Origin of the sequence: uncultured Aquimarina sp. (genome assembly GCF_947492965.1) — a bacterium.
Lineage (GTDB): Bacteria > Bacteroidota > Bacteroidia > Flavobacteriales > Flavobacteriaceae > Aquimarina.
In genome coordinates this window covers 288357-403699 of record NZ_CANLOZ010000005.1, presented here as the reverse complement: position 1 = coordinate 403699, position 115343 = coordinate 288357, and the positions used below count along the sequence as shown (strand labels likewise).

General features: G+C 31.8%; 111 protein-coding genes and 1 pseudogene (2 of these 112 cut by a window edge). 28 read left to right on the top strand and 84 right to left on the bottom strand.

Annotated features, from left to right (window positions below; genetic code table 11):
• The 24 genes from Q1B37_RS15385 to ribB all read right to left on the bottom strand — a co-directional run.
• Positions 1-464: the 5' portion of a hypothetical protein gene (locus tag Q1B37_RS15385; RefSeq protein ID WP_299899849.1), read on the bottom strand. It extends 94 nt beyond the left edge of the window; the window shows 464 of its 558 coding nt (coding positions 1-464); it begins with the start codon at positions 462-464; its stop codon lies off the left edge, out of view.
• Positions 465-645: 181 nt separating this feature from the next.
• Positions 646-1209: an isochorismatase family protein gene (locus Q1B37_RS15380; RefSeq protein WP_299899847.1), complete on the bottom strand. Its 564-nt coding sequence runs from the start codon at positions 1207-1209 to the stop codon at positions 646-648.
• 59 nt (positions 1210-1268) lie between these two features.
• Positions 1269-1985, bottom strand: coding sequence for a DUF2071 domain-containing protein (locus Q1B37_RS15375; protein WP_299899845.1), 717 nt, complete (start codon positions 1983-1985; stop codon positions 1269-1271).
• 11 nt (positions 1986-1996) lie between these two features.
• Positions 1997-5188 carry an AsmA-like C-terminal region-containing protein gene (locus Q1B37_RS15370; RefSeq protein WP_299899843.1) on the bottom strand — a complete coding sequence of 1064 codons (3192 nt, stop codon included), beginning with the start codon at positions 5186-5188 and terminating at the stop codon, positions 1997-1999.
• A 151-nt stretch (positions 5189-5339) separates the two neighbouring features.
• Positions 5340-5726, bottom strand: a complete 387-nt coding sequence (locus Q1B37_RS15365; protein WP_299899841.1) for a hypothetical protein — start codon at positions 5724-5726, stop codon at positions 5340-5342.
• Positions 5727-5788: 62 nt separating this feature from the next.
• Complete coding sequence (locus Q1B37_RS15360) at positions 5789-6352, bottom strand: Crp/Fnr family transcriptional regulator (RefSeq protein ID WP_299899840.1); 564 nt, start codon at positions 6350-6352, stop codon at positions 5789-5791.
• Between the two features lie 304 nt (positions 6353-6656).
• A complete protein-coding gene (locus Q1B37_RS15355) occupies positions 6657-7484 on the bottom strand; it encodes a hypothetical protein (RefSeq protein WP_299899838.1) in 828 nt (275 codons plus the stop codon).
• 169 nt (positions 7485-7653) lie between these two features.
• Positions 7654-8364 carry a M23 family metallopeptidase gene (locus Q1B37_RS15350; protein ID WP_299899837.1) on the bottom strand — a complete coding sequence of 237 codons (711 nt, stop codon included), beginning with the start codon at positions 8362-8364 and terminating at the stop codon, positions 7654-7656.
• A gap of 7 nt (positions 8365-8371) precedes the next feature.
• Positions 8372-9085 (bottom strand): hypothetical protein, encoded by a 714-nt coding sequence (locus tag Q1B37_RS15345; RefSeq protein WP_299899835.1) that lies wholly within the window; start codon positions 9083-9085, stop codon positions 8372-8374.
• A 108-nt stretch (positions 9086-9193) separates the two neighbouring features.
• Positions 9194-9529 carry a hypothetical protein gene (locus Q1B37_RS15340; RefSeq protein ID WP_299899833.1) on the bottom strand — a complete coding sequence of 112 codons (336 nt, stop codon included), beginning with the start codon at positions 9527-9529 and terminating at the stop codon, positions 9194-9196.
• A gap of 14 nt (positions 9530-9543) precedes the next feature.
• Positions 9544-10254 carry a DUF6090 family protein gene (locus Q1B37_RS15335; protein WP_299899828.1) on the bottom strand — a complete coding sequence of 237 codons (711 nt, stop codon included), beginning with the start codon at positions 10252-10254 and terminating at the stop codon, positions 9544-9546.
• A 2-nt stretch (positions 10255-10256) separates the two neighbouring features.
• A complete protein-coding gene (locus Q1B37_RS15330; RefSeq protein WP_299899826.1) occupies positions 10257-10928 on the bottom strand; it encodes a DUF6090 family protein in 672 nt (223 codons plus the stop codon).
• 252 nt (positions 10929-11180) lie between these two features.
• The gene (locus Q1B37_RS15325; protein WP_299899824.1) at positions 11181-11423 is read right to left on the bottom strand and encodes a zinc ribbon domain-containing protein; all 243 of its coding nucleotides are present in this window, start codon (positions 11421-11423) and stop codon (positions 11181-11183) included.
• Positions 11424-11565: 142 nt separating this feature from the next.
• Positions 11566-12081 carry a hypothetical protein gene (locus Q1B37_RS15320; protein WP_299899822.1) on the bottom strand — a complete coding sequence of 172 codons (516 nt, stop codon included), beginning with the start codon at positions 12079-12081 and terminating at the stop codon, positions 11566-11568.
• A 262-nt stretch (positions 12082-12343) separates the two neighbouring features.
• A complete protein-coding gene (locus Q1B37_RS15315; RefSeq protein WP_299899821.1) occupies positions 12344-13999 on the bottom strand; it encodes a DUF4832 domain-containing protein in 1656 nt (551 codons plus the stop codon).
• Positions 14000-14125: 126 nt separating this feature from the next.
• Positions 14126-14599 carry a YdeI/OmpD-associated family protein gene (locus Q1B37_RS15310; RefSeq protein ID WP_299899819.1) on the bottom strand — a complete coding sequence of 158 codons (474 nt, stop codon included), beginning with the start codon at positions 14597-14599 and terminating at the stop codon, positions 14126-14128.
• A gap of 62 nt (positions 14600-14661) precedes the next feature.
• On the bottom strand, positions 14662-15123 hold the full coding sequence (locus Q1B37_RS15305) for a DUF1801 domain-containing protein (protein ID WP_299899817.1): 462 nt from the start codon (positions 15121-15123) through the stop codon (positions 14662-14664).
• Between the two features lie 253 nt (positions 15124-15376).
• Entirely contained in the window at positions 15377-15961 is a 585-nt protein-coding gene (locus tag Q1B37_RS15300) for a hypothetical protein (RefSeq protein ID WP_299899816.1), read from the bottom strand.
• A gap of 190 nt (positions 15962-16151) precedes the next feature.
• The gene (locus tag Q1B37_RS15295) at positions 16152-16601 is read right to left on the bottom strand and encodes a hypothetical protein (protein WP_299899815.1); all 450 of its coding nucleotides are present in this window, start codon (positions 16599-16601) and stop codon (positions 16152-16154) included.
• 80 nt (positions 16602-16681) lie between these two features.
• Complete coding sequence (locus tag Q1B37_RS15290) at positions 16682-17155, bottom strand: Crp/Fnr family transcriptional regulator (RefSeq protein ID WP_299899813.1); 474 nt, start codon at positions 17153-17155, stop codon at positions 16682-16684.
• A 34-nt stretch (positions 17156-17189) separates the two neighbouring features.
• Positions 17190-18146 carry a hypothetical protein gene (locus Q1B37_RS15285; protein ID WP_299899811.1) on the bottom strand — a complete coding sequence of 319 codons (957 nt, stop codon included), beginning with the start codon at positions 18144-18146 and terminating at the stop codon, positions 17190-17192.
• A 216-nt stretch (positions 18147-18362) separates the two neighbouring features.
• Positions 18363-18665, bottom strand: coding sequence for a hypothetical protein (locus Q1B37_RS15280; RefSeq protein WP_299899809.1), 303 nt, complete (start codon positions 18663-18665; stop codon positions 18363-18365).
• Positions 18652-19248 (bottom strand): Crp/Fnr family transcriptional regulator, encoded by a 597-nt coding sequence (locus tag Q1B37_RS15275; RefSeq protein ID WP_299899807.1) that lies wholly within the window; start codon positions 19246-19248, stop codon positions 18652-18654. The genes Q1B37_RS15280 and Q1B37_RS15275 overlap by 14 nt, the downstream gene beginning before the upstream one ends.
• Positions 19249-19911 (bottom strand): 3,4-dihydroxy-2-butanone-4-phosphate synthase, encoded by a 663-nt coding sequence (ribB, locus tag Q1B37_RS15270; protein WP_299899805.1) that lies wholly within the window; start codon positions 19909-19911, stop codon positions 19249-19251. It lies immediately after the preceding gene.
• A gap of 328 nt (positions 19912-20239) precedes the next feature.
• Between ribB and Q1B37_RS15265 the strand changes: the two genes are divergently transcribed.
• Positions 20240-21046 (top strand): hypothetical protein, encoded by an 807-nt coding sequence (locus tag Q1B37_RS15265; protein WP_299899803.1) that lies wholly within the window; start codon positions 20240-20242, stop codon positions 21044-21046.
• A 64-nt stretch (positions 21047-21110) separates the two neighbouring features.
• On the opposite strand, the gene Q1B37_RS15260 is transcribed toward Q1B37_RS15265, so the two are convergent.
• From Q1B37_RS15260 to Q1B37_RS15070, 39 genes and pseudogenes are all read right to left on the bottom strand, one after another.
• Positions 21111-22040: a hypothetical protein gene (locus Q1B37_RS15260; RefSeq protein ID WP_299899801.1), complete on the bottom strand. Its 930-nt coding sequence runs from the start codon at positions 22038-22040 to the stop codon at positions 21111-21113.
• A gap of 147 nt (positions 22041-22187) precedes the next feature.
• Complete coding sequence (locus Q1B37_RS15255; RefSeq protein WP_299899800.1) at positions 22188-22730, bottom strand: hypothetical protein; 543 nt, start codon at positions 22728-22730, stop codon at positions 22188-22190.
• Between the two features lie 170 nt (positions 22731-22900).
• Positions 22901-23434 (bottom strand): DUF4442 domain-containing protein, encoded by a 534-nt coding sequence (locus Q1B37_RS15250; RefSeq protein WP_299899798.1) that lies wholly within the window; start codon positions 23432-23434, stop codon positions 22901-22903.
• A 74-nt stretch (positions 23435-23508) separates the two neighbouring features.
• Positions 23509-24567, bottom strand: a complete 1059-nt coding sequence (locus Q1B37_RS15245) for a bifunctional transcriptional activator/DNA repair enzyme AdaA (RefSeq protein ID WP_299899796.1) — start codon at positions 24565-24567, stop codon at positions 23509-23511.
• Positions 24567-25322 carry an isocitrate lyase/phosphoenolpyruvate mutase family protein gene (locus tag Q1B37_RS15240; RefSeq protein WP_299899794.1) on the bottom strand — a complete coding sequence of 252 codons (756 nt, stop codon included), beginning with the start codon at positions 25320-25322 and terminating at the stop codon, positions 24567-24569. The genes Q1B37_RS15245 and Q1B37_RS15240 overlap by 1 nt, the downstream gene beginning before the upstream one ends.
• 154 nt (positions 25323-25476) lie before the next feature.
• Positions 25477-26367 carry a sugar phosphate isomerase/epimerase gene (locus Q1B37_RS15235; protein WP_299899789.1) on the bottom strand — a complete coding sequence of 297 codons (891 nt, stop codon included), beginning with the start codon at positions 26365-26367 and terminating at the stop codon, positions 25477-25479.
• A 167-nt stretch (positions 26368-26534) separates the two neighbouring features.
• Positions 26535-27254, bottom strand: coding sequence for a L,D-transpeptidase family protein (locus Q1B37_RS15230; RefSeq protein WP_299899787.1), 720 nt, complete (start codon positions 27252-27254; stop codon positions 26535-26537).
• A gap of 148 nt (positions 27255-27402) precedes the next feature.
• Positions 27403-28230 (bottom strand): alpha/beta fold hydrolase, encoded by an 828-nt coding sequence (locus Q1B37_RS15225; protein ID WP_299899786.1) that lies wholly within the window; start codon positions 28228-28230, stop codon positions 27403-27405.
• Between the two features lie 154 nt (positions 28231-28384).
• Positions 28385-29512: pseudogene (locus tag Q1B37_RS15220) on the bottom strand (serine hydrolase domain-containing protein).
• Positions 29513-29703: 191 nt separating this feature from the next.
• Positions 29704-30468, bottom strand: coding sequence for a hypothetical protein (locus Q1B37_RS15215; protein WP_299609584.1), 765 nt, complete (start codon positions 30466-30468; stop codon positions 29704-29706).
• Positions 30469-30567: 99 nt separating this feature from the next.
• A complete protein-coding gene (locus tag Q1B37_RS15210) occupies positions 30568-31332 on the bottom strand; it encodes a hypothetical protein (protein WP_299899785.1) in 765 nt (254 codons plus the stop codon).
• 47 nt (positions 31333-31379) lie between these two features.
• Complete coding sequence (locus tag Q1B37_RS15205; protein ID WP_299899784.1) at positions 31380-32024, bottom strand: DUF6090 family protein; 645 nt, start codon at positions 32022-32024, stop codon at positions 31380-31382.
• 363 nt (positions 32025-32387) lie between these two features.
• Positions 32388-33086, bottom strand: coding sequence for a cyclase family protein (locus tag Q1B37_RS15200; RefSeq protein ID WP_299899782.1), 699 nt, complete (start codon positions 33084-33086; stop codon positions 32388-32390).
• A 138-nt stretch (positions 33087-33224) separates the two neighbouring features.
• Positions 33225-33698: a GNAT family N-acetyltransferase gene (locus tag Q1B37_RS15195; RefSeq protein WP_299899780.1), complete on the bottom strand. Its 474-nt coding sequence runs from the start codon at positions 33696-33698 to the stop codon at positions 33225-33227.
• 92 nt (positions 33699-33790) lie between these two features.
• Positions 33791-34300: a DUF4274 domain-containing protein gene (locus Q1B37_RS15190; RefSeq protein ID WP_299899778.1), complete on the bottom strand. Its 510-nt coding sequence runs from the start codon at positions 34298-34300 to the stop codon at positions 33791-33793.
• A gap of 183 nt (positions 34301-34483) precedes the next feature.
• Positions 34484-34894, bottom strand: coding sequence for a hypothetical protein (locus Q1B37_RS15185; protein ID WP_299899777.1), 411 nt, complete (start codon positions 34892-34894; stop codon positions 34484-34486).
• 187 nt (positions 34895-35081) lie between these two features.
• Positions 35082-35660 carry a hypothetical protein gene (locus Q1B37_RS15180; RefSeq protein ID WP_299899775.1) on the bottom strand — a complete coding sequence of 193 codons (579 nt, stop codon included), beginning with the start codon at positions 35658-35660 and terminating at the stop codon, positions 35082-35084.
• A 247-nt stretch (positions 35661-35907) separates the two neighbouring features.
• Complete coding sequence (locus Q1B37_RS15175; RefSeq protein WP_299900060.1) at positions 35908-36342, bottom strand: SRPBCC family protein; 435 nt, start codon at positions 36340-36342, stop codon at positions 35908-35910.
• A gap of 129 nt (positions 36343-36471) precedes the next feature.
• Positions 36472-36975 carry an SRPBCC family protein gene (locus Q1B37_RS15170; protein ID WP_299899773.1) on the bottom strand — a complete coding sequence of 168 codons (504 nt, stop codon included), beginning with the start codon at positions 36973-36975 and terminating at the stop codon, positions 36472-36474.
• A gap of 118 nt (positions 36976-37093) precedes the next feature.
• Positions 37094-37966: an RNA polymerase sigma factor gene (locus Q1B37_RS15165; protein ID WP_299899772.1), complete on the bottom strand. Its 873-nt coding sequence runs from the start codon at positions 37964-37966 to the stop codon at positions 37094-37096.
• A 240-nt stretch (positions 37967-38206) separates the two neighbouring features.
• Complete coding sequence (locus Q1B37_RS15160) at positions 38207-38584, bottom strand: hypothetical protein (RefSeq protein ID WP_299899770.1); 378 nt, start codon at positions 38582-38584, stop codon at positions 38207-38209.
• A gap of 59 nt (positions 38585-38643) precedes the next feature.
• On the bottom strand, positions 38644-39345 hold the full coding sequence (locus Q1B37_RS15155; RefSeq protein ID WP_299899769.1) for a hypothetical protein: 702 nt from the start codon (positions 39343-39345) through the stop codon (positions 38644-38646).
• The gene (locus Q1B37_RS15150) at positions 39320-39859 is read right to left on the bottom strand and encodes a hypothetical protein (protein WP_299899768.1); all 540 of its coding nucleotides are present in this window, start codon (positions 39857-39859) and stop codon (positions 39320-39322) included. The genes Q1B37_RS15155 and Q1B37_RS15150 overlap by 26 nt, the downstream gene beginning before the upstream one ends.
• A gap of 54 nt (positions 39860-39913) precedes the next feature.
• Positions 39914-40405 carry a hypothetical protein gene (locus Q1B37_RS15145; RefSeq protein ID WP_299899765.1) on the bottom strand — a complete coding sequence of 164 codons (492 nt, stop codon included), beginning with the start codon at positions 40403-40405 and terminating at the stop codon, positions 39914-39916.
• 87 nt (positions 40406-40492) lie between these two features.
• Positions 40493-41836, bottom strand: coding sequence for a hypothetical protein (locus Q1B37_RS15140; RefSeq protein WP_299899764.1), 1344 nt, complete (start codon positions 41834-41836; stop codon positions 40493-40495).
• A 96-nt stretch (positions 41837-41932) separates the two neighbouring features.
• Complete coding sequence (locus tag Q1B37_RS15135; RefSeq protein ID WP_299899762.1) at positions 41933-42673, bottom strand: hypothetical protein; 741 nt, start codon at positions 42671-42673, stop codon at positions 41933-41935.
• Between the two features lie 11 nt (positions 42674-42684).
• Positions 42685-43134: a hypothetical protein gene (locus Q1B37_RS15130; protein ID WP_299899760.1), complete on the bottom strand. Its 450-nt coding sequence runs from the start codon at positions 43132-43134 to the stop codon at positions 42685-42687.
• A 185-nt stretch (positions 43135-43319) separates the two neighbouring features.
• Complete coding sequence (locus Q1B37_RS15125; protein ID WP_299899758.1) at positions 43320-43796, bottom strand: hypothetical protein; 477 nt, start codon at positions 43794-43796, stop codon at positions 43320-43322.
• 47 nt (positions 43797-43843) lie between these two features.
• Positions 43844-44200, bottom strand: coding sequence for a hypothetical protein (locus Q1B37_RS15120; protein ID WP_299899756.1), 357 nt, complete (start codon positions 44198-44200; stop codon positions 43844-43846).
• A gap of 275 nt (positions 44201-44475) precedes the next feature.
• Positions 44476-44823 (bottom strand): hypothetical protein, encoded by a 348-nt coding sequence (locus Q1B37_RS15115; RefSeq protein WP_299899755.1) that lies wholly within the window; start codon positions 44821-44823, stop codon positions 44476-44478.
• A 35-nt stretch (positions 44824-44858) separates the two neighbouring features.
• Entirely contained in the window at positions 44859-45509 is a 651-nt protein-coding gene (locus tag Q1B37_RS15110) for a CPBP family intramembrane glutamic endopeptidase (RefSeq protein WP_299899754.1), read from the bottom strand.
• Positions 45510-45936: 427 nt separating this feature from the next.
• Positions 45937-46455, bottom strand: coding sequence for a hypothetical protein (locus tag Q1B37_RS15105; RefSeq protein ID WP_299899752.1), 519 nt, complete (start codon positions 46453-46455; stop codon positions 45937-45939).
• Positions 46456-46544: 89 nt separating this feature from the next.
• Entirely contained in the window at positions 46545-47291 is a 747-nt protein-coding gene (locus tag Q1B37_RS15100) for a hypothetical protein (RefSeq protein WP_299899750.1), read from the bottom strand.
• A 559-nt stretch (positions 47292-47850) separates the two neighbouring features.
• Positions 47851-48003: a hypothetical protein gene (locus Q1B37_RS15095; protein ID WP_299899749.1), complete on the bottom strand. Its 153-nt coding sequence runs from the start codon at positions 48001-48003 to the stop codon at positions 47851-47853.
• Positions 48004-48497: 494 nt separating this feature from the next.
• Positions 48498-49652: a DUF418 domain-containing protein gene (locus Q1B37_RS15090; RefSeq protein WP_299899747.1), complete on the bottom strand. Its 1155-nt coding sequence runs from the start codon at positions 49650-49652 to the stop codon at positions 48498-48500.
• A gap of 79 nt (positions 49653-49731) precedes the next feature.
• Positions 49732-50625: an alpha/beta fold hydrolase gene (locus tag Q1B37_RS15085; protein ID WP_299899745.1), complete on the bottom strand. Its 894-nt coding sequence runs from the start codon at positions 50623-50625 to the stop codon at positions 49732-49734.
• A gap of 134 nt (positions 50626-50759) precedes the next feature.
• Positions 50760-51413: a hypothetical protein gene (locus tag Q1B37_RS15080; protein ID WP_299899744.1), complete on the bottom strand. Its 654-nt coding sequence runs from the start codon at positions 51411-51413 to the stop codon at positions 50760-50762.
• A 181-nt stretch (positions 51414-51594) separates the two neighbouring features.
• Positions 51595-52410 (bottom strand): LytTR family DNA-binding domain-containing protein, encoded by an 816-nt coding sequence (locus Q1B37_RS15075; protein WP_299899742.1) that lies wholly within the window; start codon positions 52408-52410, stop codon positions 51595-51597.
• Positions 52411-52531: 121 nt separating this feature from the next.
• The gene (locus Q1B37_RS15070) at positions 52532-52885 is read right to left on the bottom strand and encodes a hypothetical protein (protein WP_299608078.1); all 354 of its coding nucleotides are present in this window, start codon (positions 52883-52885) and stop codon (positions 52532-52534) included.
• A 250-nt stretch (positions 52886-53135) separates the two neighbouring features.
• On the opposite strand from Q1B37_RS15070, the gene Q1B37_RS15065 reads away from it, so the two are divergent.
• Genes Q1B37_RS15065 through Q1B37_RS15055 form a run of 3 tightly spaced genes read left to right on the top strand, consistent with a single transcriptional unit; the run spans position 53136 to position 54790 of the window.
• Entirely contained in the window at positions 53136-53945 is an 810-nt protein-coding gene (locus Q1B37_RS15065; RefSeq protein WP_299899741.1) for an RNA polymerase sigma factor, read from the top strand.
• Complete coding sequence (locus tag Q1B37_RS15060) at positions 53938-54384, top strand: hypothetical protein (RefSeq protein ID WP_299899739.1); 447 nt, start codon at positions 53938-53940, stop codon at positions 54382-54384. The genes Q1B37_RS15065 and Q1B37_RS15060 overlap by 8 nt, the downstream gene beginning before the upstream one ends.
• On the top strand, positions 54371-54790 hold the full coding sequence (locus Q1B37_RS15055) for an MGMT family protein (RefSeq protein ID WP_299899737.1): 420 nt from the start codon (positions 54371-54373) through the stop codon (positions 54788-54790). Before Q1B37_RS15060 ends, Q1B37_RS15055 begins: the two co-directional genes overlap by 14 nt.
• Before the next feature lie 60 nt (positions 54791-54850).
• Here the strand turns inward: Q1B37_RS15055 and uvrB are convergent, their stop codons facing one another.
• The 4 genes from uvrB to Q1B37_RS15035 all read right to left on the bottom strand — a co-directional run bounded on the left by uvrB (position 54851) and on the right by Q1B37_RS15035 (position 62127).
• Entirely contained in the window at positions 54851-56857 is a 2007-nt protein-coding gene (uvrB, locus tag Q1B37_RS15050; RefSeq protein WP_299899734.1) for an excinuclease ABC subunit UvrB, read from the bottom strand.
• An 80-nt stretch (positions 56858-56937) separates the two neighbouring features.
• Entirely contained in the window at positions 56938-60357 is a 3420-nt protein-coding gene (locus tag Q1B37_RS15045; protein WP_299899732.1) for a T9SS type B sorting domain-containing protein, read from the bottom strand.
• A gap of 26 nt (positions 60358-60383) precedes the next feature.
• Positions 60384-61223 carry an ABC transporter permease gene (locus Q1B37_RS15040; protein ID WP_299608058.1) on the bottom strand — a complete coding sequence of 280 codons (840 nt, stop codon included), beginning with the start codon at positions 61221-61223 and terminating at the stop codon, positions 60384-60386.
• Between the two features lie 4 nt (positions 61224-61227).
• The gene (locus tag Q1B37_RS15035; RefSeq protein ID WP_299899730.1) at positions 61228-62127 is read right to left on the bottom strand and encodes an ATP-binding cassette domain-containing protein; all 900 of its coding nucleotides are present in this window, start codon (positions 62125-62127) and stop codon (positions 61228-61230) included.
• A gap of 163 nt (positions 62128-62290) precedes the next feature.
• Here Q1B37_RS15035 and Q1B37_RS15030 point away from each other — a divergent pair, with 163 nt between their 5' ends.
• The gene (locus Q1B37_RS15030; RefSeq protein WP_299608053.1) at positions 62291-63358 is read left to right on the top strand and encodes a hypothetical protein; all 1068 of its coding nucleotides are present in this window, start codon (positions 62291-62293) and stop codon (positions 63356-63358) included.
• Positions 63359-63514: 156 nt separating this feature from the next.
• On the opposite strand, the gene Q1B37_RS15025 is transcribed toward Q1B37_RS15030, so the two are convergent.
• On the bottom strand, positions 63515-65071 hold the full coding sequence (locus Q1B37_RS15025; protein WP_299899728.1) for a tail fiber protein: 1557 nt from the start codon (positions 65069-65071) through the stop codon (positions 63515-63517).
• Positions 65072-65314: 243 nt separating this feature from the next.
• Between Q1B37_RS15025 and Q1B37_RS15020 the strand changes: the two genes are divergently transcribed.
• The gene (locus Q1B37_RS15020; protein WP_299899726.1) at positions 65315-66007 is read left to right on the top strand and encodes a hypothetical protein; all 693 of its coding nucleotides are present in this window, start codon (positions 65315-65317) and stop codon (positions 66005-66007) included.
• A 9-nt stretch (positions 66008-66016) separates the two neighbouring features.
• Here the strand turns inward: Q1B37_RS15020 and Q1B37_RS15015 are convergent, their stop codons facing one another.
• The 6 genes from Q1B37_RS15015 to Q1B37_RS14990 all read right to left on the bottom strand — a co-directional run bounded on the left by Q1B37_RS15015 (position 66017) and on the right by Q1B37_RS14990 (position 71319).
• Positions 66017-67075 (bottom strand): nucleoid-associated protein, encoded by a 1059-nt coding sequence (locus Q1B37_RS15015; protein ID WP_299899724.1) that lies wholly within the window; start codon positions 67073-67075, stop codon positions 66017-66019.
• Between the two features lie 83 nt (positions 67076-67158).
• The gene (locus Q1B37_RS15010; protein WP_299899723.1) at positions 67159-67515 is read right to left on the bottom strand and encodes a four helix bundle protein; all 357 of its coding nucleotides are present in this window, start codon (positions 67513-67515) and stop codon (positions 67159-67161) included.
• A gap of 73 nt (positions 67516-67588) precedes the next feature.
• Positions 67589-68098: a hypothetical protein gene (locus Q1B37_RS15005; RefSeq protein ID WP_299899721.1), complete on the bottom strand. Its 510-nt coding sequence runs from the start codon at positions 68096-68098 to the stop codon at positions 67589-67591.
• Between the two features lie 43 nt (positions 68099-68141).
• Entirely contained in the window at positions 68142-69182 is a 1041-nt protein-coding gene (locus Q1B37_RS15000) for a COX15/CtaA family protein (protein ID WP_299899719.1), read from the bottom strand.
• 33 nt (positions 69183-69215) lie between these two features.
• On the bottom strand, positions 69216-70646 hold the full coding sequence (locus Q1B37_RS14995; RefSeq protein ID WP_299899717.1) for an HD domain-containing protein: 1431 nt from the start codon (positions 70644-70646) through the stop codon (positions 69216-69218).
• Positions 70647-70749: 103 nt separating this feature from the next.
• Entirely contained in the window at positions 70750-71319 is a 570-nt protein-coding gene (locus Q1B37_RS14990; protein ID WP_299899715.1) for an L-threonylcarbamoyladenylate synthase, read from the bottom strand.
• A gap of 195 nt (positions 71320-71514) precedes the next feature.
• On the opposite strand from Q1B37_RS14990, the gene Q1B37_RS14985 reads away from it, so the two are divergent.
• Positions 71515-72450, top strand: a complete 936-nt coding sequence (locus tag Q1B37_RS14985) for a hypothetical protein (protein WP_299899714.1) — start codon at positions 71515-71517, stop codon at positions 72448-72450.
• 67 nt (positions 72451-72517) lie between these two features.
• Here the strand turns inward: Q1B37_RS14985 and Q1B37_RS14980 are convergent, their stop codons facing one another.
• Together Q1B37_RS14980 and Q1B37_RS14975 are read right to left on the bottom strand one after the other, a co-directional pair.
• A complete protein-coding gene (locus Q1B37_RS14980; protein WP_299899712.1) occupies positions 72518-73504 on the bottom strand; it encodes a glycosyltransferase in 987 nt (328 codons plus the stop codon).
• Positions 73505-73528: 24 nt separating this feature from the next.
• Positions 73529-74170: a class I SAM-dependent methyltransferase gene (locus Q1B37_RS14975; RefSeq protein WP_299899710.1), complete on the bottom strand. Its 642-nt coding sequence runs from the start codon at positions 74168-74170 to the stop codon at positions 73529-73531.
• A 108-nt stretch (positions 74171-74278) separates the two neighbouring features.
• Here Q1B37_RS14975 and Q1B37_RS14970 point away from each other — a divergent pair, with 108 nt between their 5' ends.
• The 3 genes from Q1B37_RS14970 (at position 74279) to Q1B37_RS14960 (ending at position 76888) form a co-directional block, all read left to right on the top strand.
• Entirely contained in the window at positions 74279-75226 is a 948-nt protein-coding gene (locus tag Q1B37_RS14970) for a hypothetical protein (protein WP_299899708.1), read from the top strand.
• A gap of 12 nt (positions 75227-75238) precedes the next feature.
• Positions 75239-76039 carry a glycosyltransferase family 2 protein gene (locus Q1B37_RS14965; protein ID WP_299899706.1) on the top strand — a complete coding sequence of 267 codons (801 nt, stop codon included), beginning with the start codon at positions 75239-75241 and terminating at the stop codon, positions 76037-76039.
• 69 nt (positions 76040-76108) lie between these two features.
• A complete protein-coding gene (locus Q1B37_RS14960; RefSeq protein WP_299608022.1) occupies positions 76109-76888 on the top strand; it encodes a lipopolysaccharide kinase InaA family protein in 780 nt (259 codons plus the stop codon).
• An 8-nt stretch (positions 76889-76896) separates the two neighbouring features.
• Here Q1B37_RS14960 and Q1B37_RS14955 read toward each other — a convergent pair whose 3' ends face one another.
• The gene (locus Q1B37_RS14955; protein ID WP_299899704.1) at positions 76897-77658 is read right to left on the bottom strand and encodes a glycosyltransferase family 2 protein; all 762 of its coding nucleotides are present in this window, start codon (positions 77656-77658) and stop codon (positions 76897-76899) included.
• An 18-nt stretch (positions 77659-77676) separates the two neighbouring features.
• On the opposite strand from Q1B37_RS14955, the gene Q1B37_RS14950 reads away from it, so the two are divergent.
• Positions 77677-78546, top strand: coding sequence for a glycosyltransferase family 2 protein (locus Q1B37_RS14950; protein WP_299899703.1), 870 nt, complete (start codon positions 77677-77679; stop codon positions 78544-78546).
• On the opposite strand, the gene Q1B37_RS14945 is transcribed toward Q1B37_RS14950, so the two are convergent.
• Positions 78543-79607, bottom strand: a complete 1065-nt coding sequence (locus Q1B37_RS14945; RefSeq protein ID WP_299899702.1) for a glycosyltransferase family 9 protein — start codon at positions 79605-79607, stop codon at positions 78543-78545. The two genes, Q1B37_RS14950 and Q1B37_RS14945, sit on opposite strands and share 4 nt — an antisense overlap.
• 156 nt (positions 79608-79763) lie before the next feature.
• A complete protein-coding gene (locus tag Q1B37_RS14940; RefSeq protein WP_299899700.1) occupies positions 79764-80579 on the bottom strand; it encodes a 2,3,4,5-tetrahydropyridine-2,6-dicarboxylate N-succinyltransferase in 816 nt (271 codons plus the stop codon).
• 126 nt (positions 80580-80705) lie between these two features.
• Here Q1B37_RS14940 and ruvX point away from each other — a divergent pair, with 126 nt between their 5' ends.
• The 6 genes from ruvX to yidC all read left to right on the top strand — a co-directional run bounded on the left by ruvX (position 80706) and on the right by yidC (position 87015).
• On the top strand, positions 80706-81116 hold the full coding sequence (gene ruvX, locus Q1B37_RS14935; protein WP_299899698.1) for a Holliday junction resolvase RuvX: 411 nt from the start codon (positions 80706-80708) through the stop codon (positions 81114-81116).
• Between the two features lie 41 nt (positions 81117-81157).
• Complete coding sequence (def, locus tag Q1B37_RS14930; RefSeq protein ID WP_299899697.1) at positions 81158-81748, top strand: peptide deformylase; 591 nt, start codon at positions 81158-81160, stop codon at positions 81746-81748.
• 111 nt (positions 81749-81859) lie between these two features.
• Complete coding sequence (locus Q1B37_RS14925) at positions 81860-82279, top strand: DUF5606 domain-containing protein (protein ID WP_299607999.1); 420 nt, start codon at positions 81860-81862, stop codon at positions 82277-82279.
• 171 nt (positions 82280-82450) lie between these two features.
• Positions 82451-83140 (top strand): hypothetical protein, encoded by a 690-nt coding sequence (locus Q1B37_RS14920; RefSeq protein WP_299899696.1) that lies wholly within the window; start codon positions 82451-82453, stop codon positions 83138-83140.
• Between the two features lie 253 nt (positions 83141-83393).
• Positions 83394-85037 carry a CTP synthase gene (locus Q1B37_RS14915; protein WP_299899695.1) on the top strand — a complete coding sequence of 548 codons (1644 nt, stop codon included), beginning with the start codon at positions 83394-83396 and terminating at the stop codon, positions 85035-85037.
• A 91-nt stretch (positions 85038-85128) separates the two neighbouring features.
• Positions 85129-87015: a membrane protein insertase YidC gene (yidC, locus tag Q1B37_RS14910; protein ID WP_299607990.1), complete on the top strand. Its 1887-nt coding sequence runs from the start codon at positions 85129-85131 to the stop codon at positions 87013-87015.
• 69 nt (positions 87016-87084) lie between these two features.
• Here the strand turns inward: yidC and Q1B37_RS14905 are convergent, their stop codons facing one another.
• Positions 87085-88080, bottom strand: coding sequence for a fasciclin domain-containing protein (locus tag Q1B37_RS14905; protein ID WP_299899694.1), 996 nt, complete (start codon positions 88078-88080; stop codon positions 87085-87087).
• Positions 88081-88322: 242 nt separating this feature from the next.
• On the opposite strand from Q1B37_RS14905, the gene Q1B37_RS14900 reads away from it, so the two are divergent.
• The 4 genes from Q1B37_RS14900 to Q1B37_RS14885 all read left to right on the top strand — a co-directional run bounded on the left by Q1B37_RS14900 (position 88323) and on the right by Q1B37_RS14885 (position 92932).
• On the top strand, positions 88323-89012 hold the full coding sequence (locus Q1B37_RS14900; protein ID WP_299899693.1) for a hypothetical protein: 690 nt from the start codon (positions 88323-88325) through the stop codon (positions 89010-89012).
• A gap of 138 nt (positions 89013-89150) precedes the next feature.
• On the top strand, positions 89151-90338 hold the full coding sequence (gene mnmA / locus Q1B37_RS14895; protein WP_299899692.1) for a tRNA 2-thiouridine(34) synthase MnmA: 1188 nt from the start codon (positions 89151-89153) through the stop codon (positions 90336-90338).
• 30 nt (positions 90339-90368) lie between these two features.
• Complete coding sequence (locus tag Q1B37_RS14890; protein WP_299899691.1) at positions 90369-91988, top strand: S8 family serine peptidase; 1620 nt, start codon at positions 90369-90371, stop codon at positions 91986-91988.
• A complete protein-coding gene (locus Q1B37_RS14885) occupies positions 91988-92932 on the top strand; it encodes a nitronate monooxygenase (protein WP_299607978.1) in 945 nt (314 codons plus the stop codon). Before Q1B37_RS14890 ends, Q1B37_RS14885 begins: the two co-directional genes overlap by 1 nt.
• Here Q1B37_RS14885 and Q1B37_RS14880 read toward each other — a convergent pair.
• Complete coding sequence (locus tag Q1B37_RS14880; protein WP_299899690.1) at positions 92929-94227, bottom strand: nucleotide disphospho-sugar-binding domain-containing protein; 1299 nt, start codon at positions 94225-94227, stop codon at positions 92929-92931. The genes Q1B37_RS14885 and Q1B37_RS14880 overlap by 4 nt on opposite strands.
• 122 nt (positions 94228-94349) lie before the next feature.
• Here Q1B37_RS14880 and mazG point away from each other — a divergent pair, with 122 nt between their 5' ends.
• The 7 genes from mazG (at position 94350) to Q1B37_RS14845 (ending at position 108771) form a co-directional block, all read left to right on the top strand.
• Positions 94350-95123 (top strand): nucleoside triphosphate pyrophosphohydrolase, encoded by a 774-nt coding sequence (gene mazG / locus Q1B37_RS14875; RefSeq protein WP_299607972.1) that lies wholly within the window; start codon positions 94350-94352, stop codon positions 95121-95123.
• Between the two features lie 287 nt (positions 95124-95410).
• Positions 95411-96931, top strand: a complete 1521-nt coding sequence (locus Q1B37_RS14870; RefSeq protein WP_299899689.1) for a helix-turn-helix transcriptional regulator — start codon at positions 95411-95413, stop codon at positions 96929-96931.
• A 491-nt stretch (positions 96932-97422) separates the two neighbouring features.
• On the top strand, positions 97423-98952 hold the full coding sequence (locus Q1B37_RS14865; RefSeq protein ID WP_299899688.1) for a helix-turn-helix domain-containing protein: 1530 nt from the start codon (positions 97423-97425) through the stop codon (positions 98950-98952).
• Positions 98953-99294: 342 nt separating this feature from the next.
• Complete coding sequence (locus tag Q1B37_RS14860; RefSeq protein ID WP_299899687.1) at positions 99295-102318, top strand: TonB-dependent receptor; 3024 nt, start codon at positions 99295-99297, stop codon at positions 102316-102318.
• Between the two features lie 26 nt (positions 102319-102344).
• Positions 102345-103754, top strand: coding sequence for a RagB/SusD family nutrient uptake outer membrane protein (locus Q1B37_RS14855; protein WP_299899686.1), 1410 nt, complete (start codon positions 102345-102347; stop codon positions 103752-103754).
• A 635-nt stretch (positions 103755-104389) separates the two neighbouring features.
• On the top strand, positions 104390-107398 hold the full coding sequence (locus tag Q1B37_RS14850; RefSeq protein WP_299899685.1) for a TonB-dependent receptor: 3009 nt from the start codon (positions 104390-104392) through the stop codon (positions 107396-107398).
• 11 nt (positions 107399-107409) lie between these two features.
• A complete protein-coding gene (locus Q1B37_RS14845; RefSeq protein WP_299899684.1) occupies positions 107410-108771 on the top strand; it encodes a RagB/SusD family nutrient uptake outer membrane protein in 1362 nt (453 codons plus the stop codon).
• Between the two features lie 206 nt (positions 108772-108977).
• On the opposite strand, the gene Q1B37_RS14840 is transcribed toward Q1B37_RS14845, so the two are convergent.
• The 3 genes from Q1B37_RS14840 to Q1B37_RS14830 form a co-directional block, all read right to left on the bottom strand.
• Positions 108978-112418 (bottom strand): starch-binding protein, encoded by a 3441-nt coding sequence (locus Q1B37_RS14840; protein WP_299899683.1) that lies wholly within the window; start codon positions 112416-112418, stop codon positions 108978-108980.
• A gap of 269 nt (positions 112419-112687) precedes the next feature.
• On the bottom strand, positions 112688-113317 hold the full coding sequence (locus Q1B37_RS14835; protein WP_299899682.1) for a class I SAM-dependent methyltransferase: 630 nt from the start codon (positions 113315-113317) through the stop codon (positions 112688-112690).
• A gap of 20 nt (positions 113318-113337) precedes the next feature.
• On the bottom strand, positions 113338-115343 hold the 3' portion of the coding sequence (locus Q1B37_RS14830; protein ID WP_299899681.1) for a DUF349 domain-containing protein. The gene runs 46 nt beyond the window's last position; 2006 of the gene's 2052 nt are visible here — the last part of the coding sequence; the start codon falls outside the window, past its right edge; the stop codon is at positions 113338-113340.

The following is a 115343-nucleotide window of genomic DNA, read 5'->3' as shown; positions in this document are numbered from 1 at the left end:
GATGGTAAACCATATTCGTCTATAAGACTTGGTATTTCATCTAATAAGAATACTTGTCCGTTGCTATCTTTTCGATAGGTTTTTAGTTTAGGTTCGTCATGAAACTGAAACGACACCATACTATCTGGATATGTGAAACTTATATGTTCAGCCCTAAAGTCTGTTAGTAGAATTTTTATAACTCCTGGATTTGTATACCAAGATTTTGCAAACTCGCACGCTCCTAACGTAAAGTAAAAAGGATCTTTTCTATTTGGTTTCCCTCCTTTTTGGATGAATTGTTCTCTAATTCTATTTTCTAACGAAAACCTTAAATCTATATAGTTTTTAGGTCTTTTACTATTCACTCCATGTGTTATCTCGTTTTGCATATCTTTTGCTTTTTCGTAACCAAACTCAGTGATATTTCGAAAAGGACCATTATCGAGTTCGTAGTAATGAAATAAGAATTTAGGGATCTCCACTGTAGCATGTTTTATAAGCTAAACTTAGGTATAAGTATCTTAATGATCCAAAATGTTACTTAGTATATGAATTTTCTATTTTCAGGAAATGAGAATAACTTTGAGAAATAGTGTTTTTATGTAAAATGGTTGGTTTTTTTGAAGATAGAATTATCCTTTGCTAAAGGGTAAGATCATACTTCTAATATGATACTAATTCTAAATCTTGTATTATATTTTTGAAACTATTTACCGTAATGCTACCGTTGGTAGGGATCATATTTTGCCATACCCAATTATAATGTGTAATTACTTTTTCTGCAGTTAAATGTGGTCTTTCACCAGTAGTATGACCATCGGAAACAACAGTGATATGGTAATCCTTTGTTAATGCAGATTGAATCGTAGATTCTACACAAAAATCAGTTGCGCATCCTGTTACTAATAAATCGGTCACGTCTAAGGATTGTAGTTTTGATTGAAGCTTAGAGTTATAAAAAACATCATTCGCATACTTATTAATGAATATGTCACTTGTCGTTATCTCTAATGATTCTAATAATTCCCATTCCCAAGTGTTTTTTTCAAAAGCTCCAGTTCCTGTTCCATCATGTTGAATATAGATTACAGGTAATCCGATTTTACGAAATACATCAGCTAATTGATTTATTCGTTTTATAACACCGTCTGTATCAAATCGAGGAGTTTCTTCAGTAAAAGAACCTTTTTGCATGTCAATTATTAAAAGTGCTTTTTTATTTTTCATTAATGTTGACTATTTCGTGAGTTATTTATTTAGACTAAACTTAGTATGGAAATAGGTATTTAGTTTTTTCGAATCGTTCTTTTACTTTCTACGGTGATTTTGGATCCTTCTGCAAGCATTACCGAATTTGGAGTTAAAGAATTTAGAAACTCAAATTCTTTACCATATACAGCACCAAAATCAACGTCGATGTCATAGGTATGTACTTTATATACTTGCCATTTAGGATGAGTTACTTCATATGCATTAGATTTCTGATCATTTACCTTTGCATAACCCCAATAATGCTCAGTGATGAATTCTGTTTCGCTATCAGCTTCGATAGGATAAGAATCGATACTTGCTTTTATCTCTATAGAATTCCATTTACTATTTCTTTTCCATTTGTACTGAACTGTTCTTTCATCATTTTCAGTGCTCCAAACATGTTCCATTGGGAGCGTTTCATAGTTTTCGTTATAAACAGTATTGGCAACAAAGGTTAATGCACGTTTAGGAACAATTTCTTTAATAAATACAACACCTCTTTTCCATTCACCATTTTCAAATCTTTTTACATAAAACCTCAAATTTACTTCTTCAAAATTTACATGATAAGGGATTTTTATACCTAATAGCTTCGTGTTTACAAACATGAAACCAACCAGACTCACATAGCAGTTTCCATTCCATATGTCTAATTCTGTGCCAGCAGGTAAGTATTTAACAAGTACATTTTTATCAATTACATAATTGGCGAGTGCAAGTTTTCTCCATTCTGCCTTTAGAAAGCTCATTATCTATGGTTTTATTCCTTTTTCTTTCCTAATGATATCTTGTAGTCATCTACACTACCTTTAATCTTTAGGTTGAGGTATTTTGTTTTTTTGTTGGGATCTACTTCTACAATTTCATCTTCTTGTTCTGGACTGATTATAGAGTCTTTTTTGTTTCCAAATAGTTTTTGCCAAGAAGCTTTTCTTACAGTTTTCCAAGGTATTCGTAAGAAGTAATCAATATTTTGATTGCTATCATGCGTACCTGATAACTCCATATGGCCTAATGTAGATTCAATAGTCATAGAAGGGATGTTGATTTTTCCCTTATTAATATCCAAGTTGTTTTGTAAAGTATCAAATCGAATATTTTGAAGGTTTTTATCTCCCATATAATCCGAAAGGGCCAACATAGGATCATAATTTTTTAACCTTCCATTCAATACTTTTACATCCATTTCTACTGTGGATTGATCAAGATCCGGTACCATATCAGGATATACTCTAATCTTTCCTTTAATTCTGGAGGTAAGTTTTCCTTGTAAATTTTCTGAAACAAGATGATCTTGCCCAAAGTTCTCAAACTTGAACAACAGTTTATCCAGATCTACATTATTCATTACCAAATCCGGACGCATATAAATATGTTTAGGATCACTACCATTAAAATATCCACTTAATCGAATATTTCCTCCAGCAGCATTCATATGCAAAGTATCCACATAAATATAGTGATTAGGTGTTATCCTTATATCCGCTTTGATGTTTTGCAGATCTATTCTATGATAAATAAAGTGTGCTATATCAGCTTTGAATTGCATATCTGTAAAAGGCAATTCGTATAAGTTAAAAGCTTCTGCATGTTCTTTTACATCTGCTGTTTTAGAAGCGGCTACTTCCGTTGGTTTTGATGATGAAACATCGAATTTGAAGAGGGCATCAAAGTCTATATAATTAGCTTTTACGGCAAGATAATTATCCCTTTTCTTTATTTTCTGATCTTCTCCGATGTAATAGTTAAGATCAAAATTAAAATTAGTTGTTCCTATTTCTCCATGAAAATCTTTTATCACGACGTGTTCATCTTCGTAATGAATATTTCCTCTAAAATTGTCAAAGCGAAGAGGATGCAGTTTCATTTTTGTATCCAATTTGTCTAACGTAAGATCGATAGAGTGTAATGCAGAGTCTTTGTAATGCATACTGGAGGCAAAATGCAAAGCCAAATCTTCAAATTCTTCATGTCGATATTCTTCTGGCACATAATTTTCTCCTTTATAAGAAAAAATATCTTCGAGTTTTAACTTTTTAGAAGTTAGATTGATATCTAAATCAACATCGCCATTCAGTTCGGGTTGCATCCAAAAAGCATATTCGTGTACCAGCCCATCAAGATGAAAATCGCTATCATCTATATATCCAGTAAAATCTACAATTTTTAGATCTTTATCATCGATAAGTACATCCGCATGGAAATCATGTAGTTTATGTGGATAATGTTTTAAATCGGCATACAAACTATCGATAAAAAATTCTCCTTTTGGTAAATATTTAGACTCCGTAAAGTCTTTAGCAGAAGCTTTAAAAGAAAACCCCATACTTAGCTTTTTTATTTGTTCATCGAAACCAGTTTTGATAGAATCTTGATTAGAAAAACGTGTTAGCTGGGCGATATCTAAGTTTTTAGAACTAATATCTAAATGAACATCTACAGGAATATCTGTATGATGTACCATAGCAGGTAAGTCTGAAAGAAATCCACTAATAGACAAATCAGATTCTCCGATTAATAATTCAAACTGGTTTAGGTTTGCTTCTTTACCGTTCATGACTAATTGAACGTTGAGGTCATGTAATGGAGCAGGAAGTTCTTTAGCTTCTAAACTAAGATCTTTTATATTTAGTTCTGCAAAATATGCTTGATTTAATTTTTGTAGAGCCTTTTCAGGATTATCGATATCAATAATATCATGAAAGTTCATTTTTAAGGACACTTCGCCAGAAGTATTTTGTACTTGCTCCAGCTCAAAAAACTCTGTAATAAAATTAAGATTGAAATTGGAGTTTACTTGCATATCAACCTCTGGAGATTCAAAATTTTTCACAAAAAGCGATCCTTTAAATTCTCCTTTTTCTAAAGAAGCAGTCATATCTGTTAGCGAAAATTCCATGGTGCTGGCATCTCTATTACTACCATTGGTAAAATAGCCATTGAATCCCATATTATCTATCTTTTTTGCTCTCTTGGTATTTTCTAAATACGCTTTACCAGCACCAAAATTAGCTTTTATAAAGGGTCTATTTCCTTTGTTAGCAGGACCTTCAATTTTAGCATTAAAATAAATTTCACCTGCATTTCTATATTTCTCTAAAACAGGAATAACATCTGTAGGAGCAAAAGCAATCAGCATGTCAAAATTAGGTTTTGTTCCGTTGATAGAAAGATCTAGATCTACATCATTCTTTGTATCTATAGATCCTTCTAATTCGAAATCTCCATTTTCCATTACAATTCCAGAAGGAGCGATATCGAGAATTCCCGTCCTTTCATTAAATACTAGATCCGTATGTACTTCGAAATGTTTATTATGAATAAAGGTGGTATCTCCATCTTTAATGACATTTAACTCGAAATGAGTATCTACGTGCCCAGAGATCATACTGTCTTTCTGACTAAATCCACCGTTACCAGCATATATGAATTTTTCTACATCCGAATTTGTAGCTTCGTCTAAGGTGTGTACATCCAAATTTTTAAATCGGATCTTTTTAAGATGAATATTAGTAGAGGAGGACTCCGATTCTGATGTGCTTGCTAATGAGTTTTGAATATTCGTGGTATTGTTTTCATGAATGACAATATTAAAAACACCTTCTTCTACGACTAGTGATTGTATGTCATAATTTCCCTTTACGATATCCCATAGATTGAAACCTACATAGATATCTTTTACATCCATAATAACGGGAGCATTATCTTCTTTGGTTTCAAAAATTTTGACATCATACACTTTTATAGAAACGTATGGGAAATTACTAAAAAGAGAGAGTTCACTTTCTCCAATACTAACCAAACCTTTATGTTCTTTGTTTAGTTTTTCAATTTCTCCTTGAATGATTTCGGATTGGTTACTTTGGATATATAGCATCAGGCCTCCGACTACTAAAATTGGGGCTAAGATTACTATTAATAAAATTCGTTTCCAGAATTTTTTACGCTTCAAGGTGGTGGTATTTAAGGTTATAAAAGATGTTCGACTTTAAAAGTAACGAATTCATCGGAAAAACCACTTTGAAGTTTTTAGATATTTGATTGGAGTTTCTGTTTTTAACAAATTTGGATAGTGTATTACTAACTATACGTACAATAGCTTCTTACACATGAGGTATTGATTTATAAGTTTTGCGTAAACCAAGGATTTGATTTATTCCCATACATAAAACAAAAAATGCTATAATTCCGATAATGATATTTCCAGTTTCGGTAATCCCAAAAGGTTTAAATATTATAAGTAAGATGCTTCCTATTACCCAGATGAAATCTTGAATAATAATCCAAACAACGGCTGGTGTTCGTTGTTTTTTTATTTCTAACCATATTGTCATAGCGAAGTATAGTAGTAATAGTCCAATGACCCAAAAGGGAGTATTATTATTAATTCCAAAAAGCGTTGCTATTTGTTGATTTAGAAATACCATTAGAATACCTGATGTGCTGGAAAATAAGGCGTTTAATTGAAGTGATTTTTGTAGTGGATTCATTTGTTTAGATTTTTAAAACAAATTTCTACAAACCGCACATAATCTCTCTTGACAAATGTTAATTAATGTATTTTCCTTAATCTACTTAATGATTCGGGAGCAATTCCTAGCATAGAAGCTATATACTGCAAAGGAACATACTTAAAAAGTTCGGGTTCTTCGTTTATTAATTTATCATACCGTTGCTTTGCCGTAGTATGCAATTGAAAAAACATCTTATTTTCTAATAAGGCAAAAGAATTAGCCAATAAAATATTATCAAACTCTAACCACTCTGGATAGGTTTTGTTTAGTCTAAAATGGTTCTCTCTCGTAATTGTGTAAAGGCTACAGTCTGTAATGGCTTGTATATTCCAACTGTTATTAGTCTCAAAAATAAAACTACTAAGAGAGGTTATAAATCTTCCTTCACTGCCTATCCATAAGGTTATTTCTTTTCCATCCACGATATTATACAACCTCATGTATCCAGATACTATAAAAGCCATTTTTCTACAAATTTTTCCAGCTTGGAGAAAGAATTCTCCTTTATCGATTTCCAAGGGCTCAAAAAAAGAAAGAATATGATCTAGGGATTCGTTTTTTATAGATACTTGGCTTGCAATACAGTTTTTTAGTTTTTCCATAGCGTTTACTTACAGCTAAAGGTTTTTTTTATTGAAGTGGTTTAAACTTTTTTCAATTTGCTAAAAAAAATGCTTTTTTGCACCCATATTTCACAATTTTTGACTTCCGTAGCGCTGCTATGCAACTAAAAAATTACTTCATCTGATCACAAAACTGCTATTTTTCACTTAAATCAAAAAAGTTTAAACCACTTCATTGATAATAGGTCGAAAATGTACTGGATGTTCAAAATACATTTGTGAAAATTGTCTTGGATATCCTTATCAGAAGAATGCACCTATTTATGATGCGTGTGGTTTTGGTTTAAGGGGTTTTTAATAACTCTGTAGATACCCATCTTAATTTTCCATTATTAGAGAAAAATATAAATTTTCCGTCTGGTGAAAGAGAAGGCGCAAAATCTTGATTAGTAATATTAATTTTATCTCCTAAATTTTGTGGTGTCGTCCAGTTATTGGATTGATTTTTAAAACTTACATATAAACTACTATTGCCATTCTGATTGATAGAAAAAATTATAAAACGTTCATCGGGCGAAATATAAGGATCAAATTCATATTGCTCTGTGCTTACTGGTTTTCCTATGTTTTTTGGTTCTGAGAACTGATTATTAGCTAGTACTTTAGTGGTGTAGATATCAAAAGAGCCTTGACCGCCATTTCTATTCGAAGAGAAGAATGCATTTCCTTTATTGGAAATAGAAAAGAAATATTCATCGAACTCATCAGTATTAATTGGTTTTGGTAATGGTTTTGGTTTCATCCATTCTCCATTTTTATGATCAGCATACCATATATTGAAATCTAAATTTTTATCATTAGCACTGGTTGGTCTTTTAGAAATAAAATAGATTCTATTACCATCTTTCGTTAGGAATGGGTCAGCATCATTATAGTTAGGGTCAGAAAAGGAAGCGATTTTGGGTGTACTCCACGTATCATCCTTCTTTTTTGAAAAAAAAATGTTCTCGTTGGATGTAATAGTCGTGAAGTAGATTTCATCACACTTTTTAATCTCAACATTAAATTTAAAACTTCCCTTTAGGTCTAATATTTCAGGGTTGAAATCTTTAGGAGTTGTACTTGGTTTTTCAAGACCGTAATAATCACAAAAATTTTCTTGAGCTCTCATTTCTTGGGTAACAAGTAAACATGAATAAATAAAAATTAGTTTTTTTAGAATAAGCCGAGTCATGATTGAATATGATTTTAATTGATGAATGGTTACTAAATTAAGCAAAAAACGGTTTGAGAATGAACCCAAACCGTTTTTTATACTTTATTGTTTTCTAAGATGGGATTTAATTTTTTCTAATAAATTGACTTTTTACAGGTTCTCCGAGATCCACTAATGTATCATCTTCATAATAATTTCGGAATTGAGCTGGCAACCCAATTCCGTTCAGATAATTTGGGCTGTTTTGTAAGTGGTAGTGTAAGTGTGGACCAGTTGAGTTTCCGCTGTTTCCTGCTTGGCCTATTTCTTGTCCTTTTGCAACGATGTCTCCTAGATTTACTAAAACTGACCCTTTTTTTAAATGTGCTAATAATGAGTATTCGCCATTAAAATGATCTATTAATATATAATTACCTGCAAGATTACTATCATTGATATTATCATTTACGATCCCCGATAAGTAATTATCATCAATATTATTTTCCATTGCAATGATTTTACCATTTGCAGGAGCATTTAAACGTTTTCCAAAGCAGTAATGATTTTCGTTTTTACTACTATCACCGGAAAAACTGCTGCCATCAATCACAATAGCTAGGTCATACGCATATCTCTGACCTGTTCCTCGAGTGATAAAGTGATGTCCTCCATCTTGGTGGGTTCTACCACCAACGAAAACGTACCATTCTTCATCAAAAGGTAATTCTAAATCTGTTTTGGTTTGATAGTTTAGATAAATGTCTTCATCTTGTTTTCCTTCATCACCGATGAGAGTTTTGGTACAGGAGAATAACATCAAAATGAACAGAAAAGAAATAACACATATTCGTTTCATAGTGTAATTAGAATTTATAATTAATACCGAAGTTTACCTGATATTGAAGTTCCCTAAAAGCATTGGAGATTTGTAATCTATCATAATTAAAGTCATAGCTTAGTTGTCCACTTAGTTGTTCAGAAAAAGAGTAGGAGTATCCTATTTTCCATAAGATACTTTGAAAACGATTTAATGAATATACATTAGCGTTTGAATTCGTAATTCTAAGTAATAGAATAGGGAGCGTTAGTTTAGAAAATAGATGTTGTTTTTGATTAATTTGATAGGAAAATCTACTTGATAATCCTAGTGTTTGATCAAATACAAATTGATTATTAGGATTGATGTCATATAAAGAAAGATCACTATATGATTCCAACCCTACATGAATTAGGAGTCTATTTTTATTGTAGATTTTTTTAAATGAAGCAACGCTTATACCTATTTTGGTGTATTCAAAATTTAAAAGAGAGTTTACATTGTTCTCCAGTTCGGATTGTAGATAATCTAATTGAACTTCAAATATTTTTTCTTTTTTGGTGATTCGTTGATACTTAAATTTATAGATAGCGCTGTTATAATCATATCTGGAAACAGGTGCTATTTCCAAGTTTTTTAATGCACCAACATTATAACCAATAGAGAAGTCGAATGAATTGTTTTTAGAAAGAGTTTGCGCGTTAAAATTTGTAAATGATAATACGCATATTACAACAATTAAGAGTTGGTTTTGTTTCATTTAAGGTATAGGTTGCTAAATACTTAAATGAAAGACTATTTGTGTTTTATGACGTTGCAATAATAGATTGTGTGATGCAAATAAAGCTAATTGGCAAATTGAAAAGTTTTATTCAATTTCTATATATTCAGATTTACCACCAGACAGATTTCCGTTCAACCAATTCCAATCAAAATTTAATTTCAGTTTTCCGTTTTGTGTTTCAGAAATAATACCTTTTGATTCTCCAGCTTTTAGTTCTCCTTCGATAGTGAGACATTGATATAAAAGTTCAATTTTAGAATCATCAATCTGCTTGCCGATAATAACACCTTCTTTTATGGCTCCACCCGAATAGGTTCCTGTTATTGTAGTTCCCTTTTGAGAATAATAAAAAACGGTTTCTCCGGATGATAATCCATTTTTGTTTTCAGCTGTTATAAATTTCTTATTGTTTAAGTTCAATTTGAATTCTTTTACTATTTAATTACTTCAATTTCATTGATGAGTTCTAATCCTCTCTTTTTAAATTTTTCTAACTCAGGTAGGTATACTTTATAGGCAAAAAAATCTGCTGTAGCGACACGGTTTTTATAGTCTTTACTATTTATAGCATACTCAATAAATTCATTGTTTATTTTTAATTGTACATAATCCAACCACCATTCTGTGTTATTTTTCCAATAATTAAAATTGTCTTTATAATCTTTGGAACGCAATTCATCATCTACTTGTATTTCCCATAGTTGTTCTTTGTAAAACAGAATTAATTTTTGCACAAGTTCTTCTTTTTCCTGACTTATCTCACCTCTAAAATTTTCTAATTGCGAAATACCTCTTTGGTTAATGGCTAGTTCGGGATAACCAAAAATTAGAAATGCTATGTTGGGATTTTTAATATAATCTTCTTGTGTATATTCTGATTTTAGAACTTTTTCGAAAACAGGTTTAATATTTTCATAATGGTCAAAGATGTTGTCGATTTTACTTACATCATTTTTGAGATCTTCTTTTACTTTTAGCAGTAATTGATTCAACTCATTATTTTGTTTTCGATTTTCATTCCAGTTATTAATGGAAACAGCGATCAATATTCCTAGAACCACCAGGATAATTTCTCGTATTGCATAGATAAAGAAATTAGACTCTTTCTTTTCTTTTGTCTGTTGTTTATTGAAAACGTTTCTCATTCTTATTTTTCAAGGTTGTCTAAATCTTCCAATATGGATTTGGAGATTACATCAATATATGTAAGAGTGGCAGCATAATTGTCCTTACTATACATCGAGTATAGTCTAACATCGTTTTGATATGCTGAACTGGTAAGAAAATGTTGAATTCTCTCTTCCGGATGAGCCAGATCTCTTGGTTCTGAAAACCATTCATAATTTTGCGCCCATCTTTCGTGCATTCTGTGATTGAAGTTTTCCATCACTAATTCATACCTTTCATTAACTGGTAATATTTGATCATAGAGCAAACTTAGTTTAGGAAGAATGGAGTCATATTTAGAATCGGTTTGACCTAAATAGTTTTTTAGTTTTAAATAGCCACTTTTCTCAATTCTAACCGTACTATAAAAATTTATGAGTGTAAGTAGTTGTTTATTATTTTTATAGTCTTCAGTAGTTAATTTTTGCTCTTTTACTAGTGTAATAAGAGAATCCCTTTCTTTATACCATACTAATTTTGGCTTTAAATTTCTCCGATTATTTTCAAGGTTAGTTTCAATTTCAATAAAGATATTCTCAATAGCTTTATCCGTTTTTAGCTTTTCATTCCAGTTGTTTAACTGTATCGCAATAAAAATTCCTATAATTACAATTAGAATTTCACCAAAGGCATATAAAAGGTATTTGCCCATGGAGTCACTTGTTATCAATTTCTCTCTTTTTTTGTTAAAAAGCCCCAATTTTTAATGGTTTTAAAACAACAACAACTAATGATTAAAAAGCTTGATCCTTTCTACGAACTTAAGCAATATAATGCAATCATTGTTTTTATTAGTATTCTAGTATGACAAAATGTTACTTCGTTTCACCAGTTTTCTTTATGATACCGCATGAAGACTAAGTTGGTTTAAAAGTATATCAAGATTTCTGTAAACAGACAACGACTAAATATTTATCAATAAAGATAGGATAAAACTTACAGAGGATATTGCAGAAACGGTAACAATAAGCGTAACTACACAACCAGAACTTAGGCAACCAGCTGTTTGACCAACACCATCAACGACATTATAGGTATCTCCTAATAAAGAGGATTTATCTTTTTTTAGATCGTATCCACAGTTAACGCAAGTTTTCGCTGTATCACTTACTTTGTGACCGCACTCTTTACATTTAATTAAAGCCATTTTTACTGTTTCGTATTTTTATAAGATTAATATAAGACTCCAAAAATAGGAATATGCTAATAATGATCTCGTAAAAAATAATGGTATTATTTTGAATTATGAAACCTAAAAATAATAGTAGAAATTTGTAAATAGTAGATCATTACTTATTGAGAGCACTTTCAAATTCACTAAGTGATACTTCTTTTTGTTTTGTTGAATACTCTCCGAAAGCAATTCCTTTATAAAAGTCAACATTCAAATAATCCGTTGTACAGGCAAAAAAGTCATAATCACCTTTATTGCCTTCATCTGAGTCACTCAATATTTTTCTTGGTGCAATTAAGTAATATTTTCCAACCTCAAAATTTGAAATATAGGGTCTGCATAGCATTCCATTGTCTCCCCATATTTTAATTCTCTTTTTTGATTCTACACCTTTATATTTTTTGATGATCTCAACGGTCATCGAAAAAGGCATGTCTTTATCATATCCAAGAATTTTATGATCTAAAAAATCCGTGTATTCGATCACTTTTACTAAGGCCACAAACCCGCTTTGATTGGATATTGCGCTAAAAGAACAGTCTCCTTGGCAGTCGCAGTCGCAAGCAAACGAATCGAAGGAGAGTAATACAAAGAGTAGAATTAGTGTTTTTTGTATCAAAGAGGTTTTCATAGTTCTCAATAATATTTCTTATCAGTTGTAGTTATATTCCAGGACTAACATGCAATATACAAATTGTGAGTTAGATAGCGATTCGCAGCTGATAAGATTTACCTATGTAAGTATTACATCTAATAAACTACCTGTTCTAAAAGTCATTTTGCTTACAATTAGTACTAGTCCAGTTAGTTTAGTTGCCAATGACAATAAACTTTTGTTCCTTTTATGTTATGATTCTACCAAAAAAAATCAATTGATTGGTAGCGTAGGGAAGTTATTTTTTGATCAACTTACATTGCGCTACTTTAGAATTGCCAATTTTAAAGAAGTAGATTCCACTATCTAAATGAGAGACATCAATTTTTTGAATTTTTAGAGGATGTATTTTCATGATTAGTTGTCCTAAGCTATTGTATATTTGAATATCTTCTTTTATAGATTCATGAACTTTAATCGTTACATCACTAGAAGCAGGGTTCGGGTAAATAGAAAGTCTATTGTTCTCTAATTCAATATCATCCACAGAAAGACTAGGCTCTAAGGTTACTGTTTGTAACAAATCATTATATCCTGTTTGTGAATCCCAAGTGCCTACATTTGCTAGTTGAACGCTGTAATCAGGATTTGTTTGTAGTGATGTATCATTATCAGGAATCCATAGATATAATTTATACGTTCCAGAAATGCCAATATCGAAGTTTTGATTTATGGTTGTTGTATTTTCCCAAGTTCTTATATCCGTATCAATCAGTGAGGTAATAATGTCATTTGTTTCGGTATTTTGGATCATAAGATATACATCACGTTCTTTAAAAATTCTTGCAAAACCAACATTCTGAATCTCTAGTGCCAAGTCGAAGTCAAGATTATTTACGGTTACGGTAGATGATAAGAGCGTGTATCTATATCCCAATCTTCGTACAATTTCTTCGTAAGTATTAGAAGCAATAACTCCATCCCAAAAAGGAGTATAGAAATCTCTATTAATGGTCGTCCAATTTGTTAAATTCATTTCATCAATGGCATTCGTTCCTGAGGTTCTAAATCCGCTATCACATCCATTAAGACCATTAGTTTCACCTGTCATTGGAAGATATTTTGTTTCGTTGGCAATAAAATTGTAATCAGATGTTCCTACAGGTGTTGCACATTGATTAGAAACGGAATAGGTTCCCTGATCTCCATAATCATTTAGGAAAGCATCATTAAAAAAACCAATTCTGGCATTTGCTGTATTTTCGTAAGCAGTTTGCTCTGTTAATAGTGTATTGCCATACATAGTTTTTTTGATATTAGCATATCGTACTTGCAAAGGGATATTTGAAGGAGTGGCAGAAAGCATTGCATCTACAATCTCTTTTCTATTATTCCATTGTGCTGCAGATATAGCGCCTTCTGTACCAAACTCATCAGAGTTGGTGTAGTACCATTCGCCCCAAGTGCCAATAAATCCAGCTTGATGAGATAATATAATGTCTTTGTTCTCATCTAATATTTGAGCAATTTGAGTGATATGCGTTAGAATTTGCACTTTAGTTGGTTGCTGAGGCTCGGTTCCTTGACTATTAGAGTAAGAAAACCTAACAATTGTTTTTAAACCTGCCAATCTAATATTATCAAAGTCATTTCTAATGTTATCTAGGTAGGTGTTATTAATATTTGAATCTAGAAATGCATCTAATAGGAAATACCTAAAAACTACCGTTACTTTATCAGTGCCATTCTTCCAACTCTCTAGTGTCGATACGGATAAATTATTCGCTCCGACAGTGGTAGCATAATTATTAGACGTTATAGAATACTTTTGTAATCCTCTTTCTGGATTAGCAATGATGTTTTGAGAACTTGTATAATTAACTGTTTGTGCTACTAAGATGGCATTGCAAAAAAGAAAAGCTAAAACTCTAATAGCATTATGTATCGCACTCATATGTTGGTTTTAAACTTAAAACGAGTAGGTATAAGATTTGTTGTTTTATGAATAAAACCAATTAGGAAAGAGTTCGGAATAAAAACAGGTTGGAGGGTTTCTAAAAATGCTTTCAAATATAGTATTTTACTTTGCTAGCTTAGCCTTTTCCCTTGCTAAGAATTCTGTAATTATTTTTATTTGCCTATCCATATTCTTGATTTTTACAATACTATAAATCAAACTTCTTTTTTTTCCGTCGGTTATTTTATCGAATATTTCTTTGGCTTCGGAATCTTGTTCTAGCAAAACAGAAAGAACTTCAGGAATTTCAACACCTAGTTGATCAGGGTCTTCTTCAATTTTATATGCTACTTTATCATTAAGTTCTTTATCTAGTTTTTCCAAATGTTTTCCTGCAACTATGATATAAAAATTTCCATCTCCTAGGTGATTTAAACCACAGCGATAAGAAACTATATTGTCTATAGTACAAATCATTCTGGTCGCCCTTTTTCTACTAAATTGATTAATGATTTCAGAATCAATTTTTAAGTAGAAATATCCGCCTTTTCTTTTTTCGAGTTGTTTTATCGTCTGTTCGCCAGAATAAGATTTCATATAGTTTTCAATATAAATATTCTTGTAACCAAGTTAAGCTTTTATGGATTGGTTTTAATTGTTTATGTTTTGTTCGGTCTTATTTTCTTTTCAGAAATAGACATTACAATGCTTTTGGGATTATTGTTTTCTAATATTAATTCACCATTTATTTTTTCTAATATACCTACTGCTTCCCAGATCAGTTCTTTTATTTCCTCTTTAGGGAAAGATTGAAAATCTTTCACCGAAATATGACGTATCAATTTTCCTTTCCCATCTAGTTTAATAGTTGTTTTGGATAATTCTGCTCCACGACTAAACCCAAAATTCACATGTTTAGAATACACAGCTATATGACAGAATGCGTCTTTCAATTTTTCTGATTTAGAATAAGCAAGAGCTACAGCATTATAATTATCCCAAATCAACTCATTAGCCTGAGGAACTAATTCCGTTGTAAAGTTTCGTAAATCCAATGTCAACTTTTGGATTTTTGGATCGTAAGGTTTTATAAAACTTTTAAGTTGAGGATTAGGTTGCATGTCTTTCTTTTTGATAGAGAATTATCTTATCAAAATATGAATTTTTTATTTTATCTAAAGTGATAAGATTGTATAAATTTTTTAGCATTGGCTAGGAGAGGAGAAACTGTTTATTTTCCTTGGTATTTCAATTTCTCATAAGAAATTACTATTTCACTCGATCTTATTTCTTTGTATACTACAAATCTTGAAAATCGAACAATATTTAAAGTTTTATCGATAGTGTTAAATAATGAGGTATGAATTATACTTTTTAAGGAAGTAACCAAAATCTCCATCCGCCAAAATAGTTTCTGTAATTTTGGTCAAAGGTCATTAAACTTGATGATTTGGGCAAGTTGTTTGAAAGCGCATATTCATTATATTCTTCTTTATTGCTGAATTCAATGATTTGATCCGACTTCATGTTTAAGACAAAAAAATCATTTTCATAATCATAAAAAAAGTGATTTTGATCAAATTCTCCGCAGAAAAATTCATCTCTCGTGATAAATCTTGAAATACTAATTTGATGTCCGTCTTTATTCTGGTATCCTTTTAAATCAGAAAACTCCCAATTAGTGTTCTCTATTGTGTTCCAATAACCAATAGGAATTCTAGGGCCATCACCCAAGCCATGATTTCCCCAATAGGTGAAAGAATAAATGAATAGTAAAACAGAAATTATAAACCCAAATATAAACCAATTTGACTTTTTATTATGTACTACTTTGTGAAGAGAATTACCTTTTCTAAAATAAGAAATTACCGTTATGATCATAATCAAAATCCAAGAATAAATCGATGCTAGAATTCCGATTTTTAAAATCATGAATATAAAGTGTCCTAAAGCTTCCATTTTACTTTTTTGGGTGTTTTTATAGTCTTTACTATAAGTACCTTAAAAATAAAAAATGTTACCTTGTTTCTTATATAGCTAGGCTTTTTTCTGGAAAATATTAAAAAATATGTTTATCCACTTATGATAATAACAGTATAAACGATTCGTAGTATTCTTTAATTTATTCTTCTTTAAAATATATTGATATTTAAGGAATACGATTCTTTTTTAGCGTTTTAAAATATACGTAGTAACTTAAGATTATTGCTAGTGAAGAAAAAATGGTCATTAACGTCCCTGGTATAAAATTTACAAAGCCTCCTAAATCCATAAATAAAAAATAACCTAAATCAGCCAAACCACCGGTAATCGCAGCAAGAAAAATAGCGTTTTTATTTCCTTTCCAAATATAAAATGCTGAGATAAAGGTTACAATTCCAATCCAGAATAAGTTAAACCCATGCTGACCGATAATAGCACCTGATGCTTCTGTGTAATTCATTTGCAGAAGGTTTGGATCAATAGCGTCTGCAATTCCTGATACCGAAGACGAAATATCACCTGTTAAAATACCTTTCATTGTTAAAACTCCTGCTAAAATGTGAACTAACCCCCAAATAATCCAAAGTATTGCCGATACTCGTAATAAAATTTTCATCCTGTTTGATTTTAGTTTTGTTGAATTACAAAATTAAATCTGGTAGAAAATCTGTGCATTATGATTTCATAAGAAATATGTTAACGATCTTTTTTTATACGTTTAGATTTGGCAGCACTAAGGGTTTCTGGATTAACACCAATGTAAGAAGCGATCATATGTTGTGGAACACGCTGAGCAATATCAGGATATGTTTCGATGAAGTTCTCATAACGTTCAATGGCGTTCGTACTAATGAGCATTAAAATACGTTTTTGTAAAACATGCAATCTTTTTGTGAGCGCACCTATATTTTGCTTTTCTCTTTCGAGATCTTTATTTAAAACGACTATAATAGAATCTTCTAGAGTATCGATAAACAATTCTGATTTAACGTCAGGGGAACAGGTATCAGCAATTACCCATCCCTCAGGGGCGAACATAAATATATTTTCTTTACCATTTTTGTCAATAGAATAACTTCTAAGCAATCCAGATTTCACAAGATAAATCTTTGAGTTTAGTTCACCTTCTCTTTGGAGGATCTGTCCTTTCTTTATTTTTAACTCTTTCAATATTGATTTTTTTTGAATTTACCTTTCGTATTGTTTAATCAATCTGATTAGCATTACTGGTACTACGATAAACGTCACTTATAATATCTTCGGGACTACATTTTTCGAAAAGATACTCTTGTTTAGGGATTATAAAAGTTTGCGTTGATGTAGGCATGTCTTCTTCCATGGTATTGGTAACTTCTTCAATTAGTTTGCTATTAATTACATCAAAGTTTAGACTATGATGACTTCCAGCACCAACATTATAGGTTTCGATATGAGTTAAAATTAGTTTCTTGTCATCATATTTAAACGTAGACAAGTTATTACCAACAGGTCCTGTTCCATATAATTGAATCTTTAGTTCTTTATTTGAAATATTGATATCCTCCTGATAATAAGTTTCCATATCACTTTCATTAGAAAAAAACTTATTTGGAAAAACTGTGTTAGAAACTTTATCAATCTTATAACTATTTTCCTTTTTTAAGAATACCATTACAATTCGATTCCCATTAAAGTTTTCTGTCTTTCTTATCACCGTAACAATATCGTCTATGTTATCTCCATTTAAATCTCCTTCTGTTTTATATTCTATTTCATAACCGTAGGGGATAAGGTTTTCGATGTTATTACCAATATGGTCAAACTCCTTTTTCTTCGTGATAAAACCATCGAATACATATTTTACATCAGATTCCTTTTCTATTTGAACTCCAACCCATTCTCCCGATATGTGTTTGTTCTCGTCAACAATTTCATCAAATATATTTGTATGCTCTACAATCTGTAATTTTTGACCAAATTCAAACTTTCCTAAGATTTTTCCCTTTGGTGTTTTTCTATAATTGAGACCTGATCTAGCAATGACGTATCTAATTTCGGTATTGTTTACCGAAGAGTTATCTGCGGTAGTTTTAGATTCATTTTTGATATTGGAACTAGTGTTAGAATCTGTTTTACAACTCAATAATTGGAAAAGAAGTATACAAATAAAAAATTGTTTCACGAGAATTAGTTGGTTTTACGAATATGAATTGTCGTATAGTTAGTTATTTGATTTTATAAGTATGTTTAAGACAAACGAATAAGAAAAATAAGGAAAAAGATTTTATGAAAATATTATTTGGTGTTGATTTTTATAAAATCTATGGTGCGTGAGGAGTAGCAAGACAAAAGAATTATTGAAATAATTTCACCAGGAAGGGAAATAAAATTGTAGCATTTAACTTTTGTTTTTGGTTTTCCATTGTTTGTAACTATCCCAATTCGTAAGCCACCAATTTTCTATGGCAAATTGGGTTATTTTCTCAGACCCCTTATGATCTATATAAAGGGTTCTGGTCAAGCCTTTGGAAATGAAATAGTGATGTTTACAAGTTTTTCCAGCTTCTAAGATAAATTCAGATTTAGAGAACTCTTTTATTTGCATTAGGGTAAAAAAGTAGTCAATGTCAGGAATTGATATTTTTCCATATCGTCTAAAATATGCTGCTAATTGTTCTTTTTCTGTCTTAGCTGATTTCATTTTTTAAAAGAAATTTAGACTTAATTCTGCTTAACGTTTCATGCGATATATTTATATAAGAGGCGACTACTTTATTAGGTAAACGTTTCACAATATCTGGATTTACATCAAATAATTGCTCATAACGCTCTAATGCATTTAAGGTAGTAAAAGAAATTAATCTCTTGGAATTATTTACATAGGCTTTTTCTAAATAAATATTATAAAAATCTTTCCATTTGGGAATCGTTTTTATCAGATGTCTGAAATCTCTGTGAGTAATATATAAAAGTTCACTGTTTTCAATAACTTGAATAGATTCTTGAGCTGGTTGGTTCGTAATAAAACTTACTAATTCTGTTGCAAATTGATTTTCGAAGGCAATATATCGTGTGATATCCTTGCCTTCTTCATCTATATAAAATAAACGTAAACAACCTTTTACGACGAAATAACTTACCTGACTATTTTTACCTTTAGGTAATAAAATATCATTCTTGTTTTTATTTATGGATTTAAAATATGATAAAACAACTTTTAAATCTTCATCGTTAATGTCGATATTCTTTTTTATGAAGTTGGAGAGTTCTTTATAGTCTGTCATTTACTTATAGTCTCTTACAAATTTACGATATTGAACAATATCCTGAATTGATAATACGCTCAAATTATGCTCTTTAGCAAACTGTAGTATGGAATCATCTTTGGCCATTGTTCCATCATCATTCATGATTTCGCATAAGACAGCTTCAGGTTTTAGTCCCGCTAGTTTCATTAGATCTATACTTCCTTCTGTATGTCCTTTTCTTGCTAATACTCCATTATCATTAGCTCTTAAAGGAAAGATATGCCCAGGTTTTACTAAATCACTATTTTTAGCGTTTTCATTGCTAGCTACCTGAATTGTTGTTAATCTGTCTTTAGCAGAAACTCCAGTGGTTACTCCTTCTTTGGATTCAATACTTATTGTAAAGGGTGTTTGAAAACTACTAGTATTTTCTTCTACCATATAGGGTAAATCAAGTTGGTTAGCTTTTTTATTTGTCATACATAAACATACGATACCACTACATTTTCTAATCATTAAAGCCATTTGATTGATAGTCATGGTATGTGCAGAAAATATTAAATCACCTTCATTCTCTCTATTTTCATCATCGACTAAGATAACTCCATTTCCGTTTTGAAGATGTGTTATTGCATTTTCTAACCGTTCTTCACTATTGATGCCAAATGTTTCTAATTTATCTAATTGTGCAATTATCATTTTGTGTTTTTTAATTTATAGTAACAAAACTAATGCTGTTTTAAACCAAACTATTTGACCTAAGTCAATAAATTGAGTAATTGTTTTTTCTTTTTGTAGTGAATTTATTGTTTTGATTATTAGTGTTTTAATGATGGTCTGTTTATTCTCTTCTATAATTGATTTCTAATTTGTCTGTTACAATTTTTGGATTGGTTCGTTGATGATGTAAACAAAACAACGAATGCAAAAATCTACTTTCAAAAAAATTATAAACGTTCTTAAGTATATAGCGATATACAGTCTTTCTTCTAAAATGATAACTTTCGCTATCCCCAAATTGTTGCATATGCAATTTCGTCAGTTACATTCAGAATCCTTTGTTTACCTGGCTGAAGTTTCTAAGTTTCAACATATGTGGTCTTTTTTTGGGCGTTCTTATAACTACAATTTGTTCATAGGGATCTCAGAATTTTTGATAGGTGCACTGATACTTTTTCCTAGAACTCGGCTCATAGCTTTACTATTATCTCTTGGAGTATGTCTTAATATTTTTGTTCTAAACATTGAGTTTGAGGTTCTTTTTGCCATTGGTCATATTACTTTTGATTTAGTAATAACTTTATTATTGTTACTAGAATATTACAAAGACATTTATCAATTCTTTATAAAACTAGGAGGGAAGGTTAATGGCGTAATATCAAAACCGAAATACAAATTTCTTCGATTATTCCCATATATATTTCTAGTAGTACTATCGGTTGGTTACTTTGTATTTTCAATTTATGTGAAATCCATGTTTAGTGTAAAACACAAGATTGTTGGTTCTTATGAGGTGAATACTATAAAAGTTAATGATTCTGTGATTAATCTGAGAAAGGGTAGTATCGGTAAAAAGCCCATGTTATTTTTTGAACATAATAGCCAGTTGGTATTATCTGCACAGGATACTATGTATGTTGGGTTTTATATGATTAAAGATGAAAAAATTAGTTTGGGTTTTGAAACACCTACCGCATTCGGCTTGCAGCGACTTATCGATGTGGACTTTAATGACAAACAAATAAAAGGTACTTCCGAAAACAAGGAGCTTTTTGAAATCAGATATCAACGATTGAGCGAAAAAGAAGATTATCTAAATGGGATTTATGAGTAAGCATAGTTTATCCTATATCTAATTACTTTTTTAAAGAAAACATATTCTCTTCATTAATAGTAGCTTAATCGAAGTTAACTTTTACAGATTTAATCTTTCCTTCTAAAGTGGGTTGCTTCTTCAAGAACATAGTTTTAAAAAGTTCTGCTTTTTTTGAAAAAGTAAGTTTGTCCATTTTTTTATTGTAACAAATAAAGTAGAAGGTACTTTCTTTTGATAAATTTACACTTGGAGCAAATAGTGATTTAAGACCATTATGATTTAATTTTTGATTTTGAAGCTCTTCTTCTGTAAAAACAGTTGTAGAAAATTGTATTTCATCTAATAATGCTATTTCTTTTTTAGGTGTTGTACCAACTGCAACAAACCAAGTTGCCTTTCTATTCTCTATTTGTTCGGTCAATCGTTGTTTTGCCTTATCGGAATAGTAATAAAGTTGAATCACCTTATATTTGTTTTTAGAATCTTTTTTATTGATGTTTTTGAGATGTATGGTACTACTTAATTTTTTTTCGAAAATATTAGCAAGAAATTCATTCCCTTTTCCTCGATCAATAAAAATATTATAACCTAAACTATCTTCCTTTTTTTGAAATTCATTTATGTATCTTAAAGTTTCTTCTGATTCAGCAATATAATTTCTACCAATTTGAGAAGGATTAACATATTGGCTTCTATATTCTCTGTTTGCACGAATTTTTGCAGAGTTTATTTTGGTTGTATCATTTGTGTAGTATAGAATAGAATTAAGTTGTTTTGCTTTTTCTGAAATTAAATAATTAAGCTCTTCAACTTTTTTATTCCTCATTTCAATATACTTATTAACCTCGGAAACAGATCCGCCATAATGAATAGTTTCCATTTCGTTTTTTGCTTTGTAGCTGTGAATGAATTCTTCAATAGAATACCCACAGACTCTCATTAAAAGTAATCCTCCTAAAATAACGTAGATTCCATATTTAAATATCAAGAAGCCAATAGTTTCTTTTTTCATAAAGGTAAAGTTACATTAGAAATATATAAAAATTGTAGTCAACATTTTATATAAGTATCCTAATGCTGCTAAATGTTACCCTGAATTAACCAAAACAGAGCAAATGTTGCTTATGCATAGAGTTATAAATTACCTCCTTAATAGTGTTTATCGTATATGTTCAACAGAAAACCGAACTCGTACATCTACTCCAGTAAATTCTGTAAGTCTAAATTCGAATTCTACAGGGTTATTTTCATTGGACACTGTGCGAAAAACTTGTACAAATTGAGATCGAAGTTCATTTCCTAAATAATCATCGATATTCCCATCTGGATCTCGATCATACATTTGCGTATAAAATCTAAATTCAGCTCCATTTAGTATTTCATCTTCGGTAATCGTAAAAGTATGTTCAGACCCTTCGGAATTGATCAAGAATTCTTGAGTACCTATTGATTCGAAAAAGTCGCGATTTCGTTCCCATAAAATATGTTCTTCGGTAGTATCGCCAACTGCTATAGTAGTACTGATTCTTCCATAAAGTTCGAGAGCTTCTCCTTCTGTATCCGGAAATTGTCGTGAGACAATGGAGACTGCTTTTACTTTAAAAGATTCTGTTTGTGGCTCTAGAATGCCATCGTCGGTACTACAAGCAGTAGCAAATGCTAACAATACTGAAATAAAGATTGTGAACTTTAATGTTTTCATAATATTTTGTTTTTTAGATTCAACAAGGCAAACCTATTTCAAAATACTACCTGCACCTAGTTTTTGCTATGGACAAAGTATGGACAGGTAAGAAAATCCAGTATATACAAGAGGAAATTGTAAAACACAATGTAACCTTTAATGAGGTTTAGTAGTTGCAATTAGACGGTTTATTTCAGTGCAGTTCTAGCTTGCTTTCGCTTTTGTTTGTAGTAGTTCTTATTAGCAACATAGATTGTTTTTTTTACTTCACAAAAGATGGTTACTTCATTTTTATTAGTGAGTACTGTGTTTTTCAAAATTTCGATTTCATTTTTTTCTGAGACTTGCTGTTTAATGGAGTCTAGTTCTTCTGTTGTATAAGTAAAACGTGCATATAAATCTTCTTTAGCGGGTTTTTTGAAGAAGATTTCAGCAGATTTATCCCAGACTACATAATCGTCACCCAGAAGATTAATTAGTTGAACCATTGGTATCGGATCTACCGCAGAAAACATACTTCCACCAAAAATAGAGTTTACATAATTTCTATTCTTATAACTTATAGGAAGTTTTATTTTTACTTCTAGTAAGTCTTCTGAAACTTCAATTACTCTTGCCGTACTTCTTCTGTACATTGGCGAATAATTGAAACCGTACTTAAATAGGGTTTTCAACTTAAAAAATCGACCACCGATAGTTGCTACTTTTTTGTATAATGACATTATAAATTGCTATTTAAACTAATGTAAAACTTTTTATTTTTTCAGTGGGCTTTAAAAATGTTTTTCATTTGTTGTTATCTACTGGCATTTTTATATTCGTGTTCAATTAACCATTTTTTTCGTTCAATTCCTCCTCCGTAGCCAGTCATTTTTCCATTTTTTCCGATTACTCTATGACAAGGTACGATAATCGCAATACGATTATAACCATTCGCCGAGGCGACTGCTCTAATTGCTTTTGGATTATTGATCTTTTTAGCTTGTTTTTCATACGTTGTCGTTGTTCCATATGCTATTTGCTGCAAACATTTCCAAACTAAGTTCTGAAAATCAGTTCCTGGGGTTTCGAGCTTTACATCAAAAGTTTTTCTAGAACCATCAAAGTATTCTTTAATCTCTTTTTTGACTTGCTTGATATATTCATTTTCCCCAGAGATGATATTTGCTTTTAATAACTTTTGTAAGTCTTTAAATTCTGTTTCCAGCATTCTTCTGTCAACAAACTCTAGTAAACAAATTCCATTATTAGTTGCACAAACAAACATTGGCCCTAAAGGTGTTGTGAGACGGTTGATGAGTATTAGATTTTCTTCTGCACTCTTTTTTGGTGATTTTCCTACTAATTTTTTAAAAGTATACCCAAAACCACTTAGTGATTCATAACCAGTATCGAAAGCGGTGGCTGTAGTTTTCTTTCCTTGTTTAAGTTCTTGAAAAGCATTATTAATTCTATACATTCTTTGATATGCATGAAAAGTCATACCATAATTTTTTTTAAACCACCTTCTAACCACTTCTGGGCTAATACCTTTTTGTCTTAACTGATAATCCGTTATTTTCTCTTTAGGGTTTTCTTTTACTAATATAATTGCACTTTCGACTTGTTCTGGTGCTTGATTTGCATTTTGTGTTGGCTTACAAACTTTACAAGGTCTGTAACCATTATTTAAAGCTTCTTTAAAAGTAGTGTAAAACTCAACATTTTCCTTTTTTGGCTTTCGTGCTCTACAAGTAGCAATACAAAAAACAGAGGTTGTTTTTACACCAACAAAAAAGATACCTACAAAGCTTTGATTCCTTTCTAGTAAAGCTTGGTAGTATAATTCTATTTTTTTGTTGTCAGTAATAAGCATTAAAAAATGGGATTAAATGATTTTTCGTTTAAAACTGTTCCCGTTATTTGCTCAAATAGACGATACATTTTATCAAAAAGGAAATTACCACTACTTATTCGTTTTACACCTAATTTGGATAGTGTATCAAAGTCTGGGAGATTAAGCATGGACATCACATTAAGTGGTAAATTAGTTGAATCAACGATTGTTTTGATATCTACTTCTTTTTCAATACAAGGTATGAAAATTCCATCAGCGCCAGCATCTTCGTATAGCTGAATTCTTTTTTTTGTTTCTTCAATGATGTTTTCCTGAAGTAGGATAAATGTATCTGTTCTCACATTTAGAAAAATATCAATCTTATCTTTTTCTAAAAGTTCTTTTATTTCGGCTATTGTGTTTGCAAATCTATCAGCTTCTAATAGAATTCTTTTTTGGGTAACTAAGCTATCTTCAATATTAATTCCAACCACTCCTAACGTAACTAATCTTTTAATTCGATCAACAATTTCTTTTGGTTTATCACCATATCCTGATTCTAAATCTACTGACAATGGAAGTTTTGTGTTTAGAGCTATTCTCTTCACCATATATTCCATTTCGGAAAATTCCATTTCCTCTCCATCTCTATATCCTAAAATTTGAGCAATTGCAGAACTAGAAGTACCAATGGCTTGGAAATTCAATTTTTCGGCAGTTTTGGTGCTGGTAACATCCCATACATTTCCAATAAGTAATGGCTTTTCTTGATTGTGTAAGTCTTTAAATTTCATTTGTTTGTTGTTTTACACAAAGGACTCAAGATGAAATTTATTCAGCAACCGAAAATTTGACGAGTATTTTTTTTACTAATAAGGTAAGAACAATCATTTTGTCATGGAATCATCTAAAGCCTTATTTACTACAATAACCAAATAATACTTCTTCCTACAATTTGGCTTTTAAGTTTTTATTAAAATAATTAGCGCTATCGATGGCGCTTTGCATAGAGTTTACGGTAAAATTTCCACCTTGTTCTATATAAAAAAAATCTAGTCCTGACTGTTTAGGATCTGGTAATTCCTCTTTGTAATTGATAGAGCCATTTCCTAATTCTGTATAATCCCGAGTTTGTTTGTCCATATCTTTTATATGCCACATAACGATTCTTCCCGGTTGACTAGCAACAATTTCTTTTGGCGTTTTATCAGATGAATGCATAACCCAATACATATCTAATTGAAGTTTTACAAGTGCAGAATCCGTTTCATTTAATATAATTTGATATCCGCTAGTTCCATTATGTTTTTCAAATTCGAAACCATGATTATGATACGCAAAACCTAATCCTGATTTATATACTTGTTCGCCAATTTTGTTTAATTTGGATGACAGTAGTTTAAAATTTTCTATTGTTCTCTGTTTCGGATCTAACCAAGGCCATGTAATATATTTACTGTTTAGTTCTTTGGCTGCTACTATACATTTGTCAACATATTTTTCTAGGACTACATCTGATTTGTTTAAGTAATCTGAAAAACCATAATGTCCGCTGGAAACGGTTAACCCTAAATCATTTAATATTGTGTAAAACTCTTTAGGACTAAATCCATAAATTTTGTTTTTAGTTGCATCATATCCATAAATTTCAAAATCTTGATACCCTGCTAATTTTAATTTCTTTAGTGTATCTAAGGGATCTGTTTTCATTCTATCCCTTATGGAGAATAACTGATATCCCAATTTATAATTAGTAGTATTGTGGAAATTCATAGAAGGATAGGCAAGTATGGATGCACTACTAATCGCTCCTGTCTTTATAAACTTTCTTCGATTCATAATGTGTATTTCCTTTATCGTGAGATTCTGGTTAAAAAGGATTTAGGTTATTATAGATACTAATTTAATAAAAGGGTAGGAGAGTGAGGGATATTTAGAGAAATTTCCGATCTATGATAACTAGCTGAAAGAGTAGTTGTAGTTTCTTTGTTTACTACCTATGAACCTTACCTGTTGTTAGGTAGTGTTTTTAATTCGTTATGTATCATTTCGTATAGTTCATTTTCCCAATTAATTTTTTCAATTTTTGGGTATTCTGAGTTTATTCTAAAATCTCTAGGACTAATAATTACTTTAATATCGTTGTTTATCGCTTTTTGTGTCAATAAGAATACTTCTTCTATGGCTTGATCTCCAATTGGAATGCATCCGATTGTTGCAGATTTTCCATGTATGAATATATCTCCACCCATTTCCGAAATATTTGTAAATTCAGTTTTTGATTTGTCGAATTCGTTTGGATAACTCACTTTTACGGATAAGTAATATGAGCTGTTAGGGTTTAAATATTCTACTTTATAGATACCTTCAGGAATTTGTTTGTCACCTTCTTCTAACTTAGGACCTAATTGACCACTAAATGCTGTGAAAGGATATTCTTTAATTAGTTTAATTCCACTGTAATCTTTCGAATAAACCTGTAGTATTCTTTCCTCTTTAAAAGCAACAAGAATAATCTCTTCTGGATAGTCCATTTTATAACCTGCTATCTCTAAATTTTTTTCGAGTCGATTCCAAGCGTCTTTTTCAATGCTCTCTATTCTTGACTTAACAGTTTCTTTTCCTTTTACTTTGTTTAGTAAGGGGATATAGATCGACCTCCCGAATTTCAGGAATACTATTATGATGACTATTAATCCTACTATTAAGATCAGTTTTCTTATCATTATTTTAATTGTTAGCTTACTTTTGGGTAAATCTGTACATTGGTACTATCTTTTTTGTACTGCACATGTCATTCATTATCAAAAATACAAGAACTAGTCCATTAATCGTTTAACCGTTATGATGAGAAATATATTCCTTTATAGTTTTTTAATCTTCTAAGAGTATTTTTAAGTTCTTTTGAAATTGAGTATTGTTAGAAATATTATCGTGCCCTTCACCCTCTAGAAGGATCAATTTATCCTTTGGTTTAAAAAGTTTTTGGAGTCGTAATGATGCACTATGATGATTGGTCTTATCATTGGTACCATGAAAAATTAAAACTGGCATTTTACATTTTTGAATAAACTCGTTATTGTTAAAACTATATTTGTTTAACATTTCTAAAGGAAAAAACTTACTTAATAATTGTACCCGTTCGGATATAGCTTCATTTAAATTGAAAAAGGGTGCCTTCATTATTAATAGCTTTGGATTATTGGTAGAAGCCAATTTAGCTGCCATGGCAGCTCCGAGAGAATATCCCACTAGAATGATGTCCTCTTCAGCATAAGTCTTTTTTAATTCATCATATAACATTTGGTTATCTGCATATAATTGATCTTCACTTGTTATATTTCCTTCACTCTTTCCAAAACCTCTGTAATCTATCATAAATACATTATAACCTAGCTCTGTATATATTTCTGATTCTTTTTCAAGAGAGGCTAAGGAACCACCGGAACCATGAAGATAGAATACCAAACCTTTGGGATGATCTACTTTAAATAGGAGATTGTTTAGGGTGATATCATCTTTTGTTTTGAAATTTAATTCTTCAAAATTCCTATTAGATTCAAATTTATGATCCTTCGAAAGCTTATTTGGAGTAAAAAAGTGTTTTTCTTGGGTAAAATAAAATCCTGCACAATTAATTAAATATATAATTACAAACGCAAGACCGATAATTTTAAAAATTTTATTTTTTTTTCTTTTCAATTTATTGTTTTTTGATGAAGTAGAACATCCTTTGCAGGTTACCTAATTTTCTGTTAAAGATATTCCAGTAAAGTCACTAAGGTAGCAAATTGCAATCAACCTTGTTAAAAGATTCCGTTATAACGAGAAATACAGAATACTTCTATTAAGGGTTTTATTCTTTTATCAATTCTTTAAGCATTTTTTGAGCCGTTTTATTTAGTAATTTTGGTGTTTTAGGACCACTCTGATTCGTTATAATGGATATGCCCAGATTATATTTTGGATAAATGAATAACCAATTCTGAGTACCACTTGTTCCTCCGTGATGATTGTATGAAGTTCCATACTTATCTTTCCAAATTCTCCAGTAATATCCTATTTGTAATGGACTGCGTATCTCATAAAGTGCTTTATGAGATTCAGAAACTATGGGGTTGTTATCATCTAGTTGTAATTTGATATAGCCCATCATATCGGTGATTGTCATTTTAATTCCGCCTGCAGTTCCCCAAAGAGGATTCAAATTATTGGGAGCAGGTGTTTCACTGTCCATCCAATATCCACGAACAAGGCTTTTAGACTGTAGAGAGTCTAATTTAATTGTTGTCCCGGACATATTAAAGGTATCGGAGAAATTTTCTTTTAATAACTCGTCAATACTTTTATGATAGACCTTTTCTAAAATACATCCTATTAATTCTGCACCTGCATTAGAATACAAATAATTAACACCAGGTTTTGTGGTTATGGATACAGTTGTTCATTCATTCAGGAATTTTTCTTTATCATATGATTTTTCTAATGCTAAATATTCATTGGGTACTTCTTTAGTGAGTTTTTCATATAATCCGTTCATCCTAGAAGGAAGGAAAGTGGGCAAACCACTTGTATGCGTTATTAGGTGCTTTATTGTTATTGGTGTTCCATTATATTCTAAGTTTGGATAATTTCCATCTAGATAAACTCTAATATCATCTTCTAGTTTGATTTTTTTATCTAGAACTGCTTTAGCAACAAGATAACCAGTAATGGTTTTTGAAATAGAACCGACTTCGTAAATAGTGTTGTCGTTAGGAGGATTGTTCTTGCCTTTCACTATTTCTCCAAAGTGCTCAGTATAGATTCGCCCGTCTTTATAGATCCCTATAGAGACAGAACTTATGTTTTTACTTTTTACAAACTTATCACCGTTTTTTTTGATAATTTCCGGAACAATATCATCTAAATTGTTCTCCTGAGATAATGATTTTTGGAATGAAATAATAACGAAAAGAGATGCAAGGAGTAAAGAATATTTCATGATATTTTTTTGGCTATTTAGAGCAATAATTAAGCCAGAATTTTAATAACTAACTCACATGTAAGATGTTTTTGCAATGTCCTATATATATTGGAAATTTTGCCGCTCAATGCTATTGAAGTAAAGTGAAATATGATTAGGAAAAGAAAAGTTTTAATTATTTGTTTTACTATGTATTACATATAAAATTTTCAGTGCTGTACTTCTTTTATTGCCAATCCTTTTTTATCACTTAATTCTTTAATTTTTTTACCAAGTAATTCTTTATCCTTTTTTAGAGCGAAGAATCCAAAAACGTGACTACTCCATTTATACTCATCATTCATTCCTATCACGTAATGATCAATACTTTTAGACTTTCCTTTTTGCGTCAAAAATATATCGCTATGAGCTAGACTAACTATGTTTTCAATCTTGTAAGTTTTTGATCTCAAGTTAAATAATTCATTAATTTCTATTTGATTACTATTAATTCGAACAAACCAGTTTAATCCAAGAATAAAAAATACCATACCTGTTATGGAAAATATTAATTCTAGAGGTCTCCATATTTTTTCACCATCAAATCCATGTTTCATATTGGTAAAATGTTTATAGAGGTAGTAATCATTTTTTAGATATAATTTATAAATGAAATCCATTGGAACTCTCAAAAATCCAAATCCTAAAATTAATCCAGGTAAAAACCAAAATAGCGATGAAGGTTTCATTATATATTCATAGTCATTCGAAAACAAAATGTCTACAAGGTTAGTTCCCAATATGAATACAAGGAAACTAATAAACCCAAGTGATAGGAAAATCCATAAAACTGCCATTTTCTCTAGACGATTAAATTTCTTTTTATTTTCTTCAATTTTTGAAAAATCTAAATTTTTTGGAGATCTATATGGAAATATCAGTTGAAATAGTATAAATGATAATGCTATACCAGATGTTATTATCAATTGATTCATGTTTAATTTATATGGTTGGTTTATATGTTGAATTATAACATTGCTAAGGTTTACTAAGAGGATAAAAGTATAAGAGTAGTTATTTGTTGCTATAGCAAGTTACTTATGCATAAAATCGGATACTATCTTATTAAGTGATTCAATATCTTTTTTCTTATTTAAATAAGCATCAATATTTTCATCTCCCATAGTCTGGATCTCATATTCAGGTAATTTTTCTTGGAACATTAGATATACAAAAGAGTCTATAATTCTTTCTTTTAATCCGTGAGAGAGGTTGTATTTGCGAACTATTGAATATTCCATTCCCATATGGGTGATTTCGTGAATTATTGTATAAGCAGGATTTTTATACTTCATAAACTTGCCTTCTTTGTTCGTTAGCAAGGTGATTATTCCTTGATCTGGGTCATAGCTTCCTCCAGTTCCAAACAAAGTGAAAGCAACTTTGTAATTGTCAAACATTTTAAACTCCCAGTCCCAATTCCTTTTGGTATCACTTATTTGATGGATAAGATTGTTTAAAAGGTTAATCTCATTGTTAACTTTTTGTATTGCCAGCTCATAATTCTTTTGATCAAAAACTTCGGTTTCGACAAGTGTATAAATTGCAGAAAAGTCCTCATTTCCGAAAGTCCCATTCTTGGACTTTACTATTAAAGAGTCAATCAAAGAATTTTTGGGTAGACGAATGTTATATCCTTGTTTTTCAAAAAAAGTGATGTCATTTATTGTTCTCCAAATTGAAGAAGCTTCTTGTTGTATAGTTGGCTGAACTGTTTTAATTCTGGGAACTTGTTTTTGTGATTTACAGCTTAAGCTGAATATTAGAAAACAAAGAAGCAATACTTTTGGTAATTTCATTTCGTTTTGATTTAACCTTCCGGAAAAGCTTTGATTTAGTACTTTTTTTAATAAACATTTTCAATAAAATGAATTTCTTCATTTATCTTTTTTATAAGTTTATCAGCTCTGTTTTTTTGATAATTATAACTATTTATTTGTTTTTCAATTAAGTGAGTTCTGTATAGAATAGAGTTTTCCAGATTTTTTACATAACTGCTATCAGTGCTATTTTTAGAATTAAATCTTAAGATAAGATGATTCATTGTTTCGTTGTTTTGAGCGATAATAGCTTTATCAATTGTTTCTTCAACATGTTTTGTTTGTCTGTAGTAAACTAAAATATCTTCAACTAGATAATTACTTCTCAATAATTCTATTTGCCCTGATGATATAAGATTGTCAATTACCGTTGTATTAGAGCTGAATTTATATCCAGCTGTTAAAAAATTAAAATCTTCGATGGGATTTTTTATCGATTCAATATATTCTGGTAGATTTTTTTGAACTCGATTTAATGTATCGATTAGAAGACTATCTTTATTTACTATCCCTTCATATAGTTTGATATCTGAACCTAAATTTGTAGTAAGTCGGGTTAGATAGAGTATCTCTTTTTCTTCATTTTGGTACTTGATATTCCAATTGTTGATCTGTACGGCTATTAGTATTCCGATAACAACCAGTATGATTTCACCAATAGCGTATTTCATATACTTTCCGATTTTTTTTCGGCAATCAAGTTTTGTCTAATTTTTCTAAATAATTTTATCATTGCTTGTTACTTGGTTATAATTAGGCATAACATCTGGTATAAGAAATATAAGGGTATGTGATAAGCAATATGTTTGGAACTGGTACTAAGTCAAATATAAATATTTTACGGTTATCATTTTCTTATAAACTCTCTACAGAAAAGGACTAAACACTTTAAAACTATAAAATAAAAAAAGAGTTATACATTTTATATTTGGGGAATTATCCAATAAGTAGAAGCATTTCAATTAAGAATTGAACTGTATTTTTTTAATTTCATTTTCTCTAATGAATTATACTTCCTTCTAGAACTGTTTTTATTACTCATTTTCGAATATTGCAACCGCTCGTACTGGAGATCCAGTTCCTCCTCTAATTTTTAATGGTAACCCGATAAATCTAAACCTGCCTTTTCCGATTAACAAATGAAGATTTATCATATTCTCATAATGCGTAAAATTTAATTCACCGCAGATATGATGAACTTCTTTATTTGATATACCAGGAACACCTGGCGACATCGTTTCAGCACCAAAAGCGGATATTTTCTTTTCTCCTAGGAATCTTGCAGAATCAGCGGTAATTCCAGGACCATTACCCCAATTTTCTCCATTAAAGTTTTTTCTATAATGATCCGTATAGAACAATACAGTATCTCCCTTTTTTATTTTTAAATTAGCCTTGTTACAAGCTATTTCTATTTCATCAGGTCTTATTAATTCTTTTAATCCTTTATGAGAAAAATCTAAGCAAATCCCTTCAGTATAGAACATCGATAAAGGCATTTTATCAATCGACTTTCCTTTATGTTGAATTTCCATATGATTAATAGCATCAACATGAGTTCCTGTATGTTCTCCTAATTCTAATTTATGTACTGCTGGTGTTTTAGTCTCTGGATTTTTTATACCATTCCATTCTTCGTGAGAATTATGGATTGTCATTTTAACCTGTGGAAGGTCTTTATAAATAGGCATTCCTGGATAAATTTCCTGACTTAAATCAATAATATTTGCCATGCTATTTTCTGATTTTTTGATTGTTGTCAACGTTTTGCATAAAAAGAGTTACGGATTTTAGAGCAGGGATTTTCTATGAAAAACCAAACCTTATAAATACGCACTTATCTTTAGGTGATCCCAAATCAGGATAATTTTTTATACCATGTCGGTTTTAGTTTTATCTTTTTCTTTATATACTTTAGGGTTGTGTTTCTCCATATAAAATTCGGGGTTAGGTATTTCGGTAAACCCAAACTTTTTATAAAGCCATTCGGCTGTGTTGGTTAATAATATCCAGCGTCTTAATCCTTGAAGGTTAGGGTGCTCCATTATTTCACTCATTAGCCATTTACTCAACCCTTTTCCTCTGTATTCATCTAAAATATAAACATCTCCTAAATATGCAATAGTGGAATAGTCTGAAATTATTCTTGCAAAGCCAATTTGCTTATCTTCATGATAAAGCCCAAAATTCAAGGAGTTTTCAATGGATGTTTTCAGTGTTTCTATTGGAATTCCGTTAGCCCAATCGGTTTCGTTTGCAAGGAATTTGTGAATGCTAAAAATATCTAATTTATCCTTATCAGTTGAAATGGTATACGTATTTCTATGAGTTTCTCTAATTTTCAATTTAGTTTTCTTAATTAAAGTTGACGTTTGGTATATGTATGATAATAGAGTAGAGTGTTATTTTACCTTTTATTTTTCTGTAATGTTTATATTCAATGATATTTTTCATAAAGTTCTTCAAGTAAAGTATCTAATTCGGGTGGACAACCTTCTGTAAAATTAGATGGATGCTCAACTATTTTTCCATGAACCTTTTTAAACATAATTTCAGGAATCGACTTAACTAATTTAATTTCAGAATATTCATCTGCCCAAAAACTTGGTTCAAATTCAAAAACACTCGAATTATAAAAATCATTAAGGTAGTTCTTTTCTACTTTTTCAACAAAATCAAAGTCGTTAATGGAATAGGGTTGTTTTTTCATTACTTCATTTCTGTCTATGAATTGTTTAAAATATCTCGGAGCAGACTTCCAGTAAATCATCAAAATCGTTGATTTATCGGTGAGGGGATTGTCTACCAGCCAATTTAGAAAACTATTCGAGGAATCCCAATTCCATTCCATTACCATTTGATAAAGAACTTTTTGTGATTGTTTGGCTGCAAATTCCAAAATAATTTCACTTTCTAAAGCATCATATTCCTCTTGACTTATTTTCATATGGTTTTCTTGAATGAGGTAATGTTTAATATGTTGTAGTAACGCAAAAAATTACTTTGTCTAGTTTTGCTGAGCATTGACGACTAATGGTAACTTTCTTCAAGCATTGTACCTTCAAAAATACACTAATCTTTCGATTGATCACCTAGCTGCTATGATTACGTATATATTGTTGTAACATGTTTAATTTTTAATGATTTTATCGTTTAATATTTCAAATACTAGCTTTTTATTGTTTAGTGTTTTTATTAAAATATTACTTTCTAATTTACCACCCCAAAAACCGTGAGAAATAACTAATGTTGAGTCAGATGTTTTTTTCCAGATTCCATCATAGTTATCATATGATATAGGAGGAGTTGCGCAAGATCCAGAATTCATTTGGACAATTAAAATCCCATCTTTTTTAAATTCCATTCCACTTTTATTGGGATCAAGTTTTTCGACTTTTTTCCAGGCACCTTTTTCATTCATCTCAGAAAAGAAACTCCACTTTCCAAGTATTTTCCTTTCAAGTTTAAATTCAGAAACTTTATTGAATGAAACAAATAATAATAAAATTCCGGTTATTAATATTCCAGAAGTGATTTTCATTTTTCTTGGATGTATTACAAAGTTTTATATATGTGTCATAGCAGAGCAAAATGTTACCTTCTTTTATGATTTTTTTCTGTCCGACTTAGGAGAATACATATTGGTTGTTAACTTTTTCTATTATGAAAGTATTGCTCGTTATCAAAAATACACTAATCTTTCGGTTAATCACTTAGTTGCTACGAAATCATATATTTTGTCGTAACGCTTTATTCTTTATATTTTGTATTTCATTTCTGTATAGAAGTATCCCTAATCCAGATGAGAAGATAATACAGCTGACTAACATTAAAATTCCATCATTCCAAATAAAATAGGAGAGTCCAACAAATGGTCCGCCAATTATAACCATAAGAGCAACAATCGGATTCGTTTTGATAAAATTCAAAGCATGTGCTGCTAGACCAACAAAAAGTAAAGATGGTCCGATAATCACAAAAGGAAATAGAATTAGTGGTGTATTGTTAATTTGTTCTCTTAATTCATTCCTTCCGATATGATCATTTCCGAAGCTCCACATAATGAAATCAATTGTACAAAGTCCAATGTGGGCAATAACCCCTATTGCTGTGAAAACTGATGCGATGGAATTTAATCTATTCTTTGGAAAGACATTATTAAAATTGATTAATAGTACGGCTCCAGTTAAATTAAACCAGTGAGCTAGATCAATATGTTTTTGTTCACTTAACGAACCTTGAGAAAAAAATACGTAACTGGTAACGAAAAAAAGTAATCCAACTAGACACAGAGTTTTTGGTTTCATAATTTGTTTTAAATAATTTGACAGTTGCAAATTCCAATAACTTATTGAGTCTAATTATGTTTTTCTTCTGAATCGTCGTATATTATTACTGGATTGTTATTTAATGAGTTACAACATTACGTGCATTAGCAGTAGCGGGTTTCACGCCACTAAGCTGTTGTATAGCAAAATACTTATAAAAACGAAATAACGGTTTGAGTTTTCACTCAAACCGTTATTAAACATACAAATTGTTAGGCACTGCTGTTTATGAGTCTTTAGCCATTTTTTTTGTCATTTCTTCTAGAGAATTGATCATGAACGCATGGAATTGCTCCTGTTTCATTTGTGGATTCTCGACAAACTGTTCATAATCAGACCAAAATACAAATACACATTTGCCGTTACCTAGATCAACGACTTTTATAGTGTTGACCATTCCTTTTACAGGAGCTCCTTCTAATAAGGAATATGAAAAACTTTTTGCTGATTCGTTATAAGCTACAATCTTTTCCTTGAAGTAACCTTTACCATCAGGTGTATAACATACTCTTTGACCTCCTTTTCCCATATTTCCAGTCCATTCAACTCTTGCAATATTTGAAGAGTATTTGTCAATTTTGTCCATTTGCCTAACTGTCTTCCAAAACTTATCTGCAGACTTGTTTATTATTTTACTGAATTGAACTTTTGGCTCTCCCATACTTTGAGCAGATGCCAAATTTGCACTTAATAGAAGAACTAATGTGCCTAATAATAGATTTTTAATTTTCATTGTTAATGATTTTTATAATTTACCTTTTGATACAGTATTCATTGATGTGTTACAGAATTAAGCTACTTTCTTTCTATTTTTTTCCAATTCCTTTTGTTTATAATCGCTTGGTTTACCTGTTTCGACAAATATTTTTAGGTCTTCAATAACCCCTGCTACCGCTTTGTTGAGTTGCATTTTCATCATTGGTCCCATAATGGCACCTTTAAAACCTTTGGTTTGCATTTTCATTTTCATGTGTACAAGTGTATTGCTTCCCTTGCGTTCTAAAGTCCATGTATTAATAGCAGAAGTGATAAAACCTGGGAATCCTTTCACGACTTCGTAAGCCAACACGTAGTTTTTGGAGTCGAATTTCTTGATGTCTTCCTGAATTGTTCCAAAGCCAGGAACTTCACAAGTTCTTTTGCTGCATTCTGCTCCATCAAATTTTGGTTTTCCAAAACCTTCTGAATGAGTTAACCCTCTTGCCCATTTGTAGGCAGTTGTAAATTGATTTCCCAGCACTTCCCATACTTCTTGAACGGGACGGTTGATTACGATTTCTTTTTTTATGTCCATTTTGTTTAGATTTTTAATTTGCCTTTTTGATACAGAAAACTCTCTGGTGTTACAGAATGAAAAATAAAAAGCCCGTGATTATCAAAATCACGGGCTTTTTTATACGTATGAATCTGTACTAGTTTAGCTCAAAAAAATCTAGTAATCCATTATTTCCAATAATTTCTTCAACAATAGTTTCTTTAGAAAAATCATCCTTCGCTGGAATATCTCTAAGTAACTCTAAATGCTTTTTATCTACAATATCGGCAACCAATTCACTGTTCTGGAAAGCATAGTCTGCTACTTTGGTTTTGTAACCTACATTGAAAAGTTGTTGGTCTTCAGTGAGATAACCATTTTTGTGCATAGTTTTTGCCTTTTTGCCACATCTGCAGGGATTTTTCGAGTTCATCAGTCCGCATTTTTGTTGCATAAAGTTAATTAATTCCTTTCTTGCTCTGTGAAGCTTTACTCTATAATTAGCTTTTGTCATTCCGAATATTTCAGAGCCTAAATTGTGGTCGACTCCAAACGTTTCTCCTACAATAAATAAAAGTCTTTGCTCCCTAGTAAGACACATTATCATACCAGATAGACAACGATATCTAAGCTCCTTTGCCAATTCCTCGTATTCCTTTTCTTCACTTTCGTCTACGGTTGTATTTTCAATAGAGTCAAGTCGTTTTCCTTGATTTTCAAAATCCGTGAATTGTTTTTCTCCTTTTCGTCTTTTGGATAATAAAAATTCATTAAATACAATGCGATAGAGCCAAGTTCTAAATTGACTTTCGAATTTAAATTGTGATAGCTTGGTGATTACCTTGATAAGTGCTTCTTGAGTTAAATCTTCTGCGTCTTGAGGGTCAAATGTAAATTTCCAAGCCACATTGAAAATATACGGTCTGTGGATTTTTATGAGCTGATTCAATGCATCTTTGTTACCATCCAAAGAGGATTTCAATAGTTCTATATTTCTTTTCTCTGAATATTTATCTCCCAGTTGATTCATACGATTCTTTTTCTTGTTAGATACAAGAATTGGATAGGTGTTACAAAGTTCGATTTAAGGTTGTGCTTAAGGCTTAATATATGTGTCGTATCAGAGCAAAATGTTACCTTGATTTTTGATTTTTCTGCGCATTGGTTGTTAACTTTTCCTTTCTGCAAAAATTAAGCCTTCATAAATATACAACAACCAGTCGATTGATTACTTTGCTGCTATGGCACATATATGGTGTTGTAGACTATTTTATTTAACCATATAAATAGTACTCCGATATTTATCTAAATCTCCAAGATCAACTTGAGAAGATTCTGTTTTTTCTGAAGAATAATATACGGTTATTTTAGTTCCAATATTTTTCTCAAATATATTTGTACAGTGAACTCCAACATTCCCAAAATATTCTTTTCCGTTGACAGTATATTTATATTTAATTCCACATCCACCTTTTCCCTTTTTAGGTCTGTACTCAACAATTTCCCCAATAGTTTCCTTTTTATAATTAGTAACTAAAAAATCTTTATAAGCATGATATCCTATAAGTCCCAGAAGTAATAATAGAACAAAATGAATAAATATTTCTTGCCCTGATAAATTTGACAGAAATCTGTTTAAATTGGACATAGTATTAAGTTTAGTACAGCTAGCGTTCAGTCGACGAAGCGTAGGCACAGTTTGGTTAGTTAGATATATACTTTATAGCCATTGTTGGCTGCCGTTTTTAATTTTTTAATTGCTTTTTTCTTCGCTTTTGCCTCAAAAAGCCCTTTTCTTACTTCAACGTTTTCAATTGGCATCAACGCTCTAGGATCTCCCCATTTTCTTAGCTCGTCAATTGCATGTCCACGGATTGAGTCATCCTGAAGTGAGATAATCAAAGTTTTAAATGATTCTTCAGTTTTCATTTTTCTCAACGTGGTCATCATCATTTGTCTGGAAGCTCCGTATTTAGGAGATTGGCAGACTTTTAGGACTTCATCATAAGTTGAACTATCATCAATTACACTTATTGCATTTCCTACTGCCCAAAGGTCCAAATTCGGATAGTTTTCCGAATTATTTAAAATCTTAATCAACAGTGGAGCAACGTCTTTCATTCCTTTTTCAGACAATGCTCGAATTACCATCTCCAATTCATTCCCTTTGAGAATGTCCAAATATTTAATTAGTATTTCCTTGTAGGGCTTTGAAGAGGTTTTTGTATTCACTAAAATTGAAATGGGGCTCGTCTCTTCATTCAGGAAAGCTCGAGTCTCCAATCTAGCTTCCAATAATTCTCTATTTAATGATTCAAAATTCTTCATGTCAATGGTAGCAACGTTTAATATATGTATCGTAGCAGCGCAAATCGTTTTTATTTTAAAACTTAGGCGGAGGAGGAGCATTTTTGTCCATCTCTTTTCTTGTTTTATACAATTTTACGATTCGATCTAAATTAACATTATTTAATTTCTCTTTTTCTATAATCTCAATTCGTTCAATTTTCGGGAAGTGAATTTTTTCTTTCACCTGAAAGTATACTATTAATTGTAAATAGACATCAACCTCATTATTTGTGTTAAGTTTCGCGTAAGTCCATTTTACAAAGTTTTGATGAGCAATTATTTTGTTTGTATCGATTATTGGGATTCCGTTGGAATTTTTAAAGAAGGAATTTGGTAAGTTTTTTTGAAATTTATTAGCCATTTTTTTAAATACATCAGCATCAATCATTCCATTTGCAAATTCAACTTTAGGGTCTATTTGTTTTGAGATTAAAGATTTTTCAATTGCATATATTTGGTTGAAATAGTTCATATACCGCTCAGTACTTCTCTCATCTATTTTAAAACTTTGACCATTTATAATAAAAACTATGAAGTAAAATAAAATTGATAATAGAAGTTTTTTGAATTTCATTAGAGCTCTTTAATGTTTGCCAACGGTTCGTGTAAAATGCGTTTTAATACATTTTTACAATTTGTTAGATTGAGTTTTTTTATATTCTTCTATTATTTCATCATTCGAACGATACGATCCTAGTCTTACAGAATCAAATTCATCTTTTCCTTCGTGTCTATAAATTCCAATTGTTTTCAAAGTCTCGTTTATAGAGTTTTCCACTAGAACTGCTCCTGATGGAATTTTGGGGTTTTCAGTTCCGTCAAATGAGACTAGAGGGCCAATGATTCTTTCTCCATTAAACCAAGCTTCTGACATTTGTGTTCCAGGTCCTCCAAAATAATCTGTTTCTATATATGCGCATTTTCCTTTGAATGATAATTCCTTTAAAGTTTTGCGTGTTTCTTTTGTCAATTCTTCATACGGATCAAGTACAGAATCGGAGTAATTAGATCCATATTTATTTTTAAAGGGAATCAAATGATAATTACCAACTAAAATTACATTTGGAAGTTCTCCTTCATATTTAAAACTTGTTATTATCCCATTTATGGTATGTGCCATTTCAATTTAATCTAACGTTTCTTGTATGATACATTTGCATCCTGCAGGGTGTATGTGCAATATACAAATTGTTGTAGGTAGTGTTATTTATTTCCAGAATTCCTCTGATTTTTGTTTTAGTTCTTTAACTCCTTTATCAACAAATTTCCTTTCTTTTTCATCTCGCAAATAGTATTCAGGATAATATAGGTACCACTGATTTTCAACTTTTATGATTTGAGGTATTTCGAAATAATACTTTTGGTTGTTAAAATTCATTTCGACAGTTAAATCTGCCCAATTTCCTATAATAGTTCTACCAAAACCACCATAATTTTTAGTTTTTTCGTGCTTGTAATATATTGTATCGATAGTGGCTTTCTCAATATCGAAGCCTTTATCTTCTTCCATTATTTCTAATATGTATCCTGCTCTGACTAAAAAGTTGTCAACTCTATCATCATATTTTCTTTTTAGCTCTCGATAGATTGCCATAGTATCATTTTCTTGAGGATTGTATTTTATGTTATCCACAAAAAGTTTTTTCTGTTTGTCTAACGGAATAGCTATGTTTAAATACTTGATTGTATCTTTTCTTTGTAGAAATTCAATTACGGTTTTGGCAATATCATAAGGTGAGTTAACAGGCTCATTGATCAATGCTTTTTTTGTTTTTGTAATCTCTTTTGATTTATCTATTTTATCTAAGAAATTAATTTCATATTCATGCGAGCTTTTAGAGCTCATATAAAGGTCTTCATTGTCTGCTAAAGTTGTTAATTCAAATTTAACTTTTGATTTTATGTAGATACCTTTTTCTATGTCAAAATAATATTTTCCTTTTCCAATTTGAGTTAGTTTATAGTTACCCTCAAAACTGTCCGGTAAATCTAACTTTGAAACGTTAATTTCTCCATTTAAGACGACACATTTATGTCCTTCAATATCTTCATAATTAGAAAAAGTCAAAGTATTAAAACCTTTAGAGTTAATTAATGAACCATTGATATTAAAGGGTACATTAAGAGAAACTTTGCAAGTATCTCCAATGCTTAATTTCTTGTGCGGTAATGGAAGTAATAGACGTATAAAATCATTTGAGGGCGAAGTCACTTGAAACGTTCCATTAGATTGTAAACCTTGAATTATCGAGTTTGGTTGTGTGTCAGATATTGTATCCCTGCTAAAATCATTTTTAAGTTTCACCTTGATTTCTTCAAAACTTAAATCAGCTAAATTTTTGGATTTTCCATTGATTATCATTTTTCCATTTCCGCTGATGAAGGATTTGTTACTTTTTTCCTCTTTCTTCATTTTATTCTCACTATTTGTTATTTGTGAGAATGAATAAATGTATTTGCTGTCGGAGTCAAAGTTCCACTTAAATGATTCTTTTTCATTTCCACAACTCAGTAGAGAGATTAATAAAGTAACTAATAATATTTTCTTCATTCGGTTAGTGGTTTAATAAGTTTCTCCTATTACCTACAGCATCGCTTGTACGGTGTGTTTTTTGTATGCACTAAAGATCTTGTTGGTACAGTTTTTTCAATTATCGTTATAGTTATTGAAATTAAATCCAGAATTGATTTGGATACGGAATTTAAAATCGGTTAGCAGCTTATATGTATCTCTTTCTTTAAGATCATAAAGTTTACATTTTTCCACTATACCTTCTATTTCAATGAAATTATTATCAGAATCTTCTATAATATTAGTTATTTGCGCTAAAAATTCGCTATTATCGTTGAATCTTGTTGAATAATAAGTGTCGTTAGCACCAGAAGGGAAAAAGTCAAAAGCAAAATCACCATTTTGTAAAGGATTTCCAAAGTCTCTTCGGAATTTAAGGTCTTTATTCATTAAAAACTCTCTAAGAGCTTCTAATTCTGAACTAAATTCTCTTTTCTCAACATTGATTCTTCCGAAGTAGGCTTTTGCTGTATTGTGTTTTCCAATTTCACCAGGGTGAATTGATTCATAAATAATTATACCACTTCCATATATAGTATAGCAATTAGATGGTACCCCATTATCAGTGGTTTCACTGCAATTAATAAGAGTTCCTCCATAATCAATATTAAAGGGTTTGTCATCAGAATAAAATTTATCATATATTTTTTTTTCTATTAAGAAAGGTTCATTATCAAGCTTACCTTCAAAATAATAATGTTTTAATAAAATAGGCTCACTTTGATTTTCTTCAATATCAGAAATATCATTGCTATCACAAGAAAAGAAAGCAAATGTTAGTAAAACAACAACAATGTTTTTTAAGTTTAGGTTCATATTTTAAATTTTTATTTTTTATGTTCAATTATTCTTACTATATAATCGAGTAATTCTTGTTTTTCAGTAGATGATATTTCATTTTGAGGAATTAAAAATAATTCAACTATTTTGTCGGGGTTTAGTTTTCCTTCAAAATGAAGAAAATCTACTTGTTTTATAAGATCATCAGCTTTTTTTTCAGAGACAAGGCCTTTAATTAATGCCTGTTTATCATTGTTAATTAGTTTTTTCCTTTCCTGTTTACTTAGATCTGTTGTTAAATAGGTCGTATCAACAGGTATCTTGTTTTGAATTTTAGGATTTATTTTCCCTTTCCCGTTGCAATATGCACATTCTCCTGGTCCCCATTTAAGTTCTTTATTTAACCTTTTGATGTCATTTAAATCCACATGCCCTTTTCCCAGACATCTTGGGCAATCAATTTTATTCCGATTGAATATATTACTTAGTATATTCATTTATTAATTGAAGTTAATCTTTTATATATGTATCGTAGCAGCCCAAATTGTTACCCTGTTTTTTGATTTTTCTGCGCATTGGTTGTTAACTTTTGCCTTCTTCAAGTATTTTACTTTGTCAAAAAGGCAAGAACCTTTTGATTAATTACTTGGCTGCTATAAGATCTTATATTGTATTAGCTACGTTATATTTTTTCCATATAATATTCGTTCGCTTCCAGTCCAAGTAATTCCGTTTTTTTTAAATCAGGATAATTTTTAATCCGTTCTATTAATTGTTCAAAATTTTCCTCTTCCAATCTGATCTGATCTAAAGAGAAGAACCATTCTGAGAAATAGTATAGTTTTTGAATTCCGCGTTTATTGGCTATTTGAGAGAATACTTTTTTAACCTTATTTGTCAATTCCGTATTTTCTGTATCTACGAATTTATACCAGGCTGTAAAAATACTTGATGTCCCTGAAAACTCTATGAAATTTGGATTATCAAAGTATATTTTTAACTGTTGATCAATGAAGGTAAATTCAAAGAACTCTAGATTTTTTCTCTTTTTTATACTCCAATTTAGATTTTCAGAATTTAAGATATTTGAGATCAGTTCTTTTTCTTTTTCAAGAGAATTAGATTCACGAAAACCTATTATTTGCATCCAAACTGCCATTAAGATTTTTTTGTTGCTAAACGAAGTGCCTTGTTAGTAGACGTTTTTTATTCGTCCATTTTTTCATAATCAACGCTCGCTTTTGCTATTCCTTTTGGGTTTGGATCTAAGTAAAGTTCATAACCTTTCAAAAGCTTTACTTTTTTTATATCACCCTTTAGAATAGGAATTTCTTCAATAATCTTTCCATTTTCTTGTACTCTGATAGAAAATTTTCTTTTTCCTATATTTTTAACTATTGCTATGCAGTCTTGTCCAATATAAGGATTGATTGTTCCATCCTGACCAGGCCCTTTACCAGTCATTATCATACTCTGAGACGGTTCTAATACGAATTCTGTTTGTGCTATCACTTCAAGCTGTACGGCAAAAATTAAGGAGATTACAAGAATTATTGTTTTCATTGTTTTTTATTTTGAATGTTTTCTGTGTAAGATGTGTGTTGACGTTCCATATATGGTTTATGAAGGAATTTAAGCAACTACTTTTAAGATTACAAGATAACTTAATTAAATGAAAAAATGATTTAAGATTATACCTAAACCGCTATTACTGATACACCTTGTTAGTAGTAGGCTTTTCTATTTGGCAAGCATTTTGCCTACATAAATGTTAACAAACCAAAAGATTGATTATTTTGCGGTTATGATCATATATATATTGTTGTGGTTATTTTTTATTACCATACAGAACCAATAAAGTAAACTAAAACACACCAGAAGGTATAGATACAACTTAGAAATGTCCCGATAATAAGAAAGGATAGTCTAAATTTTTTGATTCCAATTCTATTGTTCAAATAATACCAATCAAACAATTCCACTAAAGTCCCCAAAGAATAAAATATATTCGCTCCGATTCCCCAGATAATAACCCCCAATGTATCATCCAAAGTCCAGCGATAAGGGCTTTCGGCTAGAGCATTAAAAATAGCTACTACTCCAAATAATCCAACCAAAACATTATATATCCATCTTTTGGATTCCCACCATTTTATATTTGATCTTAATTCTTCTAAAGTCATCATTTAATTAAACATAACGGTTAGTATAAGCGGTCGTTTTAATGCCGTTTATACAGTGTTTTGTTGCGTTTATATTTTATCCACCAAAAATAAGTAGCAATACTAAATATTAAAGCCATGAAAACCCATGGAAGTTGCAAAGCAGTGAGTGATAAAGTTTCTAAATCAATATTTGATTGAAAAATTCCTGATGGAATTGCTTGCATTGGTTGTTCTATTCTTAAGTCAAAAACACTTATTGTTACAAAATTAGCGCCTGTATGAACTCCTAAAGCTGCACCCAATCTTTTAGTTTTAAAATAGATGATGCTGAAAAAAACAGTATGTAACGCAGGAATTAAAATACTATATATGAGCAATTCACCTTGATTTTCAAACGAATAACTTTTAAATCCTACAAAGAAAACCATGATGATAATTGCAGCATTAGCTCCAAAACTATCTTCCAATCTTTTCAATGGGTAGCCTCTTGTAAAAAGCTCTGTACCTAAATCTGCGATAAAAATGAAAAGGAGTCCATAAATGATATTAAAAAGTGAGATGTTGGGTCTTAATTGCCATGAGAACTCTGCTGTGTAGGATTGTACAATTGAAACAATTGCCCATAGAACAAATCCAATTAAAAATCCGTAAAGAAATTCGAATCGGTTTTTTGAATCCAATGAAATTCCTAAATCTTTCAGCGTCATTTTATCCTTTTTGCAAAACCATTTGGTAATTAACAAACTGAAAAATACAAATAATGAAAACAAGAATAATATTGTAAGATTATGAGGCAACTGGAAGGGAAAAAAGTTTGCGATAAACCCCTTTCGAAATAAAAAATCAATTATCCATAAGATTATTAAAAAGAGAAAAGCTTTTAGAAATGGTCTCATTCTTATTTATTATAGTTAAGTGAGTTTGTTTGAATGCATCACAACGTTTAGTTATGCGTAGTGCGGGAACAGAAAATCAAAGGTTTTTGATCAAGCACTTAGCCGAAGGTTATGTTCTGTTTTTATATTTTCTAAAATACTAAATTTAAATCTTTGGTGACAAACTAAATAGGCAATGACCTTTCGATTAAACCGAAATCCCACACTATCGCATAGGTGTTGTTATCTAGTGTTTTTTTTAGAATTGCATATACTTCCCGACATAATTTATTACTTCTTGTATTGAGTTCAAATTATCAAGGTCAGCTAATTTATCTTTTATTTCATTATCTCTTTCTGGATAAACGTCAGAAACGAAAGAATTACTTCCTGTTATAATTTTTTTCTTCAGATTATTTAAAGTTTCTGTTCCCACAATTTTTGAAGGGTAGGAAAATCCAGTTTTTGTTTCCTTATGGTAATGTTCGTGAGATAGTTTAAAGGTATTTCCTGAACTATCAACTATTATTTCAAATTCATCTGTTTCTGATGAAAAGTAGTCATTTAATCCCCAATGTCCTCCAATAGATTCACCAATTAATTCGGTTGAACTATAAAACACTTCAAAATCCCAAGGGACGTGACAAAAAAGAATTATTGGATATTCAAGCTTGTCATTTGTCAAAGAACTAGCAACCTTTTCCAGAAGCTTTTTCCATTCCGATTGGATTTCTTCTTGACTTCTTTTTGGTGATATTAGTCTTTTTAAAAATTTCACTTTAGTAATTTAAGTAATGCTAGATAACGTCTCTTGTATGGTGCGTTTGCTTCCTTCCAGAAGCAAATGAACTATACAAATTGTTAGCATTAGTTTTTTATTTTCATAACTTCAAATCCCATTTCTAACATCATCTCAGCATAGTCTTTTTCTGCTTTTTCAAATTCTGGCAATTTAAATAACTTATCATCAATTAGCTCTTTAGAAATGTCAATTAATGTCATTTTTATTTTAATAGAATTATTTAAAGTTTTTATTATCTCTAGAGGATATGAATTACTCAATTCAATAATCTCATTTAAATATTCAAAATTATGTTTTTTAAAAAGTTGAGGATTAAGTTTAACCGTCTTTGTGTTATAGAAATAATATTCTTCAGCTAGTTTTCCCCAAGAAAGTTTTATTAGTTTACAAGATATTCCATTAATGATTTTTGTTGAGTCTATTTTTTGAATTTTACGCTCTTTAAAATCAATATTCATCGAATTAAATTTATTGGCGTTTGTTATGGTGACATGATCAAAATCTTTTTGAAAAGAATAAATCTTATTTAGGTCAGATTTATAAATAGCTTTTTGTTCAGATCTAGTGTTTAATTTTTTTATATAATTACCGTTTTTGATTAAGATTTTAATAGTATCATAGAATTCACCATCGTTCTTCATCTTTTCTATAACTTGTTCTTTAGTGATTTCGTAGCTTCCAATTTTTTGGGATTTAATATCGAACTCTACTTTATAAGTCAATTCCCCTTCAAAAGATTGTCCAAATGATAATGAACAAATTAATAGACTCAACATTCCAACAAGTGTTTTTTTTACGTCTTTTCTAATCATTTTTCACCTGATTTTTTTTACCCATAATAAGATAAATAACATATAATAATAGCTATAATTTGATAAATAATTCCATTGTCTGCCTCCATAATTATATAACTTATTAATCCAAAAATAATACCTATAACAAATCCTTTAATTCCAGAGTATAAGAGGTGTACTAATTTTCTTTTTGAGTTTATATTATTAATAACATAAAATAAGGTGCTCAGTATTATTATCGTAACGAATCTAGTTAAATATCCATTTACTTTTCCGGTATAAAAAATCGGATTATATATTTTAATTTGATAATCTAAGTATATAACAATAATAATAGTCAGAATTAAGTATACAATTATGAATATATTTTTTGTTTTCCGCATTTCTCAAATTAATGCTAACGTTTAATATATGTGTCGTTGCAGGGCAAAATGTTACCGTGCTTTTCGATATTTCTGAGCATTGGTTGCTAACTTTTACCTTTTGCAAGCATTGCGCCTTCATAAATATAAAATAACCAATCGATTCATCACTTAACTGCTATGATCACATATATAGTGTTGTGGCAAGTATTTTTTTAATTAAAGTGTTTTTTTGAAGCTTTATATGCTTTAAACATCAAAAAAACTCCAAAGAATAAGCATATAAATCCACCTCCAAAACTATTATTGAAATCTGTAGTTTTTTGATTCAAAAAAATTAATTTAGAACCGTCAAAATTGGTCTTCATTTTAATTTGCCTTTTTCCAGAAACATTTTTACAATATTTATTACCAACTGTAATTACATGAATTTTCCCATTATATTTAACTTTGCAAGAAGCTCGTTTCCAAACATTTTTACATGATTTAGGAGCTTCGATTACTTGTACGTCGACAATTTTTACATTGTCAAAAACATTTTTTTCAAACTTTGAGTTGTAAAAAATTATACAAGAAATAATTATAAGGAATATCCCTGGTAGATTATACGAACTCAACATATATGATATTAGTTTATGGATAATAATTATGAATTTTTGATTTAATCAGAGGATTTAGTATTTGCCACAACGTAGTGATATGTGCACTTGTGTGTATATTTATTATTATGTAACCGTTTACAAACGTATATTAAACGTTTAATTCAACGGTTGTTTTTTGTTTTGTGATCGGAATTTACTAAAAATTCTATCGATTCGTACGATAAGTCTATTTTATGATCAGTTATATTCTTGATAATCGTCTAAATCCAGGTAGCTTTATGCCATAAGGTTTCAAATGGTCCTTGTTTATATCGTTTTGCCCACCATTTACAGAATATACCAGTTACAATTGTAAGTGCTAAACCGATTAATAATCCATAGGTTGCGCCTGTATATTTGTATAAACCTAATCCCCAACCATAGAATATCGCTCCTCCCAGAATGGATTGTATGATATAATTAGACATGCTCATGCGCCCGAACCGAGAAAAATACATCAATACATTTCGAGCCTTTGTTTTATAAAAAAGTAAGGTAATTCCTGACACGAGTACCAGCATGAATGAAAAATTGGTAATGCTAGTTTCTATAGTTAAAGCAGATCTTCGAATTATATCACTTTCGATAAAATGATCCATGTTTCGTTTTAAAAAATATAACGGAATGAAAGCAATTATTGAAATCTTTAGGATTTGTGTCCAAAATTCTAAGTTCTTATCAGTTTCATGAAATTTTTGATGTTTCCCTAATAGATATCCTAATAGAAAAAGCGCTAGAATAGTGAAAAACCTTCCGTTTTCCCAGTTCCAACGTAAAACGCCTATTTTTCCGTTCGTTAGATTTCCGATTATAGTATCCCATAATGAAGGTTCTCCAACGTATGTTAGCATCTTACCAAAATAACTCCAGGAGATAGGATCATTGATTTTTTCATCGGGATGCTGTAAGGCATATATTAGATTTGACCACTCATATGGTAATACTAAAAGGATTATTGCAATACCTAAAATGATACTGTCTTTCAACTTGGAAAATGGAATTAACAATACTCCTAATACTGCATATATAGTTAATACATCTCCTTGAAAAAATGCTGAATTAAGGATTCCAAAGGCAAATAATAATACCATTCGCCAGGCAAATCTTCCTGCAAAAGACTGTCCTTTCTCTTTTTGTCTAGAAAGCTGAATGGCATAGGTGACCCCAAATAATAAAGCAAAAATAGAATAGGACTTACCGCTAAATAAAAAGAACATGGTTTCCCATATGGCTCCATCTAGAGACTTCATCCAAGCAGGCAAGTGTTCGGGAAAATAATAGATGTCGAAATGTTCTATAGAATGTAAAAGCATGATAGAAACGATAGCGAAGCCTCGCAATACATCTAAGATGTGTATCCTTGTTTTAGTGCTCATTGTTCTTTTTAACTTTTTTAGATATCGTAATGTGTTTTATCAAATTCTAGTCTTTGTTATCGTGCATTTATGACTCATTTTATTCCAAATACTTATTGATAAATGCCATCAATTTCTTAGTATATGCTGCTCCGCCTTGCTCGGCAAGACCTACATGTCCGCCATCTTCCACAATGATAAGTTCTTTATCTTCCGATTTTAGACTTTCGTATAATTGTTTCCCATAGGTAACGTCAATATTTTGATCGGCATCACCATGTGCAATAAGTACTGGTTGTTGAATTTTTTTAACAGAAAGGATAGGTTTTACCTGATCGGGATCGAAATCTGCAATTTCTCCCGCTCTTCGTAGTGCATAATCCGAAATAGGTTTGATAATGATTCCTTTCATCATTTTCTTTGAGTAATCGTATACGACTTGATCCATTTCTGTGAATGTACTTTCGATAACTCCGAATTTAATTCGGTTGTCAAATGCTAATGCTTGGATGGCAATCGCACCACCAAGTGAATTTCCCCATATTCCAATGTCGATATTTTGGTTTTTCGCTTGGATCCAATCTACGATTTTAGAAATGTCTTTTTTTTCATGAAATCCATAGGTCGTAAATTCACCATCACTTTCTCCATGCGCTCTTCCATCAAAAACTATGGTTTCGATACCCTGTTTCGAAAGTAATTTGGCAACTCCTAATCCATGTTCTTTGCAACTTCCGATTCCGTGTATAAAGATTATAATTCCTTTTTTGGTGTCTAGGTTACTTTTTATCAAATATCCTTTTAGTTTTATAGCATCAGTAGCCGAAATTTCAAAAGTTTCGCTTTCCAGTCCTAAATCCGATGGAGCTAGCTTTTCATTAATTCTTAGCGGTTTGATAATAGCATACGGAGCAGAATTGTGAACATAAAAACCCATAATAACACCCACTACAATAACTATAAGTAGAACAATTTTCAGAATTTTTTTTAGCATATGGTCTATAGGCTTTGGTTGTTATGGAGCCAAGTAATTCTAAGTAGGTTCTGAGAAATAAATAAGAGACTTCTACAATATACTTTAATTAAATGAATACTAGCTTATATGCTTCTAACATCGAGTTATTTTTATCATTTCGGGATTTTTTTTAATCCATTTTTGTAGACATAGACCATAAAAGCTATAATTAAAAGCATACTTAATACAGATGGGATGTATTGGCTATGAGGTTGATATTTTTCTAATACTGTTCCGGAAAAAGCAGATAGTAAGGCCGAAAAAGCACTAATCATTTTATAAATATGTTCGTATATCCAAATTCGATGTTTTTTATAAGTACCAATCGGAATTAAATATTTTAGAAAATCATATGTGATTACAAATAGTAAAGCTCCTACTGTACTATAGATGACTACAGGTGACCAAATCATTCCAATGGATTCGAAATAATACAGAAAATATCCTAATACCAAAAGACTAACCATAGAAGCAAGAATATCTACTTTCTTCGGGATATTGGATTTTAGAAGTAATACCCGATATCCAGAAAATGAAACATACCCGCTTAGTACCGTAATAACTAATAAGAATGTATTTCGTCCAAAGATAAATACTCCCATCAGGCCAGTTGCAATAACAATAGCTATAAGTTTTAAGAAGTACCTTCCAGTTTTGTTATGTGTTTTACCACCTTTGATAACGGTTAAAGCAATTATTCCGAGTAGGAGTGCTATAGCACCAGTTATAATATGCACTAAAATGTTTAGTTGATGAGCAATTTCCATAATTAATTATTTTAAAATTCAATGTTGTTTGAATTGCAAATAATTGAAATGAAGTTATTTATAAAAGCGAAAAAGGGTGAGTGGTCTGTATGATTGGCGAATGATACAGGGAAAAAGGTGAATGACATTCCATGCAATCTGTATGGAAGTCTTCAAATTACTTTTTATTTAATATGTAAGATTACTCGATTTTTATAAGCTTCCGAATCGTATCAATATAGCTCTTACTGCTGGTAATAGCTTCTAAATTTATGGTAAAAGCAATAATATAACGACCATTTAGATGAGGTGTTATTTTTTTGATATACGTTTTATTGACAATATATTTTCTATGGACTCTCGAAAAATTTTTATCCAATCGTTTTTCTAGAAATAATAAGGAATAGTCGCATAGTTTTTTTTCACCTTTATCATTATATACAAAAGAATAGTTGTCAAAAGCTTCAAAATAAACAATATCCTTAATAGGGATGAGAAGAATATTTTCACCTTGCTTTACGGGAACACTAGTGATACTGGAAGTATATTCTTCTATGATTGGTGCCTTCTTATCTTCCACTGGTGCAGATTCTGTCGTTTTATTTTTTAAAACCTGATTTTGAAAAAAACTAAATCCTAATAGTAAAGAAATAATACCGTTAAACCAGTACATTTTTCCAGATGAAAATAGACGAAATTGTTGGCTCTTAAAAATCAGAGATCGGATCAAATGCTCTATTTCTGTAGCAAATATTCCCAGTAAAAAGAATATTATTGTGACAACGATATACACTTTGGCTTTTGAAGTGAAGATTGTTGTGAACCATGATTTATTCAATCCAATAGCTACGAGCGTATAACCGATAATAAGACTTGTAGATAGTGATTGGATGCACCATTGTATCCAATTTAAAGAACCATTCATTATATAATTAGCAGTGCCAATTCCGATCCCAACTAATAAAATATGGGGAATGAAACGATTTGCTTTTTTAAATTGAAACGGAGTAGTGGTCATTATAAATATATCTACCTTCTTAAAAGTACGATTCTAATTTATACAAAAAGTGGAGACAAACGATAGTGTTGCTCTACAATTTATCTCCACAATGATGAACAATATTCGTTCTTGACCTATATTAAATAGCTAGTTCGGATTTGTGTAAACTTACCACAGTAAGTACTGCAGCTCCATTAATCCAGTAATAATAGGCATCGATACCTTTAAAGGAAAAAATAAAAGGAGCTATAATAAATACAATGGCTACAAGAAAGTCTACCAATAAATGTCCTTTATAAGGAATCACTTTAATGATACCTAAATGATGATCAGTTAATATGGTCAGTAATAATGCTGCCATACCAGTAGTAACAGAAAGCCATAAAGCTAACGGGTTCGACTGACCTAAGTTTAATAAAAATGGGAGTGCCATTAATGCAATAGCAACAGGATAATCTAAGAAAGCGTGTATTCTTTTGGTTACAAATTTCATAGTTCTTGATTTTAATGATTATTGATATAAGTTGTTTCACAATTGTTGTGAATAATTACATCACAAAGGTCTTTTATAATCAAGGTTTTCATGCTACAAAAAAAGGACTAAGAATTGTACTTTTTAACAGGGATGGATAGAAAACTATGGATAGATAATTTGTTAGAACTCATAGTGAATATAGAATAAATGCATAATTTTTTCCATCCTATGTCACACTTGTTCGAGTTATTTTGTCTAATATAATAGTATGGATCAAGAAACTTTAGAAACATTAGTGCGTCGTGCAAATACTGGAGATCAGGAATCTTTGGAAAAAATAGTATTGGCAATTAAAGATTATGTGTATAATCTTTCTCTGAAGATGTTATTATTTCCTGAAGATGCAAAAGACGCTACTCAGGAAATATTGGTAAAAGTAATCACTCATTTGAGCACATTTAACCATAAGAGTAAATTTTCTACTTGGGTATATCGTATCGCTACTAATTATTTATTAACTCAAAAACAAAAGAAGACTAGAGAGTTTCCAATGCCTTTTGCCAACTACGAAGTATTGATTGATTCCGGACATTCTGATCGCGTATCCTATGCTTCTAATGATGGAGAATTGAAGTTGCTAGAAGAGGAAGTAAAAGTAAGTTGTACACAAGGGTTACTATTGTGCTTAAAACCTATAGATAGAATTATTTATATCCTGTCTGATATTCTAGAATTTAATAGCAAGGAAGGAGCAGCTATTGTAAATATTACTCCCGAAAACTTTAGAAAAAAATTATCGCGTTCTAGAATGAAAATTAGAAATTTTCTGAATAAAAAATGTGGTTTAGTGAATAACAATAATCCTTGTAGATGTGTGAAGAAAATTGATTTTTTGGTAGATCAAAACATTATTGAACCTAACAGATTACGATTTGCTGAACTTAGTAAAAGGAGTATTGACCTGATAGAAAAGATCGATCAAGTGGAAAAATCAATTGCGGTATATCGTTCCGTGCCTTCGTTTACTGCACCAGATATTATTTTTAAAAACATTAAAGCTATTTTATCTCATGAATAAACAAGATTTTGATCTAAAGACGTTCGTTTTTGTAGTAGTACTTACCAGTATTTGGATTCATATTTCTGAAGTGTTTAGGTATTTTGTTCTAGTCATGCCACGAGTAAAATCCTATTGGAATAATTCTGAAACTATTGCGGATATGAATTGGATGATTTTTGGTATTTGGGGATTATGGGATACTATTTTAACGGCGATGATAGTATTTACATTTTGGCTATATAGTCAGCGATTTGGAAATACGAATCGTTCGGTAATTTCTTCGGCATTAGTGTCATGGGTGTTTTTCTTTGTGCTTTTTTGGGTTGGCGCTGCCAATATGGGATATTCTGATTGGTCCATACTTTTGATTACTTTACCATTGAGTTTCGTAGAGTTGCTCATTGCAAATTTTATAGCTTCTAAACTTTATAAAAAATACGAGTATGCAAAAGTCTAAAATTGTCAATATTCCTGTTACTATGGAAAAATACTTCGGAAAAGGAACAATGCTTCATCCTTCTGTAACTGCTATTGAAGAATTGATTGAACAAATTCCGGTTGGAAAAGTAACAACGATTCAAAAGATTGCATCTCATTTAGCTAAAGTTGAAGGTACAGATGTTACTTGCCCAATGCGAACAGGTAATGCGATTAAAAAGATAGCAGAACGACATACATTGTTGATTACAGATCTAAAAACTCCTTTTTGGCGAGTCGTACGAAATGACAAAAAACTGATAAAATCAAAAAACTATGAGCAGTGGATTTCTAAGATCGAAGATGAAGGTTTTGAAATTGAGTATACAAAAGGAGGAGAAGCCAAAATCAGTATTACTGATGATCTTATATTTTCTTTTGCATAAAAATTACAAAGAAATGCATATCAATAAATAGGTCACTGTATCCTTCCGTTACTTTTCCTATTAAACTTTTTGATTCTGGATTTTTTCTTGTAACATTTTTATTTCATCTCTTAGTCTTGCTGCGGTCATAAAATCTAACTCTTTTGCAGCTTTTTCCATCTCTTTCCGAACATTTCGAATACGAGTTTCTAGTTGTTCTTTTGTGAAATAAGCTGTTTCTTCTTCTGCAGCTTTTAATGTTGGAGCAGTTTCGAATTGATAAGGTTCTACTTTTTTTCCAACTAATGCATTATCCAACGACTTTTTAATTGCTTTTGGGGTAATTCCGTGTTTTGTATTGTACGCTATTTGCTTTTCTCGTCGATAATTAGTTTGATCAATGGTTTCTTGCATACTTTGTGTAATCTTATCAGCATACATGATCGCCAATCCATTTACATTTCTTGCAGCTCTTCCTATGGTTTGTGTAAGAGATCTATTATTTCTTAAAAACCCTTCTTTATCAGCATCTAGTATTGCTACTAATGATACTTCGGGTAAATCTAATCCTTCTCTTAATAGGTTTACACCAATCAGTACATCAAAAAGACCTTTGCGCAGATCTTGCATAATTTCTACGCGCTCTAGTGTGTCTACATCACTATGAATATATCGACAACGAATATCTATTCTTGTTAGATATTTCGTTAATTCTTCTGCCATTCTTTTCGTTAAGGTAGTCACTAAGATACGTTCATCGACTTCAATACGTTTGTGCATTTCTTCTATCAAATCGTCGATTTGATTTAGGCTTGGTCGTACTTCGATAATAGGATCTAGTAATCCAGTAGGTCTAATAATTTGTTCCACATAGGTTCCCTCGCTTTTTTGCAATTCATAATCAGCAGGCGTCGCGCTTATATATATTATTTGATTTTGTAGTGCCTCAAATTCTTCGAATTTTAATGGTCTGTTATCCATGGCTGCAGGAAGTCTAAAACCATACTCTACCAGATTCTCTTTTCTGGATCGATCACCACCATACATCGCATGTGTTTGCGGAATAGTTACATGGCTTTCATCTACAATCATTAAATAATCGTCAGGAAAATAGTCTAACAAACAGAAAGGCCTTGTTCCTGGATCTCTTCCGTCTAAATATCTGGAGTAATTCTCTATTCCCGAACAATAGCCCAACTCTTTGATCATTTCTAAATCAAAATTAGTACGTTCTTCTAGTCTTTTGGCTTCTAAAAATTTTCCTATTTCTTTAAAGTATTCTACTTGTTTTCCAAGGTCTAAGGCTATTTGATCAATAGCACCATGTAATACCTCAGGAGAAGTAACGAACATGTTTGCTGGATAGATATTTAGACGGTCATATTTTTCAATGATTTCATTAGTTTGTACATCAAAGGCTTCAATTTCTTCGATTTCATCTCCAAAGAAATGTACTCTAAAGGCATCATCGGCATAGCTTGGATAAATATCTACGGTATCTCCTTTTATCCTGAAATTTCCGTGTAAAAACTCTCCTTCCGTTCTGGAATATAAACTTTGTACTAATTTATGAAGTAATGCTGTTCTAGAAACAAATTGCCCTTGCTGAATAGATATTACGTTTTTCTGAAATTCTATAGGATTTCCAATACCATATAAACAAGAAACAGAGGCCACAACGAGTACATCTCTTCTTCCTGAAAGTAGGGAGGAGGTAGCGCTTAAACGTAGTTTTTCAATTTCATCATTAATAGATAAATCTTTTTCTATATACGTTCCAGTGGTAGGGATATAAGCTTCTGGTTGGTAATAATCATAATACGAAACGAAATATTCAATAGCATTTTCGGGAAAGAATTGTTTAAACTCAGAATATAATTGTGCTGCTAGGGTTTTGTTATGCGCTAGTACCAAGGTAGGACGTTGTACTTCTGCTACTACGTTTGCTGCTGTAAACGTTTTACCAGAACCAGTAACTCCTAAAAGTGTTTGATATCTTTCCCCTGCTTTAATAGCATTAGCAAGTTGTTTTATAGCTTCCGGTTGATCTCCGGTTGGACTAAATTCAGATTTAAGTTCGAACTTCATTATATAGGCCTATCTTTTCTGAATAAAGATACAGAATACTACTATGATTTCTCAAATAGAGTATAAGTTTTAGGGAAAGTTTATCGTATGAGAGAAAAGCTTCCGGTTCTCACCCTTCCATCATCTAATTCTACCCGATACCAATATTCACTAGAGGGCATTAAAGCACCACTGTAAGTTCCATCCCATCCATTACCAGAAGGGACTAGCTGCTTTAGAAGTTTACCGCTTCTATCAAAAATATATATGATAGAATTGCCTAGTACTTGAGCAGAAATACCTTTTACATTCCAGGTTTCATGAAACCCATCTCCATTAGGAGTAAAGTATTTAGGAAATCCAACTACAGAAATATCCTGAGTAGCTTCAGGACCACATCCATTTTTATCTCGAACATAAACCGTATGAAAACCGGGCGGAACATCTATAAAAGTTGGACTATCCTGATATGTTCTGATACTACTCCCGTTAAAAGCAATAGCATATTCATAATCCCCAGATCCAGATACATTGATGGTTATCGTATTATTATCTGAAGCATCATTAATTTCTATAGGTTGGATAATAGTTGCAGGTGTAGAAAGAGAAACTGTTACGGTTCTCATTTTATCACAATTTGTTATGCGATTAGTTACCAGGACTTCATAAGTTCCTTCTTGCATTATGCTAATAGTTTCAGAGGTTTCACCAGTAGACCATAAATAATTAAAATCATTAGGGTTAATTCCAGGTTGGATACCAGCATTAATAGATACGCTTTGATTTGGACATATAATCACATTTTCTTGTTCTTCTATATCAGGTAATGGATTTACAAAAAGAGTAACTTCATTAATACCGAAACATTGATTTAAATTATCTTCTACTCTTGCGTATAAAACATCCTGACCTTGGGTGCCAGGGGTTGTATTGGTATATATACTAATAACATTTGTCTCGCTAAGTGCATTTTCAATAGTTTCATAATACGCAACAGAAAGGTTCGGATTTCCTATTCCAGAAAGTACTTGCACGTCAGCTTCTGTAAGATCAAATTCTCTGAATCCATCTTCAATACCATCATCATCACAAAGAGTTAATGTTGCATCATTTGCAGAAGTTGTACTCACTAATAAATCTAAGGTTGAAATTCTAAAACATCCTGTAAGATCATCAATTACTCTAACGAATAATTGCTGATTTGCAGTGGTATTTTGATATGTATTCGTATTAGTAATAGACGATGTGCCTACATCAGCAGAACCCATATCTTCAAAAAATAGAACAGAACGATCCGGAGTTCCACCAGTAATTTGGTCTATTGCTTCGGTCAAGTTGAATAAAGTAATACCATCATTTGTATTTAAATATTCATCACATTGAGATAAAAAAGTATTATTGGCAACAGGCAATAAATTAATGGTAACTGGAATTTCAAACGTATCAAAACAGGCTGTATTCAAATTATTTTCAAGTCGTGCATAAACGGCAGGCATGGTATTAGATAATACAGCATTTGTTGGGTCTATTATTGAATTTGTGTTATTCTGAGCATCGATTAATGTTGTATGATAACTTAAAGTAAAATCAGCAGTACTTTGACTTCCATAGATATCATTATTGACTGTAGTTAAATCATAAATAATCATTCCATTGGTATCATCTCCATCATCAGCATTATCACAAGATATGATTGGATTTGTAGCGAAAGCAGTTGGGGTATCAAAAACTTCCACCTGAAAACTAGCGGTATCATAACAATTAATATTCCCAATATTTTCTATTCTAATCGCAATGGTCTGTGGATTTGTCTCCGTTGTGAAGTTTTGTAATAATTCATTTACATTAGCATCGGCATCTGCAATGGATCTAAAATAACGAATTTGGAATTGATTTGGATCTTGTGACCCTAGTATTTCTGTATTATAAAGAGAAAGGTCTAAGTCTGTAATCCCGTTATTATCATTATCACAAATGTTTTCATTAACCGGAGTATTTTGTACAGCAGGTACTTCAAAAAATGTAACGTTTGCAACACCTACCAGTGGACAGCTACCATCATTAAGATCTACTTCTAATCTATAATTGCCAGAAGTTGTTATGTCTAAGAAAAAAGTATTATTTGGAATTTGAACGTCATTTACAAACCAAGTATATGTTGCTGTTGTAATATCCTGATGTGTTAATCTGTAAGTGTCTCCATCACAAAGGACAAGATTTACATTGTTTGGATCACCGCTATTGATGATATCAATTGTTTGGGCAAAAATTGATTGAATAAAAGGGGGTAATCCTATTCTGGAACCTCTTCCTCCATCTATGTTAACTAATAAGCCTTGATCTCTGTACGTAACATTTGCCGCTATCGCTTCTGGATTTTCAATAACTCCTAAATAATTTCCTGTACCAGAATCAAAATCATATAAAGCTCTATATATTCTTCCATCTGGACCTAGTTGTAATGCTCCTGCACTGAAATTAGAAGTGTTTTGTCCATTCTCATTAAGAATTCTTGTACCACTTGCAGCAATTTGGTTATCAGGTAGGGTAAGATCAAATTGCATTAGAAATCCATCACCAAATCCACCACTACCTTCACCGATGGTAGTATAAAGGCGTTCACCGCTTTGTGAAAATTCAATACCATAAGGCGCATCTCCATCGTATAATTCAATTTCATTACTAACAATTCCAGTACTATTATCGAAATCATAAAATAATACTTTTCCAGGACCGTCTCCACCTGTTACAGTAGTTAATCCAAAATGTACCACAGCCAATTTATCTCCTTCTGGCGAAGCTTTTAGATATCCTAAGGCATTCCTTCTGTATCCTGAAATAGGAACCGTAACCCCGACTTGCGAAGTAACGGGAGTGGTATTTACCCCAGTTTGATCTACGCTAAATGCGTAATATGTATCTATAAAATGAGTGATTACCCAAAACGAATCACAATCATCACTTTTGACCGCTGTAATTTTTTCAGAACACCTATATAAACTTTCTTGGGTATCTGCCGTATTATATGTAATTAGAGGTAGGTTTTTTTGCCCACTAACTACTGCTCCATTTCCTCCATCTAAAGACATATCTACTACCGAATATAATAAACCATCATTTACACCATCTCCATCAGATGTGTTGGTGTCATTATCAGCATTAAAATGATGAGGTTCGTCAACCGTAAAAACAATATAAATATTAGGAGTATTGGGTTGTGGTACAATTAAAGCAGAGGAGGTACTGGAGGTATCTCCTCTTAAATCTGTACCATTCTGCATGATCGTATGATTTCTAGTAAAAATCGTTGACCCATCTGTGTAGAAAAGAAGATTTCCTGTAGCATCAGATATAGTGGTACAACCCTCCAAAGTATTTATTCGTCCATCTGTAAGTGGAGTAGGAGGTGTTGTACTAAAATTTATCCCAGCGTTTTGACCGAAATACCAGTTGTTAGCTTCTCCTTGTCCAAATAAAGAGATGCTTAAAAAGAAGGAAAGGATAAATATTTTGTATTTCATGAGTTGAGTTGAAAAACTCAAAGATATTACAAATCTCTCTTTTTAAGAAGATAATATGAAAGTCTCACAAATATTGCTGTCCAAACTAATACGATTAGTATCTCATACCAGTGTACTGCATAGTCTCTCTGGAAGTTTTCACCTAGTTGATTCGCAGCAGATTGTATGAAATTTAATCTTGTTATAGGTTCATTTATTAAATTAGACATACTATCCAAAGGTAAAAATGGTATTATTTTATCGATGATGTCTGAGTCGAATTTCCATTTTATCAAACCAGAGAACAATCTAAAAGCCCCTTCGATAAGTTGCCAGAAGATTAAAAATCCTAAAGCAAATGCAGAGCGTTTAATGAGAATTCCTAAAAACATACAGAAAGAAAAGAAACCTACTAGCTTTAGGAAATACGCGAAAATAAATTCTAAATCAGAAAATATAATAGATACTTCGTTATAGTCTGAAAATACTAATCCAAGTATAAGAGAAACTAGGAATAAGAATATCGTAGAGACTAAAGAAAATAAAACTACTGTAAGAAATTTAGAAGCTAAAAACTCTTTTTTGCTTAATCCATCTATTAAATTTTGTTTTAAAGTTCTGTTAGAGTATTCATTAGCCATTATGGAAACGATAACAATAGCTAAGAATAATTTTAACCAAGCAGCAATCCAAGAGTTGAAGTGCCAGATATAAGGAAAGTTAAAAATTCCTTGATCTGCTAATCTAAAATTAACTCCACCAAAACTAAATTCATAGGAAGCGATTAGAGAAATTAATAAGATTAAAACAAAATATGTGATCGTCAACACCTTCGCCGACTTATTGTATCGTAATTTTTGAAATTCTATATTGAGTAGTCGTAACATGGCTTTAGTTTATATTGTTGGTTAATTGTAAGAATTGTTCTTCTAAACTTTCTTTTCGTTTTACAAGATGTGTTAACGTAATTCCAGCTTGGTGTAATTGCTTATTCAGACTTTCAGCATCCAATTCTCTATTTAGGAATGCAACAATTTTGTCGTCTTCCTCTTTTACGTTTCCAAAAATATCTTGCTCTGATAACCACTTAATGAGCACACTGTTTTGATTACTATTTAATTCAAAGAAACCATGACTAGCGTTCATTTCATCTACGGGACCAGAATATAGTTTTACTCCTTTTCGAATAATAACTACATGGCTACATACTTTTTCCACTTCATCTAATAGGTGAGAAGCTAATAAAATAGTAGTTCCCTGTGAAGCGATAACTTTTATGATTTCTCTGATCTGATGAATTCCTTGTGGATCTAGTCCATTAGTAGGTTCATCAAGTATTAGAATCTCAGGATCGTTTAGTAAAGCAGAAGCAATCGCTAATCTTTGTTTCATACCTAAAGAAAACGTTCTGAACTTACTATCCTTACGGTCCAAAAGACCTACTAATTCCAGTTTTTCTTCGATTTTATTTGTTGAAACCCCCTTGATCTGACATACTAGTTTTAGATTTTGTGCTGCTGTCATGTAAGGATAGAAATTTGGACGCTCGATAATAGCTCCTACCTTTTTTAAGGCTTCATGGGTAGAAGTAGATCCATCGAACCAAGTAAAGTCTCCCGAACTTCTATTTACTACATTAAGAACAATACCTAGGGTAGTGGATTTACCGCTTCCGTTAGGTCCTAAAATACCGTATACGTTTCCTTTTTTTATGGTAAAGGAAAGATCATTAACGGCTGTTATACTTCCGAATCTTTTGGTAAGATTCTTCAAGGTTAAAATGGTTTCCAATTGTGATTATTTTTTGGTGGTTATATTAAACTAGACGACTACACTAAGATTTTGTTACAATAAAAAATGGAATCTTAGACTTTAAAGGTTTTTACAATGAATATTGGAATAAGGTTGTTGAAGTGTGTTTCTTTTGTAAATTGCCACTAGAAAGTAGTTGCGTATGGATGAGAAATTGATGTCTAAAAAAAAACCTACCTATCCGATCAATGATAGTTTAGATAGTTATTTAAAGGAATGTAATCGTAAGATAAAAATCCCGGTATTTTATGATGATTTATTGCGGTTTTCAGGTTCGATTGTAGTGTATGATAACAATGATGAAGATACTTTATGGGTGCGTGTATATTATGAAGAACATGAGCGGCCAGAGATTGAATCTAGCCTAAAAAAAGTATACACCATCTTACATTCTGATGGTAATGAGGATGCGATTGAATTTTTAAATATTGATGCGATTGATTATTGTACGTTTGGAAATTCTAAACCGTTTAGAGTACGAGTTCGAAATATATTAAATGATAACTATACGTACATTTATGTAAAAAAAGCAGATGCATCTCGTATTTATGGGTTGGAATTAGAGCATATGTTCTCACCAAATAGAATTAATTTTTTGGTATATAAAAACACATTGATCGAAGAGCATATTGCAGGCATTCCTGGTGATGTGTTTATCAAAGATTTCTTGCCAGACCTAAGTGACCAGGCAAAAGCACAAATTGCCAAGGAATTTGTAAAGTTTAATGAACGTTGTCAAATGCGTTTATTGGGGGATATGCGTTCTTATAATTATGTGATTATCCCAATTCATGATTTTGATCATGTGCAGTATCGCATACGAGCCATAGATTTTGATCAACAATGTTTTGAAGGGAAATTAAAAGTATATCAACCACAATTCTTTAAAGAAAACTTTGATATGGTGGATATTGTTTTAAATAGGTTACAACCAAATTCAATTGAACAATACAAGAAAGAAGAACGTTCTGTTTTGGCAAAAAGGATATTAAATTCTAGATCTCGTTATGAAACGTTAATTGCTTGTATGTGTGCTGATACGATTTCTACCGAAGAACATTTAAAAGAACTACGAGAACATCTTTATAATTTTACACTGGATCTAAAATTTCGTAGAAGTAAATCCATGGGCGAAGTACTGAAAACTGCATTGGATTTTGTAAGAAGAAATTATGAAAATGTAAATATGAATCGATTGTTGGAAAGGTGATGGAGGTCGTACGTCCAGTGTTAGGTGATGGAAGTTTAAAGTCGGAAGTTTTATATCGGATGTTTATTATTAGATTTTTGAAGTCAGAAGACGGATGTCAGAAGTCTAATTATGTATTACACTCCTGACATCGGATATCCAACATCTGGCCTCAGACTATTTTAGTCTAGCTTCTAGCGCAGCATTTTTCTTTTTAAGTGTTTCTACCTCTTTTAGGAGAAAGTCCGTCTTTTTATTCTGTTCAATCATATAAAGTGTTAGCTGTTCGATTTTTTCGAGTAATTTTTTGTTCATTTCTCCTAATTGGATACCATTTTCAGCTACTTCTGCTGCCGAAGGGATATTTTCTAAATGTCCTTGTTCTGAGATATGTTGTTCTACTTCTTGTAGTGTAGGCAAATTATAGTCCTCTTCAAAGACATAATCTGGCCAGCCTACTAAATCTACTTTTACTTCTTGAGTATGAATATTACCGTTTACGGCTAATTTAGCATCGGGACTATTTGTTCCAATTCCAACATTTCCGTTTCCATTAATCTTTAATAATCTATCCCCATTAGAGTTCAAAAAATGAAAGCCTCTATTGGTAGATAATTGTTCTTGAAAGTACATACCTCTATTTTGCTCTCCAGATGATTGCGCATCATAATACATTTGACCATAGTTATTACCAAATTCAAAAGCATTACTACCATCAGAGGAAGAATCCACAGAAATTGAACCATTTACTATTTTAAGCTTTTCAATTGGATTTGTTGTACCAATTCCGACATTCCCATTAGCAGTCATGGTCATTAATTTTTGATCGAAATTAGTCCATTGAAACAGTGGACGAGTAGCAATTCCTTGATCGTTAGAACTTCTTCTAGTATCAAATCGCATCATACTACTGCTACCATTATTATCATTAACAGCATCTGTAGAAGCTATAAATAATAATGATGAAATATTACTAGATTGTACGTTTCCTTTGATTAAAGGTAGAAATCTGTTAGCACCGCCTGTAGCATTGGATACTTGCAAATAATCAGAAGGAGCATCAGAAACGCTCATCTTCATAAAGCTTTCTGTTTCTCCACTATTTGATTTTATCTCTAATTTTGACCCAGGATTAGTAGTTCCTATACCTATGTTTCCAGAAGAATTGATAAACATTCTGTTATCTGCGCCATTTGTTCTAAATGTTAAAGAATTATTTGCATTATTGTATCTGAATCCGCCCATAGCACCACTATCTCTATCACCAAAGTAGAAACTAGCTCTTCCTTCCGTTCCTGATATTACGTTAATTGAGGAATAATAGCCTGCTGAAGCATTTGTTTGAAATGTAGCTATGTTACCAGAAATTACTGGAGCAAATCCTTGACCAGAAGTATGTACTACATGAAATTTGGAGGTTGGATTTGAAGTTCCAATACCAAAATTACCTGCACCATTTAATCTTGCTCTTTCGATACCACCACTTAAGAAAAGAATAGAATATTTATTGTTTTCATTTTCACCAGCATCCAAATAAATATGGTCAAATCTGGATTTAAATAACCATTTCCCAGGAAATGTACCGCCAAAACTATGGATTCTATTGAAACCTCCATTTGCACTTGGAAATTGTAACTGATGTAACCCCATATTTAAATCTTGAGTTTGTGTTTGAGCTTTTAAACTATAAATAGCTCCAATAATTAAAATGATGAATGCAATATTTTTTCTCATGTTTTTTTGATTATTTTTAATTTGCAGCATTTTAGACTCTGAAAAAAATGGCGCTTTTATATACGTGTCATTTGATTACTAAATGTTACCCTAAAAATTTAAGTTTTTCTTTTTTTGTTAAAAATCAGGCGGCAAAAGTAGGAAAAATGGATTGGATTAGGGTTTCGTTTTTAAAAGGAATTGAAGCGGTGTTTTTTGTAACAAAACAACATTAATTGTCACTTATATATAAAGTGTATTTGTATGAAAATAAATCCTTGGGCTTTTGGTGGTTTGTTTTTATTGGTATCCTATATTTGGATGTATCATAATTTTGAACTTCCTACCTTTTATCCTTTTGAGAAAACGGGAACGGTCAAAGCAGTTGCTTTTCAAGCTAAATTAGTAGTTCCTAGATTGCCTGGTATTGGAGGTGAGCATGATCAAATCGTACATTTTATCTATAAGATTGACAATATAGTATATGTGTCTAAACATAGAGCATATAGGTCTGGACAGTTTCAGGCAATTGGAGATTCTTTATTAGTTCGATATAGTGTAAATGATCCACAAAGAACAGATCCAACTCGATATTATCATAATGTATCTAGCAAACCAAGGTATAATTATTTAAAAAAAAGTTTTTTACATACAAAGTCAAATGGGTACACAGCATTGGATCTACATGCCAATATATTTACCTATGAAGATTATGGTGCATACGGTAAGCTCTTGACAAAAACTACGGGTACTTATATCATACAAGATTCTACACTTGTTTTGACTCCCTTAATTTATTATCGGAAAAGGAAAGTTGAGGATACTATAATAGAAGAGCCCAAACCGATGAATGAAGATTTTGAAAAAATCTACATAAGTAATTTTATACAAAACCCTAATGGCAATCTTATTGAGATAAATACTAATCTTACTTTTAACCTAGCGGGTCAGAAATAAGTGGTTTGGTTAGTCTTTTTGCTCTTTGTTAAAATATACCAAGTAGTAATACATTTGCTTTTCCTCATCCCAACCTTTTTCTACAAACTTTTCTGCAGATTCTGGATTAATAAAATCCATTTTAATTTGGATATTCGTATCTAGGTTAATCGTGTTTTTGATCTTTTTCCTAGCTGCAGAAACTGCAGTATTAGCAATAGGAAATTCTGTAAGATCTTCGATATGATATTTTGGAGCCTTTTCAGTTTTGTAATGTTTAAACTCGGGAATTAGATCCGGATTATCGATTACTTCATTTAAAAAAGCAGATTCTTCGAAGGTGTCATTTTTGGCAAAGTGATTTACAGCACGATTCATAAACATCACCTCTTCTTTCTTATCTTCTGCGGGTAGTACCACATCTTTAGCAAAATCCTGGCAGAATTTCATATACTTCTTGGTGTAAAAATTTTCATCTGCAAAGGCTTCCACTCCTAAGAAATGCTCTAACCAATATTTAGTATCATAACGGTTAGAATCAACAGAAAGAATTTTGTATCCTTCTTCTTGTTTATGATTAAAAATTAAACACCCTTTGTCTAATTTATTTAGATTTACACCTTGTTGATGCAGTAGTTCTATATTCGCTCCTTTCTCTGCAAACTGAAGGAAATCATATTTCAATTCTGACTTGAAAATCCCTACGGCATTTGTTTTTTCATTATCTATAGAAAGATTCTCTAAATACACTACATAGACTTCTCCACTTTTGATATGCGGATGTTGGGATTGTTCATATAAAAGGGAAGCAATTCTCTTTGATTTTTCGTGAGCCGAAGATGGGTTATTGAATATTTCGGTAACGATTTTATATAGCGGATTAAATTCTACATCTACCTCATTGGTAAACTGAAAGTAATTCTCCTCTTTTTCTCTAAACGGTTTAAAAAAGTATTCCTTTAATAAAGCGGTTAACTCGTCATTAAGTGTATAAGGAGTATCGGATAGAAATATGTTTTCATTTCTACTCTTGTTACCTATTTTGTGAATCGATAGCGATTCAATTTGGGTGCTATATAAATTGATCATTTTTTTGTTTTAAAGTGACAAAGCTACTAAGAAGTAAAGTGTCAAAGATTAAAAAAGTCTAAAAGAGCAAGTTTCAAAATTATTTATGAATCTTTAATTTTTCTAATATAACTTGAAAGCATACGCTCTATTTCTCTAGTGTTTTCGTACAATAAATTAAAATCATTTTCTTTTAAGAAAGAAAGATTTTTTCCAATTTCTAATTGTGTCTGGACTTCAAATAATGAACTAATCGCAATGTTTAGAAATCGGATATATTCTTGTTTACTCTCTCTACCATAACCTTCGGCGATATTACTAGGTATTGAGATGGATGCTCTTCTTATTTGAGAAGTCAATCCATATAACTCTTCTATTGGAAATGATTTGGTTTTATCATAAATATTAATAACTAAAACTATTGATTTTTGCCAAATTTTTAGGTCTCTAAAAGTGCTCATTAAATTTTATAGTTAAATATTGGAGCTTTATACCTTTGTACCTTAGGATCTTTGAAACTTTAATACTTAAGATTTAATTCCAATGTTCATCAAAACCTAATTCATCATAATCATCAAGGTCTAAAAAACCTTCCCCTTCATCATCTTGGTCCAAATTATCCGCTTTAAACTCTTTATCGGGCGCATTATCCGGTATTTGTCCGTGTACGAACATTACATTAGGATATTCTCTTCCGTTTTCATATTCAGCAATTTCCGCAAGCTCAACCAAAAATGTCCACATGCTTAAGAAGTCATAGACATAAATCAATCTAGGCGATGCCTCGTGTACCACATCGATTAATGTTGTTTCGTTCATTAATCGTACTGGCTGATTACCATCACTCATATCAAAAAGAGATATCTCTTCTCCTTGATTCCATTGCTCATCACTTATGTAAAAAGATGCCATTTCCATGCCATCAAAACCAAAGGATTGATTAATAACATTATGAAATTGCTCTAATGTAGCGTCTTGTTCGATTTCGATATCTCTAAATACGTCTTCTTCTGTATCTAGGATAATTCTGAAACGGTAAACCATTCTTGTTTAATTTGGATTGGCAAAGATACAAACTTGTTTGTGACTATTTTAAATTTTCAGAGGTCAATCCCTTTTTTTTAAACACTTCGAGTAGGATATAAAACTGAATTCCAAATAGTAAAGATGATATCACTAAATGTAAGGGTTGTGAAAGGAAAGGGAAATCAAAATAATACATTAAAATTCCAGTAAACGCCTCTAAACCGATAAAGGCAATGACCCAATTTAATTTAGATAATCCAAGTTGCATTTTGTTATTATACCACAACAGCCATAAGTTAATCAACACGATGAGGATAGAAAATGATCGATGAATATAAAAGTTCATTGTAGGTGGATCTAACCATTGAGATTTTGCTAGTTCACCAACAATTTTGATTTGTTCATCCACATACTGTCTCACCTGAGTTCCTAAAGCAACCTGAATTAAAGTAAGTACAGCAGAAAAGAATAATATATTTTTAAAAGTTGAACTTATTTTGAATGTTGCAGTTTCCTTTTTTGTAAGAAATAAAATGTAAAGTAATATGGCTAGTATTATAAATGCCACTAACATATGCACTGTAATTCTTAGCGGAAGAAGATTAGAATCTACTACTATTTTACCTAACCAAGCTTGAAATGCCATTGCTATAATGGTGAGTCCTGCATAGAGTGGTATTTTTCTCTTTTCTTTCCAGAACCAAAGTGAAAGAATAAACATTAAAAGAATAGGGATTCCAGATACTACCGTTACTAATCGATTAATATATTCGATCCAAGTATGCCATACATTAAATTTTGCGTAGTCGTGTTTTGTATATGATTCCCAATTTGTTGTTTCATATGTTGCTGAAGATGTGAAATCTTTATTGGCAATTCTTAGCTCTTCATTTACTATTACAATAAAACCTTCCTCATACTCATGATTGGGTTTCCATTGTATTTGACTTTCTTCGGTAGGAGGGATATAATATCCGAAGCATTTTGGCCAATCCGGACAACCCATTCCAGAACCCGTCATTCTTACTACTGCACCAGCAATAATAATCAAATAAATCAGTACAACAGATGTAATTACAAGAGATCTAAAGTATTTTTTCATGTATTAAAATTGAGAATCCAAGTTTTAAAGTCTTTAAGTAGTTACGTTTTTTAGCCCTAATTCTGCTCCTTTTTTTATCATAAATTGAAACGCTGCTTCATGTTCATTCGGAATATCTCCTTCTAGTATTGCTTCTTTTATCGCTTCTTTTATAATTCCAATTTCTTTAGAAGGTTTTATGTCAAATGTTTTCATGATTTCTTCTCCACTGACTGGAGGTTGAAAATTTCGAATATGATCTCGTTCTTCTACCTCCACCATTTTCTGACGAACAATTTTAAAATTGTTATGATATTTTTTAAAACGTTTCGGGTTTTTGGTTGTAATATCGGCTTCGCAAAGCGTCATTAATTCTTCGATATAGTCGCCAGCATCAAACACTAATCTCCTAACAGCAGAGTCCGTAACATCTGATGCAATCACAATTGGTCGAGAGCTCATTAAGACCATTTTCTGAACAAATTTCATTTTATCATTCAGAGGCATTTTTAATCGTTTAAATAGTTTATAGACCATTTTAGAGCCTACAAACTCATGACCATGAAAAGTCCATCCAACTTTTTTACTAAATCTCTTAGTAGGAGCCTTTCCGATATCATGTAATAGCGCTGCCCAGCGTAACCATAGATCATTCGTGTTTTCTGCAATATTATCTACTACTTCTAAAGTATGGTAAAAGTTATCTTTATGTCTCTGTCCTTCTACTTCATCAATACCTTTTAGCGCAACTAATTCTGGTAATATATATGGCAGTAATCCAGTTTTTTCCAGAAGTAAAAACCCAATAGACGGTTTTTCACTTAATAAGATTTTATGGAGTTCGTCTACAATTCTTTCTTTGGTAATTATTTTAATACGATCTTTATTCTTGGTAATGGCTTTTAAAGATCTTTCTTCTATCTTAAAATTAAGTTGTGTAGCAAATCTAATGGCACGCATCATTCTTAGCGGATCATCAGAGTAGGTAATATCTGGATCTAATGGTGTTCTGATGATTTTGGATCGAAGATCTTCTAATCCATCGAAAGGATCTAAAATATTGCCAAAATTGTCTTTAGAAAGACTTAATGCCAAGGCATTGATCGTAAAATCTCTTCTGTTTTGATCATCTTGCAGCGTTCCATTTTCTACAATAGGATTTCTACTATTTTCTCGATAAGATTCCTTTCTGGCACCAACAAACTCCACTTCTATATCTCCCGCTTTTAGCATGGCAGTTCCGTAGGTTTTAAAGATTTGAATTTTGGGTTGGTGAGGAAGTAATTTAGAAACTTCTTTTGCTAGTTCGATACCACTACCAACTGCTACTATATCAATATCCTTTGCAGATCCTCGTTGTAAAATATAATCTCTTACAAAACCTCCAATGACATAACTGTCTAATTCAAGATTGGATGCAGCTTGGGTTATCGTATTAAAAACAGCATGTTGTAATGCTTCTTTGTAATTATTCTCTTCCGACATGAATCAATATACTCGATAATCGAGATTTTAAAGTTTCGAGGGTATTCTCGAAATCAACAATTGTTCTTATAATATATACCTGGTATACAAAGGTGATGAAACTTTATTTCCTTATAATTTTAACGGTACTATCTCCACCGATTTTTATAATAGAAGAAGGTTTAGCATCTTTATTTTGTAAAGGCAAATTTACGACATAGTCAACGCCTTCCAAAATCTCTTTACTCATTTCTTGCAGGTTTCTCGGAGTCGGTTTGCCACTGATATTTGCTGATGTAGAAACAATAGGCCTTTTAAACTTTCGTATCAATTTACTGCAAAATGGATCTCTCGCTACTCTTATTCCAAGTGTGTTATCTTTTGCGATTAGATTTTCAGCAACTCGTAAAGGTCTATCATAAATAATTGTAGTGGCTTTTGTCGCATATTTTAGAATGTCATAAGCCACTTCGGGTACTTCCTCTACATATTGCTGTAACATTTTAAAATCACTTACTAGGCATAATAAAGCTTTGCTGTCCGCTCTTTTCTTTAGTGAATATATTTTATCTACTGCCTCCGCATTAGTGGCATCACAACCTATTCCCCAAACAGTATCAGTAGGATATAAAATAAGTCCTCCTCTTTTAAGAATTTCTATTGTCTTCTCTATTTCTATTTTTTGATCTTCCATTGATTTTATGAGATAGTACTATTAAATATTGGATACTTTTTGTAGGAAACGTTAAAGTAAATGTAAATACAATTTTTTTGTAGTAACATCTTTTTGACTCAAGTAACATGATGATGTAATTGGCCAATTACTAAAATTTCCTGAATGCATAACAGGGCAGTTTTATGCAAAAATAATTTTAAAACCTAAAACAAAATGAAAAAAATCATTTTTTTATTAGCCATTTCTATCGGATTAATTTCCTGTGAAAAAGAATCTTTTGAACCTATTGAGAATAATACAAATTTAGAATCAACAACTAAAGAAGATATTTTTGTTTTTAAGGATTGGGAAGAATTTCGTGATCTTTATGACAAGTTTTCTAGCTTAGATACAGAAGAGTTGCAAGCTGTTTCTTTTTTTACTTACGATAAGAACCCAAATATGTCTTGGGCTTTTCAAGGAATATTAAATAAGGATAATCAATTTATTGTTGCGGATAAAACAATTTGGGTAGATAATGGTAAATTTTATGAACTTGATGGTCATAAAGCATTAGCGGAACAAAAATCTAATAAAAATTTACTTAAACAGGTTGGTTCTGTTTCCCAAGCTCCGATTGCTTCTTCATCCCAAGGAAATTTGGCAAAAACCGTAGCGATATCGAACCAGCATCAATTTAGAAAACAAAAATATATTGAAAATTGTGGTGCGGGAATCACGCAAGGTCCTTCGCCAAGAGCTTTTAAGTATGTGCATGAAGCTTTTGCAGAGACAATAAGTTATGGTTCTCCCCTCTATCGACAGTATCTGTATCGTTTATCTTTAAGAGTTAAATTGGAGTATAACCATAGAGGAAATAGCTGGAGAGCTTCTGGAGAAGGAAGAGATATAGAGATTAGATTAACAAATAATTCATTTCTTACCAATCACCTTGGACAAAATTTAAATACTGGAGGAGGATCTACGGTTATTAGAAATATTACTTTTTCGAATTCTTGTCATTCGGACAAACAACAACTTCTTAGTTCAATAAATGCTGCAGGTCCAATTCCAAATTCTTTTTGGAGTGTGAATGTAAGCGGAACCGTTACAGAAAAGATGTTTGGAGATGTAGAAAGTAATCGTTGGAAAGATACTATCAATTGGTAGTTTGTTTTCTAAACCATTAAAAATAAAGTGGGATTTCCTTTATTGGATTTCCCACTTTGCTTTGTGATTAATTAAATTTTGGAACCACATTCTCTTTATCAAGGTATTTAGGGATCTCTTTATTTATAGTTTCGCCGGCAATTACCTTTTCATATAGTTTTAAATAAGATTCTGTCATCACCTTAGAGTTGAAATACTTTACCGCATACTCATGGCATCTTTTTGGATTATAATCAAATTCTTTAATGGCTTTGGTGATGTCATTAGAATTATTGCCAGTATATCCAACTTCGGGAGTGATTAATTCTGGTAGAGAACCATTTTCGGTACCAAAAACAGCACAACCTGCATACATACTTTCGGTAATAGCTATTCCAAAAGGTTCATGCCAAACTACAGGAAAAACCAAGGCTTTAGACTGCTGCGCAACTTCCATCTTTTTGTCATTTTCCACCATTCCATGGAAGATGATATTTTTATTTAGGATATATTTTAATCCTCTTTTAAAATTTCTAAATGTCCAACGTTCACCGCCCATTACATGTAGTTTATTCCCGGATTTTAAGGCGATATCTGCAGTGCCAAATAAGTTTTTTACTTTCCACGATGCTTTGGCAAGAAAATGAAGATAGGTTCTTTCATTATCAAGTATTGGATCAGGATAATCATCCCAATCAATACCATTATACACAAAAGCAGTAGATCCATATCTTTTTGCATGATTTCCAGAAACAAAAACCATGTTGATATCCAAGGTTTGATCTGGAGATGGATTGCCTTCCATAGTAAAGATATATGGTTTTCCAACCGATTGGTTTAAGGAATGGAAAAGATGTACTACATCTACATCACTTGGGATTTGCTCTTCTAATGATTTTTCTTCGTCATAGTGAATAACGGTAGCAAAATCTGAGCTAGATCCTTGTTTTGCTAAAAAATAGACTTTATGACCTAATTTAGAAAGTTCTTTTCCTAATCCCCAAATAACTCGTTCGGTACCACCATATTTTTTAGCAGGTAATACTGCCGTTTTATCTTCAATAAGTATATTCATTGTTTGTTTTGGTAATTTAGATAGTTACTTTTTTACCACAGTGGCATATTGTAGGTATCTCATGTCCATCGCAGTAAATAAGAAAGGTAAGTTGTAAAAATATGGTTTGATGGATTTCGTTTTATTTATCCCTTTGTGGGTAATAATCTTATATCCTAATCTGGTATACATATTGGCTATACTTTTTCCAGTAAAAAATCGTAAGTGAGTTTTATCCATGATACCATGATCTTCATACTCCCAATTTTTATTCAGTACTAAGTTCTTTAAAGCACTGTGATATCTCATATTCGGAATAGAACTAATGATTACGCCATCTTTGGATAATTTGCTTTTCATTTTTTCTAGCACTACATATGGATCTACTAAATGTTCCAAAACGTCATTGAAATAGATAGTGTCAAAATAGTCATCCGGGAGCTCATCTATAAAACCTTCTACTTCTCCAATAAATACTTTATCTAAGAGTTTTTTTGCTTTTTCTCCTTCTTCCTTCATTAATTCAATACCCCATGTTTCGGTTTGAAATTTTTCTTTTATCATAGAAGCAAAAGCCCCTTCACCGCATCCTACATCCAATAACGTTTTTGTGTTTTTAGGAAGAAAATCCAACATTTCATGACGTGTGTTATTAAAATAGTTATCGGGTTTATTATCGTAATCCATGGATCTTCTTATTTTTTGTTAGAGAAATTTGTTATGAGTGAATTAGTTTTATTCTAAAACAGTCTGGTTGTTTAATATAATTGTTAATATTGTACGATATTTGTCTATATGAAAGTTACACTAATAAGCCTGGATAATTGGGGTTTTAATCAATTTATTGCCAAAGAATTAGAGCGTCGAGGGATAAAGGTGAGTCAAATCAATTTTTATCAACTACGCTATAAGTATCCTTCATTCTTCCATAAGGTTTTTAATTTCTTTGCAAAACTATTTTTTAAATATAACATAAAAAAGAAGTTTTTAGAGAAAAAAATTCTTGAAGAACTAAATAAGAATGGGCATCAGGATAAAATTTTAATTATCAAAGGAGATTTTTTAAATCCTGATTTTATTCAACAAATCAAACCTTACACAGATACATTGCTTGGTTTTTTTAATGATAATTATAAAAGGTCTCCCAAGATTGCTAAAATATATAATGAGTTTGACAAGGCTTTCTCTTTTGAAAAAGATGATGTCGAACAGTTTGATTTTTCGTTTATTACCAATTTTATTTATAAAGAAAAATTAACAAGTCCTAGCAGACCACAGCAGGATGTTTTTAATATCAGTTCGTCTGGAAAACGCGATGGAGTAATTCAAAATATAGCCAGAGCTTTGGATAAAATTGAAGTCAATTACAAAATAGTAATTGTAGGAAAAACCGAAGGTTTTAAGGATGATACCCAAATTACATACACTAAGAATACAATGAATCTGGAGCAGGTAGAAGAATTTATTGCGCAATCCAATGTTTTATTAGATGTTCATAGAGAAAATCAATCTGGGCTAACTTTTAGAGTTTTTGAAAGTATGGGGTTTTCTAAAAAACTGATAACGACCAATAAAGATATTGCGACGTATGATTTTTATAACCCTAATAATATTTTGATCATTGACAAAAAAGATATAGATATCCCTAAAGCTTTTTTTGATACTCCGTATGAACCCATTCCTAAGGAGATTTATGATAAATATACTTTGTCTTTTTGGGTTGATGAGGTTTTTGGATTTTAGAAGTTTATACGTATGAAAGAATATCCTAGTGTAGCATTATTAATTTCTACATATAATTGGCCAGATGCCTTAAATTTAGTATTAAAAAGTGTTTTGAAGCAATCAGTTTTACCAACGGAAGTAATCATAGCAGATGATGGCTCTACAGAAGAAACAAAAACGCTGATTGATACTTACAAGAACAGTTTTCCTGTTCCGTTACATCATGTTTGGCATGAGGACAATGGGTTTACAAAAACTCTGATCCTAAATAAGGCGATAGCCAGAATAACATCTGATTATATTGTTCAGATTGATGGTGATATTATTTTGCATAAACATTTCATAAAAGATCATTTAAATGCTAGTAGAGATAAAATGTTCTTGTATGGTACACGAGTAACATTAACAAAAGAAAAATCTAAACGGTTATTGTCTGCTAAGAAAATAGATCTTACTATTTTTTCTAGTGGTCTTAAAAAGCGAATGAGAATGCTGTATCTACCGTTTGTGTATAAAAATAGAAAACCTGATGAAGCCATTTCTACCAAGCTACGAGGAGCAAATATGTCTTATTGGAGAAAGGATGCTATTGCCATCAATGGATACAATGAAGATTTTTTAGGTTGGGGATTCGAAGATTATGATTTCGGACAACGCTTAACATTTATGGGAATTATGCCTAAGAGGTTAAAATTTGCTGGAATATGTCTTCATATCTATCATAAAAAAGCGGTGTTGGAAAATCCGGAGAAGGGTAATGAAATTCAAAACAAAACAATAGCAGAAAGAATTACAAGATGTGATAATGGTATTGATAAATACTTGAAGTAAGATTAAAGTATTTATAAAGATAAATTGTAGAATCTATAAAATTCAGGTCGTTTATAAATCCGAAATAAAATGTCAAAAAGATTTGTAGTACATTCTTCTAAAATAAATCTAGAATCGGTAGTAAAAGATGCTATTGACAATTTCGATAGTTATACAAAGATATTAGGAGATGCAGAACGTAACGTGATCAAAATAGTAGATCTTGAAAGTAAGAATTACACTATAAAATCCTTTAAAATTCCTAATATCGTTAATCAAGTAGCATATCGATTTTTTAGGAAATCCAAAGCTGAAAGATCTTATATGTATGCTAATAAGCTACTAGACTTAGGGATTAAAACACCTTTTCCTATAGCTTATGAAATTAGAATGACTCCTCTTTTATTTAAAAAGAGTTTTTATGTGAGTGAACTTGTGGATTGTGACCTTACGTATCGAGAATTGACTACAGACTTTAGTATTTCTGATCATGAGAGCATACTTAGAGCTTTTACTAGATTTACCTATGAATTACATAAAAATGGAGTGAATTTCTTAGATCATTCACCTGGAAACACATTAATCAAAAGAACAACCGAAGGTTACGAGTTCTATCTTGTAGACTTGAATAGGATGGAGTTTGGTGAAATGGATTTTGAAACGAGAATCAAAAACTTTGCACGTTTAACAATTCACGAGTCGATGATACGAGTTATGAGTAATGAGTATGCAAAATGTACAGGAGAAGAAGAGTCAGAAGTATTCAGGTTAATGTGGCAGTATACTCAAGAGTTCCAAAATAGATATCATAGCAAACGAAAATTAAAACGAAAAATCTTCTTTTGGAAGAAGAAGTATCGCGATGAATAATAATTCTCTTACCGTCTGTTTTTCTGAATTAGCTCTCTTAGTTTAGAATATTTGAGAAAGGTAATATTGGCAGTTTGAACTGAAATTACAAAACCATTAAAACCATCTAAGAAACCAAGACGTAGAAAATAAGCTTTAAAAAATGCCCAAGTGGGATTAACTATAATTTTCCAAATGGGTGCTTTCTTTCCTAACTCAAAATAGGATTTCGCAGATATAGAAGAAAACTTGTCTGTTTTTAAATTAAATTCTTGATAGGTGGCATAATTCCAGTGTAAGAGATCACCTTTGAGTTTTGATGCTTTTTTTGAGTCGTATAATTTAAAGGAATCATGGGGGTTAATGCCTTGCCATTCTCCTTTGCCTTTTATGAATGCTCTTAGTTTTTTATCAGGATACCAATCAGAAAACTGTATCCATTGACCGCAGAAGTTATTATATCTATTTACATAATAGCCATCATACATCCAATTGGATTTTAACTGTATTAGAGAATCTTGAAGTTCTGCTGATAAAGCTTCATCTCCATCCAAAGAAATAATATGATCATACGAAGCTTTTGTGATTGCGAAGTTTTTTTGTTCGATATATCCTAAAAACTGTTGTTTAATAAATGTAACATCAAATTGTTGACAAATCTCTTCTGTTCGATCTGTAGAAAAGGAATCTACAACTACGATTTCATCTGCAACACCAATAAGAGAGGATAAACATCTTTCTATTTTTTTTTCTTCATTATAAGTAATAATAACAGCAGATAGTTTAATCATTCGGATGTTTTAAGATTGATGAGGCTAAATATAGCGTATCGTGCAAAAATAGTTATTTTTACGGCAATGCAATTACCAGAAATAACAGTTATCATAAGTACGTATAATCAACCTATGTGGTTGCAAAAAGTTTTATGCGGTTATGAAAATCAAACAGTAGATCATTTTGAAATTATCATCGCAGATGATGGTTCTACCGAAGAAACCAAAACAATGATCAATGAGTTTTGCAAAACTTCAAGATTGCAGATAGAACACGTTTGGCATCAAGATCTTGGGTTTCGTAAGACGGTTATTTTAAATAAAGCAATACCCTTGGCTAATTCCGATTATTTATTGTTTACAGATGGAGATTGTATTCCCAGAAATGATTTTGTAGCAACTCATTTAAAACTTCGGAAATCAGGTTGGTTTTTATCTGGTGGTTATTTTAAATTGCCTAAAGATATTTCTGAAGGAATTACAAAAAATGATATCGTAAGTCAACGATGTTTTGATGTGGATTGGCTTCTATCCAAAGGATTACCATCTTCCTTTAAATTAAATAAGCTTACTTCCAAAGGATTTAAAGAACGGTTTTTAAATTTTATTACACCTACAAAAGCTACTTGGGATGGGATGAATGTGTCTGGTTGGAAAAAAGATGTTTTGCTAGTGAATGGTTTTGATGAACGTATGCAATATGGTGGAGAGGATAGAGAGATCGGTGAGCGATTATTTAATTTGGGTATTAGAGCAAAGCAAATAAGATATAGTGCCATATGTCTACATTTACATCACGAAAGAGGTTATGTTGCACCAGAAATGATCACCAAAAATAAGGCAATTCGAAAAGTCACTAAGCGTGAAAAAGTCATTAGGACTCCGTTTGGAATCGAAAAGGATTAACGATTTAATTTTTCGAGATATGACCTTAATTTAGGAATGATTAATTCGGAAGATAAGCTTTTATATAATTCTAAAGCTTGATCTTTCATTTGTTTAGGAGTTTTATCTCCATATAATTCAGGTTTAAAATCGTACAGATGAACAGAGTCATGTTGATGTCCATCTTCAAACATATTCCAATCTTTTTTAATAATCCAAGGAGAAAAAATAGTGAAAGTTGATTTGCCTAGTGCTTTGGCCATGTTTACAGCCCCACCTTCATTACCAATTAAAGCATCACAATGCGAAAGTATGGCAATGAACTCTCGTAAGCTTTTTCCAAAAACGTTGAAATGAATATGTTCCTTAGTCACCTCAGAGGTTAATTCATAAATAGCTTTTGCATCAGCTTCTTGATTTGGAATATAGTTAAATAGGATATTGGCTTTTGTACTAGATACAATCTCATCAATTACTGTTGCCATATATTCAAAAGGTAGTGTTTTCCTCATTTCACTTCCTAATACACTTATCATAATAAGTGTTCGTTCAGAGGTAATTCCGTTTGTTTCCAGATACGATTTGGATGTTTGCGTTTCATTATCTGTGAGGAAAATTTTCGGGCGAATAATATTAGTGACTAATTCATCTTCGTTATGTACTAATCGTAAACGGTTTTCTATAGCTATAGATGCATTAGTAATGGGTTCTGGTTTTCTTCGAATAACCTCGGTATATATAAATTGTGTATACCATTTATAAAAAGATATTTTTTTAGGAGCTTTCGAAAAATAGGAGATGAGGTTGCTTTCTAGTTTGCCATAGGCATCAATTACCAAATCATATTTAGATTTTTTAATATCCTTTAAAAAAGAGTAAAAGGCTCTCTTACTTTCTCGATATTCGTTTTTAAATTCTATGATGTTATGAAAATATGGATTTTCAAGAATTACAGGTTTTGTATTCGAGTTTACTAAATAGTCAATGGTAGCATCGGGATATTTATTGGTGAGTGCTTCACAAATAATGGTGCTCGTAAGAACATCACCTATCATCTTTTGCTGAATGACTAATATTTTCATCTGCTCTTTTTTATTTTTTAATTGTCATATGTAATTCGTCAAGAATTATTTAGATAAGTATCAACAGAGTTTTATGACTCATTTCATGTTTATGATTTAAAAAAATGAGCCTGTCTAGTAAAAGACAAGCTCACAAGTATACTGATTTATTTCTAATTATACAGCTACATCATGCTCTCTTAGAGCGTCATTAAGAGAAGTCTTTTTGTTGGTGCTTTCTTTTCTTTTACCAATAATTAATGCACAAGGAACATTATATTCTCCAGCAGCAAACTTCTTAGTATAGCTTCCTGGTATTACTACTGATCTAGCAGGTACTACTCCTTTCATTTCTAAAGGTGTATCACCTGTAACATCTATAATTTTAGTAGAGGCTGTAAGTACAACATTAGCACCCAGTACAGCTTCGGTTTCTACACGAACTCCTTCTACAACAATACATCGAGATCCAATAAATGCATTATCTTCTATAATTACAGGAGCTGCTTGTAGCGGTTCTAATACACCACCGATTCCAACACCACCACTTAGGTGTACATTTTTTCCTATCTGAGCACAACTACCAACTGTAGCCCAAGTATCTACCATTGTTCCTTCGTCTACATAAGCTCCAATATTTACATAACTTGGCATTAAAATAGTTCCCGCAGAAATATATGCACCATGTCGAGCAACAGCATTAGGTACTACGCGAATCCCTTTGGCTTCATATCCTCTTTTTAATGGAATTTTGTCGTGGTACTCAAAAATACCTGCTTCTAAGGTTTCCATTTTTTGAATTGGGAAATAAAGTACAACTCCCTTTTTTACCCATTCATTTACTTGCCATCCACCTTCTACAGGTTCTGCTACACGAAGGTCTCCAGCATCCAATAGGTCTACAACTTTTCTTATAGCCTCTTGTGTTTTTGATTCTTTTAAAAGCTCTCTGTTATCCCACGCTTTTTCTATGGTTTCTTTTAGTTGGTCCATGTATTAAAAAATTTTGGTAAAGATAATAGCTTCGATGGAAAAACATAGACAGATTAAATATTTTAGGATAGTCTTAATAATTCGCACTATATTATAATATTATCATACTTTTGCACAAAATAGTATATGGCAAGAATTCTGGCAATAGATTATGGAGCAAAACGATGTGGTATTGCGGTAACAGATGAATCTAAGATCATCGCATCTGGATTAACTACTGTGGATACAAAAGAATTACTAGGTTGGCTACGAGATTATGTTGCTAGTGAAGATGTAGAATTGTTTGTTGTGGGAGAACCTAAAAGGATGCATGGAGAGGCGTCTGAAAGTGAAAAGCTGATTCAACCGTTTTTAGAAAAATTATCAAAAATTTTGCCTGATATTCCGGTAAAAAGAATAGATGAGCGATTTACTTCTAAAATGGCTTTTGATACAATGATCGCCAGTGGGATATCTAAAAAGAAAAGACAAGATAAAAAGTTAGTAGATCAAATTAGTGCCACTATTATATTACAGGATTATCTTTATAATTTATAAAGATATCGTTTACAAATACAGAAAATAGAGAATATTATCATATGATTTTACCAATTGTAGCATACGGTGATCCGGTTTTAAAGAAGAAAGCAAAGGAAATTAATAAAGACTATCCTAAGCTTTCAGAATTGTTAGAAAATATGTTTGAAACCATGTATAATGCACATGGCGTTGGATTAGCAGCTCCACAGATAGGACTTCCTATTCGTTTGTTTTTAGTGGACGCAGAACCTTTTGCGGATGATGATGAGCTTTCTGAAGAAGAAAAAGAAGTATTGACAGGATTTAGAAAAGTCTTTATAAACGCCACCATTATTGAAGAAACTGGAGAAGAATGGGGGTTTACAGAAGGTTGTCTAAGTATTCCAGATGTTCGTGAAGATGTCTTTAGAAAGGAAACGATCAAAATAAACTACTTCGATGAAAACTTTGTGGAGCACACGGAGACTTATAGTGGTTTGGCAGCGAGAGTAATTCAGCACGAGTATGATCATATCGAAGGAATTTTATTTACAGATAAACTATCCAGTCTTAAAAAGCGTTTGATTAAAGGAAAGCTGACTAATATTTCTAAGGGAAAGATTAATGCAGATTATAGAATGAAATTTCCGTTAGCTAAAAAGGGACGTTAACAGTTTATCGTATTTAATAAAAATATAGAAGTATCTTAATTATTTATGTTGGCTAAAGTTTGATTTTTAAAATTGAACTATTGATATTTGCCAACTTCGAAAAAGAAATTTATGAGCTTAGACAAAATTTTATCAATTTCTGGAAAACCAGGTTTATATGAATTAAAAGCGCAAACACGAAGTGGGTTTGTAGCCGAATCATTAGCAGATGGAAAAAAACTTTCTGTTAGTATTCAGAATAATGTTAGTATTCTTAGTGAGATTGCGATTTATACTTTTACTGAAGAAGTTCCTCTAAGAGAGATCTTCAAAAGGATTCAGGAAAAAGAAAATGGAGAAAAAGCGATAAGTCATAAAGAGTCTAAAAATAAATTAGAATCATACTTTAGTGAAGTATTACCAGATTATGACGAGGATAGGGTATATGTAAGTGATATGAAAAAAGTAATACAATGGTATAATATTTTACAAGCTAAAGGAATTACTGATTTCGAAGATCCGGAAGCATCAGGGTCTGATGAAGAAGAATAAAATTTCTTTTTTGGCAAAATTAAAATCCTATCCTGTATGGATGGGATTTTCTTTTTTTAAGAAAATATTAACTGTTTTTAATAATAACAAAATGTTTGCTCAGGTCACTAATGTAATGAAAGTCACTTGTGATGGGTGATTACAAATTACTAATTTAAAACCTAACTTAAAATGAAAAAACTGTTTTTAATCCTTTTATCAATTTTTATTATATCGTGTTCTAAAGATGAAATAAATACTCTAGAAAATTTATCTTTGGATAAAAAAATTGAAGAATATAAATATATATATGAGGGCAAAACATTTAGTTTGCAAATTGATTTCTCTGAAAAGAATAAACCTAAAATAATCGAAGGAAGGGACAATGAAAATCTAAAGCAAATTTTTGAATTACGAGATTTGGTGTCTGTTGTTAATGGTGATGATTTGAATATATTTTACCTTTATGATAATCTAAATGTTTATAAAAAATCAGATGTGTATAAAAAGTCAATCGAAACTTTAGTCGAAAATCAAAATGTAGAAAAAAATGATGATTTCTATGGAGTTAAAGTTTTTAGAGATAGAAATTTTGCTGGGCCTTCTCAGGTATTTTCTACTTCTCAGTATAATTTACATACTATATATATGCCTGTCGATGGTAGAATATGGGGTGATAATATAACATCACTTAAACTGTCTGGTGCTTTTAACTTAGGGATATATAAAGATGCTCGATACACTGATAGATCTACATTTATTAATAGTTATGGTAGGTTAACGGAGTATAGAGATCTAGAAAAACTCACATATGGATCTTGGCCCTTTGGAGTTAGGAACTGGAATGACGATATATCTTCTTTCAGGCTTTATAGAAGATAAGATTAATAATTCTATATTCTTATTTAAATTTAAACACTAAGAAAATAATAGAAAACTATATAAAAACCAGTCAACTGACTGGTTTTTTCTTGTTTGTGGAATGTTTTTTTGTTCATTTTCAGTTTTTTATACTGTTGAAGAATTATGGATAAGTAATGCAAATATTGCCTAGTTTTCAATGCTTTATTTGGGTTCTTCTTTGTATTTTTGCGCAAAATTTAAACACAACCCTACAATAAATAGTAAAGTTTACATGGCTAATACCAAATATGTTTTTGTAACTGGAGGCGTATCCTCATCTCTTGGAAAAGGAATTATAGCAGCTTCATTAGCAAAATTACTTCAGGCGAGAGGATATAGAGTTACGATTCAAAAACTAGATCCCTACATAAATGTTGATCCGGGAACTCTAAATCCTTATGAACATGGAGAATGCTATGTAACTGATGATGGTGCAGAGACTGATTTAGATTTAGGGCATTACGAACGCTTTCTGAATACTCCTACTTCACAAGCAAATAATGTAACTACAGGTAGGATTTATCAGAGTGTTATCGAAAAAGAACGAAGAGGAGAGTTCTTAGGTAAAACTGTACAGGTAGTTCCTCATATTACAAATGAGATAAAAGAAAGAATACAAATTCTTGGAAAAAGTGGTAATTATGATATAGTCATTACAGAGATAGGAGGAACCGTTGGTGATATAGAGTCTTTACCTTATATCGAAGCAGTAAGGCAATTAAAATGGGAATTAGGAGATAACAACGCATTGGTTATTCATCTAACATTAATTCCGTATCTATCTGCTGCTGGTGAATTAAAAACAAAGCCTACTCAACATAGTGTAAAGACCTTAATGGAAAGCGGAATTAAAGCTGATATTTTGGTATGTCGTACCGAACACGAATTATCAGAAGATCTAAGAAGAAAACTAGCCTTATTCTGCAACGTTAAAAAAGAGGCAGTTATTCAGTCTATTGATGCTTCTACGATTTATGATGTGCCTAATTTAATGCTTGAAGAAGGCTTAGATACAGTCGTTTTAAGACAATTAGTGTTGCGAGACGATAATGTTCCTAATTTAGATAAATGGAATGATTTCTTGAAAAGACATAAAAATCCAAAATGTGAAGTAACTATTGGATTAATTGGTAAGTATGTAGAATTACAAGATTCTTATAAATCAATTTTAGAAGCATTTATTCATGCTGGAGCTGAGAATGAAGTAAAAGTAAATGTAGAGAGTATTCATTCAGAGTATATAGATGAAAAAACCATTGAAAATAAAATAGCGCACTTAGATGGTGTATTGGTAGCTCCAGGTTTTGGAGAAAGAGGGATAGAAGGTAAAATTAAGGCTGTTCAGTTTGCGAGGGAGAAAGGATTACCATTTTTCGGTATCTGTTTAGGAATGCAAATGGCAGTTATAGAATACTCTCGTAATGTTTTAGGTTTAAAGGATGCTTGTTCTGTTGAGGTAGACGAAAACACTGCTAATCCAGTTATTAGTTTAATGGAAGAGCAAAAGAATATTACCGATATGGGAGGCACTATGCGATTGGGGGCATGGGATTGCGAGTTAATAGAAGGCAGTAAAGTATCCGAGGCATATGGAACTTCTTTGATCGCTGAAAGACACCGTCATCGCTACGAATATAATGATCAATATAAAGAGCAATTAGAAAAGGCAGGACTAAGAACTACAGGAGTGAACCCAAAAACAGGATTAGTAGAAATTATCGAAATCCCTGAACATCCATGGTTTGTTGGAGTTCAATATCATCCAGAATATAAGAGTACAGTTGCAAATCCTCATCCTTTGTTTGTGGCATTTGTAAAAGCAGCCGTAGCGTATGCTAACTCCTCCAAAAGTGCCAAAGTGGCACAAAAATCTTAAGTGGCGAGATAATTGACAATAAAAAGTAACAAAAATTAAGAAAACGTGTCTGATTAGTTAATCATATACGAGAGTATTTATACACAGATCAATGGAAGAAAAGAAATTTGACCTTAATACAGTAATTGGATTTGTACTGATATTTGGAATTTTTGCGTGGATGTTTTATATCAATAAACCTACGCCAGAAGAAATTGAAGCTAAAAAAGCAGAACAAGAACAAGTTGAAGCTAAGAAAAATGAAAGTGAGAATGTAGCAACCGATTTTGTGCCTGAGAGCAAAGCTGTAGCAGTAGATCCTAAAGATTCATTGGCAATGGTACAAGCTAAATCAACTTTAGGAGTGGTAGCTTATTCGGCTAGTTTGCCATCTGCAGTAGATAAGGTTACCACAATTGAAAATGAAGTTCTAAGTCTGAAGATTAATAACAAAGGAGGATATATTGATGAAGCATTGCTTAAGAACTTCAAAACGTATGATTCCGTTCCACTATATTTAATCAAAGATGGAAAGAATGCATCTTTCAATCTGAATTTCGGAACTACAGACAATAGAATTTTAAATACGAGAGACCTGTTTTTTGAACCTTCATTGACCAAAAATGGTGAGAATAGTGTTTTATCTATGAAATGGAAGGTTTCAGAATCTCAATTTTTGGAATATCGTTATGAGTTGAAGCCTAATGAATATATGTTAGATTTTTCGATAAGATCACAAGGATTACAGCAAGTATTCAATAGCAGTCAACCCATAAACTTAGATTGGAAATTACAAGCGATTAGACAGGCGAAAAGTGCTTCTTACGAAAATAGATATACAGAAATTCTGTTTGAATATGATGGTGGAAAAGATGATTATACTGGTCAAGGTGATTTTGCAGAGGAAAAAGAAGAAGATGTAACCTGGATTGGGTTTAAGCAACATTTCTTTACTTCGGTTTTATTAACGGATACTCCGTTTAAAACAGCCACTATGGCTTCTAAAAATATTGCAAATACTAGTGATTTAGATGATAAGGATATAAAGGTTACTAAAGAATTTGCAGCTACAGTTCCTTTAGAGTTAAATGGAGGAGAATTAAATTATAATATGGACTGGTATTATGGGCCTACGGATTATAAAATCTTAAGTTCTTATGATCGCAATCTTGATGAGATCGTACCATTAGGATGGGGTATTTTTGGGTTCATTAATAGATATTTATTTATTCCATTTTTTAGCTTACTAAGTGGTTTCTTGCCTTATGGTATTGCGATCATAGTAATGACTATTGTAGTGAGAATTGTATTGTCCCCTGTAACCTATAAATCTTATGTTTCTCAGGCTAAAATGAAAATTTTACGCCCTGAAATCAATGAGATTAATGAAAAGTATAAGGATAATGCGATGAAAAAGCAACAAGAAACTATGGCCTTGTACAGCAAAGCAGGTGCAAGTCCAATGAGTGGTTGTTTACCAGCTCTAATGCAGATTCCAGTTTTCTATGCCTTATTTAATTTCTTTCCAAGTGCTTTTGATCTTAGACAGAAGAGTTTTTTATGGGCAGATGATTTATCTAGTTATGATACCATAGCGAAACTTCCATTCGAAATTCCTTTCTATGGAGATCATATTAGCTTATTCCCAATATTAGCTTCGATTGCTATTTTTATTTATATGATGATGACTACAGGTCAAACCATGCAACAGCAACAACCAGGAATGCCAAACATGAAGTTTATCATGTATTTATCGCCATTGATGATGTTAGTATTCTTTAATAATTATGCGAGTGGGTTATCATTATACTATTTTATCTCCAACTTAATTACTATTGGTATTATGTTAGTGATTAAGAATGTTATTATAGATGAAGATAAAATTCATGCTAAAATTCAGGAGAATAAGAAGAAACCGAAAAAGCAAGGAAAGTTCCAGAAGAAAATGAAAGAATTAATGGAACAAGCAGAGCAACAACAAAAAGCTAAAAAGAAATAATTCTTCCTTTTTGATAAATAAAATGCCAGTTTTATATAAAACTGGCATTTTTTAGTTTATAATTTTAGTTTAATTGATACCTCCTGGTGGTAATAGAATTGGGGATAACAAGACCTTGTCTATTAAATGAATTACGCCATTTGTAGTCTGGATATCTGTTGAAACAATATTACAAACATTAGCAGGATCAGCACCATCGGTGACAGTTTTGGCATTAGCGTCAATACTAACTTGTCCGGATATGGTCATAAGATTTCCGTCTGTTAAATCAGCTTCTCGTAAATTTGAATCTGGTATTACGTGCAAATTTAAAGCAGTTTCTAAGGTGTTTTCGTCGATATCAGCAGGGGTATCCCATGCCCCGTTTGTAGCTAGTAAATCATTAAAAGCTGCATTAGTTGGAGCAAAAACAGTAAAAGGTCCATCACCTTGTAATGTGTTTACATAATCAAAGCTATAAGCGGTTAATCCTTCTAGTAATCTTGATAAGTTGGGATCAGCTGTAGCAAATGTTGTAAGATCTGGTAACCCTATAACAGCATCTATTTTATGGATAACTCCATTTGAAGCAGCGATATCTGCTGTAGTCACAGTAGCAGAACCATTAAAAACCACTCCGTTTGTGGTATTAAAATATACACTTAAAGCAGATCCATCAGGTCCTGCAGTAGAAGAGGTTTGTGCATAACCAGCCACATCATTTATTAAAGCACTAGAGTTTACTTGACCTGGAATTACATGATTAAGTAATATTTGTTGAAGTTCATCGGTTGGAACAGCATTTATGTCTGCATAGTTGTTTGCTGTTAAAAAAGCTTCCATAGCCGTATTAGTCGGAGCTAAAACGGTAAAAGGCCCACTTCCATTTAATATGGAAACCAAGTCTCCATCGGCGGCAGCTAGAGCGGTCACTAAAATAGATAAGTCGGAATCTGCTGTAGTAATAGTGACAATGTTATCAGTGGAAATAACAACATTTCCATCATCATCACTACCACATGAGGAAGTTCCAAGAACTAATACTGTACAAAAAATGATACAGGCAATCTTTGAAATAATTTTCATTTTTTTGAGTTTTAAAAGTTAATTTGTTCAATTGGTTTAACGCGTTGTTACTTTTATATATTTTTAATATTTAGTTAAACAAAAGTTAACTTGGGTTGCTTTTTAGGTGAGTTAATTGTTTTTTTAGAAGTTTTAATGTTTTTTTTGTAAGATATTTATTTAAAAGTATACCCTTGTAAAAAATCAAACTTTCCAAGCTTGGTATACTTTTTGGTCTATGAAGTTGGTTTAAATTTTATACTATGCAAAGAATATTTTTGTTTCTGTTTTTCTTGGCTCTTGCTTCTAATGGCTTGTATAGCCAGGTGTTTAACGCTTTTGATTCAGAAGGCAAAAGACATGGAAAATGGCAAAAAAAGTATGATAATAGCGATCAAATTAGATATGAAGGAACTTTTGACCATGGCAAGGAAATAGGAGAGTTTAAATTTTATAAACCTAATAGTGGGAAAATACCAACGGCTATTAAAATATTTTCAAAGGATAATGATAGTGTACAGTTAAAATATTATACAGCAAGAGGAAAGGTGATAAGTGAAGGAAAGATGTTAGGAAAGGATCGTGTTGGAATATGGGTATATTATCATAGAGGATCAACAAAAGTGATGATGACTGAGGAATATAAACAAGGTAAGCTTTATGGAGAACAGAAAACGTATTTTGAAAATGGACAACTTACAGAAAAAACTGTTTACGTAAATGGTGAAAAACAGGGTAAGAGAATAGTGTATTCCGAAAAAGGTATAATGATAAAGGAATTCACCTATGAAAATGATCAATTACATGGAGTAACAAAGTATTATGATGCGAATGGGAATGTACAAATTGAAGGTAATTATAAAAGAGATCGAAAAGACGGAGTTTGGAATTACTATGAGAATGGAAAGCTAATTGAACAGAAGAGATTTCCTATCGAAAAAAGTAGATCTTAGTATAATATTTAAAAATATTGGCATAGATAAAACCTTAAAGTAATGCGAGAGCATTACTTTTTTTATTTATTACTTTTGCAAAAGATTTGAGTATCGGTTTTACTTTAATAATTTAGGTAAGTAAGAATAAATAATATAATGAAAAGGGTAGTAGTAGGTTTATCAGGAGGAGTAGATTCTAGTGTGGCAGCATATCTATTGAAAGAACAAGGATATGAAGTTATTGGTCTTTTTATGAAAAATTGGCATGATGATTCTGTGACAATTTCTGATGAATGTCCTTGGTTAGATGATAGTAATGATGCATTATTAGTAGCTGAAAAATTAGGAATTCCATTTCAAACGGTAGATTTAAGTGAAGAATATAAAGAACGTATAGTGGATTATATGTTCAATGAATATGAAAAAGGTAGAACTCCAAATCCAGATGTTCTGTGTAATAGAGAAATTAAGTTTGATGTTTTCTTAAAAATAGCAATGTCTTTAGGAGCGGATTATGTCGCTACAGGTCATTATTGTAGAAAAGATACGATTATACATAATGATAGAGAAATACATCGTTTACTAGCTGGTAAAGACCCTAACAAGGATCAATCTTATTTTCTATGTCAATTATCCCAAGAGCAATTATCAAAAACATTATTTCCAGTTGGAGAATTATTAAAACCAGAGGTAAGAGAAATAGCCAAAGAGCAAGACCTTATTACTGCAGATAAAAAAGACTCACAAGGTCTATGTTTCATAGGGAAAGTAAGATTACCCGAGTTTCTTCAACAAAAGTTACAACCAAAACAAGGAGATATTATAGAAATACCTTCTTCAGAAGAAATGTATCATAGAATAGTACCTGATTTCAAATCTAAACAAGAAGAATTGGAGTTTTTATCATCAAAATATGAATATAACGTAAATGATGGTAAAGTAGTCGGTAAACATCAAGGAGCTCATTATTATACTAAAGGACAACGCAAAGGATTGGCTGTAGGTGGTACTCCCGAACCATTATTTGTTATAGAAACAGATGTCGAAACAAATGTGATTTATACTGGTCAAGGAAAATCACATCCTGGATTGTATCGAAAAGCATTATTTATTAGTAATGATGAATTGCATTGGGTAAGACCAGATCTTAAATTGGATGTAGACGAAGAATTACAGGTGATGGCTAGAATTCGTTATAGACAGCCTTTAGATAAAGCTACTTTGCATCAGGTGGACTCAGGAATGTATATTGTATTCGAGAATCCTCAAAGTGCTATTACCGAAGGACAATTTGTTGCTTGGTATATCGATGATGAATTAGTTGGATCAGGCGTAATTTCGTAACTTGTAATTGCTTTTTAAACTGATCATAAAATGAAAAAGATAATTCTACTGTTTTCTTTTTTATCTGTTCAATTGTGTATCGCCCAAATGGAAGATGCTTGGATCTATCTGACAGATAAGGAAAATGTTACAAATGCAATCGCAAATCCACTTTCTATTTTAACTCAAAAATCAATAGATCGAAAAGCACGTCATAACGTGGCGATCGATGAAAAAGATGTTCCTGTTAATGAGAATTATATCATGCAGCTTAAAAATACTGTAGGGATAACTGTGTTGGCAAAATCTAAATGGTTTAACTGTGTTTATGTAAGAGGCTCTAAAGAAAATATTGATAACCTATTAACTTTAGGTTTTGTTGATAGTATAGATTTTGCAGATAATTCTTTGGATAATGGTAAGATTAGACCTCGTAAAAAAAATAACAATCTTTCAATAAACAATAAGTTTGGAGTAAAGACTTCCTTTGATTATGGAAGTGCTGCTCGGCAAATAGAACAATTAAATGCAGAATATTTGCATGAACTTGATTTTACAGGAACAGGCATGACAATTGCTGTTATGGATTCTGGTTTCCCTGGTGTTGATATTATAGATGGTTTTAAGCGAGCTAGAGATGAAGGGAGAATATTAAATGGATATGATTTTGTTAGACGAGATGAGAATGAATTTGATTTTTCAGGAAGTTCTCATGGAACACAAACATTTAGTGATATTGCGGGGTTTATTGACGGGCAATTTGTAGGTACAGCTCCAAATGCTAGCTATTACCTTTTTGTAACTGAAGATGTGTCTACCGAAGGACCAAAAGAAGAGTCATTATGGGTAGAAGCAGCAGAAAGAGCAGATAGTTTAGGTGTTGATGTAATAAATACATCTCTTGGATATTCAATTGGTTTTGATAATTCTGCGTATGAGTATACCACTGCAGATATGGATGGGCAAACTACTTTTATCTCCAGAGGAGCTAATATAGCTTTCCAAAAAGGAATGCTCCTTGTGTCGTCGGCAGGAAATTCGGGAAATAGTAGTTGGGGAATTGTCACAGCTCCTGGAGATGCACCTGGAGTACTAACAGTAGGAGCAGTTAATTCCGTTGGGAATTATGCTTCATTTAGCTCTAGAGGACCAACCGCGGATAATCGGATTAAACCAGATGTAGTAGCGAAGGGTCAAAATGCTGCAGTAATTAGATCTGATAATTCAGTTTCTACAAACAGCGGAACTTCTTTTAGTTCTCCAATTATGGCAGGAGCGGTTACTTGTTTGTGGCAAGCCTTTCCTTCCATGACAAATGCAGAAATTATGCAATTGGTTAAAGAATCATCTACACTATATAATAATCCTACTAATTTCTTAGGATACGGAATTCCTAATTTTAGAACTATAGTAGAAAGTCTATCGGTAAATGATAATTTATCAGAAAATATAAGGATCTATCCTAATCCAGTTAGGAATAAGTTATTTGTTGATATTCCAACTTTCAAATCATATAAAATTCAGATTTTTACTACAGAAGGTAAGCTAGTGAAGACTCAAATATTAGAGAATACAAATACTATATCGCTGGACTATCTTTCCAATGGTCTATATCTAGTAGAGTTAAGCACTGAAACTTCTCGATTTACATTTAAGATATCAAAAAACTAATGAATAGAATTAAAGATCTTTTTAAAATTCAGTATCCTATTATACAAGGTGGAATGATTTGGGCAAGTGGTTATAAGCTTGCTAGTGCTGTTAGTAATTCTGGAGGATTAGGACTTATTGGAGCAGGCTCCATGTACCCAGATGTTTTGCGAGAGCATATTCAAAAATGTAAAAAAGCAACAGATAAACCTTTTGGAGTAAATGTTCCTATGTTGTATCCAAACCTTCAAGAGGTAATAGAGATAATTATTGAAGAAGATGTAAAAATAGTGTTTACCTCTGCGGGTAATCCCAAAACATATACTTCTTTTTTGAAATCTAAAGGTATAACAGTAGTTCATGTGGTAAGTAGTTTAAAGTTCGCTTTAAAAGCTCAAGAAGCTGGTGTAGATGCTGTTGTAGCTGAAGGGTTCGAAGCTGGAGGACATAATGGAAGAGATGAAACAACAACTTTAACCTTAATACCAATGGTGAAAGAAAAGGTTGATATTCCATTAATTGCTGCAGGAGGAATTGCTACGGGTGCCTCTATGTATGCAGTAATGTCGTTAGGAGCAGATGGAGTACAATTAGGGAGTAGATTTGTTGCTAGTGAAGAAGCTTCATCACATCAAGATTTTAAACAAATGGTAGTGGATGCGAAAGAAGGAGATACTCATCTTACCTTAAAAGAATTAGCACCAGTTCGGTTATTAAAGAATAAGTTCTATCATGATGTCGCAGAATTGTATACAAAAGGTCCATCTATCGAAGAGTTAAAAACGTTGTTAGGTAGAGCAAGAGCAAAAAGAGGAATGTTTGAAGGTGATCTCGTAGAAGGAGAATTAGAGATAGGTCAGGTATCTGGATTAATTCATGATATCAAACCTGTCAGAGAAATAGTGAAAAAGTTGATTTCAGATTTTGAGATTACTAAACAAAGAATGCAACAGTTAGAAATTTAATCATTGGATGAAAAAAGCAGGTTTTCGATATGCTTTTCGCAAATTTCTAAGGTTTTATATGAGTTTAAGAGGTTTTGTACTCGTTTTACGTTCTTTTTGTAGCTATCATTCGTTAAAATTTGATCAACTGCTTCCTTAATGGAATAGCTTCTTGGTCTTTCGGTTTTTAAATCTATACCTAATCCACAATAATCTATACGAGCACATATTTCATTTTTACCTTCATTGATACCAGCTGTGACCATCGGAACTCCATGTTTAATGCTGATCATAGAGCTTCCATATCCGCCATTCGTAATAAATAGATCTGTCAAAGGCATGATTATCTCAAAAGGAATAAAATCTTCTATATAAATGTTTTTCTGAGGATATTGATTTTTTAATAGTTTAGTATCGTTATTTCCCGTTACTACGACAATATTAAAAGAACTGTTTTTAAAAGCTTCCAAAGAAGGAATAATCAATTTTTTATGATTTTTTTCTACAGTACCTTGAGATACTAAAATTGTTTTTTTCTTAGGATCTAATATCGTTCCCCAATCTTTATTATGATTGTTGATAGATTTTTTATTCCAAGTATTTAATGCACCAACATATTTTATAGATTTAGGAATAGCATTTCTTGGGTAATCCATTTCAGGAATTCCATTTTGCAAAAATACCGTTGCATTTAATGGCGAAATGTCAAATATATTATGATCTGTTGGTGGCAAGTTCAAGCTCGCCAATAGTTCGTTATATGCAAATTTGGTTTCCTTGAAAATTAATTTTTCAGCCATTAATTTTATGAAATTTTGCTTTCTTTTGCTTAAAAAGTTGTCAGCAGGCTGATGTCCCAATCCGTATTGCGGAATATCTGCTGCAGATAAAGCTAAGGGAACAACACCGATACCAACCACTGGAACATTCAATTTATACTTTACGATCGTTCCTGGAAAAGTGTTATCAAATATCAGAAGATCAAAAGGGAAAGAGCTAAAAATATCTTTCACATCTTCATAATAGTCTTTCATTCGGTGTATAAAAAGATTTATAATGTCAAATTTAATATGGGAAATCCCTTTTAATTTCTTCCGTTCTGGATAAGCTTCGTCTAATTCAGAGATTTTAATTTCCTTGGCAGTTACAAAAGGAATATATGGAATTTCCATTTGTTTTAGTTTGTTCTCATAGCTTTTTCCAGTGTACCACCGTACGTCATATCCCTTGTCCTTTAGATATACAGCTAGCTCAGTCATTGGGTTAAAGTGACCATCTGCAGGAATACAGGCAAACAAAATCTTTTTCGGAGGCATATTGTACGTATTTACAAAATTTATAAGGCCTCAAATCTATACTTTTTTAAGAGAAAAAGACTTTCCCGTTAAAATTAAATTGAAGATTTTATAATCGTTACTTTTGATATAAAACTAAACTAATGAATTCTAGAGCAGATCAACTAAAAGCCTTTGATAGATTACTAACTATAATGGACGAGTTAAGAGAGCAATGTCCATGGGATAAAAAACAGACCTTACAGTCATTAAGATATTTGACTATTGAAGAAACGTATGAATTAGGAGATGCTATCTTAGAGAATGATTTAAATGAAGTTAAAAATGAATTAGGAGATTTGTTACTTCATATAGTTTTTTATTCAAAAATAGGCAGTGAGACAAAGGATTTTGATATTGCAGATGTTGCTAATGGTATATGTGAAAAATTGATTAACCGTCATCCACATATTTATGGTGATGTGAAAGTTGATAATGAAGAGGACGTGAAACGAAACTGGGAAAACCTTAAGTTAAAAGAAGGTAAGAAAAGTGTTTTAGAAGGAGTTCCTAAATCTTTACCTGCCATGGTAAAAGCAAGCAGGATACAGGATAAAGTTGCTGGTGTAGGTTTTGATTGGGAAGAACCAAAACAGGTTTTTGAAAAATTAGAAGAAGAACTTTCAGAGTTGCAGTATGAAATCGAAAAACAGGATATAGATAAAATAGAATCTGAGTTTGGAGATGTGTTATTTTCTATGATCAATTATGCCAGATTTCTAAATATTAACCCTGAAGATGCTTTAGAAAGAACCAATAAGAAATTTATAAAACGCTTTCAGTTTTTAGAACAAAAATCTAAGGAAAAAAACAAAAACTTAAAGGAAATGTCTTTAGACGAAATGAATGTTTTTTGGGAAGAAGCTAAAAGACTATAGTATGTTTCTTATCCCCACATAAAAGATGATCAATTCATTTTCTTAGTGTAAAAAGTGTTCAAAAAAAGTGATTTTATTCACTTTTTTTGTTTTTTCTAAATACGTTTTTGATGTGTTTTTTTACTTATTTTACGGTAAACCCATATTTTATTAGAAAATTTTATATTTTGCAAACCCTTGATTTTACTGGTTTTTTTAGTAAGATATTATCGGGAAATCCTCTGTTATGAAAAATTTATGAAAAAGTTGTCGTAAATTAGGAGGTATAATTATGTAAAAATAATTGTGTGGCTAACTCAAACAAAAATACATCAATACCATTATTGAGTATTCTTTTATTAATGCTCGTTTACTCTAACTTCAAAAGTTGGAGCAATATTTCATTTTATAGTAATGAGGTAAATGGTGTTTCTTCTTTTGAGATAGTTCAAAATGACGATGAGGAAAAACATCAACAAGACGTTATAGACAAATATCTTCAGAGTTTGAATGATAAGAGGGCAGATTCCCTTGCTGTTTTTCAAAAGTTAGCTTTTACTTATTCTGAAATGAACGAACCAGAACTCGCGGTTCAGTATATCGATAGATATGTTAAATCAAGTTTAGATATCAATTTTGTCGGACATAGTTTCTTCGATTCGATCAGTGATTCGCCAGCGTATCAATTAATAGCTGCTAAATATCTTAAAAAGATAAATTTGTGGTCTATTATTTGCTTATATATTAGTCTTATCGGTTTTTTCGTTGCAGTAGTTTTAAATCTAAGGAAAAGATCGGATAAAGTGTCGAATTTACTAATGAGTTTTTTCGTTTTACTGCATTCATTTTTTATTCTTCATATTTGTGCGCTATTAACAAACTACCAATATTATTTTGCTCATAGTTTATATATTTCTACTTCTTTTTCATTTTTATATGGACCTCTTATCTACTTCTATTTTAAGAGGGTTATTCAGAAACATAAATTTAAGGCTTTAGATGTTTTACATATAGTACCTACAATAGGATTAATCGTTTTTCTGCTTTTGCCAGTCTATGTGCAGTCTTCAGAAGAAAAGCTCAGAATGCTATTGAACAGAACAGTTCCACATGGAGCATTGATAACGGTAATGAAGTTAGTATCATTAGTGTTTTACGGAATTTTGGTCGTAAGAATTTATGTAAAAGCATTTAAAAGCAAACGGAAAGTTTCGCGAGAGGAATTTGTTTGGCAAAGAAACATCGTCATCTTTTGTTCTGTTTACATTCTAACATATAGTATATACGCGTTTTTAATAATATCCAAGATTTATAGTGGTTTCTTGTTTAATATGCAGGTTGGCCTAATGGCTTCTCTAGTGTTGTATGTAAGTTATACAGCTTTTGTGCAGCCTAGTATTTTTGGTAGTCTCAAAATTATTAGAACGCAACCGAAGGAAAAAATACAGGCTACAAAATATGTAAAATCTGGACTTACAGAAAGTTTGTCAATAGAATTAAAGCAAAAACTACTGCACTTATTAAATGATCAAAAGGTGTATAAGCAAAATGATATAACCTTGCAGAAGCTGTCTGAATTAATGGATACAACAAGACATAATACTTCTCAGATTATTAACGAACATTTTAATTTAAACTTTTTTGAATTAATTAATAAATATCGAATTGAAGCGGCTAAAGAGCTATTAAAAGAAGAGAGACATAAAAACTTTAATATTATTGATATTGCCTACGAAGTTGGTTTTAATAATAAAGTTACTTTCAATAAATCTTTTAAAAAATATAACCAAGTTACTCCTTCTGAATATCTTAAATCATTGGTTGCCTAATTTTTCATGGCTTTTTAGTAAACTTTCTTCGGAAAAAGTAAAATTTATTCGGTAAAGGTAAACTTTGATAAGGTTTGCCCGTTTTTGTTTTGATGATTACTTCTTTTGTTGAGTAATTATAAAAAGGAGGAGCAGTTTCTGTATAAACGTTGTTTTGGTTTATAAAATGAAATATTTGAGTTAGCCGTCAAGATATTTTGCCCTCCTTTTGTAATTATATTATTACTGTTATGGATGTTGATTTAAGAGACTAAATTGACAAAAGAGAGAATATTAATTTACTGTTAATTAACACTTATATTAGTTAATAATTTAACAAAAAAATAAGTTTGCTTAGATGTTTTTTATATATTCAAAATACTGATTGACAGTTGTTTGTTTGTTCTGAAAGGATCTTAGCATTGTCTTCTATCTTCTTACTTATTCGAATAATTTTATGAAAATAGTTCTACACAAATAGTATTTTTAGCCACCCCTAATTTCAGGTGATTATGTGTCAAACTCAACGAAATACAAAGTCTGCATTATTGTGGATCATTTTTCTGTGCTTACTTTTTGTAATGGATCTTCATGCTGATAATCTCCAATTAACATCTGAAGATACTATTGTTCAAAATATTCAAGCAGTAGAAATCGCTGATTCCCTTTTCGATTTGGGAAATTATAGTGAAGCTATTTCTAAATACAACGTTTTATTGAAAACGAATCATATTGATTCTACATATCTATTTAAAAAAATTGCTTTTTCTTATGCGAAATCTAAACATCCGGAAGAATCGGTTATGTATATTGAAAAATATATCAAGGCAACTTTAGATGTTTCGTTTGTGAACCATAGTAATTTTGAATTATTAAAGGGATCAAAAACTTTTAAGAATTTACAAAAAAAATATCAACGAAATATAAATGGATGGGCTTTGTTTTGTCTTTACGTTGGGTTTATAGGAGTTTTTATTTCAACTATATTGATTTTTAGGCCAGTAAAAGATAGAAAAGCTAACTTGTTAATTGGCTTTTTTCTTTTGTTACATTCATTTTTTGTTCTCAGAATTAGTATTTTCATTACTAATTATGAGTTTTATTTACCTCATACACTGTACATTTCAGCATCTTTTTCATTTTTATATGGTCCGCTTATATACTTCTATTTTAAACGTATCAATGAAAAATATACGTTTAAGAAAAAAGACATATTGCATTTAGTTCCTACGTTATTATTCATTGGACTTATAATGCCAGTATACACCTTGTCTGGAACTGAAAAACTGAGTATGATTATAAATAATGAGCGACCTTATGCTTTACTTATTATGATTGCTAAGTTATTATCATTAATAATTTATGGGATTCTATTAATCTTAAAATATAAAAAAAGAAACCTTACTCATAAGAAATCTGCTCAGTTAGAAACAAATTGGCAAAGAAATTTGATTCTGTTTTATAGTATCTATACTGTTTTCTATGGATTTTATGTTCTCGTTTTCGAAAAATATGAAATAGGTAGCTTGCTTTTTAACTTGCAGATTTTTGTGATGACATTCCTTGTACTTTATGTAAGCTATAATACCTTCTTTAATTTAGCATTGATCCGAGAAAAGAGAGATACAATTGTTGTAGATGATGGAACTAAATTACCAAATAGTGATAAGTATAGTTCATCTAGTTTAACTCCTAAGTTGTCCGTAGAATTAAAAGATAAATTGGTTTATTTAATGGATGAAGAAAAAGTATATAGAGATAACGATATTACGCTACAAAAATTAGCAGACCTTTTAAATACTAATAGACATAATACTTCTCAAGTTATCAATGAGCATTTTGGACTTAATTTTTTCGATCTCATTAATTCATATAGAATTAATGAGGCAATGAGTATTCTTAAAAATGATAAATTTAGAGGAGTAAATATTATCGACGTGGCATATGAAGTTGGTTTTAATAATAAAGTAACTTTTAATAAGTCTTTTAAGAAATATAACCATGTTACTCCTTCTGAATACCTAAGAAATTTTAGTGTCTAACCCCTCTTTCTTATCCGTTTTTACCTCATAAAAATTCATAAATGCGTTTTAAAGTTAGTAGATGGACGTCTAAATAAATCTTCAAGAATAAAATTAGGTAAATAGGTAAATTTTTATCGGTAAAAGGGTAAAGCTTGATCAGTTTTAACTAGTTCACCCCCCATAATCACTTGTTTTGTCAGAAAATTGCAGAAAAGGAGTAAGGTAAATTGTTTTATCGACGAAATTATGTTATTCCTTTTATAATATATCGAAAGATAAATTGAATTAGCCATCATTTTCAATTTACCTTACTCCTTTTCTGCAATTTCTAACTGAGGTTTAATTTATGAAATTTTATTTATGAAACAACTTGATTACAAATTATTACTATTTGTGTTTTTTCTTTCTAGTATTGTTTTTGCACAACAAAAAACAGTTACGGGAACAGTAACAGATGGTGACGGATTGCCTTTGCCAGGGGTGAATGTAGTTGTAAAAAACACGGCCAACGGGGCACAAACAGATTTTGATGGTAACTACAGCATTGCCACAAATAAAGGAGCTGTACTAACATTTAGTTATGTAGGTTTTTCTACAAAAGAAATAGCGGTAGGCGATGGAAGCGTTATTGATGTACAACTAGAAACAGCAGCTGATGAGCTTGAAGAAGTAGTGGTAGTGGCTTATGGATCACAAATTGAGAAAAAATTAGTTACCAGTATCAGTACTGTTTCTAATAGCGATATCCAAGACATTATTACAGATTCTCCACAAAACATATTACAAGGGCAGGCTTCTGGGGTGCAAGTATTTTCTAGTTCTGGTGGCTTAGGGGCTTCTCCTACAATTAATATTAGGGGTACTAGTTCGATTGGTAGTAACACAAGACCTTTATTTGTTATCGATGGAGTGACGCTGGGAGATAGTTTTACCACCTTCCAACAAGGTTCTGGAGCAGGAATCAATCCATTGGCAAGCATAAATCCAAATGATATAGAAAGTATCTCTGTATTAAAATCGGCTGCAGCAGCCGCTTTATATGGTTCTCGTGGAGGTAACGGAGTTGTACTTATTACTACTAAGCGTGGAAATAAAAATGGTAGAGTTACTGTAGACATAGACGTAAATACTTCGTTTGCTACCATAACAGATACACCAGATCTGCTAAATTCTCAACAATACATCGATTTTACAACACTAATAAGAAATGGTTCTGCAGTAAGTGCGGGTCCACTTACTGATGCTGGTGGTGAGTTTGATGCGTTAGATGCGGTTTTAAGAACGGCTGTTAGTCAATCTTATAATTTTAGCGTGAGAGGTGGTAATGAAAAAGCGAATTATTTTATTGGTGCTACTCGAGAAGATATTGAAGGAATCAGAGTAGGTGATAATTTAGAAAGAACTAGTTTTAGAACTAATATTCAGGCTAATGCCACTGATTGGTTAACTGCTACTTTAAATGCTAATGTATCTCATAATAGATTTGATAGAGTTCCTAATGAAAATAGTTTTGCTTCACCATATACTATAGCACTATTACAAAGACCAGATGTAGAACCATTTGACGAAAACGGTAATTTTACGACAACAGGTAATGTAGGAGGTGGTAATGTAATTGCCCAGGAAGCATTAAACCTAAATTTAGCAACTACTACTCGTATTGTTGCAAACGGTTCTTTAGATTTTAATTTATCTTCTTTATTAGATGGTTTAAGTTTTAAACAAGACGTTGGAATAGATAGAGTTTTTACAGAAAACCAAACAAGAAATGTTGAGTTATTAACTCCTGGAGGATCTGCAGCTAATTCTGTGTTTCAGCAGAATAGATACATCCTTAATAGCATACTTTCATATAACAAAAATTTTGGAGACAAGCACAATCTAAGTCTTTTAGCGGGATATTCTTTTGAAGACAATCAATTTAGAAATATTCAGGCTTCTGGTACAGGATTTTTATCTGATGCTCAACAAAATATTGAATCAGCTTCGACATTCCCTCTTACATCTTCAAGTGGTGACGCGAACAGATTGGTGTCTTATTTAGGAAGAGCTACATATGATTATGCCGACGGTAGATATATTCTTGAAGGTTCTGTAAGACGAGACGGTTCTTCTAGATTTGGAGCTAATAATAGATTCGGAACATTTTGGTCTGCAGCGGTAGGATGGAATATTTCTGATGAAGCCTTTATGGATAATGTAGAATGGGTTCAAGGATTAAAATTAAACGCAAGTTATGGTACCACTGGAAATGACAGAATTGGTAATTTCCCATCTTTAGGAACTTTTGCAGGAAATAATTTTAACGGTAATCCTGGACTTACACCAGCTAGTTTAGAAAATCCAGATCTACAATGGGAAAGTACTACGACTCGTGACGTAGGATTGACGGCCGGCTTTTTTAATAGAAGGTTAACGTTTAATGTAGAATATTATAAAAACGTTACAGATAACTTAATTTTATTTGTTCCTGTAGACCCTACATTTAATAATGGATTAAATGGAGTAAACCAGAATATCGGTGAATTAGAGAATACTGGTTTTGATGTAACTATCGATGCTATAATTCTTGATGGTTCAAATGATGGTTTAAAATGGACTTCTAGCTTAAATCTTGGATTTAACAAAAATGAAGTAACTAGTCTTCCAGAAACTTCTAGTGTAGACGAACTTGGAAATAGATTTGTAGATCGTACAGGTGGATCTCTTGCTTTTTCTGGACAGAGAGCTATTGAAGGATTTTCTGCAAACTCATGGTATTTAATTCCATATTTAGGAGTAAATCCTCAAACAGGAGATGCCGAATGGTTAGATGCCTCTGGTAATCCAACTACTACTCCTGTAGCAGCTGATAGAAGAATCGTTGGTCAGGCGAATCCTGATGTAGTTGGAGGTTTTTCAAATGTGTTTACTTATAAGAACTGGTCATTAAATACATTATTTAATTTCTCTTTTGGTAATGATATCTTGTTAACGTCTAGAGCGTTTACTGAAAATCCAATTAGTGGATTTAACAAAACAACAAGAGTGTTGAATGTTTGGCAACAGCCAGGTGATCAGGCATTTATTCCAAGCCCTGATAGTCCAACCATTAATACTTTTAACCAAAATTCAACAGCACAGTTGGAAGATGGATCTTTTGTGAGATTAAAAAATGTAACTTTATCATATTCACTTTCAGATAGTTTATTAGAAAAAGTTTTTGTGAGCAAAGTGAGATTTTATGCTACAGCTACGAACTTATTAACTTTCAAAAGTGATGGATTGGACGGGTTTGATCCTGAAGTATCTAATGGTTCTGATGGGAATGATGCTGCGGGTCAAGACTTCTTTACCTTACCTCAAGCGTCAACATATACTTTTGGAATTAATTTATCCTTCTAAACCGTTTAACGATATAATATATACGTATGAAAACAAGTATAAATAAAAACAATAAATTTAGTTTACTGTTATTAGCTTTAATGGTAATACTAACCACTTCTTGTGAAGATAAAATAGAATTATTACCAGAAGATTTAACTGCTTCAGATGTTGTGTTTTCAAATGGAGCTTTGGCTTTAGGAGCTGTAACAGGTATTTATAATAGAGCTCAACAGGATGACGTATTAAATGGTACATTACAATTTAGTACAGAATGGCAATCCGATAATGTAGAATTCATCGGAACATTTACAACTTTTGGAGAGATAAGGGATTACGCTACTTTAGCTGCTAATACATCAATTAATGGTATGTGGGATGATAATTATGAAGTTATCGGAGCTGCAAACCTAGTTATTGATAATGTTCCTTTAGTTCAAGATGAGAATTTCACAGATGCTCAGCGCTCGCAGGCAATTGCGGAAGCTAGATTTATGAGAGCATTAGTATATTTTAATATCTCGACAATCTTCGGCCAACCATTACAAGTTGGTAGTGGAGTAAATAATTTAAGTGTACCTCTTGTAGTATCATCAGAACTTGGTCAGGAATTGCCTAGAGCAACTTTAGGACAAGTATATGATTTTGTAGAGACTGAATTGTTAGATATTATTTCTGATTTACCTTCAAATACCAGAACATTAGCTAATCAAGGTGCTGCCAATGCATTATTAGCAAGAAAAGCACTTTATGAGGAGCGTTGGACTGATGCAGCAAATTTTGCAAATGACATCATTAATAATTCTTTTTATAGTTTAGCTCCTGATTATACTTTCTATGATTCACCAGATTCGCCAGAGCATATATTTACATTAGTAAATGATGCAGTAAATGGTCAAGATACTGGTCAAGGTTTTTCTGGATTGAGTAATCCTGTTCCTGGTGGTAGAGGTGATGTGCCTTTCTCTCAGGATTTATTGGATGCTTATGCTGCAGAACCTGGAGATCTTAGGTTTGATAATTTAACACAGACAGGACCTGGAGCAGAGGGCGCAGATAGAATATTCACAAATAAATTCCCAGAGGATGTTAATAATTCTGATGATGCACCTGTGTTAAGAGTAACAGAAATGTATCTTACCAGAGCTGAAGCTAATTTTAGAGGAGGAACATCCATAGGAGCAACTCCTTTAGAAGATATAAATACACTTAGAAATAGAGCGGGGTTAGCTGATTTAACAAGTGTTACTTTAGAAATCATCTTAAATGAGCGTAGAAAAGAACTGGCATTCGAAGGACAAAGAAGAATGGATCTTTTAAGAAATAACTTGAGCTTAAGAAGACCTGGACAGCCTAATGAAGCATCATCTGCACCAGGAATGGATAGAACGATATATCCAATCCCTCAAAGTGTAAGAGATTTATCTCCTTTTTTAGAGCAGAATCCTGGTTACTAATTTAAAATTGTGATAGGAATGTAATAAGAGATTTTTAGAAACAATTATTTCTTATTATTTAATCAAAGGTCATTGTTGGCATTATGCCTTCAGTGACCTTTTTTTTATTCATATAATTTAAGATGTCAAGATATCTAGAAAAGGGAGGTAACTTCATTTTAATTTATTTAGCGCTAGCTAAGAAGTTTCTAAACAATTTCTTAACTGTAAGTTAAACCATTATAAAGTTAGTTTAAAGAATTCAAGCACGGTATCTTCTTTGTTTTAATATATGAATGCGATGACAATTTTAGAAATTGTCAGAAAAAAGAGAAGATTATTAATTACTGTTTAATAATCTTCTAGAATACTACATATAACTGCAATTCATAGTTATGTATTTTGAAATCAATCTGTTAGAGGGTAAAGGGTAATTTTTATCGGCAAGGTAAATGTTTATAGGCTTTACCTGATTTCTTTCCCTCTATAACTTCCTTTACATGGTAATCATATAGCTTAGGCAAGAGAATTACCGATAGTGGTCGTGTAGTTTATTCTTATCGGTGATGTATTATTGAGTTAGCCTTCAATATACTCTTGCCTTCCTTTATGATTAGATCAACAATTGGAGTATAAATCTTGAAAAAAATTAATGTATGAAAGTAAATCATTACAATTTGTTAATGCTTGTTTTTTTTATTTCGGGCATTGCAATGGCTCAGCAAAGATCAATTTCTGGGTCTATTAAGGACAACAAAGGAATTCCTTTGCCAGGTGTAAATATTCTTATTAAGGATACGAATAGGGGAACTCAGAGTGATTTTGATGGAATGTATACTATCGAAGCAGCTAGTGGCGAAACAATTATGTTTTCTTTTTTAGGATATATTACAAAAGAAATTGTGTTAAACAATCAAAATACAATAGATGTTATCTTGGATGAAGATGTAAGTGCTTTAGAAGAAGTAGTTGTCGTGGGTTTTGGAACACAATCGAGGCGGAAAATTACTGCGAATATTGCTTCTATATCTTCCGATGAAATTAATGAAATTCCAACACCAAGTTTACAAAGTAGTCTAACAGGAAAGGCAGCGGGTGTACAGGTAACTCAATTAAATGGTAAGGTAGAAGGAGGGATAAAAGTAAGAGTGCGAGGTGTAGCTACGATATCTTCTTCGCAAGAACCGCTCTATGTTGTAGACGGAATTCCAATTACCAATGCAGATGAATCTATTAATAATTCACCTATTAATCCTCTTATTGCATTAAATCCAAATGATATCGAATCTATAGATATACTTAAGGATGCTTCTTCTGCAGCAATTTATGGGGCTAGAGGGACAAATGGGGTAATTATTATTACTACAAAACAAGGTAAAAGAGGAAAAACAAAGGTTTCTCTTAATTCATCTTATGGAATTAGTAGTGCAACAAATAAAAGAGATTGGCTAAATGCAGAGCAATATGTGGAGTTAATGACTGAATCAGCCTTGAACGCAGGATTTAGTCAGGCAGGAATAGAAGGACAGTTTGATTTCTATGCAAATGGTCTGGATTGGAGAAATGGAGAGGTTGATACAGATTGGCAAGAGCTTGCCCTAGTAGATGGATCAGTACAGGATTTTGGAGTGTCGGTTTCGGGCGGAAGTGAAAAAACTAGATTCTACATGTCTACTGCTTATAACAATACAGATGGTATTGTAAGAGGCAATGAATTAGAGAGATATTCATTTAGAACAAATATCGATCATACGCTTTCCAAGAAATTTAAAGTAGGAACTAATGCAAGTATCTCAAAGTCGATAATAGACAGGATTGCTAATGATAATGCATTTGCAACACCACTTCAAGCAATTGCACAATCACCGTTATCTCCAGCTTATTTGGAAGATGGTATTACTCCTAATAATGAGTCAACCGAATACTACAATTTCTTAGGTGATGAATTTAACGGTAGTTTTAAGACAAATATCTGGAGAATTTTAGCCAATACTTATGCAGAATATCAAATTTTACCAGATTTAAGTTTTAGATCCGAGATTGGATATGATTTTCTATCCCAAGTCGCAGAGCGATTTTCAGGAAGTCTTACGCAATCGGCGTCCGTTGGTGGTTTTGGAACTGTTAACGCAGTACAAACAGAGAAATATAATTTGAATAATTATTTTACTTATGCCAAAAGATTTGACAATACGTTTGATTTGGAAACAACTGTGGGGATGAGTTATGAGGATAGTCAGAGAAGATTGCAGTTTGCTCAGGGACAAGGATTTCCTTCGGATGACCTACAAACATTAAATAGTGCAGCCGAAATTACTGCTGGGGGATCTACTCGCACAAGATTTAATTTCCTTTCATATTTTGGTAGAGCTACATTATCTATTGCGGATAAATATTTATTGAAAGCAAGTTTGAGATATGATGGTTCTTCACGTTTTGGTGAAGAAAATAGATTTGGTTGGTTCCCAGCAGTGTCAGCCGGATGGATTGTATCAGAAGAATCATTTCTTAATAACTCAGAAATACTATCATTACTGAAACTAAGAGGAAGCTGGGGGATTACAGGAAATGCTGGTATTGGGAATTTTGCAAGTTTGAGTTTGTTCCAAGGAACTCCATATAATCAAAGAGCTGGATTGGCACCAACTCAACTAGGAAATCCTGCATTAAAATGGGAGAAAACTACACAGTATGATATCGGATTAGACTTTGGTATCCTTAACAACAGAATTTCTGGAGAAATTGATTATTATGAAAAAGCTACAGATGATCTATTGCTTAATGAACCAGTTCCTGGTACTTCTGGTTTCCCAAATATTACAAGAAATGTTGGGGAAATAAAAAATAGTGGATTTGAATTTGTAATCAATACTAAGAATATTGTTTCTTCTGATGCTAGTTGGAGTACTTCTTTAAATCTTTCTACGATTGATAATGAAGTGACTAATTTGCCTGGAGGAGATATTATCGCTGGTAGAAATATAGTTAGAGAGGGAGAAACAGTATCTTCTTTTTACTTAGTAGAATTTGCGGGTGCTGATCCTGCTAATGGAGATGCATTGTTTATTCGAAATACAGTAAACGCTGATGGTACGATTGATAGAAGTACAACAAATAACTTTAATGAGGCAAGTAGAGTTATTGCCGGTAGTCCATATCCAGATTTAATTGCTGGATTGACAAATAATGTTACCTATAAAGGAATTGACTTTTCATTTACGTTTCAAGGAGAATGGGGTGCTTCTATTTACAATAATGGAGGTCGATTCCAATCTGGTAACGCTAGATTTTTTGATAATCAAACTACAGATCAGTTAAGAAGATGGCAACAACCTGGTGATATTACAGATGTGCCACAAGCGAGGTTATTTTCGACTAATGGTCAGCAAGCTTCTACTAGATATCTTCAGGAGTCTGATTTTATCAGGCTAAGAAATTTAACATTAGGATATACCGTACCTCAAGAAGTTACTAAGAAGTTTTATATGGAGAGGATAAGAATATATTTTACAGGTTTTAATCTGTTAACTTTTACTGATTTTGATGGATATGATCCAGAATCTACAGCAGATTTTAATGGTAACTCTAATATTCAAGTTGGAGAAACATTTTATTCGGCACCTCCAGCTAAAACATACACTTTAGGTATAAATATCGACTTTTAAAATATAAGAATATGAAGACAATAAAATATAAAATATTAGTATTACTTTCCGCAGTGGTTTCCATTGTTGGATGCGAGGATAATCTCGAATTAGAACCAGAACAAAGTCTGTTGCCTGAGGTAGTGATCACTAATCCGGCTAACCTTCAAAATGTTTTAACCGGAATTTATGATGAAGCAGGACAAGGTGTTTCTTATGGAGGGCAGATTAATTTAGCCGCAGAATTATTGGCTAATGATACAGACCTTTCCTGGAATGGTACATTTGAACAACCTGCACAATTAATAGAAAAACAATTAACACCAGATAATACTTTTGTAAGAGATTATTGGTTAAATGCATATGAAGTAAATAATCAAGCCAATATTGTTTTAGCTAATTTAGACGTATTCGAGGACGAGTCAGATCGGAATAGAGTCGAAGGAGAAGCAAAGTTTTTACGTGCACTAGCTTATTTTGATCTTGCTAGATTATTTGGGCAATCATATGAAGCAGGTGGAGGAAATACGCAACTTGCAGCTCCAATAGTACTAAATGCAATTTTAAATCCTGCAGATATTACATCTCCTTCTAGAGATAATGTCGAAGATGTTTATGCTCGTGTAATAGAAGATTTACAAAGTGCTTACAATCTGTTACCAGATAGCAATGGAGTTTTTGCAGATAAATACGCTGCTCAAGCCCTTTTAGCTCGTGTGTATTTACAACAAGGTAATTATAGCGGAGCAAGAGATGCCGCTAATGATGTGTTACAAAATAGTGGACATGCACTTACAGCAACTTATGACGGAGCATTTAATAATGATGGGGATTCTAGTGAAGATATTTTTGCATGGCAAGTAACTAGCCAAGATGGAGCTAATCTGATGAATACTTTTTGGGCAGGACAAGATTTTGGAGGAAGACAAGGGAATCCTGATGTGTCTATTAATGCTTCGTTTTTCAATATTTTTGATGATCCTAACGATGATAGATCACAGTTTTTTTATACAACCTCTAGTGGAACGGCTACAACTAAATGGCAATCTCAGTTTGCTAATATTCCTTTTTTACGTGTAGCAGAGATGCATTTGATTAGGGCTGAATCTAATTTTAGACTATCTACAGCAATTGGATTAGCACCTCTTGCAGAAATTAATACGCTTCGTGGTAGATCAAATGCGGTGGCACTTGGAGCAATTACATTACAAGATATTATTGATGAACGTAAAAGAGAATTAGCATTTGAAGGATTTGCATTGCACGATATAAAAAGGTTGCAAGGTACAGTTGGTACACTAAATTATGATGATAATTCCTTAGTAATGCCAATTCCACAAAGGGAAAGGGATGCTAATCCTAATTTGATGCAAAATCCAGGGTATGGAAGTTAATTGTTGAGTTTTTATACTTTTTTAAAACTGCCTAGAAATGAACATTGAAATTATATTCGTCAGTAGAGTGGTACGTAAAAATGATTTTTCAAAATAATTTTCTAGGTAGTTTTTAATGTAGGATTTGCTTAATTTATAATAGAAAAGCCCCTTACTTATAGTTGTGTAACTTAAGTAAGGGGCTTTAGTTATTAAATCCACACTTGCTAGCGTTTAATTACCTTTTTTGTTAAAGATTTACCATCCATAGTAATTTTACAAAAGTAAATTCCACTTGCTAATGGGGTTTTACCGAGCTCATATTGATGAATTCCTTCATTTATTTTACCATTTATAATGGTTTGTGAAGCACCGTATACATTTATTAATTCAATTTTTACCAGACTTGTTGATTGTCTAACTTGTAGTTGTAGTACAGATGTTTCTTCAAGAGGATTTGGAAATACCTTTACATCTTCAACAGATAGTTTGTCATCAGTATTGTTTAATCTAAGGTTGTCTGGGTTTTGGTCATACCAAGTACCGTTATAATACCATCCATTCTGACACCTATTAAGATCTGGTGTTTGGGATCCACCATTATTGCTAAATATTAAATTAGAACAAGAAGTATTAGATAAGGTATAACTATACCAACCATTAGCGTCTAACGTCATAGCTTCTCCAGGCCAAGCTGTTGTTATGCCAGATGGTGTAGTATTCCAAAAGTAGATCGTTGGAGATGTAAAAGAATCTGATTTAAAATATAAGGTGAGATCTTGATTTTCTTCTGGATTACTGTCATACCAAGTGCCATTGTAATACCATCCATCTCCACATCTTTGAAGATCTTCTGTTTGCGATGATCCATTATTGCTAAATATTATATTGGCACAACTTATAGTATCAAAAGTAAAAGAATACCAGTCGTTGCCAATAGGATTCATTACCACTCCAGGCCAAGGTATAGTACTTGCTGTCGGAGTAGTGTTCCAATAGTATATAGAAGGGTTTGTTAAATTGCCTTTGTAATATATAGTCATTGAATCAGTAGTGCCGTCTGTAAATGTGAAAGAATTGCTTGCTATTGGAGAAGTTAATCCTTCTGAATCATATGCAATTGCTTTTATGGTAGTATCAGATGTAATGGATATTGGGTTCGTATACCGAGTTGAGGATGATGAAGGATCATTACCATTTAATGTGTAATAAATTTCAATTCCTTCGGAAGAATTGTCTGTAGCACTTAATGTAATATTTACAGTTTCTCCAATGTTAAAAGTTCCACCGTTAGGAGATATAGATACTACAGGAGGTGTATTAACATCACCCCTAGGATCAGTATCATACCATACTCCATCATCGTACCATCCATCTCTATCTCTTATTAGGTCATCAGTTTTAGCACCACCATTATCATTGAATAGTAAATTAGTACTCTGAACGCCTTCAAAAATATATTCATACCATTCAGAATTGTCTATTTGATTCATTTGAGGACCTGGCCAATTACTAGTTGGTAATACATCTGGTGATTCATTCCAATAATGAACATTCGCCTGAGACCAAGAAGATGGTTTCTTAAAATATACATGTAATCCTTCAATAGGACCAATTCTATAATTTTTTGTTAGAATATCTGAAGCTACTCCATCTCTATCATAGACTATAGCTTTTATAGTGGTAGATTCTGTGATCGTAAATGCACTGTTATATAAAGTACTCGAACTATTTGGAGTGGATCCATCCAACGTATAATAAATAGCGTATGGAGCACCAGCTCCTCCAACACCATCCATAGTAATTTGAATAGGATCTTCGGAGTTGGTAGTATTTGGATTCATTATAACTACAGGATTACTTGGTCCATTAACGCAATTCTCGAAGAAACCACCACCGCAGCCTCCAATGAGTCCAGGTCCATTAAGTACATAGATCCCTGCAGATCCAGAAGTTACAGTGAAATTCAACACTCCATTTTGCGCAAAAATTTCTCTTCCCGTTACAGCATCTCTATACACACCATTAGTCATTCCGGAGATGCTAAAAGATGCATTTCCATCTTTTGCTAACCCTACAGCAACTTCACTATTTTGATGTACTCTACGATACGATACGGCATTTCCCGGAGCTTCTTTCCAGTCCCAACTTCCTTTTTGGAGCGCTGGAACAGCTTTTCTAATAGCATTTAACTTTCTTATATGTTGGTATATTTTATGACTAGGAGCTTGGTCTATTATATCTCCGTAGTAGGCTCTACCAGTTTTATCAATTGATTGTTCGATACCTGCAGCATTATGAATATCATTAAATTCTCCAGCTTTAAATCTCATTTCAGTTCCATAATACACTACTGGAATTCCTCGCCATGTAAACATAAAGTTCATACATGCGGCTAAATTTTCATCGGTACCGCCATATCTTCTGTTCCAATCATTATTAGGACCAAAATCATGATTATCTAACCATGTTATCAAAGTAGAAGGATCACTATATAAATGGTCATAACGTGCTGCTGCTTTCACTGTTGGGAAAGATTGTCCTTCTTCGAAAGTTCCGTGAAATGTCGCTTCACCAAAGAAATCAATTACAGCAAGATCCAAAGGTTCTGAATTGTTTACTGCACCTCTCCAAGTATAATAATGCGGATTGATTTCATCAACAGGATGTAACTCGTGTCTTAGTTGCGCAACTTCTCCAAAAATAAAGAGATCAGGGTTAATAGCCTTAAAAGCATCGTAGAAATAGATGATATCTTCTTTACTCATATGCTTAACTGTATCCCAACGAAATGCATCAACTCCCATATTAATGAATGTAGCATATGCATTTACAAGATAGTCTCTAACTACTTGATTTCCTGTGTTTAAGTCTGGTGTGTCTCCTGCTAAAGCTCTATTGTGTAAATTTTCTATATCATCAAAACCTTGTGCAAATCCATTCCCTGAATGATGATACCAATCTGGATCCGATGTATCTACATAGCTTTCTTTGCTAGGAAAATTAAAGGCAGAAAGATCTTGATTATAAGGAGGTGGCATTTCTGCAAGGTTGGCACGACTCCAGATTAGTCCATCTTCTGGATTTGGTGTTAAACCATCATACTCCCAATTGGGGTTGTCTGGTGCGTACCAGGGTTTTGTAGGATCTGTGTTATATTTTATTTCTGCAACATCTTTAATCCCAAAACGACCTGCATGATTGGTAACAACATCTAATACAATCTTCATATCACGCGCATGAACTTCATTGATCAAATCCTGAAACGTAGCTCCAGGAGATTCTAAACGGGGATCTACTTTAGTAAAATCCCAAGCATGATAACCATGATAATCTAAAGGGCTTCTGTTATGAACGATAGGAGTGATCCAAATAGCTGTGAAACCAAGATCCTTTATATAGTCTAGTTTTTGGATTAATCCTTTAAAGTCACCTTTCCACGTTACATCATTAGGATCTGTAATAGTAGGGTTGATATTCGGGTCCGGATTGTAAGAGGACCATTCTGTAGGTACATTGTTATTAGGGTCACCATCAAAAAAACGAGTGGTTAAGAGGAAATAAATGGTTTCTTCTCTAAAATCAGTTTGTGCATTTACAAAAAATGAATTGAGTGATAAACTCCATAGACAAATAATGCCTAAGAGTTTAGGTAGTGAGTTTTTCATAAGTTTTAGTGTTTGAATTGTGTCTTGTGTAATAATCTTCTTTTGAAAGAAGTTGGTGTTTAAATTGTCATATAGTTATAAAATTTCAAATATTATTATGTTAGTGATATTATTTTATCGATAAAAATGATAATTATGCAATTTAGGGAATAAATAAGTACTAATAGAAGTAGTTAATTACTCAAACGTTTTCGTGTTAATAAGATTTGTAATGAGAGTATTGTAGAAGGTATAATATTTGAATTTTGTTAGATATAAAACAAAATACCTTATCGTCTAAAACAGATCAGCTTGTCCGAAATAATTAGTTTGCTAAAATTAAATTTAGACTGTATCCATTGCAATGTCTTTTCTGTGTAAAAGAAAACGTGAGTAGGGTCGTTTTTATACCACCAAGAATTAAAATTAATGGATGAATTATAAAGATACGTTTTACAATATAAAGTACCATTTTCTTCAAGTAAGGAATTTAGTAGAGCAAATTCCTTATTCGGATTGTGAAAATGTTCCATTACTTCGCAGCAAGCAATATAATTATAGGTTTGTCTTAATGCATTGGGATTGGGATCGAAAAAGGGATCATACGTAGTAATATCATACCCTTGTTTTCGGAGCATTGTAGTTATAACTGGTCCTGTTCCACTACCAAAATCTAAACCTTTATGATGAGATGTATAGTTTTTAGCGATAGCATTAACAATAGGAGATACGAAGTTCTGGTATCCAGAATCGGTTACATCGTTATTATGAATTTCATACCGTTCTTTTTCTTGTTTATCTGTTAGGTAAAAAGAAGGATCTAATGATATTCCATGACAGTTAAAGCATTGATAATATATGCGCTCTTGTATTTCAGTAAATTTCTGGGTTTCTGAACCGCAAAGAGCGCAATTAATCATTAATTAAATCTATGGACTTATTAAAGTTCTTTGATTTTTTTGAGTTTATTTTTCCAAACGACTAGACTCTCTTTATGTTTTTCGATATTTTTTCTTACATCAATAACGAGAGGGTTAGAGTCATCGGTATTCTTGAAAAACTGTAAATTATTTTCTAATTGTCGAATTTCATTATGAACCTCTTCTATTTTTTTACGAATAAAGTTTTGTTCATTTCGTAGTGCTCTATCATCTGATTGGTTGGCTAGAGAATTTAGTTTATTCTCGTATTTAATCATTTCGGTTTCTTGACGACTTAGATTTAATTGCTCAAAAAAGCCGTCCAATACCTTATGATAGTCAGACTCTATATTTCTTTTTTTATAGGGTACTCTCCCTAAACTTTTCCATGTTTTTATATTCTCTTTAATGATATCTAAATCATTTTTAGGATCACCAGATAACTTTAGTTCTTTAAGAGCTTCAATATGTGCTAGTTTTTTCTCGTAAGAAACTAATTCTTCTTTATTTGCTTCATTTTTCTCAGCATGAATTCTATCGAAATAAAAGTTGCAGGCATCTTTAAATCTTTTCCAGATTCGGTCGCTGTCTTTTCTAGGGACATGACCAATCTTTTTCCAGTCTGCTTGGATTTTTTTCATTAATGGGGTAGTAACAGAAAAGTCATCACTATCCTTATTATCTTCAGCAATTTTGATCAATTCCATCTTTTTGTTTAGATTATCGAATTGATCTTTTTTAAGACCTTTATAAAAGGCATTTTTATTTCTGTTAAAATCTCGAACCGCGCTTTTAAAGTGACTCCAGGTTTCTTCGTTAGCACTTAATGGAACTTTTCCCGCTTTAAAGAAATCTTCTCTTAATGCTTCTATTTCTTTAATTTTTTGTTGCCAACCATTATGATTTTTTGGGTGGTCAGAAGAAACTTCGATTATTTTATTGATAATTCCTTGCTTTACCACTAAATTCTGTTCATAAACTTTATCCTGAACTTTGAAAAATTCTTGTCGGTTTTCATGAATTTGTTTGGTAAGAGCACTAAATTTCTCCCAGATAGGCTCTCTATATTCTTTAGCAACAGGACCTAAATCTTCTTTCCACATTTTATGAAGAATTTGTAATTCTCTAAAAGCTCGATTTACATCTGTTTCTTGTGCAAGTTCTGTGGCACGTTCTATAATTTTTAGTTTCTGTTCTAGATTGTGCTTAAAATCAAGATCCCTAAAGTCTCTATTGAGATGAAGGAAATCATAAAAATTTTCGGTATGGTGATGATACGTATTCCAAACGGTGTTGTATTTATCTCTTGGAATTGGTCCTGCATTGTGCCACCTTTCTTTAATTTCCTTAAAGTGATTATAAGTAGAATTAATGTTTTCTTCTACGTTTAATAGCCCTTTAAGTTCTTCAATAATATCTAGTCTCTTTTGAAGGTTTACCTGAAGGTCTTTTTTTAGATTTTGGTAGTAAGCGTTTCTTTTTTCTTTATAATCAAAATAAACAGAATTGAATTCTTTTTTGAGTGGAGTAGAATAGTAAAAATCAATAATGTTACCTCCTTCAGCTAAAAATTCATCTTTTTTCTGTTCTACTTCTTCATTAAATTTAGCGTTAAACTCAGTTTTAATCTCTTCTACATGTTCTTTTATAGCTTGAATTTTCTCATTTTTTATAAGATGCCTTAATTCTGAGATAAGCTGATCTTTGGTCATGGCATGATAATCTTTCTTTTCAATATCATGACGTTCTAATTTTGCCTCATCTTCGCTATCCTTAGCTACTGCTTCATCCATTTCATTTTGAATCGCATCATTGGAAGATTCTGTAGGAACTTCTTCCTTAGAAATTTCTGCTACCACTTCTTCTTTTTCTGAAGATGATGGTTCTTCTGTTGTAACTTCAGTATTAGAAGCTTCTTCTATTTTTACGTCATCATTGGTAGCATTTTCTTCTATTACAGGTGTAACAGATTCAGATTCTTCGGTAGTAGGATTCTCTATACTTTCAATAGGAGATTCAGCCTTTT

Bases quoted from the DNA above. Each gene is read 5' to 3' on its own strand.
- Q1B37_RS15315 (WP_299899821.1), bottom strand. From the start codon at position 13,999: ATGAGTGCGATACATAATGCTATTAGAGTTTTAGCTTTTCTTTTTTGC.
- Q1B37_RS15120 (WP_299899756.1), bottom strand. From the start codon at position 44,200: ATGAAAACAATAATTCTTGTAATCTCCTTAATTTTTGCCGTACAGCTT.
- Q1B37_RS15045 (WP_299899732.1), bottom strand. From the start codon at position 60,357: ATGAAATACAAAATATTTATCCTTTCCTTCTTTTTAAGCATCTCTTTA.
- Q1B37_RS14985 (WP_299899714.1), top strand. From the start codon at position 71,515: ATGAAAAAAATCATTTTTTTATTAGCCATTTCTATCGGATTAATTTCC.
- Q1B37_RS15295 (WP_299899815.1), bottom strand. From the start codon at position 16,601: ATGAAAATTTTATTACGAGTATCGGCAATACTTTGGATTATTTGGGGG.
- Q1B37_RS14980 (WP_299899712.1), bottom strand. From the start codon at position 73,504: ATGAATATACTTATTGAAGATAAAACGGCAGTATTACCTGCTAAAAAA.
- Q1B37_RS15005 (WP_299899721.1), bottom strand. From the start codon at position 68,098: ATGGTTTACCGTTTCAGAATTATCCTAGATACAGAAGAAGACGTATTT.
- Q1B37_RS15360 (WP_299899840.1), bottom strand. From the start codon at position 6,352: ATGGAAAAACTAAAAAACTGTATTGCAAGCCAAGTATCTATAAAAAAC.
- Q1B37_RS15240 (WP_299899794.1), bottom strand. From the start codon at position 25,322: ATGAAATTTAAAGACTTACACAATCAAGAAAAGCCATTACTTATTGGA.
- def (WP_299899697.1), top strand. From the start codon at position 81,158: ATGATTTTACCAATTGTAGCATACGGTGATCCGGTTTTAAAGAAGAAA.
- Q1B37_RS15075 (WP_299899742.1), bottom strand. From the start codon at position 52,410: ATGACCACTACTCCGTTTCAATTTAAAAAAGCAAATCGTTTCATTCCC.
- Q1B37_RS15335 (WP_299899828.1), bottom strand. From the start codon at position 10,254: ATGAGAAACGTTTTCAATAAACAACAGACAAAAGAAAAGAAAGAGTCT.
- Q1B37_RS14925 (WP_299607999.1), top strand. From the start codon at position 81,860: ATGAGCTTAGACAAAATTTTATCAATTTCTGGAAAACCAGGTTTATAT.
- Q1B37_RS14970 (WP_299899708.1), top strand. From the start codon at position 74,279: ATGAAAGTTACACTAATAAGCCTGGATAATTGGGGTTTTAATCAATTT.
- Q1B37_RS15275 (WP_299899807.1), bottom strand. From the start codon at position 19,248: ATGACAGACTATAAAGAACTCTCCAACTTCATAAAAAAGAATATCGAC.
- Q1B37_RS15020 (WP_299899726.1), top strand. From the start codon at position 65,315: ATGAAAATAAATCCTTGGGCTTTTGGTGGTTTGTTTTTATTGGTATCC.
- Q1B37_RS14945 (WP_299899702.1), bottom strand. From the start codon at position 79,607: ATGAAAATATTAGTCATTCAGCAAAAGATGATAGGTGATGTTCTTACG.
- Q1B37_RS15160 (WP_299899770.1), bottom strand. From the start codon at position 38,584: ATGTCCAATTTAAACAGATTTCTGTCAAATTTATCAGGGCAAGAAATA.
- Q1B37_RS15040 (WP_299608058.1), bottom strand. From the start codon at position 61,223: ATGTTACGACTACTCAATATAGAATTTCAAAAATTACGATACAATAAG.
- Q1B37_RS15185 (WP_299899777.1), bottom strand. From the start codon at position 34,894: ATGAAAATCACTTCTGGAATATTAATAACCGGAATTTTATTATTATTT.
- Q1B37_RS15355 (WP_299899838.1), bottom strand. From the start codon at position 7,484: ATGAGAGCTCAAGAAAATTTTTGTGATTATTACGGTCTTGAAAAACCA.
- Q1B37_RS15115 (WP_299899755.1), bottom strand. From the start codon at position 44,823: ATGATGACTTTAGAAGAATTAAGATCAAATATAAAATGGTGGGAATCC.
- Q1B37_RS15000 (WP_299899719.1), bottom strand. From the start codon at position 69,182: ATGAAAAAATACTTTAGATCTCTTGTAATTACATCTGTTGTACTGATT.
- Q1B37_RS15135 (WP_299899762.1), bottom strand. From the start codon at position 42,673: ATGAACCTAAACTTAAAAAACATTGTTGTTGTTTTACTAACATTTGCT.
- Q1B37_RS15300 (WP_299899816.1), bottom strand. From the start codon at position 15,961: ATGGAAGCTTTAGGACACTTTATATTCATGATTTTAAAAATCGGAATT.
- Q1B37_RS14855 (WP_299899686.1), top strand. From the start codon at position 102,345: ATGAAAACAAGTATAAATAAAAACAATAAATTTAGTTTACTGTTATTA.
- yidC (WP_299607990.1), top strand. From the start codon at position 85,129: ATGGAAGAAAAGAAATTTGACCTTAATACAGTAATTGGATTTGTACTG.
- Q1B37_RS14920 (WP_299899696.1), top strand. From the start codon at position 82,451: ATGAAAAAACTGTTTTTAATCCTTTTATCAATTTTTATTATATCGTGT.
- Q1B37_RS15010 (WP_299899723.1), bottom strand. From the start codon at position 67,515: ATGAGCACTTTTAGAGACCTAAAAATTTGGCAAAAATCAATAGTTTTA.
- Q1B37_RS15015 (WP_299899724.1), bottom strand. From the start codon at position 67,075: ATGATCAATTTATATAGCACCCAAATTGAATCGCTATCGATTCACAAA.
- Q1B37_RS14860 (WP_299899687.1), top strand. From the start codon at position 99,295: ATGAAACAACTTGATTACAAATTATTACTATTTGTGTTTTTTCTTTCT.
- Q1B37_RS14955 (WP_299899704.1), bottom strand. From the start codon at position 77,658: ATGATTAAACTATCTGCTGTTATTATTACTTATAATGAAGAAAAAAAA.
- Q1B37_RS15145 (WP_299899765.1), bottom strand. From the start codon at position 40,405: ATGGCACATACCATAAATGGGATAATAACAAGTTTTAAATATGAAGGA.
- Q1B37_RS14960 (WP_299608022.1), top strand. From the start codon at position 76,109: ATGTCAAAAAGATTTGTAGTACATTCTTCTAAAATAAATCTAGAATCG.
- Q1B37_RS15265 (WP_299899803.1), top strand. From the start codon at position 20,240: ATGCAATTTCGTCAGTTACATTCAGAATCCTTTGTTTACCTGGCTGAA.
- Q1B37_RS14840 (WP_299899683.1), bottom strand. From the start codon at position 112,418: ATGAAAAACTCACTACCTAAACTCTTAGGCATTATTTGTCTATGGAGT.
- Q1B37_RS15365 (WP_299899841.1), bottom strand. From the start codon at position 5,726: ATGAATCCACTACAAAAATCACTTCAATTAAACGCCTTATTTTCCAGC.
- Q1B37_RS15090 (WP_299899747.1), bottom strand. From the start codon at position 49,652: ATGAGCACTAAAACAAGGATACACATCTTAGATGTATTGCGAGGCTTC.
- Q1B37_RS15250 (WP_299899798.1), bottom strand. From the start codon at position 23,434: ATGTCATTATACAAAAAAGTAGCAACTATCGGTGGTCGATTTTTTAAG.
- Q1B37_RS15200 (WP_299899782.1), bottom strand. From the start codon at position 33,086: ATGGCAAATATTATTGATTTAAGTCAGGAAATTTATCCAGGAATGCCT.
- Q1B37_RS14965 (WP_299899706.1), top strand. From the start codon at position 75,239: ATGAAAGAATATCCTAGTGTAGCATTATTAATTTCTACATATAATTGG.
- Q1B37_RS15235 (WP_299899789.1), bottom strand. From the start codon at position 26,367: ATGAATCGAAGAAAGTTTATAAAGACAGGAGCGATTAGTAGTGCATCC.
- Q1B37_RS15125 (WP_299899758.1), bottom strand. From the start codon at position 43,796: ATGGCAGTTTGGATGCAAATAATAGGTTTTCGTGAATCTAATTCTCTT.
- mazG (WP_299607972.1), top strand. From the start codon at position 94,350: ATGAATTCTAGAGCAGATCAACTAAAAGCCTTTGATAGATTACTAACT.
- uvrB (WP_299899734.1), bottom strand. From the start codon at position 56,857: ATGAAGTTCGAACTTAAATCTGAATTTAGTCCAACCGGAGATCAACCG.
- mnmA (WP_299899692.1), top strand. From the start codon at position 89,151: ATGAAAAGGGTAGTAGTAGGTTTATCAGGAGGAGTAGATTCTAGTGTG.
- Q1B37_RS15375 (WP_299899845.1), bottom strand. From the start codon at position 1,985: ATGAGCTTTCTAAAGGCAGAATGGAGAAAACTTGCACTCGCCAATTAT.
- Q1B37_RS15210 (WP_299899785.1), bottom strand. From the start codon at position 31,332: ATGAAATTACCAAAAGTATTGCTTCTTTGTTTTCTAATATTCAGCTTA.
- Q1B37_RS14885 (WP_299607978.1), top strand. From the start codon at position 91,988: ATGAATAGAATTAAAGATCTTTTTAAAATTCAGTATCCTATTATACAA.
- Q1B37_RS15070 (WP_299608078.1), bottom strand. From the start codon at position 52,885: ATGAAATTTGTAACCAAAAGAATACACGCTTTCTTAGATTATCCTGTT.
- Q1B37_RS15100 (WP_299899750.1), bottom strand. From the start codon at position 47,291: ATGATTAGAAAAGACGTAAAAAAAACACTTGTTGGAATGTTGAGTCTA.
- Q1B37_RS15205 (WP_299899784.1), bottom strand. From the start codon at position 32,024: ATGAAATACGCTATTGGTGAAATCATACTGGTTGTTATCGGAATACTA.
- Q1B37_RS15080 (WP_299899744.1), bottom strand. From the start codon at position 51,413: ATGGAAATTGCTCATCAACTAAACATTTTAGTGCATATTATAACTGGT.
- Q1B37_RS15060 (WP_299899739.1), top strand. From the start codon at position 53,938: ATGAATAAACAAGATTTTGATCTAAAGACGTTCGTTTTTGTAGTAGTA.
- Q1B37_RS14950 (WP_299899703.1), top strand. From the start codon at position 77,677: ATGAGGCTAAATATAGCGTATCGTGCAAAAATAGTTATTTTTACGGCA.
- Q1B37_RS15165 (WP_299899772.1), bottom strand. From the start codon at position 37,966: ATGAATCAACTGGGAGATAAATATTCAGAGAAAAGAAATATAGAACTA.
- Q1B37_RS15325 (WP_299899824.1), bottom strand. From the start codon at position 11,423: ATGGCTTTAATTAAATGTAAAGAGTGCGGTCACAAAGTAAGTGATACA.
- Q1B37_RS15280 (WP_299899809.1), bottom strand. From the start codon at position 18,665: ATGAAATCAGCTAAGACAGAAAAAGAACAATTAGCAGCATATTTTAGA.
- Q1B37_RS15345 (WP_299899835.1), bottom strand. From the start codon at position 9,085: ATGAAACAAAACCAACTCTTAATTGTTGTAATATGCGTATTATCATTT.
- Q1B37_RS15305 (WP_299899817.1), bottom strand. From the start codon at position 15,123: ATGCAACCTAATCCTCAACTTAAAAGTTTTATAAAACCTTACGATCCA.
- Q1B37_RS15155 (WP_299899769.1), bottom strand. From the start codon at position 39,345: ATGCTCCTCCTCCGCCTAAGTTTTAAAATAAAAACGATTTGCGCTGCT.
- Q1B37_RS14880 (WP_299899690.1), bottom strand. From the start codon at position 94,227: ATGCCTCCGAAAAAGATTTTGTTTGCCTGTATTCCTGCAGATGGTCAC.
- Q1B37_RS14865 (WP_299899688.1), top strand. From the start codon at position 97,423: ATGTGTCAAACTCAACGAAATACAAAGTCTGCATTATTGTGGATCATT.
- Q1B37_RS15065 (WP_299899741.1), top strand. From the start codon at position 53,136: ATGGATCAAGAAACTTTAGAAACATTAGTGCGTCGTGCAAATACTGGA.
- Q1B37_RS14995 (WP_299899717.1), bottom strand. From the start codon at position 70,646: ATGTCGGAAGAGAATAATTACAAAGAAGCATTACAACATGCTGTTTTT.
- Q1B37_RS15095 (WP_299899749.1), bottom strand. From the start codon at position 48,003: ATGAAGACCAATTTTGACGGTTCTAAATTAATTTTTTTGAATCAAAAA.
- Q1B37_RS15260 (WP_299899801.1), bottom strand. From the start codon at position 22,040: ATGAAAAAAGAAACTATTGGCTTCTTGATATTTAAATATGGAATCTAC.
- Q1B37_RS14975 (WP_299899710.1), bottom strand. From the start codon at position 74,170: ATGGATTACGATAATAAACCCGATAACTATTTTAATAACACACGTCAT.
- Q1B37_RS14850 (WP_299899685.1), top strand. From the start codon at position 104,390: ATGAAAGTAAATCATTACAATTTGTTAATGCTTGTTTTTTTTATTTCG.
- Q1B37_RS15320 (WP_299899822.1), bottom strand. From the start codon at position 12,081: ATGAAAACCTCTTTGATACAAAAAACACTAATTCTACTCTTTGTATTA.
- ruvX (WP_299899698.1), top strand. From the start codon at position 80,706: ATGGCAAGAATTCTGGCAATAGATTATGGAGCAAAACGATGTGGTATT.
- Q1B37_RS15310 (WP_299899819.1), bottom strand. From the start codon at position 14,599: ATGAAATCTTATTCTGGCGAACAGACGATAAAACAACTCGAAAAAAGA.
- Q1B37_RS14845 (WP_299899684.1), top strand. From the start codon at position 107,410: ATGAAGACAATAAAATATAAAATATTAGTATTACTTTCCGCAGTGGTT.
- Q1B37_RS14900 (WP_299899693.1), top strand. From the start codon at position 88,323: ATGCAAAGAATATTTTTGTTTCTGTTTTTCTTGGCTCTTGCTTCTAAT.
- Q1B37_RS14890 (WP_299899691.1), top strand. From the start codon at position 90,369: ATGAAAAAGATAATTCTACTGTTTTCTTTTTTATCTGTTCAATTGTGT.
- Q1B37_RS15130 (WP_299899760.1), bottom strand. From the start codon at position 43,134: ATGAATATACTAAGTAATATATTCAATCGGAATAAAATTGATTGCCCA.
- Q1B37_RS15215 (WP_299609584.1), bottom strand. From the start codon at position 30,468: ATGAATCAATTGATAATAACATCTGGTATAGCATTATCATTTATACTA.
- Q1B37_RS15055 (WP_299899737.1), top strand. From the start codon at position 54,371: ATGCAAAAGTCTAAAATTGTCAATATTCCTGTTACTATGGAAAAATAC.
- Q1B37_RS14915 (WP_299899695.1), top strand. From the start codon at position 83,394: ATGGCTAATACCAAATATGTTTTTGTAACTGGAGGCGTATCCTCATCT.
- Q1B37_RS15030 (WP_299608053.1), top strand. From the start codon at position 62,291: ATGGATGAGAAATTGATGTCTAAAAAAAAACCTACCTATCCGATCAAT.
- Q1B37_RS14835 (WP_299899682.1), bottom strand. From the start codon at position 113,317: ATGATTAATTGCGCTCTTTGCGGTTCAGAAACCCAGAAATTTACTGAA.
- Q1B37_RS15110 (WP_299899754.1), bottom strand. From the start codon at position 45,509: ATGACGCTGAAAGATTTAGGAATTTCATTGGATTCAAAAAACCGATTC.
- Q1B37_RS15230 (WP_299899787.1), bottom strand. From the start codon at position 27,254: ATGATAAGAAAACTGATCTTAATAGTAGGATTAATAGTCATCATAATA.
- Q1B37_RS15350 (WP_299899837.1), bottom strand. From the start codon at position 8,364: ATGAAACGAATATGTGTTATTTCTTTTCTGTTCATTTTGATGTTATTC.
- Q1B37_RS14990 (WP_299899715.1), bottom strand. From the start codon at position 71,319: ATGGAAGATCAAAAAATAGAAATAGAGAAGACAATAGAAATTCTTAAA.
- Q1B37_RS15150 (WP_299899768.1), bottom strand. From the start codon at position 39,859: ATGAAATTCAAAAAACTTCTATTATCAATTTTATTTTACTTCATAGTT.
- Q1B37_RS15180 (WP_299899775.1), bottom strand. From the start codon at position 35,660: ATGAAACCAAAAACTCTGTGTCTAGTTGGATTACTTTTTTTCGTTACC.
- Q1B37_RS15175 (WP_299900060.1), bottom strand. From the start codon at position 36,342: ATGGGAGAGCCAAAAGTTCAATTCAGTAAAATAATAAACAAGTCTGCA.
- Q1B37_RS15085 (WP_299899745.1), bottom strand. From the start codon at position 50,625: ATGCTAAAAAAAATTCTGAAAATTGTTCTACTTATAGTTATTGTAGTG.
- ribB (WP_299899805.1), bottom strand. From the start codon at position 19,911: ATGATAATTGCACAATTAGATAAATTAGAAACATTTGGCATCAATAGT.
- Q1B37_RS15170 (WP_299899773.1), bottom strand. From the start codon at position 36,975: ATGGACATAAAAAAAGAAATCGTAATCAACCGTCCCGTTCAAGAAGTA.
- Q1B37_RS15190 (WP_299899778.1), bottom strand. From the start codon at position 34,300: ATGAAAATAAGTCAAGAGGAATATGATGCTTTAGAAAGTGAAATTATT.
- Q1B37_RS15380 (WP_299899847.1), bottom strand. From the start codon at position 1,209: ATGAAAAATAAAAAAGCACTTTTAATAATTGACATGCAAAAAGGTTCT.
- Q1B37_RS14905 (WP_299899694.1), bottom strand. From the start codon at position 88,080: ATGAAAATTATTTCAAAGATTGCCTGTATCATTTTTTGTACAGTATTA.
- Q1B37_RS15140 (WP_299899764.1), bottom strand. From the start codon at position 41,836: ATGAAGAAAATATTATTAGTTACTTTATTAATCTCTCTACTGAGTTGT.
- Q1B37_RS15255 (WP_299899800.1), bottom strand. From the start codon at position 22,730: ATGAAAACATTAAAGTTCACAATCTTTATTTCAGTATTGTTAGCATTT.
- Q1B37_RS15330 (WP_299899826.1), bottom strand. From the start codon at position 10,928: ATGGGCAAATACCTTTTATATGCCTTTGGTGAAATTCTAATTGTAATT.
- Q1B37_RS15025 (WP_299899728.1), bottom strand. From the start codon at position 65,071: ATGAGAAAAAATATTGCATTCATCATTTTAATTATTGGAGCTATTTAT.
- Q1B37_RS14940 (WP_299899700.1), bottom strand. From the start codon at position 80,579: ATGGACCAACTAAAAGAAACCATAGAAAAAGCGTGGGATAACAGAGAG.
- Q1B37_RS15245 (WP_299899796.1), bottom strand. From the start codon at position 24,567: ATGCTTATTACTGACAACAAAAAAATAGAATTATACTACCAAGCTTTA.